General features: G+C 60.2%; 79 protein-coding genes and 2 pseudogenes. 31 read left to right on the top strand and 50 right to left on the bottom strand.

The window, feature by feature from the left end; translation table 11 throughout:
• From O3A94_05965 to O3A94_06005, 9 genes are all read right to left on the bottom strand, one after another.
• Positions 1-1,762: N,N-dimethylformamidase (locus O3A94_05965; protein ID MDA1355800.1), on the bottom strand; the 1,762-nt coding region annotated here is incomplete at its 3' end.
• Between the two features lie 85 nt (positions 1,763-1,847).
• Entirely contained in the window at positions 1,848-2,138 is a 291-nt protein-coding gene (locus O3A94_05970) for an ABC transporter permease (protein ID MDA1355801.1), read from the bottom strand.
• Positions 2,139-2,241: 103 nt separating this feature from the next.
• Positions 2,242-3,051, bottom strand: coding sequence for an ABC transporter permease (locus O3A94_05975; protein MDA1355802.1), 810 nt, complete (start codon positions 3,049-3,051; stop codon positions 2,242-2,244).
• 1 nt (position 3,052) lies between these two features.
• On the bottom strand, positions 3,053-3,964 hold the full coding sequence (locus O3A94_05980; GenBank protein MDA1355803.1) for an ABC transporter permease: 912 nt from the start codon (positions 3,962-3,964) through the stop codon (positions 3,053-3,055).
• Between the two features lies 1 nt (position 3,965).
• Positions 3,966-5,042 (bottom strand): ABC transporter ATP-binding protein, encoded by a 1,077-nt coding sequence (locus tag O3A94_05985; GenBank protein ID MDA1355804.1) that lies wholly within the window; start codon positions 5,040-5,042, stop codon positions 3,966-3,968.
• Between the two features lie 142 nt (positions 5,043-5,184).
• Positions 5,185-6,390, bottom strand: coding sequence for a PotD/PotF family extracellular solute-binding protein (locus O3A94_05990; protein MDA1355805.1), 1,206 nt, complete (start codon positions 6,388-6,390; stop codon positions 5,185-5,187).
• A 216-nt stretch (positions 6,391-6,606) separates the two neighbouring features.
• On the bottom strand, positions 6,607-7,923 hold the full coding sequence (locus O3A94_05995; GenBank protein ID MDA1355806.1) for an aspartate aminotransferase family protein: 1,317 nt from the start codon (positions 7,921-7,923) through the stop codon (positions 6,607-6,609).
• Positions 7,924-7,960: 37 nt separating this feature from the next.
• Positions 7,961-9,310, bottom strand: a complete 1,350-nt coding sequence (locus tag O3A94_06000) for an aminotransferase class III-fold pyridoxal phosphate-dependent enzyme (protein ID MDA1355807.1) — start codon at positions 9,308-9,310, stop codon at positions 7,961-7,963.
• A 117-nt stretch (positions 9,311-9,427) separates the two neighbouring features.
• The gene (locus O3A94_06005) at positions 9,428-10,207 is read right to left on the bottom strand and encodes an SDR family NAD(P)-dependent oxidoreductase (GenBank protein ID MDA1355808.1); all 780 of its coding nucleotides are present in this window, start codon (positions 10,205-10,207) and stop codon (positions 9,428-9,430) included.
• A 144-nt stretch (positions 10,208-10,351) separates the two neighbouring features.
• On the opposite strand from O3A94_06005, the gene O3A94_06010 reads away from it, so the two are divergent.
• The 4 genes from O3A94_06010 to O3A94_06025 all read left to right on the top strand — a co-directional run bounded on the left by O3A94_06010 (position 10,352) and on the right by O3A94_06025 (position 13,947).
• Positions 10,352-11,500: an amidohydrolase family protein gene (locus O3A94_06010; protein MDA1355809.1), complete on the top strand. Its 1,149-nt coding sequence runs from the start codon at positions 10,352-10,354 to the stop codon at positions 11,498-11,500.
• 3 nt (positions 11,501-11,503) lie between these two features.
• Complete coding sequence (locus O3A94_06015; GenBank protein ID MDA1355810.1) at positions 11,504-12,295, top strand: N-formylglutamate amidohydrolase; 792 nt, start codon at positions 11,504-11,506, stop codon at positions 12,293-12,295.
• A 190-nt stretch (positions 12,296-12,485) separates the two neighbouring features.
• Positions 12,486-13,016: a flavin reductase family protein gene (locus O3A94_06020; GenBank protein MDA1355811.1), complete on the top strand. Its 531-nt coding sequence runs from the start codon at positions 12,486-12,488 to the stop codon at positions 13,014-13,016.
• A gap of 79 nt (positions 13,017-13,095) precedes the next feature.
• Complete coding sequence (locus O3A94_06025) at positions 13,096-13,947, top strand: alpha/beta hydrolase (protein MDA1355812.1); 852 nt, start codon at positions 13,096-13,098, stop codon at positions 13,945-13,947.
• 2 nt (positions 13,948-13,949) lie between these two features.
• On the opposite strand, the gene O3A94_06030 is transcribed toward O3A94_06025, so the two are convergent.
• From O3A94_06030 to O3A94_06055, 6 genes are all read right to left on the bottom strand, one after another.
• On the bottom strand, positions 13,950-14,243 hold the full coding sequence (locus tag O3A94_06030) for an antibiotic biosynthesis monooxygenase (GenBank protein ID MDA1355813.1): 294 nt from the start codon (positions 14,241-14,243) through the stop codon (positions 13,950-13,952).
• A gap of 67 nt (positions 14,244-14,310) precedes the next feature.
• Positions 14,311-15,849 (bottom strand): serine hydrolase, encoded by a 1,539-nt coding sequence (locus tag O3A94_06035; GenBank protein ID MDA1355814.1) that lies wholly within the window; start codon positions 15,847-15,849, stop codon positions 14,311-14,313.
• A 10-nt stretch (positions 15,850-15,859) separates the two neighbouring features.
• The gene (locus O3A94_06040) at positions 15,860-16,630 is read right to left on the bottom strand and encodes an SDR family oxidoreductase (GenBank protein ID MDA1355815.1); all 771 of its coding nucleotides are present in this window, start codon (positions 16,628-16,630) and stop codon (positions 15,860-15,862) included.
• Positions 16,627-17,559: an alpha/beta hydrolase gene (locus O3A94_06045; protein MDA1355816.1), complete on the bottom strand. Its 933-nt coding sequence runs from the start codon at positions 17,557-17,559 to the stop codon at positions 16,627-16,629. Before O3A94_06045 ends, O3A94_06040 begins: the two co-directional genes overlap by 4 nt.
• Before the next feature lie 12 nt (positions 17,560-17,571).
• Positions 17,572-18,663, bottom strand: a complete 1,092-nt coding sequence (locus tag O3A94_06050) for an LLM class flavin-dependent oxidoreductase (GenBank protein ID MDA1355817.1) — start codon at positions 18,661-18,663, stop codon at positions 17,572-17,574.
• 19 nt (positions 18,664-18,682) lie between these two features.
• The gene (locus O3A94_06055) at positions 18,683-19,450 is read right to left on the bottom strand and encodes a GntR family transcriptional regulator (protein ID MDA1355818.1); all 768 of its coding nucleotides are present in this window, start codon (positions 19,448-19,450) and stop codon (positions 18,683-18,685) included.
• A gap of 118 nt (positions 19,451-19,568) precedes the next feature.
• Between O3A94_06055 and O3A94_06060 the strand changes: the two genes are divergently transcribed.
• The gene (locus O3A94_06060) at positions 19,569-20,636 is read left to right on the top strand and encodes a hypothetical protein (GenBank protein MDA1355819.1); all 1,068 of its coding nucleotides are present in this window, start codon (positions 19,569-19,571) and stop codon (positions 20,634-20,636) included.
• A gap of 4 nt (positions 20,637-20,640) precedes the next feature.
• Positions 20,641-21,399: an SDR family oxidoreductase gene (locus O3A94_06065; protein MDA1355820.1), complete on the top strand. Its 759-nt coding sequence runs from the start codon at positions 20,641-20,643 to the stop codon at positions 21,397-21,399.
• On the opposite strand, the gene amrS is transcribed toward O3A94_06065, so the two are convergent.
• Positions 21,391-22,545: an AmmeMemoRadiSam system radical SAM enzyme gene (gene amrS, locus O3A94_06070; protein ID MDA1355821.1), complete on the bottom strand. Its 1,155-nt coding sequence runs from the start codon at positions 22,543-22,545 to the stop codon at positions 21,391-21,393. The genes O3A94_06065 and amrS overlap by 9 nt on opposite strands.
• A gap of 60 nt (positions 22,546-22,605) precedes the next feature.
• Between amrS and amrB the strand changes: the two genes are divergently transcribed.
• Positions 22,606-23,988, top strand: coding sequence for an AmmeMemoRadiSam system protein B (amrB, locus tag O3A94_06075; protein ID MDA1355822.1), 1,383 nt, complete (start codon positions 22,606-22,608; stop codon positions 23,986-23,988).
• On the opposite strand, the gene O3A94_06080 is transcribed toward amrB, so the two are convergent.
• Positions 23,985-24,248: a hypothetical protein gene (locus tag O3A94_06080; GenBank protein ID MDA1355823.1), complete on the bottom strand. Its 264-nt coding sequence runs from the start codon at positions 24,246-24,248 to the stop codon at positions 23,985-23,987. The genes amrB and O3A94_06080 overlap by 4 nt on opposite strands.
• A gap of 135 nt (positions 24,249-24,383) precedes the next feature.
• On the bottom strand, positions 24,384-25,196 hold the full coding sequence (locus O3A94_06085; GenBank protein MDA1355824.1) for an N-formylglutamate amidohydrolase: 813 nt from the start codon (positions 25,194-25,196) through the stop codon (positions 24,384-24,386).
• A gap of 75 nt (positions 25,197-25,271) precedes the next feature.
• Here O3A94_06085 and O3A94_06090 point away from each other — a divergent pair, with 75 nt between their 5' ends.
• The 3 genes from O3A94_06090 to O3A94_06100 all read left to right on the top strand — a co-directional run bounded on the left by O3A94_06090 (position 25,272) and on the right by O3A94_06100 (position 29,754).
• Positions 25,272-25,946 carry a cysteine hydrolase gene (locus O3A94_06090; protein MDA1355825.1) on the top strand — a complete coding sequence of 225 codons (675 nt, stop codon included), beginning with the start codon at positions 25,272-25,274 and terminating at the stop codon, positions 25,944-25,946.
• A 29-nt stretch (positions 25,947-25,975) separates the two neighbouring features.
• Positions 25,976-26,479: a cupin domain-containing protein gene (locus O3A94_06095; GenBank protein MDA1355826.1), complete on the top strand. Its 504-nt coding sequence runs from the start codon at positions 25,976-25,978 to the stop codon at positions 26,477-26,479.
• A gap of 452 nt (positions 26,480-26,931) precedes the next feature.
• Positions 26,932-29,754 carry a PAS domain-containing protein gene (locus tag O3A94_06100; protein MDA1355827.1) on the top strand — a complete coding sequence of 941 codons (2,823 nt, stop codon included), beginning with the start codon at positions 26,932-26,934 and terminating at the stop codon, positions 29,752-29,754.
• Here the strand turns inward: O3A94_06100 and O3A94_06105 are convergent.
• The 6 genes from O3A94_06105 to O3A94_06130 form a co-directional block, all read right to left on the bottom strand.
• Positions 29,730-30,674: an ornithine cyclodeaminase family protein gene (locus tag O3A94_06105; GenBank protein ID MDA1355828.1), complete on the bottom strand. Its 945-nt coding sequence runs from the start codon at positions 30,672-30,674 to the stop codon at positions 29,730-29,732. The genes O3A94_06100 and O3A94_06105 overlap by 25 nt on opposite strands.
• 9 nt (positions 30,675-30,683) lie before the next feature.
• Positions 30,684-32,396, bottom strand: coding sequence for a hydantoinase B/oxoprolinase family protein (locus O3A94_06110; GenBank protein ID MDA1355829.1), 1,713 nt, complete (start codon positions 32,394-32,396; stop codon positions 30,684-30,686).
• 59 nt (positions 32,397-32,455) lie between these two features.
• Complete coding sequence (locus O3A94_06115; protein MDA1355830.1) at positions 32,456-34,177, bottom strand: hydantoinase B/oxoprolinase family protein; 1,722 nt, start codon at positions 34,175-34,177, stop codon at positions 32,456-32,458.
• A gap of 59 nt (positions 34,178-34,236) precedes the next feature.
• Entirely contained in the window at positions 34,237-36,276 is a 2,040-nt protein-coding gene (locus O3A94_06120) for a hydantoinase/oxoprolinase family protein (GenBank protein MDA1355831.1), read from the bottom strand.
• Positions 36,277-36,447: 171 nt separating this feature from the next.
• On the bottom strand, positions 36,448-37,827 hold the full coding sequence (locus O3A94_06125) for a Do family serine endopeptidase (protein ID MDA1355832.1): 1,380 nt from the start codon (positions 37,825-37,827) through the stop codon (positions 36,448-36,450).
• A gap of 207 nt (positions 37,828-38,034) precedes the next feature.
• Complete coding sequence (locus O3A94_06130) at positions 38,035-38,667, bottom strand: hypothetical protein (GenBank protein ID MDA1355833.1); 633 nt, start codon at positions 38,665-38,667, stop codon at positions 38,035-38,037.
• 47 nt (positions 38,668-38,714) lie between these two features.
• Here O3A94_06130 and O3A94_06135 point away from each other — a divergent pair, with 47 nt between their 5' ends.
• The 4 genes from O3A94_06135 (at position 38,715) to O3A94_06150 (ending at position 41,666) form a co-directional block, all read left to right on the top strand.
• On the top strand, positions 38,715-39,644 hold the full coding sequence (locus tag O3A94_06135) for a histone deacetylase family protein (GenBank protein ID MDA1355834.1): 930 nt from the start codon (positions 38,715-38,717) through the stop codon (positions 39,642-39,644).
• 68 nt (positions 39,645-39,712) lie between these two features.
• A complete protein-coding gene (gene xseB, locus O3A94_06140) occupies positions 39,713-39,964 on the top strand; it encodes an exodeoxyribonuclease VII small subunit (GenBank protein MDA1355835.1) in 252 nt (83 codons plus the stop codon).
• Between the two features lie 16 nt (positions 39,965-39,980).
• Entirely contained in the window at positions 39,981-40,877 is an 897-nt protein-coding gene (locus tag O3A94_06145; GenBank protein MDA1355836.1) for a polyprenyl synthetase family protein, read from the top strand.
• 72 nt (positions 40,878-40,949) lie between these two features.
• Entirely contained in the window at positions 40,950-41,666 is a 717-nt protein-coding gene (locus O3A94_06150) for a TlyA family RNA methyltransferase (GenBank protein MDA1355837.1), read from the top strand.
• 12 nt (positions 41,667-41,678) lie between these two features.
• On the opposite strand, the gene O3A94_06155 is transcribed toward O3A94_06150, so the two are convergent.
• On the bottom strand, positions 41,679-42,869 hold the full coding sequence (locus tag O3A94_06155) for an acyl-CoA dehydrogenase family protein (protein ID MDA1355838.1): 1,191 nt from the start codon (positions 42,867-42,869) through the stop codon (positions 41,679-41,681).
• 78 nt (positions 42,870-42,947) lie between these two features.
• On the opposite strand from O3A94_06155, the gene O3A94_06160 reads away from it, so the two are divergent.
• Complete coding sequence (locus O3A94_06160; GenBank protein ID MDA1355839.1) at positions 42,948-44,330, top strand: tetratricopeptide repeat protein; 1,383 nt, start codon at positions 42,948-42,950, stop codon at positions 44,328-44,330.
• Positions 44,331-44,546: 216 nt separating this feature from the next.
• Here the strand turns inward: O3A94_06160 and O3A94_06165 are convergent, their stop codons facing one another.
• From O3A94_06165 to O3A94_06180, 4 genes are all read right to left on the bottom strand, one after another.
• Positions 44,547-45,152, bottom strand: coding sequence for a peroxidase-related enzyme (locus tag O3A94_06165; GenBank protein MDA1355840.1), 606 nt, complete (start codon positions 45,150-45,152; stop codon positions 44,547-44,549).
• Positions 45,153-46,226: a chorismate synthase gene (gene aroC / locus O3A94_06170; protein MDA1355841.1), complete on the bottom strand. Its 1,074-nt coding sequence runs from the start codon at positions 46,224-46,226 to the stop codon at positions 45,153-45,155.
• Between the two features lie 3 nt (positions 46,227-46,229).
• On the bottom strand, positions 46,230-47,042 hold the full coding sequence (gene fabI, locus O3A94_06175) for an enoyl-ACP reductase FabI (GenBank protein MDA1355842.1): 813 nt from the start codon (positions 47,040-47,042) through the stop codon (positions 46,230-46,232).
• Positions 47,043-47,187: 145 nt separating this feature from the next.
• A complete protein-coding gene (locus O3A94_06180) occupies positions 47,188-47,670 on the bottom strand; it encodes an RT0821/Lpp0805 family surface protein (GenBank protein MDA1355843.1) in 483 nt (160 codons plus the stop codon).
• Between the two features lie 214 nt (positions 47,671-47,884).
• Between O3A94_06180 and pdxH the strand changes: the two genes are divergently transcribed.
• Positions 47,885-48,475, top strand: coding sequence for a pyridoxamine 5'-phosphate oxidase (gene pdxH, locus O3A94_06185; protein MDA1355844.1), 591 nt, complete (start codon positions 47,885-47,887; stop codon positions 48,473-48,475).
• Between the two features lie 82 nt (positions 48,476-48,557).
• Positions 48,558-49,469, top strand: a complete 912-nt coding sequence (locus O3A94_06190; GenBank protein ID MDA1355845.1) for a cation diffusion facilitator family transporter — start codon at positions 48,558-48,560, stop codon at positions 49,467-49,469.
• A gap of 12 nt (positions 49,470-49,481) precedes the next feature.
• On the opposite strand, the gene O3A94_06195 is transcribed toward O3A94_06190, so the two are convergent.
• The 8 genes from O3A94_06195 to O3A94_06230 form a co-directional block, all read right to left on the bottom strand.
• Positions 49,482-50,720 carry an MFS transporter gene (locus O3A94_06195; protein MDA1355846.1) on the bottom strand — a complete coding sequence of 413 codons (1,239 nt, stop codon included), beginning with the start codon at positions 50,718-50,720 and terminating at the stop codon, positions 49,482-49,484.
• Positions 50,721-50,917: 197 nt separating this feature from the next.
• Positions 50,918-51,862: an MBL fold metallo-hydrolase gene (locus O3A94_06200; protein ID MDA1355847.1), complete on the bottom strand. Its 945-nt coding sequence runs from the start codon at positions 51,860-51,862 to the stop codon at positions 50,918-50,920.
• A 105-nt stretch (positions 51,863-51,967) separates the two neighbouring features.
• On the bottom strand, positions 51,968-52,816 hold the full coding sequence (locus tag O3A94_06205; GenBank protein ID MDA1355848.1) for an SDR family oxidoreductase: 849 nt from the start codon (positions 52,814-52,816) through the stop codon (positions 51,968-51,970).
• Entirely contained in the window at positions 52,813-54,429 is a 1,617-nt protein-coding gene (locus O3A94_06210; protein ID MDA1355849.1) for a molybdopterin-dependent oxidoreductase, read from the bottom strand. Before O3A94_06210 ends, O3A94_06205 begins: the two co-directional genes overlap by 4 nt.
• Positions 54,353-54,976: a molybdopterin-dependent oxidoreductase gene (locus O3A94_06215; GenBank protein ID MDA1355850.1), complete on the bottom strand. Its 624-nt coding sequence runs from the start codon at positions 54,974-54,976 to the stop codon at positions 54,353-54,355. Before O3A94_06215 ends, O3A94_06210 begins: the two co-directional genes overlap by 77 nt.
• Position 54,977: 1 nt before the next feature.
• The gene (locus O3A94_06220) at positions 54,978-55,439 is read right to left on the bottom strand and encodes a (2Fe-2S)-binding protein (GenBank protein MDA1355851.1); all 462 of its coding nucleotides are present in this window, start codon (positions 55,437-55,439) and stop codon (positions 54,978-54,980) included.
• Positions 55,440-55,485: 46 nt separating this feature from the next.
• Entirely contained in the window at positions 55,486-56,103 is a 618-nt protein-coding gene (locus O3A94_06225; GenBank protein MDA1355852.1) for a hypothetical protein, read from the bottom strand.
• Between the two features lie 195 nt (positions 56,104-56,298).
• A complete protein-coding gene (locus O3A94_06230) occupies positions 56,299-57,135 on the bottom strand; it encodes an amidohydrolase family protein (GenBank protein ID MDA1355853.1) in 837 nt (278 codons plus the stop codon).
• Between the two features lie 237 nt (positions 57,136-57,372).
• On the opposite strand from O3A94_06230, the gene O3A94_06235 reads away from it, so the two are divergent.
• The 4 genes from O3A94_06235 (at position 57,373) to O3A94_06250 (ending at position 60,394) form a co-directional block, all read left to right on the top strand.
• Complete coding sequence (locus O3A94_06235; GenBank protein ID MDA1355854.1) at positions 57,373-58,032, top strand: ceramidase domain-containing protein; 660 nt, start codon at positions 57,373-57,375, stop codon at positions 58,030-58,032.
• Between the two features lie 5 nt (positions 58,033-58,037).
• Positions 58,038-58,721 carry an NAD-dependent epimerase/dehydratase family protein gene (locus tag O3A94_06240; protein MDA1355855.1) on the top strand — a complete coding sequence of 228 codons (684 nt, stop codon included), beginning with the start codon at positions 58,038-58,040 and terminating at the stop codon, positions 58,719-58,721.
• A 37-nt stretch (positions 58,722-58,758) separates the two neighbouring features.
• Positions 58,759-59,799: a prolyl oligopeptidase family serine peptidase gene (locus O3A94_06245; GenBank protein MDA1355856.1), complete on the top strand. Its 1,041-nt coding sequence runs from the start codon at positions 58,759-58,761 to the stop codon at positions 59,797-59,799.
• A 157-nt stretch (positions 59,800-59,956) separates the two neighbouring features.
• Entirely contained in the window at positions 59,957-60,394 is a 438-nt protein-coding gene (locus tag O3A94_06250; GenBank protein MDA1355857.1) for a hypothetical protein, read from the top strand.
• Between the two features lie 66 nt (positions 60,395-60,460).
• Here the strand turns inward: O3A94_06250 and hemA are convergent, their stop codons facing one another.
• The 7 genes from hemA to O3A94_06285 all read right to left on the bottom strand — a co-directional run bounded on the left by hemA (position 60,461) and on the right by O3A94_06285 (position 69,277).
• The gene (gene hemA, locus O3A94_06255; protein ID MDA1355858.1) at positions 60,461-61,678 is read right to left on the bottom strand and encodes a 5-aminolevulinate synthase; all 1,218 of its coding nucleotides are present in this window, start codon (positions 61,676-61,678) and stop codon (positions 60,461-60,463) included.
• A gap of 134 nt (positions 61,679-61,812) precedes the next feature.
• On the bottom strand, positions 61,813-64,497 hold the full coding sequence (gene ppdK / locus O3A94_06260; GenBank protein MDA1355859.1) for a pyruvate, phosphate dikinase: 2,685 nt from the start codon (positions 64,495-64,497) through the stop codon (positions 61,813-61,815).
• Positions 64,498-64,527: 30 nt separating this feature from the next.
• Positions 64,528-66,588, bottom strand: coding sequence for a glycine--tRNA ligase subunit beta (gene glyS, locus O3A94_06265; protein MDA1355860.1), 2,061 nt, complete (start codon positions 66,586-66,588; stop codon positions 64,528-64,530).
• Positions 66,589-66,592: 4 nt separating this feature from the next.
• A complete protein-coding gene (locus O3A94_06270; protein ID MDA1355861.1) occupies positions 66,593-67,483 on the bottom strand; it encodes a glycine--tRNA ligase subunit alpha in 891 nt (296 codons plus the stop codon).
• A gap of 305 nt (positions 67,484-67,788) precedes the next feature.
• Complete coding sequence (locus O3A94_06275; GenBank protein MDA1355862.1) at positions 67,789-67,932, bottom strand: hypothetical protein; 144 nt, start codon at positions 67,930-67,932, stop codon at positions 67,789-67,791.
• Between the two features lie 244 nt (positions 67,933-68,176).
• Positions 68,177-68,710, bottom strand: a complete 534-nt coding sequence (locus tag O3A94_06280) for a YbhB/YbcL family Raf kinase inhibitor-like protein (protein ID MDA1355863.1) — start codon at positions 68,708-68,710, stop codon at positions 68,177-68,179.
• Between the two features lie 201 nt (positions 68,711-68,911).
• Positions 68,912-69,277 carry an MmcQ/YjbR family DNA-binding protein gene (locus O3A94_06285; protein ID MDA1355864.1) on the bottom strand — a complete coding sequence of 122 codons (366 nt, stop codon included), beginning with the start codon at positions 69,275-69,277 and terminating at the stop codon, positions 68,912-68,914.
• Positions 69,278-69,688: 411 nt separating this feature from the next.
• Here O3A94_06285 and O3A94_06290 point away from each other — a divergent pair, with 411 nt between their 5' ends.
• From O3A94_06290 to O3A94_06320, 7 genes are all read left to right on the top strand, one after another.
• Positions 69,689-70,075 (top strand): hypothetical protein, encoded by a 387-nt coding sequence (locus O3A94_06290; protein MDA1355865.1) that lies wholly within the window; start codon positions 69,689-69,691, stop codon positions 70,073-70,075.
• A 269-nt stretch (positions 70,076-70,344) separates the two neighbouring features.
• Positions 70,345-72,126: an NAD(P)/FAD-dependent oxidoreductase gene (locus O3A94_06295; GenBank protein MDA1355866.1), complete on the top strand. Its 1,782-nt coding sequence runs from the start codon at positions 70,345-70,347 to the stop codon at positions 72,124-72,126.
• Positions 72,127-72,275: 149 nt separating this feature from the next.
• On the top strand, positions 72,276-72,611 hold the full coding sequence (locus tag O3A94_06300; protein ID MDA1355867.1) for a GYD domain-containing protein: 336 nt from the start codon (positions 72,276-72,278) through the stop codon (positions 72,609-72,611).
• Positions 72,612-72,638: 27 nt separating this feature from the next.
• On the top strand, positions 72,639-74,474 hold the full coding sequence (locus tag O3A94_06305) for a hydantoinase B/oxoprolinase family protein (protein ID MDA1355868.1): 1,836 nt from the start codon (positions 72,639-72,641) through the stop codon (positions 74,472-74,474).
• 38 nt (positions 74,475-74,512) lie between these two features.
• On the top strand, positions 74,513-76,108 hold the full coding sequence (locus O3A94_06310; protein ID MDA1355869.1) for a gamma-glutamyltransferase: 1,596 nt from the start codon (positions 74,513-74,515) through the stop codon (positions 76,106-76,108).
• A 37-nt stretch (positions 76,109-76,145) separates the two neighbouring features.
• On the top strand, positions 76,146-76,976 hold the full coding sequence (locus O3A94_06315; protein MDA1355870.1) for an LLM class F420-dependent oxidoreductase: 831 nt from the start codon (positions 76,146-76,148) through the stop codon (positions 76,974-76,976).
• Positions 76,977-77,070: 94 nt separating this feature from the next.
• A complete protein-coding gene (locus tag O3A94_06320) occupies positions 77,071-79,002 on the top strand; it encodes an NAD(P)/FAD-dependent oxidoreductase (protein MDA1355871.1) in 1,932 nt (643 codons plus the stop codon).
• 81 nt (positions 79,003-79,083) lie between these two features.
• On the opposite strand, the gene O3A94_06325 is transcribed toward O3A94_06320, so the two are convergent.
• The 3 genes from O3A94_06325 to O3A94_06335 all read right to left on the bottom strand — a co-directional run bounded on the left by O3A94_06325 (position 79,084) and on the right by O3A94_06335 (position 80,959).
• Positions 79,084-79,905 (bottom strand): phytanoyl-CoA dioxygenase family protein, encoded by an 822-nt coding sequence (locus O3A94_06325; protein MDA1355872.1) that lies wholly within the window; start codon positions 79,903-79,905, stop codon positions 79,084-79,086.
• A gap of 163 nt (positions 79,906-80,068) precedes the next feature.
• Complete coding sequence (locus O3A94_06330; GenBank protein MDA1355873.1) at positions 80,069-80,533, bottom strand: tetratricopeptide repeat protein; 465 nt, start codon at positions 80,531-80,533, stop codon at positions 80,069-80,071.
• Positions 80,534-80,575: 42 nt separating this feature from the next.
• Positions 80,576-80,959: a GFA family protein gene (locus O3A94_06335; protein ID MDA1355874.1), complete on the bottom strand. Its 384-nt coding sequence runs from the start codon at positions 80,957-80,959 to the stop codon at positions 80,576-80,578.
• Positions 80,960-81,344: 385 nt separating this feature from the next.
• Between O3A94_06335 and O3A94_06340 the strand changes: the two genes are divergently transcribed.
• Complete coding sequence (locus O3A94_06340; protein MDA1355875.1) at positions 81,345-82,085, top strand: tetratricopeptide repeat protein; 741 nt, start codon at positions 81,345-81,347, stop codon at positions 82,083-82,085.
• 389 nt (positions 82,086-82,474) lie between these two features.
• On the opposite strand, the pseudogene O3A94_06345 reads toward O3A94_06340, so the two are convergent.
• The 3 genes and pseudogenes from O3A94_06345 to O3A94_06355 all read right to left on the bottom strand — a co-directional run bounded on the left by O3A94_06345 (position 82,475) and on the right by O3A94_06355 (position 84,283).
• Positions 82,475-83,096: pseudogene (locus O3A94_06345) on the bottom strand (GNAT family N-acetyltransferase).
• Positions 83,097-83,262: 166 nt separating this feature from the next.
• On the bottom strand, positions 83,263-83,889 hold the full coding sequence (locus O3A94_06350; GenBank protein MDA1355876.1) for a peptide deformylase: 627 nt from the start codon (positions 83,887-83,889) through the stop codon (positions 83,263-83,265).
• The gene (locus O3A94_06355) at positions 83,822-84,283 is read right to left on the bottom strand and encodes a hypothetical protein (GenBank protein MDA1355877.1); all 462 of its coding nucleotides are present in this window, start codon (positions 84,281-84,283) and stop codon (positions 83,822-83,824) included. Before O3A94_06355 ends, O3A94_06350 begins: the two co-directional genes overlap by 68 nt.
• A 239-nt stretch (positions 84,284-84,522) precedes the next feature.
• On the opposite strand from O3A94_06355, the gene O3A94_06360 reads away from it, so the two are divergent.
• Both O3A94_06360 and O3A94_06365 read left to right on the top strand, forming a co-directional pair.
• Positions 84,523-85,527 carry an isopenicillin N synthase family oxygenase gene (locus tag O3A94_06360; GenBank protein MDA1355878.1) on the top strand — a complete coding sequence of 335 codons (1,005 nt, stop codon included), beginning with the start codon at positions 84,523-84,525 and terminating at the stop codon, positions 85,525-85,527.
• 320 nt (positions 85,528-85,847) lie between these two features.
• Positions 85,848-87,009 (top strand): annotated as a pseudogene (locus O3A94_06365) (IS30 family transposase).
• Positions 87,010-87,085: the final 76 nt, after the last annotated feature.

An 87,085-nucleotide genomic window follows, 5' to 3' on the forward strand; every position in this document is an offset into this window, starting at 1 on the left:
CGTTGCGCCGCCACAAACCGCCATATTCGCCCGAGAAGCTGAAGTAATATTCGCCGGTGCGCGCTTCCCAGGTACGGATACCATCCTCGTTGCGCCTGACCTCGATCACGCCCGGTACTTCGCTATGATACTGGATGCGCCAGTACCAGCCGTTGGCGCCGAGATACATCAAGCGGCCGCCGCGCTGCTGATAGGCAGCCATAGCGTCCCACATTTCGATCGAGTGATATTCCGGATGGCTTGAACTGACGACGACGGCGTAATCCTCGATCGCTGAGAGACCCTCATAATGCAGGTCCTCATCGGTGATCACGTCATAGTCGATGTTCATGGCTTCGAGCCAGTCGGTGATATGGGTATCGGCGTTGAACTGCCAGAGCGTCGATTCCGTTGCGCCGATCCAGGCCCGGTGCTTGGGCCGCATGTTAAGAATCGGGCGGAGGCGCGAGGAATAGCAAACGCCCGAGCCGTCGGAATGAGAATCGTAGCAAGAGCCGCCATATTCGCGGTGCTCGTTAATAAACAGATTGAACTTGTCGAGCTGCACCAAGCGCCCGGCCATGAGCTGGCCAACCGGAGAATCGGTGTTCATATGCTCGTTTGCATAAGCCTGGTAGCTGGCACTCGGCATGAGATAGAGCACCTTGGCGGTCGGCTTACCGCGCGGCGCGCGCACCGCAAATGGAATATGGTCTTCATCTTCTCCGGACCGGAGGCGGGCGGCATAGACGCCGCTTTTCATGCCTTTCGGAATGGTTAGTTCGAAATCAACCTCCCAGCCGGCGTCATAGATATCGTCGTCATGGAAATGAATGGCGCCATATTGCTCAGGCGCATGAGTCCAGTTCATTTCGGCGCCGGTCCAGTTCCAGCCGGTCATGGCGCGCGCTGGCAAATTGACGATCTCGCCATGCAGCAGGTTGGCGGACGCATCGCTCACTTTCAGGCCCTTGATGTCGGTACTGAAGTCCCACGCGGCGATTACCGAATTGCCGAGCTCGGCCGTGACCGGCCATGTTTTCAGGCTTTCCATTTCGGTCGCGCTGAGGGCGCGGTCAGAGACCCGCGGGCTGTCGATCTTGCCGTTGTAATGGCCGCCGCAAACGGTGCGGCCATTGTCGACACTCTTAAAATAGCCAGCCATGGTGAGCGGCGCATCATGGTTGGGTACGCGGCCGACTGTGGATTTCCGCCGCACCGTGGCGCGGTCGTTCCTGGTTTCATAGCCATGTAGCGGTTCTTGTACCAAGGTCACGGTTTTGCTCTTGGCGTCGTAGCTGGCGGCGACAAAATACCATTCCCGGGCAATCAGCGGCTTGCCAGTGTTGATGGTTTCAATCTTTCCCTTGCCGTTGCCGAGGCACAGCGCGATCGAACCGTTTTCCTTGGTGATGATCAGGGCCGCGCCGGCTTTGTCCTTGTCGCGCCATTTGGAGATGATCGCCTGGGTGCCGAGTTCCGGCGTGGTTGGCCAGATGAAGGCCTGCATGGTGAAGCTTTCGAGCCCGTCGAGCATGTCACTGGCGCCGATTTCGACGAACGAGCCGGCATGAATGACTTGCTTGCGGCTTTTGTAACTGCCGTTGGCGGCGGTCTTGACCAGCTTTTCTTGATATCCCGGGCCGTCTGGATTTTCGTCACCGCAGATTACGCGGACGATATCGGCGCGGTAGCGTTTGCCGGCTTCCGAGTTGACCATGAATTTTATGGTCTCGCCGGGCGCGACGCTGATTTTATCGGCATAGCCGGTGATCTTCATCATGATAATTTCATTCCCTGACCAGGGCGGGCGGACCCGCCTGAAGGTGGCGTGATGGGTGAGGAGCGCAGAGGTGTGCGGAGCTGCGCTAGGACAACGTCTCGCCGCGAAGCTGCTTCCAACGCTTTTTGAAGACGTACCATTCGGCCTCTTCCAGGTTGGTAAACTTCTTGTTGAGCATTTTTACTGGTTTGCCGCGTACGCCGGAGGTCATGGCGAGCTGCCATTCGCGATTGGCCCTGATGCTGACCAGACAATATTTGTCTTTCATCGGCTGGCCGCGCAGCTCGTTCAGGATGACCTGCAACTCGGTGCTGTGGTGCCCGATGGGCGTCTTGCGAAATTCCTCAATCGCCCGGCTTTCAACTTCGTTTGGCATGTTTCAGTCCCCTATTTCTTGAACGGCCGATGTTGCCGATCAGCTTAACATCAGAAATATCATGGATACCAGCCGACTCATTCGCTGTGTGTCTCTTGCCTGCCTAGGCCCGCTTTTGCGCGCGCCGCCGTTGCACGATGAGGAACATATATCCGACGAACAGGATGATGATCGAGCCATAGACCGAGAACGCGCCCATGGTCGGGATCATGGGCGTGTAACTACTGCTCATCTTGGTATAAAGCCACTCCGTCACCGTGCTGTCAGCGCCGGTGGTGTAGGTGGAAAGTGGAAAATTACCCCACGACAGTAGAAAGGCGAACAGCGCGCCGGAGAACAGGCCGGGCGCCAGTGCCGGCAGAGTGACTTCGCGGAACACTTGAAGGCGGTTGGCGCCGAGATCAAAGGCAGCTTCTTCCTGGCTGACGTCGAAGCCGTAAACCTGGATGGAAATCACCAGGGTGACGATCGGCACGATCCATACCAGATGCGCAAATACGGCGGCTTCCCAGGTTGGCAATACGCCGACATAGGTGAACCACAGCAGCAGTGCGAGGCCGAGGACAGCCTGCGGAAAAAAGATCGGCAGCATGATCAGGCGCTGATAGAAAACGCGCCCCTTCCAATCGTAGCGTGCGAACGCCAGCGCACCGAAAAAGCCCAACACCAAGGCGATGACGGCAACGCTGCCGGCGACGTAAAACGACGTCACATGCAGGGTTTCGGTCAGATTGGCGTTTATCGTTTGTTCATACCATTTGAGGCTCCAGTCCTTCACCGGGAAGCGAAAATAGCGCGACTTGCCAAAAGAGGAGATGATGACGCCGGCGATCGGGATGAAGAAAAATACCAGGATCACGCCGGTCCAAACGATGATCAGTGAGTTTACCCAGCGCTTGGCGCGGTGTTCCACGTCACTTCCTCCCGAGTAATCGGTCGAGATCGAGACGGCGCATAATGAAGATCACCAGGATGCCGGTAATAGCGATGGCGAACATCGATATGGCGGAGCCAAGCGGCCAGTTCTGGGCATAGGTGAACTCATGCTGAATGGCATGGGCAACAACAACGATATTGGCGCCGCCCAACACTTTGGCCTCTGAAATAGCGCCGACGGCAAGCACAAACGTCAAGAGCGAGCCGATCAAAATTCCCGGCATGGCAATGGGCAGTTCGACCTCACGGAAAATCTGCCATCGGTTGGCGCCGAGGTCGCTGGCCGAGTCCATTTGGTCTTTGGGCACCAGCGACAGGCCTAATGTGGTCGGAAACAGTGTATAGGGCAGGTAGACATAGACCATGCCCATCAGGGTTGTCCCGTTCGAGTAGAGCAATGTTCCGGTGTCGAAGCCGAACAGCGACTTGGTGGTGCCGGCCAGAATGCCGCCGCCCTTCAGAAGTATGAGATACCAGCCGAACAGGCGGACATTCTCGGAAACGAATAACGGGATGACCAGAAGCAGCATCACCGGAGCCGCCCATCGGCCGAACACCCGGGCCAGGCCGTAAGACACCGGATAAGAAATCATCAGGCAGCACACCACGGTCGCGGCGGCGAGCCCGAACGACCACAGAAACGAAATGTAGTAACTGTCCGAGAGGATGTGGACGTAATTGTCGACCGTCCAATCGCCGTGGAATCCGAAAGTGCGCTCGGGGACAAAACTAAATCCAAGAACGATGATCAGTGGGCCGACGAAGCCAATCAAGAAAAATAGGAGGACCGGAGTAGCGGCGAGAAAGCCCGGCTGGCGCAGCCACTGGCCGAAAAGTCGTAGCGTACTCGGCTGCGGAAGCGGCGTAGGGGCGCCTAGCGTCGACGCCATGTCAGTCGTTTACCAGGACGCTGTCTTTGACGTCCCAGCCGATAATGACATCATCATTGACGTTGCCGCGAAACGCCATTTCGCGCAATTTCTCGACCACCAGCATCTGGCCGGCCGTGCGCACATGATATTGCACTCTGCTGCCCATGGCGTATTCGTTGAACAGCGAGCCTTTGATGTGGTTGTCGGCTTCAGATGGGTCGTCGAGGAAGCGCATCGATTCGGGACGGATGACAAGATAGCCGGTTTGTGTGCCGTTGGCAGAGGTCGCGGGTGACGGTCCGACGAATTGCGCGCCGAGATCAGGACAGTCGAACTTGCCATCGTCGCCAGCCTGTACCGGCAGCGTGTTCACCTCGCCCATAAATTCTGAGACGAATTTGTTGAGCGGCTGGGTGTAGATATCGTCTGGCGTGCCGATCTGGATCAACCGCCCTGATTGCATGATGCCGATGCGGTCGCTCATCACCATCGCTTCTTCGAGCGAATGGGTGATGTAGACGAAGGTCTTGCCGGTTTCTCTGTGCAGATCCTTCAATTCCACTTCCAGGAGCTTGCGCAATTGGTAATCGATCGCCGACAAGGGCTCATCGAAAAACATGATGTCCGGGTCCGAGGCCAGCGCCCGGGCTAGCGCCACCCGTTGGCGCTCGCCGCCTGAGCATTTGGTGACGCCCTTGGCGTAATATTCCTCCGGCAGGCGCACGACCTTCATCAGTTCATGCGCGCGCTCGCGCCGAGCGGCGCGGCTGACGCCGCGCATCTTCAGCGAGAATTCGATGTTCTGGCCGACCGTGCGGTGATTGAACAGCGCCAGCGACTGAAACACCATGCAGGTTGGACGCTTGTTGGCCGGCACGTCGTTGACCCGGTTGCCGCGCAACAGCAAATTGCCGGCGGTCGGCTTGTCGAGCCCCGCCAGCATGCGCAGAAGCGTCGTCTTGCCGCTGCCCGACGGACCGACAATGGTAAAGAATTCACCGTCGACAATATCGAGCGAAACGTCATTGACGGCGAGCAATTTGCCAAACTGCTTGGTCACATTTTCGATGCGAAGAATAGGCCCACCCTCGGCCATCAATTCAGCTCCTGCTCTTCATAAGCGTGACGCGTATTAGTCATGAAATGCATGCCCAACCGGCGACGGGAAACGAGCCGCGCGGACACCACATCCGCGCGACTCTTTTACCTGTACGTATCGCCAGTTCTTGTTGGAGGGGTTAGGCCTTTTCCCTCAATGCCGCCGTGTAGATGTCGTAGAGCCGGTTGTAGTCGGGCACCACGTCATATTCCACCGCATTTTCGATGCGATAATCGAACTCATCCCATTGGAAGGAATCGAGCTCTTCCTTGGAGAATTTGGCCAGCACTGCCGGATCCGACAATTGGCCGACTGGCAGTAGGAAGCCACCGGCGGTGCCGACATAATAGGAAGTATCCGGCTGCAAAATATACTCCATCCAATCGAAGGCTTTGGAATGGAGATTCGGGTTGTTGACCACCGAATTGAGCTCGATCCAGTTGATGCCGCCCTTGCCGTCGGCCGGGCCGCTCCTCGGCGTGACATGATAGACATTGCTGAGGCCGTCGAGACGGGCCGCCGAAACCGTATAGGTGCCGCCGCCGAAATACAGATCGATTTCGCCGTTGATCAGGGCCAGATTGATGCCGACGAAATCGTCGGAGATCAATTTCGCGCCGTTGATCCAGCGCCGAGCGGTTTCCTCGAATTTGACAACTTCGGCGTCGCTTTTCATCTTGAACGGATGCAGCCCGGCGCCCATGCATATATGCATGATATTCCAATTGTCATAGGCGAGGATGCCGTAGCGGCCCTTCATGTCGGGATTGTTGAAAAGGTCCCAACCTTCGTCCTTGCCCATTTCGGCCGAGATCACGTCGGTGTTGACCACGAAGTCGAACGTGTCGACACGTTGACAGACGCCGAGCAAATGCTCCTCATCCTGGCTCATCGCCCATTTGTATGGGGCTTTGAACATCGGCAGCATCTTGTCGAAATAGGGCTCGAAGCGTGCCCGATCGAGCTCGACGATAAGGTCTTCAGGCCACATTATTTCGCGCGCCCAAGGATTGTTGAGATTGATGATATCCCAAATCGCGGTTTGCCCGGCTCTGAGCTTGTTTACTGAATCCGGATCGGAGGTGTGCAGCTCGTATTTGATGTCGGTCGCGTGTTGGTCGGTGAATCCGTCAAGCACGCGCGGATCGACATAGCCGTCCCAGGTGAGCATCGTGAGTGCGCGATCATCAGCGGCGGATGCCATGCGCGGCAGTCCCATGCTGGCGCCCATAGCCAATGCGCCCGCGCCCGCGCCCATGCCTTTCAGCACATTGCGCCGTGACGGTCCCGCGTTGCGGATCGGATCGTTGTTCACCAATTGCTTTAAAAGCTTTTCGTTTTCCATTTCGTCCTCCTGTTGGAATCTCAGATTTATATTTTTCGTTGCTCTCGCGTCGTCGCGCGCCGTCGATCAGGCTGAATGTTTCGTAACGCGCGTAAAACGCCAAATCTCTAAATCAGCGGTTAGCCGCCATGTTATACGCCGCATTGAAGCATATATACCCGCATTGCACACGCTGTTTTCCGGTGGCGTATGTTTTCAGAGTGGTCGTTTGCTCCCTCACCAATTCATAAAGGCCTGGACGCTTTCATCGGAGACAACGCCGTTGGCGACATCACCCAAAGCGCGGTCGATAATGTCGAGCCCTTCTTCGATCTCCGCTTCGCTGACGGTAAGCGGCGGGGTGATTTCCAGCACATTTGCATCGAGCCCGACATAAATAAAATTGGCGCCCAGTTCATAGGCGCGGTAGATCACTTTGGCAGTCGTCGTGGCGCTGACCGGCGCGCGTGTTTCGCGCGAGGTGACCAGATCGACGCCGATCGCCAGGCCGCGCCCGCGCACATCACCGATCATTTCGTGGCGCTCGGCGAGCTTGGTGAAACCGGCGCGCATCTTGTTGCCCATGTCATCGGCGCGCGCCGCCAGGTTTTCTTTGATGATCGTCTCCAACACCGCGCCACCGACTGCGGTGCACACCGGATTGCCGGCCGTCGTTTGCATGGCGAAGGCGGCGGCGTGATCGAGTATGGCCGCCGGGCCGATCATCGCCGACAGCGGCAAGCCCCCACCCAGGCCCTTGCCGAAGACGATCATGTCGGGCTCCAGCCCGTCATGTTGATAGGCGTGTAGCTTGCCTGAGCGCCCGAGCCCGACTTTTACTTCGTCCAGCACCACCAGAATGCCGTGCCGCTGGCAGCGTTCCTGTAGCGCCAACAAAAATCCCTCAGGCGGCACGATCAATCCGCCGTCGGAAAGAATTGGCTCGATGAAGACTGCCGCCACTTGATCCGGCGGGCACGTCGTCTCGAACTGGTAGTCCAGCATGGCGAGCACTTCAGCCGGCGAAAAATTCGGCCGGTAGGCGTTTGGATAAGGCAGCAACACCAGGCCGGGACGCGGCAGGCTGTGCGTCATTGCGGTATGGCCCGATATGCTCATCGAGCCGGCGAGGCAGCCGTGATAGGAGCCGATGAAAGAGATGAAGCGCCCACGCCCGGTGGCGGCAGAGGCCACGCGCATCGCCGCATCGTTGGCGTCGGAGCCGGAATGGCCGTACCAAACCTTACGCTCACCTCTGCCCGGCGTGACCGCCAGCAATTGCTCAGCCAACGCCGTGGCCGCTTCGTTCGGGATCATCAACAAGCTCGCGCCGGCCATATCACTTGCGGCTTTGACCATTGCTTCGACCACCGCCGGGTGGCCATAGCCGAGGCTGGCCGCGGTGGCGGAAGCGGAAAGATCGAGAATCCGCCGGCCGTCTTCATCCTGTAGATACGAGCCGGCGCCGCCGGTGGCAGCCAGGGGGTTGAAGCGCAGCGTCTGAATCTTGGCGATCACGGCGGCGTCGCGCGCCACCAGCGAGTTCTTGTCCATTTCCGTGCTTCCGCGCTTCCGCGCCGGCGTTTCCCGCTTAACCCAGGCCTCTGTCCTTGGTCTCCGCAATGATCGCCTTTTCCAGCGTATCGACGCAGGTATCGAGTTCCTCGCGGCTGGCGATATAGGGCGGCGACATTTCAACCGCTGTGCCTTCCTCGCCGATCAGCACACCCATGTCGCGGCAGCGATGCACGATGTTCTTGATGGTCTTGTCTTTGAACGGCGCCTTGGTTTTTTTGTCGACCGTGAAGTCGACGCAAGTCCACATGCCGAGGCCGCGAACATCGCCGACGATGGGGAGTTCCCGCAAGCGCTGCAATTGCTCAAGAAAATAGGCGCCGTTTTCGCTGCTCTTGCGGATTAGGTCATTCTTCTCAATGTAATCGATGGTCGCCAGGCTGGCGGCGCAGGACGCCGGGTGGCCTTGATAGGTCTGGAGATGCGAGTAAATCGGCAAGGTGTCGGCGATCTTCTGTGTCACGGTCGAGGCGCCGAGCGGGCAATAGCCGGCGGTGATCGCCTTGGCGGTCGACATGATATCGGCCTGAACGCCCCAATGCTCCATGGCGAACCATTTGCCGGTGCGCCCGAAGCCGGTGATCACTTCATCGGCGATCAACAGCACGTCATATTTATCGCAGACCGCGCGCACCTTCTTGAAATAATCGTCGGGCGGCACCTGCGCGCCGTCGCCCTGCATGACCGGCTCGGCAATGAAGGCGGCGACATATTCCGGCCCTTCATGGATGATTTCCTGCTCGAGATAATCGACGCAGAAATCGCTCACTTCTGAGGCATCCATGCCAAACGGCGTGCGATATAAAAAGGGCGCCGGAATCCGCCGGTGGCCGGGAACGCCGGGCTCGGTGATATGACGCGTCCCGAGGATATCGGTGGCGCCGATCGCGCCCATCGTGGCGCCGTGATAGGCGTCCCAGCGCGAAATAATCTTGCGCGCATAGGGTTTGTCGCCCTTGTGGATGTGATATTCGCGCGCGAATTTGAACGAGTTCTCGTTCGCTTCTGAACCGGAGCCGCCAAAGGTTGTCGCCGTTAAATCGCCCGGCGCCAGTTCGGCAATCTTGGCCGCCAGGCGCACCGTGACATCGGCGACATGGGCGAAGGTGCCGGCATAATGCAGCTCCATCAACTGGTCGTAGATCGCTTTGGCGATATGCTCATTGGCAAATCCGAGCGAGCTGGCACGGGTATTGGTGCTCAGCATGTCGAGATAGGATTTGTCCATGATGTCGGTCATCATCATGCCCTTGCCGGACTTGAAGATGAGCGGGTCGCCGCCGAGGACGTCGGTTTTCGACACCAGCGGAAAGACGTAATGATCGAGCGCTTCGCGTGTGACGGGATCGATATTGCTAAGATCCATGGTTCGTCTCCCTGGTGCTGGGCCAATGCCGGTCTATTGCCGGGTTCTGATACCCTCTGGCGGTTTCTTTAACATGTCTCCGCGTATTGGTCTATAAAATAGACCAATAAGCTCGGGCTAAGCATCAGCCATCGCAGCCGGGCTTTCGGGAAGGATTTGCCCGCCATCGACGACCAATATCTGCCCGGTCACATAGCGCGCCTGATCAGACGCTAAGTAAAACAGCGCATGCGCAATATCTTCCGGTTCGCCGATATAGCCCGCCGGAATAATCTGGCGCACTTGTTCAAGCGCCTCACCGCCGAGCTCCACCAAACCCTCGGACATGATCGAGCCCGGGCTGACGCCGTTCACGGTTATATTGTATTTCGCCAGTTCGAGCGCGGCGCCGCGAATAAAGGCATTGGCGCCGCCCTTGGACGCCCCGTAATGGGTCAGCCCGGGCCAGCCGACGTTCGGCCCGGTGATCGAAGACACCACCACGATACGCCCCGACATCTGCTTTTTCATGTGTGGGATACAGGCTTGCGTGCCGAAAAAGATTCCCTTGAGATTGGTATCGATCACCTCATCCCACATTTCTTCCGTGAGATCGCCGATCAGCGCGTTGGGAAAGATGCCAGCATTCAAACAAAGGACGTCGATGGCGCCAAAATTATCCATCGCCGCCGCCGCCATTGCTTCCATGTCGGCCTTGATTTTCACATTGCCCTGATGAAACACCGCCGTGCCACCCTTGGCCGTGATTTCGTCCACCACTTTTTGCCCGGCTTCGGCGCTGCGGTTCACCACCAACACCTTCGCCCCGTCATCTGCGAACACATGGGCGATGCCGCGGCCAATACCGCGCCCTCCGCCGGTGACGATGACCGCTTTGCCCTGCAACGTGATTGCCATTTGATTTGCCTCTCTTCGGATTCGAACAAGCGCGCAAGCTAGCATGTCGGGCGGGCGGAAAATACGCGAAGATGGATCGACAGAACCGCCGCTTTTAACGACAATCCACGCCCACGCATCGGGTGCCAATACGGGATAGCCATTATGAGCAGCGAAATCGGCGCGAAAGTCGCGCTAATCGACCACCATTGCCACGGCGTCATGCCCCACGACCTCACCCTCGCCCAATTTGAGGATTCACTAAGTGAAGCGTTCGCGCCAGCGCCCGCCGGCACCAGCCATTGGGACAAGCCGGTCGCGCTCTCGATCCGCCGTTGGTGCGCGCCGCTCCTGGATTTGCCGAAATTCGCGTCGCCCGAGGATTATGCCGCACGTCGCCTGGAGCTGGGCGCGAGTGAGGTCAACAAACGCTTCATGCGCGCCGCCGGCTTCGAAATGCTGCTGGTCGATTCGGGCAACCGCCCGGAGGAGCTTTGCTCGGTCGAGGAATTGGGCGTGATCGCCGACGTGCCGGCGCGCGAAGTGGTGCGTATGGAATCTGTGGCCGAACGTGTCGCGTCAGGCGGCGGCATCAGCGCCGCCGGTTACGCCGATGCCGTCGAAGCGGCGCTCCGCGCTTCTCTGCATGACAATGTGGTGGGCTTGAAAACGGTCATCGCCTACCGCGCGACGCTGGCCATCGATTACGTGCCGCCGGGGCCGGGTGAAGTCGCGCGCGCCGCCGGCGCCTGGCTTGCCGAGATCGAAAAAACCGGCCGCGCGCGCATCACCGATCACGTGCTGGAGCGGCATTTGCTGTGGACTGGCGCCAATATCGCGCGTGAGAAGGGCTTCCCGCTACAATTCCATATCGGCATCGGCGATCCTGATATCGAGCTCAACAAGGTCGATCCTAGCCGCCTGACGCCGTTCATCCACGAAGCCGAGGCCTGGCAATTCCCCATCACCTTGCTGCATTGCTACCCGTTCCACCGTCAGGCTGGGCTGATGGCCGAAAATTTCCCATTCGTTTATTTCGATGTCGGCTTTGTGCAAAACTGGGCCGGGCCGAGCTATCAACGCATCATGGATGAGGCGTTGGAGCTGGTGCCGTTCACCAAGCAGCTTTATTCGTCCGACGGGTTCGGTCTGTCCGAGCTTTATTACCTCGGCGCTTTCCGTTTCCGCACCAGTGTCGCGCGGGCACTGAACCGCTGGATCGATGAAGACGAATTGGCGGCCGGTGAAGCCGAGCGCATCGTCGATCTGATCGGGCGTGGCAATGCGCGGCGCATCTACCCGCTCGGTGATTGATCGATGCCGGCCGGCCTGATTGGCGCCAACGATCCGCTGCCCTTCGAAACCATCAATGAGGACGGTGAGGCGGCGCTGCTGCTGATCTGCGATCATGCCAGTTGCGCGGTGCCCGAGGCGCTCGACATGCTCGGCCTCGACGCCGCGACCGTCACCGACCATATCGGCTGGGATATCGGCGCCGCCGCGGTGACCCGGCAACTCTCAGTGCTGCTCGACGCGCCGGCGGTTCTTGCCGGCTATTCGCGCCTTCTTATCGATTGCAACCGCCCCGCCGCCGCGCCCGATCAGGTGCCGCCAGTTGCAGACGGCCGGCCCGTTCCTGGCAATCAAAACCTCAGCCCGGCCGATATCGCGGCCCGCCGGGAGGCGTTCTTCGATCCCTATCACGAGGAAATCCGCTATTTCCTGGATAAGTTCGAGACCGCCGAACGGGTGCCGATACTGGCCGCCATCCACAGCTTTACCCCGTCGATGACGTCGGATAACGAAGCCCGCCCGTGGCAAATCTCGGTTTGTTGGGACCGCGATGGCCGGGTTGCGTTGCCGATGCTGGCGGCGCTCCGCGAAGAAGGCCTCTCAGTCGGTGAAAACCAGCCTTACGGCTTTGACGAACTGTCCGATTTCGCCATTCCGGAATACGGCCTGAAGCGCGGCTTGCCGCATATCCTGGTCGAAATTCGCAACGATCAAATTCGCTCTGACGCCGATGTTGCGACCTGGGCGGCGCGCCTCGCGCTTCATCTCGCGGTGGCGCTTGGCGATCCGGCGGCGCAACGCATCGAGAAGTTCTGAACTAACCTGGCCATGGCGATTGGTCCTCCGCCGCAAGCAGCGCAGCCTCCAGCCAATGGCTCAGCAGGGCGCGCGTTTCCGCAATATTGTCGTACCGCCGCGCGCGGGTTAAACATGCTATTGAGCCCTGGATCGGCTGCCAAGGCGAGTTTACCCGGCGAGCCGCACGCCATTAATTCAAGAGGTATAGATGCCGCTGCTGGAGGATTTCGATTTTCAACCGGGCGACGGGCTTCTCAAGCAAGTCGATGCACAACTGTTTAAAGAAGGCATGCGCCAGCTCACCGCCGGCGTGACCATCGTCACCACCGCCATCGGCAGGGAGCGCCGCGGCCTCACCGCCACTGCCGTTTGTTCGCTCTCGGCCGAGCCGCCGACGCTGCTCGCCTGCGTCAACCGCGAGGCCGGCGCGCATGACCCGACCCTGCAAAGCCGCGTCTTTTGCGTCAATCTTCTGGCCACCCATCACCGCAAACTGGCCGCTCTGTTTGCCGATCCAACGAAAACCGCGGAACGTTTCGAGAGTGGCGAATGGGGCACGCTTGCAAGTGGCGCTCCAGTGCTGATGGACAGCCTCGCCAGCTTCGATTGCATCCTTGGCCAGACCATGCGCGCCGAAACCCACACCGTGCTGACCGGCCGGGTGCAGGCGGTGCGCCTCAACGATAGCCTGCGACCACTATTATATTCGCGCGGCGAGTTCGGCTCTTTCGCATCGTAAAGGCGATGCCATCCACCGGGATACATGCAGATACGGTGAGGCGTTGCCCACACCGCCGCCACATTTGTAGGAGACAAAAATGAATATCGATATTGGCGGCGTAAACCTCTTTTTCGATATCGAAGGCGCGAAGTTCGTCCCTGAGGGCCCCGACATGCGCGAGCGCCCGACGCTTGTATTGCTACATGGCGGGCCGGGCTTCGATCATTCCCATTTGATGCCGGCCCATTCTGAGTTGGCGGACGTAGCGCAATGCGTCTTCCTCGACCACCGGGGCAATGGGCGCAGCGATCGTTGCACGCCCGAGACCTGGAACCTCGCCCAATGGGGCGATGACGTTTATGAGTTTTGCCAGGCGCTCGGCATCGAGAAGCCGATCGTGCTCGGCCTCTCGTTCGGCGGCTTCGTCGCCCAGTCCTATGCCACCCGCCACCCCGAACACCCGGCCAAGCTCATACTATCGAGCACCGCGGGCACCATGCGGTGGGATCGTATTCACGACATGTTCGAGCGCCTTGGCGGCGCTGAAGCGCGCCGGCTGGCCGCGGATTTTTGGGCCGATGCCTCTAATGCGGCGGCGCTCGGGCGGTATCTGGAGACCTGCTTCCCGCTCTATAACCAGACGCCGCAAGGGACCGACATGCTCACCCGCAGCGTCATTAACGCCGATGTGCTTGGAGATTTCTTCAAGCCCGATGGCGAGGGCCACAGCTTTAATCTGCTGCCCGATCTGGCCAAGATTCAATGCCCGACCCTGGTGATGACCGGCGATATGGACCCGGTGACGCCGCCGCCGCAATCGCAAGATATCGTCGCCGCACTGCCCGACGGCCTGGCCGAGCTCCGCATTTTCAAAGGCTGCGGCCACGGCGTCGAGCGCGACGACAAAGAGGCCGCACTCAAAACCATCCGCGAATTTATCCTTAGCTAAACCTAGGCGTCGGTCTTGTTGAAATAGCGGATGGAGGGCGGGCCTTCGAGGGCTTCGACGAAAGCGCCAAGCACGCCGGTCTCCTCGCGCCAAGCGATATATTTTTCGAAATGGCCCTGGCTGTCCCAAACGCCCTCGATGATGCAGGCATCCGGGTCATCCTGCTTTTGATAAACCACGATGCTGTGGTTGCCGTCATAGCTCCTGGTATCGGGCAAAATTTCCTTGAGCTTCTCCACCAGCCCGTTGCCGGCCCCGGCTTTGGCCTTGAATTCAAGCATAACCGTGGTTGTCATGGGAGCCTCCCTGTTTCGTTGTCATCTATTCCTATTGAACCTCAGCCAAGGTCGTCAAGCAGCGTTTTTATTCTGACCGCACGAACAGAATATCCGCGACCGCACGCTCGAACGGGATGGTGAGGCCGGCGATGGCGCCGTCGCCGTCGTTGAGGAACGAAACTTCGAGATGGCTGCGCGACGTCACTGGGATTTTGACAATCTCGAAGATGTCGCCGCGGTAGGGGCGGAGCGGCAGTGTGAACTGGCCATAGCCGAGCGTCAGCGCCTGATCCTTCAGCATGATCCGCACCTCCCCATAAGCGGGATGATGGTAGGTGCCGACAAACTCCGTGAGCGCGTGTGTGGGGCCGACAGTGAGGTCACGCGACCGCGCGTGGCGGGCGGCTTTTTGCCGCTGTTGCAAATCCCATTCAAGATAATCCGACGCCACCCAATCGTTCCACGGCAGCGGCGCCAATCCGAGCAGGCGGTCGAATAGATTGCGCGTCAGGATGGTCGGCGCCGGATTGCGGTCGAGATTACTCAGCGCAACGACACCGATACCGGCATCAGGCAAAAAGGCGAGGAGGGCGACAAAGCCATCTACACCGCCGGCATGCCAGACGATACGCTGACCGCGATAGGTCGATATAAGGAACCCCATGCCATAGGCGGCAGGGCCGAGCGCCGCATGTGTCGGCGCATCGTCGAGCACGACGCGCGGCGTCTGCATAGCTTTCGCCTGGCCTTCGGATAGCAACGGCACGCCGTTATGGCGTCCCTGGTTCATGTGAAAGGCGAGATAGCGCAGCATATCATCGGCGCTGGAGTTGATCGCGCCGGCCGGCGCGATAGCGCGCATGTCGTAAAACGCCAGCCGGTGGATTTGGCCATCGCCTAATTCGTAAGGCTTGGCGTGCCCCGGGTTGTTTTCGTTCGGCGAAAAATCCGTGTGAGTCATGCCGAGCGCGGCGAGCAGGCGGCGGCGGGTAAATTTCTGCCAGCTTTCGCCGCTCAGGGCTTCGGCAATGCGCCCGGCGGCGGCAACCATCAGATTGTTATATTGCCAGGTGCTGCGGAACAGCGCGCCGGGTGCGAGGTGGCGCATGGCGTTGAACAGCTGGTCGGCGCTGAGGCCGCTGCCGTACCACAGCATATCGTGGCGTGCCAAACCGCTGCGGTGGGTGACCATGTCGCGCGGCGTGGTTTCCGCCGCGGCGAGCGCATCGGCGAGGGCGAATTCGGGCAATATGCCGCGCACCGGACTGTCCCAGTCCAGGCGGCCCTCGTCCGCCAGCAGGCCTAGGCCGGCGATGGTGAAAGATTTGGTGATCGAGCCGATGGCGAAAACCGTCTGCGGCGTCACCGCCACCCGGTCTTCCACATCGGCGAAGCCGTAACCGGCGCAATAGAGCGTTTCGCCGTCCTGGATGATCCCAAGCGCGAGGCCCGGCACCTGCCACTCGGCCATCACGCTACGGGCGAATTCATCGAACCCCGCCAGCGCTTCAGGCGCGCGTTCTCCGCCGCAAGAAGCCTGCGCCACGCCGGGCAAAATGCCGGCCAGCAGCACGCCCGAGAGGACGGCAAACAGCAAAAAGAGAACGCCGATAAAGTGGCGCATATCGCTCAGATTACAGTTGCGCCATCAAGCCGCCATCGACAACCAGATCGATGCCGGTGATGAACGACGCACGATCGGAAAGCAGGAATAGGCAGGCAAAGGCGATGTCTTCCGGCAGACCGAGGCGCCTGAGCGGTGTGCGCGCCGCCATAGCCTCGGCGCGCTCAGGATAGACATCGTAAATCGGGCTGGTCATTGGCGAGAGAATTGCGCCGGGGCAGATGGTGTTGGAGCGGATATTATCGAGCGCAAATTGCAAGGTGAGCGAGCGCGACAGCCCAACAAGCGCAAACTTTGACGCCTGATAAGCCTCCATCGGGCCGCCTTCGATGATGTTTTCCATGTTGCGCAACCCGGCGACGCTGGCGATATGCACCAGCACGCCGCCGCGCCCGCCCTGTTTGATCAGTGGCACGGCATAGCGCGCCATCAGGCCGGCGCCGGTAAGGTTGATCTCGATCACCTGACGCCACACCGCCATATCCATCTCGACAATCGAGGTATCGGTGTCGAACCAACCCACGCCGGCGGCGTTGACCAGATAATCGAGCCGCCCGGCGCGCGCATGGGCGGCGGCGATGGTGGCTTTGACGAAAGCCTCGTCAGTGATGTCGCCTTCGACATAATGGCCGCTGCCGAGGTTGAAATCGTCAGGCTCGGGCTTGAGGTCGATCGCCGTCACCTCAGCGCCTTCTTCTTGTAGGGCGCGCGCGATGGCCAGGCCTTGGCCGCCACCGGCGCCCGTAAGAATAACGTTCCTGCCGCTGAATTCCTTGGTCATGTGTTGAATACCTCGCGCAAAGCTGCGGCGGAATCGTAAAGACCCGCCTCGGCGCTCTCGATCAAACCGGTGATCGAGGCAAATCCGTGAATCATGTTCTCATAGCATTTATGTTGCACCGCCACGCCGGCTTCGGCGAGGCGCTTGGCATAGGCATCGCCCTCGTCGCGCAACGGATCGAAGCCGGCCGTCAGCACAAAGGCCGGCGGCAGGCGCGTGAGATCGGTGGCGCGGAGCGGCGAGGCCAGGGGGTCCAGCGCGTCGCCCTTCGGGCCGAGATAACTGGCGATATAGAACGGCATGGAATCGAGCAGATAGCCGCTCGAATAGAGGCGTTTCGATTTCGTCTCGCTGGCGAGGTCGGTGACCGGATAAATCAGCAATTGGAACATCAGAGTCGGCCCGCCGCCGTCGCGCGCCAAATGCGTCACGGCGCAGGCAAGATTGCCGCCGGCGCTGTCGCCGCCGATGGCAAGGCGCGCCGGATCGCCGCCCCACGCCGCGGCGTTTTCAGCCACCCAGCGCACCCCCGCCAGCGCGTCATGCACGGGCCCAGGAAAGTGACATTCGGGCGCCGGGCGATAGTCGATCGCCGCCACGATGCAGCCCGCGTGATGGCACAGGAAGCGGCAGATATCGTCATGCGTATCGAGATCGCCGCGGATCCAGCCGCCGCCATGGATATAACTGAGCACGGGCAGGGCGGATGCGCCCACTTCCGGATGGTAGATGCGTGCCGCAAGCGGCCCGCCGGGGCCCTCGAATTCGCGCGCTTCGATCCGCGCGACCGCGAGCGGCTTGCCAGCCACTGCCGCCATTTCCGCCTTCCAGATTTCGCGTGCGCGTACGGGCGTCATTTCCTCGACCGGCTCTTCCCCGCTAGGATCAAGGGAATCGAGGATTTCCTTCAGCTTGGGGTCGAGTTCCATGCCCGCTGCGGCTCAGCCCTTGAATTTTGACGAATAGCGCGGCGCCACTTCTTTGGCGAAGCGCCGCATCCAGTCATGGCGCTTGGCGCGCGGCACGCCGGTGGTGGCGATATGCAGCAGGAAACTGCCGAACCCCGCCGCCCTATAGCGCTCCAACTGGCGGCACACGGTTTCCGGCGAGCCGACGAACTGAAATTGCGACCAGCGCGGCATGGATTCGGGGTTGCACTTGTCCACCATGCTGTTGAACACATGGCTCCAGGATTTGTACGAGCCCAAATTTTTAAAATGGTCCTTGTCGCCTTCATAATGATCGACCTGCTGCTGCATGAAGGGCGGAATGAAGGTCTTGGCGTCCTCCACCGCTTCTTCGTCGGTGTCGGCAATGATGCAATTGACCATCAGCGGGATCGGCTTTGAGGTGTTGAGGCCGTGCGCCGCCGCCCGTTCATGCCAGCGCGCGATGACCTCATGCTGCTTCTCAAAATTGGCGATGGTGGTGCACATTGGGGTGAGCCCGAGATCGGCCATGATCTCGGCACTCTCTGGGCTGGCTCCGAGGGCGCCGTAAAAGTTTATTTTTGCCGTATCGCCGCGCGGGCGGATTTCGATTTCCTTCGGCACGTTCAAATGTTCGCCCTGATAAGTGAAGCGCCCTCCCTTGAGCGCCGTGGAGATGATCTCATAGCACTCACGGAATCGCGCCCGGCCCAATTCCATGTCGATGCCGAAGGCGTCATATTCCATTTTTGCGGTGCCGCGCCCGATGCCGAGATGAAGCGGCTGCTTGGTGAGCGCGTTGAGCTGGGCGATCTCTTCGGCCAGGCGCAGTGGCTCATACCAGGGCGTCACCAATACGCAGGTGCCGAGCCCAAGGTCGGGAAAGCGCGCGGCGATAAAATGCAAAAACGCCAGCGGGTTGGGTGTCGGGTAGTAGTCCGAGAAATGATGCTCGATCATATACGCGGTGGCGTAGCCCAACTCCTGGCCAAGCTCGCAATCGGCGAGGATTTCGTCGTAGCTTTCGCCGTCCGTCAGGCTCCTTTCACCTGACGGCGCGGCGACGAAGCCGAACTCAATATCCCGTTGGGCGCTGATGGTCATGTCTCTCTATCTCCATTTGTTATTGCTTGGCCGGAACGGCACGTTGCACCAGGCCCTCGACGCCACCCTGGCTGGCGCGCAAATGCGCCGCCATGGCGGCTTCCGCCGCGTCGGCATCGCCGGCCTCTAGGGCGGCAAAGATCGCTTCGTGATAGGCGTTGGCATTGTCTTCGAGTCTGCGGAACACCGCACCAATCGGAAGAAACATCGCGGCGCGAGCCTCTTCGATGGCGGCCAGCAGATAGTCGTTGCGCGCCGCCCGAGCGATGCCCAGATGAAATTCGGAATCAACCGCCATGAACTGGCTCACCGTGGCCATCGCCTGGGCTTCGTCGGCCTCTGGACGCGGCGTGGCGAGCTCGCCCATACGCTTCACATGGCGCGCCAGCGCCACCAAATCGCTCTTGCTGCGGCGTGCCGAGGCAAGCCCCGCGGCGCTGCATTCGATCGCCATGCGGTAATCGTAAATCGCCTCAATCGCCTTCAATCTGCCGGCGAGTGATTTCTCCAAAACATCGGCGTTCTGTTCCAATATCGTGAGGCCGCCCGCCGCACCGCGTTTGCTTTGCACCAAGCCATAGCCTTCCAATATCTTGACCGCGTCGCGCACGGTGGTGCGTGAAACGCCAAGCTGCTTGGCCAGTTCGCGCTCCGGCGGCAATTTGTCGCCAGCCAAAAAGCGCCCCAAATGGATCGCCCGGCGCAACTGCTCGACCACCAGCTCGCAGGCCGAGGTCGGGCGCACCGGATCGATAACGGCATGGGCTTGGCCTATGGGATGGCCCATGTAAATTCCTTTCAAATTTTAGAATGGTCTAAATATCATACCTTAGACCGTTGCACACGGCACTTGTCAGCCGCGCCACGATTTATCAACTTGTCTGTGACAGGTGAAGGAGAGACACATGGCGCAGGAAGTAACAGGCGGCGCGGTAGCGTTCGATGCCGATCTCGGCCATGCGGCGCCGAGGGGCCCGATCGCCGCACAAGGCGAATCGAGCTATCGCCGGGCGGCGCAAGCACTCGCTGCGGGGCGCTTCCAAGACGCCGCCGATTTCGCGCGGTACACAATCGAAGAAGCGCGCGAAGGGCATGAGGTGTATGCCGCCTGGGCCGATCAAACCCGGCGTTACCTGCTGCGCGAGGGCGTCAGTGCAGACACCCTCGCGGCGGAGGATGCGCGTCTCGCCGGTCTGTTGCGCCTCGACGACGGCACAGCGTTCGACGCTGCCGAGCGCTGGGCTGAATATAACCGCCTGATCGATAATTTCATATTCGCCTGCGGGGCCGGCGACAGCGCGGCGGCCGCTACCAATTTGGAAGCGGCACGGCTTTCCTGGCGCGCTACCCATGACCGCGCTTGCGATTGGTTGTACGGCCTGTTGGATGCCGTGGTGCGCCATTTTGGCGAAGCACGCATCGGCCCGCTCTGGGACGAATTGTTGGCGCCGATGTATGCGACCTATGACCGCTACGATCCCGCGGTCACGCCGTGGCCGGAGTCAATCCGCCGCTTGGTGTTGGTGGCCGCAGAATCTTTACGCGGCCATCTCAGCGGCCCCGGGCGCATGGGCGATATCGAAATAGTCGAAGAGGCGGATCGCTGGGTGCTGAGCTTTGATCCGTGCGGCACGGGCGGGCGCACGTACCGCGATGATGCAGCCGAAGGCTATACGCCGCGTATGGTGCCGCCCTATGATTTCGCCGTCACGCAAGAGGAACATGATTGGGCGTGGAACAAGAAGGGCGTCTGCGTGTACTGCGTGCATTGCTGCCAGCTCAACCAGCGCATGCCCATCGCCCGCTTCGGCTTTCCCACCCGCGTGGTGACACCGCCGACCTGGCCAGAAGCACGAACCGGTGGAAAATGCGTCTGGAGCATTTACAAAGACCCTTCAGCGGTGCCGGAGGAAGCCTACCGGGAGGTTGGCCTCGAAAAGCCGGTGCGCTTCGGCGGTACCGGAGAGGGATGAGCACATGGCGCAAATAAATTTCCAAAATCGCGGCGGTTTGGTCGCTGGCGCCGGCGGCGGCATGGGCCTCGCCATCGCCAACGGCCTAATTGAGGGCGGCGCCGATATTGTCCTGGCCGATATCAAGCCCGAGCCCCAAGGCATTGCCGCCGGTCCGGGCCGCGCGCTTTATCTACAGGGCGATTTGAGCGATGAGGATTTCGTCCGCGATGTCGTCGCCCAAACCCAAGCCCATGCCAGGCGCTTCGATTATCTCGTCAATACAGTCGGCGTGTGGTGGGGCGAAACGGATCTGTCCGTTGTCGATATCGAGCGCTCGGTGTGGGATCGGGTGTTCGACATCAATCTCGGCTCTATGATGTTGACGGCGCGCCATGCGGTGCCGCTGATGCAAGCCAATGGCGGCGGCGCCATCCTATTGATTTCTTCGATCCAGGCGCTGCGCGGTGATCCTCGCGCGCAGGACGCCTACGGAATTTCAAAGGGTGCCATCCGTACGCTGTCCAAATCCCTCGCCATCCAGTTTGCCGGCGATAACATCCGCTGCAACGCTATCTTGCCGGGCTATGTCCGGAGCGAAATGACGCGCCGCTTCGATGACAATTCAGCGCGCAGCGAGGCGGTACGCAAACGCATCCCGCTCGCCCGTTTCGGCGAGGTTGCGGATATCGCCGGGCCAAGCTTGTTCTTGCTGTCCGACGCCGCCTCGTTCATTACCGGCACGGAGTTGATCGTCGACGGCGGTACGACCGCCCTACCGTAAAGTCGGCACGACCGTCTTACCTAAAATTTCTGTCGCCTCAGCGGTGAAATCGCGCATCCGTACCGGCAGGCGTTTGGCACCCCAGGCGCCCGGCGCGCCCTCGAACACCCCGGCGCAGGGCGTGCCGCATTGGCGGCAGGCGCCGGCATCGTTCAACCCCCAGAATGAGAGCGTATAGCGGTCGCGCCCGATCAGCAGCGCCGAGCAATTATGGCAATAGGTGCTGCCGCGCCCGCGGTCGCTGACATTGCCGACATAGGCATGGCGCACGCCGTTTTTGAGTGCCGTGCGGCGCGCCAGATTGAGGGTTTGGTGCGGCGTATTGGGCTTGTCCATCATGCGGTAATCGGGATGGAAAGCGGAAAAATGCAGCGGCACATCGGGTCCGAGATGTTCGACCACCCAGGCGCTCATTTCATCGAATTCACCCTCTGAATCATTCTCGCCGGGGATCACCAGATTGGTGAGCTCGAACCAGGTGTCGGTTTCCTCTTTGAGAAATATCAGCGTCTCCAGCACATCCTTCAAGTGGCTGTTGGTGATGTTCCAGTAGAAATCCTCGGTGAACGCCTTTAAATCGACATTGGTCGCGTCCATATGGCGGAAGAATTCGGCGCGCGGCTTGGGCGAAATATAGCCAGCCGTCACCGCCACCGTAGCGATGCCGATCTCCTTACAGGCCTGGGCGATATCGATGGCATATTCCATGAATATCACGGGGTCGTTATAGGTAAAGGCGACGCTTCGGCAGCCGAGCTTCTGCGCCACTGCCGCGACTTGCTCCGGCTTGGCGCCGTCGGCCAAGGTGTCGATCTCGCGCGATTTGCTGATGTCCCAATTCTGGCAAAACTTGCAGGCAAGATTGCAGCCCGCCGTGCCGAACGACAGCGTCGGCGTGCCGGGCAGGAAATGATTGAGTGGCTTTTTCTCGATCGGATCGACGCAAAAGCCGCTCGAACGCCCATAGGTGGTGAGCACCACTTGATCACCCAGCCGCCCGCGCACAAAACACAGGCCGCGCTGGCCTTCGTTCATTTTGCATGCGCGCGGGCACACATCGCATTGAATGCGGCCATCGTCGAGCGCATGCCAATATTGCGTCGGCCAGCTTTCAGTATTTTCGTCGATGCGCTCGTCGCCGCTCATGAGGAATTTTCCGTGTGTTGTGCTAGAATGCGAGCGTAGCAAACCTATGAGAGCCTAGCCATGGCAAGCGTGCGCCAACCGGCCGTCGCCGGCACATTTTATTCGGCCGAGGCATCGGAGTTAGAAAATTCCGCAGCCGCTCATCTTAATTCGCCCTTGGCCTGGGATATTGCCGCCAAGGCGCTGGTGGTGCCGCATGCGGGTCACGTCTATTCCGGCGCCATCGCCGGCACGGCCTATGCCTCGGTGCGACACCTGGCCGCGCAAATTGAGCGCGTGGTTCTGCTCGGCCCGGCCCACCGTGTGGCGTTTAAGGGCGTCGCTGTGCCGAGCGCCGATGCCCATGCCACGCCGCTTGGCAATGTACCGGTCGATTGGCCGGGCGTCGCGACTGCGCTGGCGCTGCCGCAAGTGCATATCAACGATGCCGCGTTCGAAAATGAGCATTCGCTGGAAGTGCATCTGCCGTTCCTGCAACGCGCTCTCGGCGATTTCGCCCTGGTGCCGCTGCTGGTCGGTGATACCAAGCCCGAAGGGGTGGAGCAGGTGCTGCAAAAATTATGGGGCGGGCCGGAAACCCTGATCGTCATCAGCACCGATCTCAGCCACTTTCATGATTATGCCGAGGCACAAAAGCTCGACGCGAGCGCCACCCGCGCAATCGAGACCTTCAATGTCGAAGGCTTGAGCGGCGAGCTTGCCTGCGGCTTCCGCCCGCTTTCCGGCCTGTTGCGCGCCGCGCAGCGGCTTGACCTCCGTCCGACGACGCTCGATGTGCGCAATTCCGGCGATACGGCGGGCGATAAAATGCGGGTCGTCGGTTACGGCTCTTATGCGTTCGAATATTCCGGCGCCGCGCGCACGCCCGACAAATACCGCACGCCGTTCCTTGATATCGCCCAACAATCGATCCGCCACGGCATCAAGACCGGTGCCTGCCCGAATGTTGACCTATCGGGCTTTCCGTATCCGATGCGCACCCACCGGCGCACATTTGTCAGCGTCCACACCGGCGGCAAGCTGCGCGGTTGTGTCGGCTCGCTGGTTGCCAACAATCCGCTGATTGCCGATGTCGTGCAAAACGCCTACCGCGCCGCCTTCGAGGACAAGCGCTTCAAGCCGCTTACCGAAGAGGACCTGGTCGAGACCGATATTTCAATCTCCATTCTCAGCACGCCGCGGCCCATGGTTTTTCGCAATGAGGCCGATCTTGTGGCACAGATCCAGCCCGATACCGATGGCCTGATCCTGCAAGACGGTAACAAGCGCGGCATCTTTCTGCCCGTCGTGTGGGAGCAGATTTCTGAGCCGCGCGAATTCCTGCGCCACCTCAAAAACAAGGCCGGCTTGCCGCTTGACCATTGGTCAGACGGCATCAAGCTGTGGCGCTACACCACCGAATCCTTCGCCACCAAATTCGCGCCAGCGCCGGCCGACGCTTAACGACTGGCAATCACCGCCGGTGCGAGACGATCTGGCGGCGGCGGCAGCCACATCCAGACAGGACCCAGCCCGCGCTGCGACGCAGCTGAAATCTTGGCAGTTTCGGCGTGCTGGCCGCGAGCCTTAGGTTTGCTCGCTGGCGCGCGCGAGCGCGAAGACGCGGGATCCTTGATGCTGTCGAGAAAACCGAGCTGGAAAGTATCTTTGGAATCGGCGAACGCAGGAATTGCGACTATATGAACCGTGAATGCCGCGCTCAAGGCGAGCGCCAGGGTGGCGTATAGGGGGATAAAACTTAGCGGCATACTTTGCCTCCATAGTTGAGCTAACTGCTGCCTAGTCCTATGGCTTAGTACGGTAAACCGATGAGGTTTCCGATTGCTTAAGCGTTATGCTTAACGGGCCAATATTTCGAACGGCCCATGATCGGCGAGCGCGGTTTCGAGTGCCTCGGCAACCTGCCCGGCCCACAGCGCAGCACCCTCCGCTGTGTCGATCAAATCCTGGCGAATTTCGATTTCGATATGCGGCAAGCCAAGTTTCTGGCCATACTCAGGGATCGAATAGTCGGACGGGCCGACAATCGCATAGGGTTCGTTGTCGCCGATGCAGATGCCGGGCACCAAGGCAGAGAACGCCGCCTGCAGCGGCGCCACCAGCCGCCCGTCATGCTCCCACAGGAGGCCGATCTGCCACGGCCGCGCCTCGCCGCCGCTCATTTGCGGTGTGAAGCTATGCACCGCGACAAAGAGCGGTATTTTCCCGCCGGCGATCAGCCGGTCGAGCGCGCCGGCAACTTGCCGGTGATAGGGCCAAAATAGCGCGTCCGCCCGCGCCGCCGCCTCCACTGCCGAGACGCCTTGGTTAGCGGGAATTTCACTGCCGTCGCTCACCGGCGGTATCGAAGTCGGCGAGGTAAGCGGGCGGTTGCAATCAATGACGAGGCGCGAATATCCGGCGAGGAATGCCGTTGCGTCCAGCCGCTCGGCGAGATGGCGGGTTACTGCGGCCGCACCAATGTCCCAGGCGATATGGCGGCTGAGATCGCCCTCCGTCAGGCCAAGCCCGTTCATATGGCCGGGCACAGCGCGGCTTGCATGGTCGCACGTGAGTAGAAAGCGCGATCCCCCCACCGGGTTAAACCGGGTGAAGGGCGGCGGATCGTTGGCATTGAGCCGTGCCGGATCGAAGGGCGGCGAATCGTTCATGGCGGTCATATTGCCAGACAACAAGCGCCGGCTCGACTATGATCATCGCCAAGAAAATTTTCCGGAGAGCTGAAAATGGCTGATGGTCAAACCGGTCTCACGCGCGACGTGCCCCTGGAGCCGGGCCGCGCGGCGCTGTTGATCGTCGATGTGCAGAATTATTGCTGCGCCCGCAGCGGCAGCGCGTTCGACGGTTTGGACGAAGCCGGGTTCGAAGCCAAGTATGGCGATTATTTCCGCCGCCTTGAGCGCCAGACGATCCCCAATCTGCAAGCGCTGATCGCCGCCTGCCGCGCCGCCGGCGTCGAGGTCATATACACGGTGATCGAAGCGCTTACCCGCGATGGCCGCGATCGCGGCCTCGATTACAAGATCACCGGCTTTCTCGTCCCGCGTGGCTCGCCCGACGGCCGCGTGATCGCCGCCATCGCGCCCGGCGACGACGAGATCGTGTTGTTGAAATCAGCGTCCAGCGTCTTCAATTCGACCAATATTGAATATGTGCTGCGCAATCTCGGTGTCGAACGGCTCGCCATTTGCGGCGTCTATACCGAGCAATGCGTCGAATCTGCGGTGCGCGATGCCTGCGACCGCGGCTTTCTGGTCACCCTTGTGGGTGATGCCTGCACGACGCCGTCGCAAACCGCACATGACAATTCACTACAGGCGATCAAGGGCTATTGCCGGACCGTCAACACGGCGGATTTGGTGACGGAGCTGAACGGCTATCGCCAGCGCCGCGCCAGTTAATCTTCTTAACCTCAGCATAGGAGCGCGCCATGAGTGGCGATTCGCCGGTGATCAATCTCGATGAAATCGAAATGGAACAGTGCGGCCCGTTCGGCGAATCCGGTGACTTCGAGGCGCAAATGGGCGCTATCGGCAGAGAAATCGGCGCGCAAAAACTCGGTAGTCGCTTGGTCGTGGTGCCACCGGGCAAGCGCGCATGGCCGTTTCACCTGCACTACGCCAATGAGGAAATGTTCGTGATCCTGTCCGGCTCGGGGATGCTGCGCTACGGCGAACAAACCTTTCCGCTGCGCGGTGGCGATATCGTCGCGGCACCGCCCGGTACCGGCAAGGCACATCAGATCATCAATGATTCAGACGGTGAGCTGCGCTATCTCGCGATCAGCACCATGGAGCATCCGGAAGTGGCGGAGTATCCCGATTCCGACAAGATCGGCGTGGTTGCCGGGGCGCCGCCCGGCCGCCGGCCCTACGACCTGTTCTATTTCGCCAAGCGCGAATCAGGCGTTGATTACTGGGACGGCGAATCTTGAGGCTCTGCCCGATGGCGCTCGTAAACCGGGCGGGGGGTGGCTAATTTGCCAAGCGCTGCTTGAACAGGGTGATATCGTCGGGGGTGGTGCGCCCGGCCGCTGCGCCCGATGCCAACGCGTAGAGATCAGCTTCGATGGCGGCCTCGGTGATGGCGCCGGCCTGGATCGCCGGCCTGGATCGCCAGCCGGATATCGCCGGCGTTTGATAGCGCGCAGGCGCCGGTATCGGCGAAGACGCGCGCTCGCGCCAAGGTGGCGCAACAGATGATATCGGCCCAGTTTCTCAGAATTTGCGATAGCTACCACAACAATTACATGAATGTTGCGCGTTGATGTGGAGAAGTTTGGCTACATCTCGACTCGATTCTAGGTAAGATTAAAGTAAGATAAGACTGGCACTATTCGCAGTTGAGATTTTCATTTCCGATTCGATTACAAATAGATAAAGAGCCTTGCAGGTCACGCGACACAATTCCCCAGGGCCGTTCGCTTCAAAGGACGAGGCGGCGGAGGGCGCCGCTGGCGGCGCGGATAGCAGGCTGATTGCCGCTCAGGAGGAGAATCTCGCCCTCAAGGCCGAGTTGGAGCGCTACCGCCTCGCGGCCCTGGCGTCGCGCGAAAGCCTGTGGGAGTTGGATATCGCAACCGGCGACATCTGGTATTCGCCGCAAATTCTCGAAATGCTTGGCTGGGAAGGCCACGAGCGGGGCAGCCCGCAGGGGCTAATCGTCAGCTCCGACGACTGGATTGCTGAGGTTCATCCCGAAGATTTGGGCTTCGCCATGGAGGCGATCAAAGCCCATATAAAACATCACGCGGCCTACGACCTGGAATACCGCTTTCGCAGGCCGAGCGGCGAGTATCGTTGGCTGCGGATGACGGGACAGGCCATACGCGACGAAACGAATTTCGCGACGCGCATGGTGGGCGTGGTCAGCGATGTTACTGAGCGCAAGCTGGCGGAGCAGGCGTTGCGAGAGAGCCAGGCCGAATCCGAAGCCGCGCGCAGCTATCTCACCAACGCGCTGCAGAGCATGCGCGACGGCTTCGGCATTTGGGACGCGGATGAACGCCTGGTGATATTCAACGAGTCGTTCCGCACGTTGGCCGGCGAGGCAGCGGATTTCTATCGGGTGGGAGTGGCCTTCGAGGATGTCATCCGCCAAGGCGCTGAGATCGGCCAGTGGTATCTCGGTGAGGGCGGCGTGGAAGGCTTTGTTGCGGAACGCTTGGCCAGTTTCAGGGCCGGCGAGACATATGAACTGCGTCGCAGCGACGGCACCTGGATGGAAGCCCTCGACCACAAGGCGGAAGGCGGGCAAACCATCAGCTGCCGCATCGACATCACCGCGCGGAAACACACCGAGGAGGCGCTGCGCCGAAATGAGGCGAACCTCAAAGCGGCGCAGCAGATATCCACTATCGGCAATTGGGAGATTAGCGACGACGAGGATGCCGGCGAGTGGTCGGACGAGGTTTACCGGATATTTGGGCGTGACAAGGACGCGTTCGGCGCCTCTTACAACCGCTTCCTTGAATGCGCCCATCCGGACGATCGCGAGATGGTAAAGAGCGAAATCGCGCAGGGTATGGCCGCGGGGGTAGCCTTCTCCTTCCGGCACCGGATCGTCCGCCCGGGCGGCGAGGTGCGCCACGTGCTGGAGCGCGCGGTTCCGCGTTGGGCGAAGGACGGAACCGTGATCGGTGGCGCCGGTACGGTGCAGGACATTACCGAACAAACAGAATTGGACGAGGCGCTGCGTCACAGCGAGCACCGGCTGCGCGAAGCCCAACGCATTTCCAGTATCGGCGACTGGGAATCTGTCGGCGCCTCGAGAAAGCGCCGTTGGTCGGACGAGATTTACCAAATTCTCGGACGCGATCCAGAGACCTATGCGTCAAGCTACGATAACTTCTTGGCTTGTATCCATCCGGATGACCAAGATCAGGTCGAAGCTTCGATTCGTACAGGGGTGGCGTCGGGCAAGCCGTATTCCTTCGAGCACCGCATTGTCCGCCCGGATGGTAGCGTGCGCCATGTCCTTCAGCGGGCGCTCGCCCGCCGTGCCGAAAACGGCGAAATGGGCACGGTCGGCACCGTTCAGGACATCACCGAGCGCATGGAGATGTTGGAACGGCTGCAGCAGGCGCAGAAAATGGAAGCCGTCGGTCAGCTCACCGGTGGCATTGCTCATGATTTCAACAATCTGCTGACGGTGATCATCGGCAATCTCGATTTGCTCAAGGAAACGGTGGAGCAAAATTCCGACAAGATCGATTTGATCGACCGCGGCGTGCGTGCCGCCGAGCGCGGCGCCGATCTGACCCACAGGCTGCTCGCCTTTTCGCGCCGGCAGACGCTCTTGCCGGTGGCGGTGGATCTCAACATGCTGATCTCGGGCATGATCGAAATGCTGCGCCGCACACTGGGCGAAACGATCACTATCTCGACCCGCGAGCCGGCCGATTTGTGGCTGTGCGAGGCGGACAAGTCGCAGTTAGAGAATGCGCTGTTGAATCTGGCGATCAACGCGCGCGACGCGATGCCAGATCGCGGTAAGCTGTTGATCGAAACCGCCAATGTTGAATTCAGCGAGGACGAGGGCGGCGTCCTCAATATCGAGCCCGGTTGCTATGTAAAGCTACGCATTGCCGATACCGGCAGTGGGATCGCTGCGGAAATGCTGAATCATGTGTTCGAGCCTTTCTTCACCACCAAGGATGTCGGCAAGGGTTCGGGCCTGGGGCTCAGCATGGTTTACGGTTTCGCCCGTCAATCCGGCGGCGTCGTGATGATCGACAGCGCGCTGGGCAAGGGTACCGCGGTCTCGCTCTATCTGCCGCGCGCGAACGACGGGACGGTACGCGGCGCGGAAAGTCTCTCCCATATTGAGGTCTTGCGCGGCAACGAAGAGCGCATCCTGGTCGTTGAGGACGACCGCGGCGTGCGCGACCAGACGGTCAACCTGTTGCTGTCGCTCGGATATCGCGCCTATCCGGTGGATTCAGGGCAGGCCGCATTGAAGCAATTGGCGGAGATGCCGTCGTTTGACCTGTTGTTGAGCGATGTCGTGCTGCCCGATTTGAATGGCCCGTCTCTGGTCGAGATCGCCCGGCGGCAGGACCCCGATATCGCCGTCTTGTACATGACCGGCTACGCCGATGGCGCCTTCGAGCACCATGCCGAGGAAAATAAATCGACCGGCCTGATCAACAAACCGTTCACCAAAGCGCAGCTCGCGCGTTCAGTTCACGACGCCTTGAGGCGCTTATAGACCAGGCTCGCAGCGGCAAGGTCTTCGAGCGCCGCACCGACCGATTTGAACACCGTGATCTCGTCGCCGCTGGTGCGCCCCGCAGCCGCGCCCGAAGTGAGCGCGTAAAGATCGGCAACAATCGCCTCTTCCGATATCGCGCCGGTCTGGATCGCCAGCAGAATGTCGCCCGCCTCCGCGAGCGCGCCGGCGCGGGTATCGACGAAGATGCGCGCCCGCACCAAAGCGGCATCGTCGCTCTCGCGCATATCCGGGCGGAACGCGCCGACGAGGTCGAGATGCACGCCAGCGCTTAGCCATTCGCCTTTTATGAGCGCCGCCTGTGACAGCGTGGCGCAACTGATGATGTCGGCCCAACCGGCGGACTCCCGTAAATCCGTGATCGGCGAGATATCGACGCCCGGCAGGTCCAGGCGCGCGGCCAAGGCTTCAGCATTTTTCGCCTGGCGCGACCACACCCGGACTTCGCGAATTGGCCGCATCGCGGCATGGGCGCTGATCAGGTACGGCGCCAAGCTGCCCGAGCCGACCATCAACAGGCGTGCCGAACCGCTGCGCGAAAGATAGTCGGAGGCCAGCGCCGAGGCGGCGGCAGTCCGCCACCGCGTTAGGACAGTCCCTTCAATCAACGCCAGCGGTTCGCCGCTCGCGGCATCCATCAGATAATATTGGCCGAGGACGGAGGGCAGTTCGCGCGCCGCATTGTCGCCAAAAATCGTGACGGTTTTTACGCCCATCATGCCGCCGGCCTGCCAGGCCGGCATTATCAGGAGGGTGCCTTGGGCGCCGCCCGGCACGTCAACTGTGTGATGATGGCGGGTCGGCATCTCGCAAGGCTTGCGAAACATATCGCGCAGCGCCTCGATCAGCGCCGGGTAGTCGAGCAATCCGGCGAGCGTTTCGGCGTTGATAATTTGCATGAGGCGCGGCTAGTCCGCCTGGTAGCCATAATCCTTTTTGGCGCGCTCGGGCGATATATAGCCCTCGGCGACATCGTTCGCGATCGCCGCGCGGTCGCGTTGATCCGGATTGCCAAAGCCGCCGCCGCCGGCGGTGCGAAGGCGGATGCGATCGCCGTCACGTACTGTGATGTTCGACCATTTGCTGGTCGAGGGCTTGTTGAACGCCTCGGTCATGGTCTGCCATTTTGTGCCGCCCGCTGCCATATAGACAGTGGTGCCGGTGCCGCCCGGGCCGCCGCCGTTCAATCCCCAAGCGCTATGGTGGTGGCGGTCGGAGAGCTGGCTGATGATCATATCCGGATTGCTGCAACTGATCGTGCGCGTTGTCGCCAGGCCGCCGCGATAGGTGCCGGCGCCGCCCGAATCCGGCACCAGGCTGAAACTTTCGGTGAACCATGGATAGCGCGTCTCGAACACTTCGACCGGAATCACCCGGCAATTGCCGTTGATCGAATCTGTGGCGTCATTGCCGTCGGCATATGGCCGCCCGCCCCAGCCGGAAAGCTCGATGTCGTAACAGGCGAAATATTCATCGAATTCATGGTCTGTGCCGCCGAACACGAAATTGGTATGCGATCCGCCTTCCGCTGCCATTGCGCGGTGCGGTATGGCCGGCGCCAGCGCGCCCATAACGGTGCCGGCAATACGCGGATGGGTTTCCGTGTTGCCGCCCACTTCCGGCGCTGGATAATTAACGTTCAACAGCGTGCCCGGCGGCGCAACCACGCGAATCGGGCGGAAGCAGCCGGAATTCTTCGGGATCGTCTCATCGGTCATATGCAGGATGGCGTTGTATGTCGCCGACCAGGTGACGCCGAGGGTGGCGTTGATCGGGCCCGCCATCTGCTTCGACGACGCGCTGAAATCGACAACGATTTCGTCGCCCTGCACGAACGCCGCGACATTGATCGCCGCCGGCACGTTGGAGAGCCCGTCATTGTCCATATAGTCTTCGAAATCGTAGCGTCCGTCCGGCACTTGCGCCAATTCGTCGCGCATCCGTGCCTCGGAATAATCCATCAGATCGTTGCAGGTTTGGCGGAACACATCGGCGCCCTGTTTTTTGACGATCTCCTTGAGCCTCGCCGCGCCGACCTCGACACCGCTGATCAGCGCCCGCATATCGCCGTAATTGTGGCGCGGCGTGCGCACATTGGCGAGCCACATCTTCCACACCGCTTCGACATCGACGCCGCGTTTCTTGATCTTCACCGGCGGCACGCGGATACCTTCATGAAAAATTTCCGAGGCTTCCGCCGGGAACGAGCCCGGCGCCATGCCGCCGACTTCCGCGATATGGCCGATGGCGACGGTAAAGGCGATCAGTTCCCCGTCGATGAACACCGGCGTGAATAGCGAATGTTCCGGCGTGTGCAGCCCGCCCCGATAGGGATCATTATGGACGATCACATCGCCCTCTTCGATTTGGTCGAGCGGGATTTCTTGTAGGGAAGATTGGATCACCAGCGGCATGCCGCCGATCTGCGCTGGGCAAAACTCAGCCACCGCATACATATCGCCGTTCGGCGCGGCGATGGCGCAAGTGAAATCGAGCGCCTCATTGAAGATCGTCGAATAGGACGTCTTCATCAGGGTGATGCCCATTTCCCGGCACACCGAGACCATGGTCGAATCCAAAATACTCATGGCGACCATGTCCATTTGGCGGTCCTCGCTCATGCCGGGCCTTTCTTTAATTGAATGTCTGTCCGGCCGTCTGCGCGACGGCGCGTTTTGGCTCAGTCGTCGCCGGCGCCTTCCAGGCCATAGACATCGCGCGCCTGACGGCGGGAGATATAACCCTCCGCCACATCATTGCGCACGCTCTCTTTCACCCGTTCGCTGGGCTCGCCCCAGCCGCCGCCGCCCGGTGTTTGAAAGCGGATGCGGTCGCCCGGTGCGATGGTGACGTTGCTCCATTTGCTCGGGCTCACTTTGCCGAAGGCGTCGTCGATGGTGCGCCACTCGACTGTATTGGCGGCCATGTGCCAGGTGCCCGCGGTGCCACCGGATTGGCCGCCGAACAGGCCCCAAGGACGGTTGTGGTGGCGGTCAGACATCTGGCTGCCGGTGATCGGGGTATCGAGGCTTTTCAGCGTACGCTGGGTGCTGAGGCCGCCGCGGAATCTTCCGGCGCCGCCCGAATCCTCGACCATGATGTAGGATTCGCACTGCATCGGAAACCGCGTCTCGAACACTTCTACTGGAATCACCCGGCAATTGCCGTTGATCGAATCGGTGGCGTCGTTGCCGTCGGCGAAATTACGCCCGCCCCAGCCGGACAGCTCAATAGCGTAGCAAACGAATGCCTCGCCGCTGTCCTTGTCGGTGCCGCCGAACACGAAATTGGTGTGCGTCGCGCCCTCGGCGGCCATGGTGCGGTCGGGCAATGCCGGCGCCATGGCGCCGATCACCGCGCCGGCGATCTTGCAATGGGTCTCGGTGTTGCCGCCCACTTCTGGCGCCGGGTAATCGACGTTTAAGAGCGAACCCGGCGGCGAGACCACGCGGATCGGGCGGAAACACCCGGAATTGGTCGGAATCGATTCATCGGTGATATGCAGCATGCCGTTATAGGCGGCGGAATAGGAGACACCGAGGGTGGCGTTGATCGGCCCCTTGGCCTGCGGCGAGGTGCCGGAATAGTCGACCACCGCCTCATCGCCATAGATGTGAACGGCGACATTGATGGTGTAGGATTTTTTCTCGATGCCGTCATCTTCGACTTCATCGCTGAAGGTATATTTGCCGTCCGGAATAGCGGCGATCTCGGCCCGCATGCGGCTCTCGGAATAGTCGAGCAGATCGGCGGTATTGCGGCGGAAATGTTCCTTGCCATATTTCTCGATCATGGCGCCGAGCTGGCGCACACCAACATCGGTGCCGGCGATCAGAGCGCGCAGGTCGCCATAGTTGAAGCGCGGCGTGCGCACATTGGCGAGCAGCAGCTTCCATACTTCTTCGACGTCCTCGCCGCGTTTCTTGATGAACACCGGTGGTACGCGGAGCCCCTCCTGGAAGATTTCCGTGGCCTCGCCGGCAAATGCGCCCGGCACCATGCCGCCAATTTCGACCAGATGGCCGATGGTCATCGCGAAGGCCATCAGCTCGCCGTCAACAAACACGGGTTGGAACATGGTGTGTTCGGGGCTGTGCAGGCCACCGCGGTAGGGATCGTTATGGACCACAACATCGCCCGGTTCCCATTCGTCGAGCGGGATTTCCATGACGCAGCTCCGCACCAGCAGTGGCACGCCGCCGATCATCGATGGGCAGAACTCGGCCTGGGCGATCATTTCGCCGTTTGGGCTGGCCAGGGCGCAGGTGAAATCGAGCGCCTCGTTGAAAATCGTCGAATAGGAGGTGCGCATCAGGGTAATGCCCATCTCGCGGCAAATGGCGGTCATGGTGGAATCGATGATGCTCATCGTCACCATATCGACTTCATGCTTTTTACTCATCTCATACTCTCCCTGGCGTGGCGCCGGTTTGGCTTTGGCGGCGCGCCGTATTGGTCCCGCTATTCGGCGATTTTTCCGATCAGCAAATTGCCGTATGCGTCCACTCGTAAATTATGGTCCGGGCGTAGGATCGTTACCGACGCCGCTTCTTCGACAATCGCCGGGCCGCTGATCCTGTGGCCTTCGAGGAGGCTCGCCCGGTCGTAAATTGGCGTATCGTGCTGGCCATCTTCAAATGTCACTTCGCGCCGCGAACTCGGTTCCGCCGCCGTGCCGCCGCTTTTGCCGATGGTGGCTAATTCTGGCTTCTCGGTCAGCGATACGGTGGTCGCCTTGACGGTGATCACTTCGATCACTTCGCGCGGAATGTTGAAGCCGAAACGCGCCAGATGCATGTCGTGAAATGCCTGCCACAACTGCGGCGTGGTCTCGTCGGTAAAGCCATCGAACGAAATCGGGATTTCCAACTCGTAATTTTGGCCGAGATAGCGCATTTCCAGCGAGCGGAAGACTTCCACATTTTTGCCGTAGCCCTGCGCCGTGAGATCGTTGATCCCGGTTTCAATCAAGGCGCGCATGACTTCGGTGGCGCGCGTCTGATCGAAGCGCTTTGATGTCATTTGCACGGTGCGCATGGTGTCGACGCGGGCATCGGTGAGGATAAATCCGAAAGCCGAGAACTGGCCCGGATAGTTGGGCACGATACCGCTTGGGATGCCGGCGTCGTTCATCAGATCGGAGATGTGGAGTGGCCCGGCACCGCCGAAGCCAAGCAGCGAGAAATCGCGCGGATCGAGGCCGCGTTCGATCAGCACCGAGCGCAGCGCGCCGACCATATTATTGTTGGCGATCTGGATGACGGCGAGCGCCGTCTCGGCGGGTGAGCGGCCAAGTTCTTTGGCGACTGCCTGCATGGCGCTTTCGGCCGCTTTTTTGTCGAGCTTCATGGCGCCGCCGAGGAAATAATCGGGGTTGATTCTCCCGAGGATCACATTGGCGTCGGTCACTGTGGCTTTGGTGCCGCCGTTGCCGTAACACGCTGGGCCCGGATCAGCGCCCGCGCTTTCGGGGCCAACGCGGAGCATGCCGCCTTTATCGATCCACGCGATTGAGCCGCCGCCGGCGCCGATGGTGCGGATATCGATCATCGGGATTTGGATCGGAATGCCGAACTCAATCTCGAAATCGGTGGTGAAATTTTCCTTGCCACCGACGATGGTCGACGTGTCGGTCGAGGTGCCGCCCATATCGATGGTCACCAGATGATCAATGCCGACAAGCTTGGCGATATGCTTGCCGGCAATGACGCCACCGGTCGGGCCGGAAACGGTCATTTGAATCGGCGAGTTTTCCGCCGCTTCCAAGGACATTTCGCCGCCGTTCGATTTAATCACCACGATATGATCCGTGATGCCGTTTTCGACGAAGCGCTGGCGGATATTGCGCACCTGTTTGCTGACGATGGGTTTTATATAGGCGTCGGCGATGGTGGTTGAGGCGCGCTCATATTCTTTCCATTTGGGCAGCACTTCATAGGATATGGAGACCGGAATATCGGGTAAATCCTCGGCGAGAATTTCCTTAACGCGGCGCTCATGCTCGGGGCTCACATAGGAAAACAAGAAATTGACGGCCAGTGCCTCGATCTCGCCCTCTTGCTTGATCTGTTTCGCCATAGCGCGCACGCCGGCCTCGTCGAGCGGTATTTCGACCTCGCCATTGGCCATCACGCGCTCGGAAATTTCGTAGCAATGGCGCCGTTTGACCAGCGGTTTCGGCTTGATCCATGTGATGTCGTAATGACTGCGCCGGTTGCCGCGCTGGATGAATGGAATATCCTTGAAGCCATTGGTGGTGACATAGCCCACCGTCGCGCCTTTGCGCTCCAAAATCGCGTTGGTCGCGACTGTGGTGCCGAGGCGGATATTTTTAATGTCGCCAGGGTTTTCGAATTTTCCTAAACCGGTGAGAATCCCGTCATTCGGGTCTTTCGGCGTAGAGGGATTCTTCCACACTTCAACGGTTTTGGTCTGCGGATCATAGGACACAAAATCAGTGAACGTCCCGCCCACATCGATACCAACCATGTAACCTGCCACGCGTTCTCTCCCCGGCGTTCTGGGCCGGCCCGCCGCTTGGCGCGCCAGCAATTATCCATACTGAAATTGCGCAGATTTTCCGCGCAAATTGAGGCGCGATGTTATCGGCGCCGAACGTTCGGGGCAACTGAATTGCGGCGCGCCGCCCCGGCGCTGCGAGGCGCGCTGAGTCTAGCGGATCAGGATGAAAAGCGAGCCGTCGCCGCGGATAATATTGAGCAGCAGGGAGCCACCGCCCTGTGCCGCCACCGCCATCAGCTCACTCGGGTCCGTGACCGGTTTGCGGTTGACCGAGGTGATCACGTCCTCATCCCGGAGGCCCGCTTCCCAAGCCGGCGAATCCGCGACGACGCTCACCACATAGACACCCTTCACACGGCCGAAAAATGGCGAGTTTTGCGGGATCGGGCCGAAGGCGGCGCCTTTGAGTTTGGGGATTTCGCTGCCCGATTCGACGCGCGCTTCCTCGATTGCGCCTACCTTCAGATCGATCATGAGCTCTATGCCGTCGCGCACCACCTGAAGTTTCACCCGCGCGCCAACCCGCAGCAGGCCGATGAAATTGCGCAAATCAGAGCCGCTGTGCACCGCTTTGCGATTGACCGATATGATTACGTCGCCGGAGCTGAGTCCGGCCTTGGCAGCCGGTGACTCTGGCAAGACCTGCGCGATCAACGCGCCGCCGTCATGGTCGACGTTGAATTCTTTGGCCAATTCCGGTGTGAGGTCTTGGATTTGCACGCCGATACGGCCGCGCTCTATTTCGCCGAACTCGATGAGCTGGTCCATGATCTGGCGCGCCATATTTATCGGAATGGCGAAACCGATGCCGATATTGCCGCCGCCGGGCGCGATAATGGCGGTATTGATACCGACCAACCGGCCATGCAGATCGACCAGCGCGCCGCCGGAATTGCCAGGATTGATTGACGCGTCTGTCTGGATGAAATTCTCGTAGGATTCGATGCCGAGGCCGGTTCGCCCCAAGGCGCTCACGATGCCGGACGAGACCGATTGGCCGAGGCCGAACGGATTGCCGATGGCAATGACGAAATCGCCAACCTCAAGAATTTCTGAATCCGCCATTTTTAGCGCCGTCAGGCCTTCCGGATCGACCTTGAGAACGGCGACATCCGTGCCCGCGTCGTGGCCGATCAGCTCGGCTTTGAGCTGACGCCTGTCGGTGAGCGTGACGATAATTTCATCCGCTTTGGCAACCACATGGCTATTGGTGAGGATATAGCCTTTGGCGGCATTAATGATAACGCCGGAGCCGACGCTCTGGGTTTGGCGCTGTCGCGGCTGCTGATGCGGCTGATCGCCGAAAAAGCGGCGGAAAAAGGGATCATCGAAAAACGGGTTGCGATCGACCTCGACCGTGCCCTGGGTGGCAATATTAACCACCGCCGGGGATACTTCCTTGATCAAGGGTGCCAGGGTCGGTACCGCTTCGCTCGGTATGACCGCCCGCGCCGGATTGATGGCGAACACGAAAATCGCCGTGACGGCGAGCATCAGCGCTACGGTTATTCGGATTGGTCGAGGCGTCATATATTCCTCCGTAGCGCGCTATCCGCACAGCAAATGAGTCGCTTGCCGCAGCTCTAGTTTGCAATTCTAGACTAAATGGCGGCGCAATGTGGTCTCTTTAAGACCCTGGCGAAGATCCTGTAGAACCCTTGCGCCGCACAACCGTTAAAATGTTTCCCGGCTAATGGAAAGTAAACATTTTCGTTACCATGCCGAGCGCTGTGTTCGTTACCGTGCGAAGCTCCGTGATGTAGTTTCGCGGCCGAGACGTTCAATCAACAGCGGCGCCACTGGCCGGGCGATGCGTTGGTCACCGGCAGTTCGTGTCCGCCCTGCCGCCCGGCCGCGCCACAGAAGCGCACCATCGGCCCCTTCCAGCGCCAACTCGAACAAGAACGAGATCTGCCGGACGGACGAGTTGCCGCCCAACAACCCCAAATCCAGGCCGATGCCAATTTCGTTCACGCCGCTGCTGCTGCCCGCCGCCCCGCCGACTGCGACGCCGAAGCCGCCATCGCCCGAATCCGTGAGCGTGCTATAAATAATGTAGCGCAAGGTCAGCGGCGCATCCTCAGCAACGACGTAGCCACGGCGCTCGAGAGAGCTGCGGAGGATACGCTCAACATCGGCGTTCGGTGCGCCGCCCTCGGGCGGCGCAACGTGGAGCGCGGGAATATCGCCGATATCGCCATACACGCCGGTTTCGAACTTGCCCCATACATCGGCGCCGGCCGGCGCGCGACGCCCCGACGCGCCACACGCAACGGTGACCAGAGCCAAAGCAACAACGAGCAGCACGCGCATCGCGCCAGTTTGCCGTGCTACTCGGTAGCTGTCGATAGATGCGGAACTCGCCGCCATGTTATGCTGTGGCAGAAGATTTTAAAGACGATTTAAAAGAGGTATCCGTGGCCAAGACAGCATTTTATAGCCATCTCATCTGCCAGGAACATGAAGCCGGGCCAGGCCATCCCGAGCAGCCGGCCCGGCTCAAGGCGATCCTGGATGCCTTGCAGGCGCCCGAGTTTGCCGCGCTCGACCGCCAGAGCGCGCCCTTAAGCGACATCACCGCGCTGAAAGAAGTGCATGATGCGGATCTGGTCGATCAGATATTCGCCAAGGTGCCGAGCGAGGGCTATGCCGCGATTGACGGCGATACGCTGATGTCTCCGGCGTCCGGTGAGGCGGCGTTGCGCGCCGTCGGCGCAGTCCGCGCGGCGGTCGACGCGGTCATGGCCGGCGCCGCCGACAACGCTTTCTGCGCCGTCCGCCCGCCCGGCCATCATGCTGAACCCGGACGTTCGATGGGCTTTTGCCTGTTTAACAATGTCGTCCTCGGCGCCGAGCGGGCGCGGCGCGAATACGGCCTTGGCCGGGTCGCCGTGGTTGATTTCGATGTTCACCACGGCAATGGCACGCAAGCCGCGTTCGAGCGTGACGGCGATCTGTTTTTTGCCTCAACCCATCAATCGCCGCTCTATCCCGGCACCGGCGCTGCCGACGAGCGCGGTGTTGGCAATATCTTCAACGCGCCACTCAGGCCGGAATCAGGCTCGGCGGAGTTCCGCGACGCCATGCAAAGCAAGCTGTTACCGGCACTGCGCGATTTCGCTCCGGAACTGATCCTGATCTCCGCCGGGTTCGACGCCCATAATGATGACCCGCTGGCAAATTTGCGTTTGTTCGAAGCGGACTACGCTTGGGTGACAACGGAACTGTGCCGAATCGCCGCGGAAAAATGCGCTGGGCGCGTCGTCTCGACGTTGGAAGGCGGCTATGATCTCCACGCATTGGCGTCCAGCGCGGCGGCCCATGTCGGCGCCCTGATGGCAGCATAGGCGCGCTTGGGCGGCCACTTGTCCTGTCGCTTGCCCTGACTCGGAGCAGCCCCTATTCTGGCGCCATCATGAGCAAAAATGACAAATCCGCAGAGGTCGAAAAAGACCTTGAGAGCATCGATTTCGAGAAAGCGCTCGGCGAGCTCGAAGAGATCGTACAACGTCTCGAATCCGGCGATACCAGCCTCGAAGGCGCCATCGAAGCCTATGAGCGTGGCGTCCTCCTAAAGAAACATTGCGAGGGCAAATTGCGCGACGCTCAGCTTCGGGTCGAGAAGATCGAAAAAGACGGCACCCTCAGCGCGGAGCCGTTGGACTAACAATGAGGAGGCCGGTTTGAGCCGCCTGAAAGAGGCGATGGGAGCATCGGCCGCACAGGTCAACGCCGCGCTCGACGGCTATATCCCACGTTCCGCCGATAGCGATGGCCGTTTGTTTGATGCCATGCGCTATTCCACCCTTGCTGGCGGCAAGCGCCTGCGCCCGTTTCTCGTTCTGCGCTCGGCGGCGCTGTTCGACGTGCCGTTGGAATGGGCGATGCCAAGCGCCGCCGCCATCGAAATGGTGCATACCTATTCACTGGTGCATGACGATCTTCCAGCGATGGACAATGACGATCTGCGCCGCGGCTTGCCGACCTGCCACAAGAAATTCGACGATGCGACGGCGATCCTGGCCGGTGATTCACTGCTCACGCTCGCCTTCGAAGTGGTTGCCGCGCCCGACGGCCATCCGGACTCCGGCGTGCGCGCTGAAATCACCCATCAATTGGCCATCGCCGCCGGCGGTGGCGGCATGGCGGGCGGCCAGATGATGGATTTAGCCGCCGAAGATAGCACCCTCGACCTTGCCGCCGTGACCCGCCTGCAAGGCAAAAAAACCGGCGCCTTGTTCCATTTTTCCTGCATCGCCGGCGCAATTTTGGCGAAACGCGGCGAGGCGGGTCAGGCGGAGCGGGCAGCACTTGGGCGCTACGCCGAGGCGATTGGCCTGGCCTTTCAAATCGCCGATGATTTGCTCGACGTCGAAGGCAGCGAAGCCGATCTCGGCAAGGCGGTGCAGAAAGACGCCGCCGCCGGCAAGGCGACGTTCGTCGATCTTCTCGGGCTCGAAGGCGCGCGTAGTCGCGCCGCGCAATTGGTCGAAGAGGCGGTTACGGCCTTGCAGCCATTCGATGACAAAGCCGATCTGTTGCGCGACGTCGCGCGCTTTATCGTGGCGCGCAAGAATTAGCGGCACACCATAAACGCGCCAGCATAAAGGCTTAGGCAAACGGCAAAACCAGAAAAAATCCGGCTCGACAGCCTGCTCGTCGAACGCGGCTTGGTCGACAGCAAGACCAAGGCGGCGGCGCTGGCGATGGCGGGCAAGGTGTTTTCCGGGACGCGTAAACTGGAAAAGCCGGGCCAAAAGCTCGATCCCGATACGCCGCTCAGCCTGCGCGAGGCGCCACACCCCTGGGTGTCGCGCGGCGGCATCAAGCTGGCCCATGCGCTCGAACATTTCGCCCTCGACGTCACCGGCCGGACAGCCCTCGATATCGGCGCCTCCACCGGCGGCTTCACTGATGTCCTGTTGGCACGCGGCGCGGCGCAGGTTTATGCCGTCGATGTCGGCTACGGCCAGCTTGCCGATAAACTGCGGCGCGACAACCGCGTCATCGTGCTGGAGCGCCTCAACGCCCGCTACCTAACCTCGGAGCATGTCCCCGAGCCGGTCGATGCCGTTGTGTGTGACGCCAGTTTCATTGGCCTTCGCACCGTGCTGCCGGCGGCGCTGGCGTTGGCCGCGCCGGGCGCCTTCCTGGTCGCGCTGATCAAGCCGCAGTTTGAGGCCGGGAAGGAGCGTGTCGGCAAGGGCGGCATCGTCCGCGATCCGGAAATCCATTGTGAAATATGCGCCACCATGAGCGCTTGGCTGGAGGAACTACCGGGCTGGCAGCTGCTCGGCATTTGCCCGAGCCCGATCACCGGCGCCGAGGGCAACAAGGAGTTCCTGCTCGCCGGGCGCTTCGCCGGCTAACCACAATTCGCTCTATTCTTTGACGTAGCCGTCGCGGGTTTGCGGCAGGCGTTTGCCGAGGATGCGCGAGGCAACCTGGGTGCGGAGAATTTGCGCCGTGCCGCCGCCGATGGTGAACATGCGCGCATCGCGCACCATGCGCTCAAGCGGCCGTGCCCGCGAATAACCCGCGGCACCGAAGATTTGCAGCGCGTCATTGGTCACCCGGATCGCCATTTCCGACGCAAAAATCTTGGCCTGGGCGGCCTCCAGCACGTCGGGGAATTCGCCGAGCGGGCAGACCGCCGCGCGCTGGATGAGGCTGCGCGCCGCCGCCAGGCCAATGCTCATATCCGCCAGCATCCATTGCAGTCCCTGAAATTCAGCGATCGGCCGGCCGAACTGCTCGCGCTCCTGGGCGTAGTCGAGGGCCAGGCGATAGGCGCCCTCGGCAATGCCAAGTGCCACGGTCGCCGCGCCGACGCGCTGGCCGTTATAGGCGGTCATTAAATCGGCAAAGCCTTTCTTCAGGCCGCGTGGCGGCAGCACCAGCATATCGGCGTTGACGACCATCTCGTTCATCAGGATTTCGCATTCGGGGATACCCCGGAGACCCATGGTTCTCTCGCGCCGGCCCAGTTCCAGCCCCGCGGTTTTGTCTCTGATCGCGATGAAGCCGCCGATGCCTTGTTCCTCGCCTTTGGCGTCGAACACGCGGGCAAATATCAGATGCAGACGCGACACGCCGCCGCCGGTAATCCAATGCTTTTTGCCGTTGAGGACATAGCCGTTGCCGCGCTGATCGGCGCGGCTGGTCATTTCTGTCGCCGCACTTCCGGCGTCGGGCTCGGTGATGCAGATCGCCGGCTTGTCGCCGTCCAACACCAGCTCGGCCGCGAGTTTTTTCTGCGCCTCGCTGCCATAGGTCATGATGATGCTGATGGCGCCCATATTGGCCTCAACCGAAATGCGCCCGGTGACGGCGCAGGCCTTGGCCATTTCCTCGACCACCAGAACCGTGTCGAAATAATCGAGTCCTTGGCCGCCATAGGCCTTCGGAATCGTCATGCCGAAAAACCCGGATTGCTTGAGGAGATCGACATTGTCCCACGGATAAGCTTCGCTGCGGTCGACCTCAGCGGCGCGCGCGGTTATTTGACCCGCCGCCACGTCGCGGGCGCGAGCTTGAAGATCTATTTGTTCGGCGCTCAGGCTGAAATCCACAAGGAAATCCCATCTTTTGCGTGTATTACAATTGTGGCATGGTGCCGGGAGTTAGCTACCATCCGCAAGGGTTCAGTTATGCAAAGCGATTGCTTTGGCTTGGCCATGACGGCGGCGAGCCGCGAGGCCGCCCGCCACTATGACGAAACCCTGTGCGCCTTCCTTGGATTTCGTGGCGATACGGGCAGCCATCTAAAGCAGGCCCTGGCCGCCGATGAAGGCTTTTTTATGGGCCATTGCATCAAGGGCTATTTCTTCAAACTCTTCGCGCTACCCGCATTAGAAGAAAAAGCGACGCAATGCGCCGAGAATGCGCGCGAAATGGCCAAGGTCGTGAGCGCGCGCGAATGCGAGCATTTGGCGGCGCTCGAATCCTGGTGCGCCGGCGATATGGTCGAATGCACGGACCGGTGGGAGCGCATTCTGATCGACTATCCGCGCGACATCCTGGCGCTCCGCCTGGCCCATTTCTGCCACTTTTATATGGGTGACAGCATTGGCATGCGCACTTCCGTAGCGCGCGTCCTGCCGGCCTGGGAAGCAGGCGGGCCGGGCGCCGGGTTCGTACACGGCATGTACGCCTTCGGCCTCGAGGAATGCGGTGAATACGTAGCCGCCCGCTCCATGGGAGAGCGAGCGGTGGAAGCCAATCCGGGCGATATATGGGCGGTACATGCGGTCGCCCATGTGCATGAAATGCAAGGCCAGTGCCAGGACGGAATCGCCTGGCTGAAGAGCACCGAAGACGGCTGGAGCGGCTGCAATAACTTCACCTACCATGTGTGGTGGCACCGCGCGCTTTATCATTATGAGCGTGAGCAATATGACGAGGTGCTGCGTCTTTACGATGCGCATATCCGCGCCGATCAATCGGACGACTATCTCGATATCAGCAATGCCGTCGCAACGTTGTGGCGCCTGGAGAATGCCGGCGTCGCCACCGGCGGGCGCTGGGAGGAACTGGCAGACAAGGCGGAAAAGCGCACCGGCGATCATCTCCTGGTCTTCGCTGATCTGCATTTCGCCATCGCGTTGGCTGCAGCAGGGCGTACCTCCGCGCTCGATGAAATGATCGCATCGATGGGTGCCGCCAAGTCCTACACGCGCAACAGGCAGGCGGAGGTTTTGAATGCGGTCGGAACAGCTTTGGCGCAGGCGGTACGCGCGCAATATCACGGCGATTTCGATCTGGCGCTGAGCTTGATGCTGCCGCTGCGCTATCGTATCTGCTCCATCGGCGGCAGCCATGCGCAGCGCGATCTATTCGCGCAGATGCTCATCCGAGTAGCGCTTAAATGCGGCAAATATCCGCTCGCCAGTTCGCTCCTCCAGGAGCGCACCGCCTCGAAGCCAAACAATGCCCAGGCCTGGAAACTCTTGGCCACGGCACTTGAAGGCGAGGGAAAAGCAACAGACGCGGCGGCGGCTAGGCGCCGCGCCGAGCAGTTGCTCGCGGCGTGAACGACCCAAGAAAGATTCTGCCGAAAGGCACCACCCCCAGAATGCTTCATGCATTCTGGCAAGCGCGACCGCGCGCCCGAGTTAATACGAGGTAGCCAAGAGAGCGGACGCGACCGCCCGGCGTCTGAGGGACCAAAAAAATGCCCTTCGCGCTTGGCTTGCCGCTTTTCCCCAACCCCTCTTCCCCCGGGGAAGAGGGGCTTGTCGTGCGACTCGCTATCTTCCCATGTCGTGATATTCCGCATTTGGGCGGGCATCGACGGCACTGGCCAGACGATTCGAGGCGGCGTAGAAGGCGGCCACTTCGGCAATATCGAATATATCCTCGTCGCTGAATCCAGCGCGGCGCAGCGCGGCGCGGTCGCTTTCCTCGATCAACGCCGGCGTTGCGCTCAGCTTCCAGGCGAAATCAAGCATCGCGCGCTGACGCGCCGGCAGCTCGGCCGAGCGGTAATTGGTCGCCAATTGATCGCCGAGATGCGCATCGCCCGAGAGCACCCGCACCGCCGCGCCATGCGCGACCAGGCAGTAATGGCAATGGTTTACCGAGGACACCACCACCGCGATCATCTCGCGCTCCAGCCTGGTCAGCCCGGACTCGCCCAGCATCAGCTCGTTATTATATTGCCGGAAATGCTCCAGCCGCCCGGGCCGCAGGGTGTAAGAGCGGAAGACGTTGGGCACGAAGCCGAGTTTCTCGATGAATTTTGCAAACAGCGCCTTGATCGCTGGGTCGAGACGACGCTGATCGGGCAATTTGAGCGCATGCACCGGGTTGGCCCGGGTCTTGCCGGGTTTGCCGGATTTGCTCGGCCGCGCCATTTAGCCGCACTGGGCGCGGTGGAGCAGCAAATGATCGGCCAGCACGCAGGCCATCATCGCTTCACCGACCGGCACGGCGCGGATGCCGACGCAGGGATCATGCCGGCCCTTGGTCGAAATCTCGGCGTTCTCGCCGGCCAGAGTCACCGTTTGCCGAGGCTTCAAGATCGAGCTGGTCGGCTTGACGGCAAAGCGGACGCGGATGTCCTGGCCGGTCGAAATACCGCCCAGGATGCCGCCCGCATTGTTCGAGAGAAATTCGGGTTGGCCGTCCGTGCCGCTGCGCATTTCATCGGCATTGTCCTCGCCGCTCAGCCGCGCCGCGGCGAATCCGGCGCCGATTTCGACGCCCTTCACGGCGTGAATGCTCATCATCGCGGCGGCCAGATCGGCGTCCAGCTTACCGTAATGCGGCGCACCGAGACCGGCCGGTACGCCCGATGCCTCGATTTCAATGATCGCGCCGACCGACGAGCCGGCCTTGCGCACGCCATCGAGATAGGTTTCCCATCCCACCACCGCCGCCGCATCCGGGCACCAAAAATCATTCGCCGTGGTGGCCGCCCAATCCCAGCGCCCGCGATCTACTTCTTTCTCGCCGAGCTGCACCAAGGCGCCACGAATGGTGATGTCGGGCCCCAATATGATGCGCGCGACCGCGCCGGCGGCAACGCGCATGGCGGTTTCGCGCGCGCTTGCCCGCCCGCCGCCGCGATGGTCGCGGATGCCGTATTTGGCTTGATAGGTGAAATCAGCGTGGCCCGGGCGGTAGCGGTCGAGGTTCTTGTCATAATCGCCGGAGCGCGCGTCTTGATTTTGAATTTCGAGCGCAATCGGCGTCCCGGTCGTCAGGCCCTCAAAGGTGCCGGAGAGGATGGCGACGCTGTCGCTCTCTTTGCGCTGGGTGACGAAGCGCGATTGTCCGGGGCGGCGCTTATCGAGAAAGGGCTGAATATTGCTGGTGTCGAGCGCCAGACGCGGCGGCACGCCGTCGAGCACGCAGCCGATCGCCGGGCCATGGCTTTCGCCCCATGTCGTGACGCGAAACAATCGCCCGAAGCTGTTGAACGACATGGGTCAAACCACCGAAATATCCGGCGCGTCCGGGTGTTTCATTCCAACAACATGGTAGCCGCAATCGACATGATGAATCTCGCCGGTGACGCCGCTGCTGAGATCGCTGAGAAAATACACGCCGGCGCCGCCCACCTCGTCGATGGTGACGTTGCGCCGGAGCGGCGCGTTATACTCGTTCCATTTCAGAATATAGCGAAAATCACCAATGCCGGACGCCGCCAGAGTCTTGATCGGCCCGGCGGAAATCGCGTTGACGCGGATCTTGTCGGTGCCTAAATCGGCGGCGAGATAGCGCACGCTCGCTTCGAGCGCCGCTTTGGCGACCCCCATGACATTATAATGCGGCATCACCCGCTCGGCGCCCGCATAGGTCAGCGTCAGCAGGCTGCCGCCGTCCGGCATCAACACCGCCGCATGGCGGCAGAGCGCGGTGAAGGAATAGCAGGATATGGCCAGGGTTGAGGTGAAGTTCTCCGCCGTCGTGTCGAGATAGCGGCCCTTCAGTTCCTCTTTGTCGGAGAAGGCGATGGCGTGGACGAGAAAATCTAATTTTCCCCATTTAGATTTGATCGCCGCGAACAGCGCTTCGATGCTCGCATTATCGGTTACATCGCACGGCAGAATGACGTCGGAACCGACTGATTCGGCGAGTGGTATCACGCGTTTTTGCAGCGCCTCGCCCTGATAGCTGAAGGCGAGTTCCGCACCGTGGCTGGCGGCAGCGCGGGCGATGCCCCAAGCGAGCGAGCGCTCGTTGGCGACGCCCATGATGAGCCCCCGTTTTCCCGCCATGAGCAAGCTTGAATCGTTCATGAAATCCCCGAGTTTGGCGTATTTGAGAGGCCCGAATCCGAGCGCACGCATCCTACACCAAAGCACTCGGCGCATGAAACACCTGCGTCCAGCTATCGCCTATTCGCAGGGTGGCGGGATTCCGTAAGGTTTGCTGAGCGGCCAGTCAGTTAACGATGCGCCAGCTGCCGTCCTCTTGGCGGCAGGCAGTACCGTAGGCCTGTTGGGTCTCACCGCCGATGGTGACGGTTTGCTGATATTCGCGGCACGGCTGGCCCGAATCCGAATACGACGTGCGGACCGGCGTGATGGTGCCGCTATTGCCGCTATCGGGATTGCTCCAGGTGCTGCTTTGGCCAGTTGGCGTGGATTCGAGTGCAACGTCGGCAGTGCGCTCGGCATAAAGCTGATCTGCTTTGTCGAGCGATGAGCCGACTTCCTGGCCGATAAAGAAGCCGAGCAGGGCACCGACCGCAGTGGCCGCGAGCTGGCCCGTACCGCCGCCGATCTGCGCGCCGGCCAAACCGCCCAAAGCAGCGCCGCCAAGCGAGCCGAGCGTTTCTTTATCGCCTGCGTTTTGATTGCAGGCGCCGAGCCCGACCATGCCAATTAAAGCAATGCCGAGGGCTGCGTTTCGCACGAGTCTCATGATCCTGTCTCCTCAGTTTAGAGCTATCCGCGGACCGCATTGCCAAACGCAGCGGCTTCACCTTGTCACCATATAGGCAAAATTGGCGAATTTCTCAATATAGCAAAAAATTGTGGCGGTTTTATGTGTTTGTGATCACAGTATGGTGAGTGCTTTTCCTGGCGGCGCAGCAATAAGACGTTAATAAAAAACGATAAAACGGAAAATAATCGGCATGGCGATACGTGAGGACAAAGACCCCTTCGACCTGTTCGCGGAATGGTATGCCGCCGCCGCCGAAAGCGGACTGGATGAGCCAACAGCGGTCAACCTGGCCACGGCGGATGAAACCGGGCGGCCCAGTACGCGGATGGTGCTGTTGAAGGGCTATGACGACAAGGGCTTCGTCTTCTACACCAATCTCGGCAGCCGCAAGGGCCGCCAATTGAGCGCCAATCCGTTTGCTGCGATGTGTTTTTATTGGATGCCGCTCGGCCGCCAAGTGCGCATTGAGGGCCCGGTGTCGGCGGTCTCGGCGGCAGAGGCCGATGCCTATTTCGCCTCGCGCCATAAAGACAGTCAGATCGGCGCCTGGGCGTCGAAGCAATCAACGCCCTTGGAAGGCAGGCTCGCGCTCGAGCGCCGTGTCGCCAAATATGTTCTCAAATTCGGCATCGGCAAAGTGCCGCGGCCGGATTTCTGGTCGGGTTTCAGACTGACGCCTGAGCGCATCGAATTCTGGCAGGACCGGCCGTCGCGCCTGCATGAGCGGCGGTTGTTCGAGCGCGCCGGTGCCGGCTGGACCACACAGCGGTTGTTTCCTTAGGGCAGGGCCGAGGGCGGCAAATAGGCAGGGCCGAGGGCGGTGTAATTTTCACCGCTCGGCTGTATCGGGCTAAACTGGGCATATGACAGCGCGTCCGATATCGAGCGACCAAGCCAAGCGGCTGATGCAGCGCGCGACGATGGCTGCGGTCGGCGTTGCGTTGGTGCTCATCGTCCTCAAGCTTGCCGCCTGGTTGATCACTGATTCAGTCAGCCTGTTATCGTCTCTGGCCGATTCGGCGATGGATGCGCTGGCCTCGCTGGTCAATCTGTTTGCCGTGCGCCATGCCTTGCAACCCGCTGATTCAGAACACAGATTTGGCCATGGCAAGGCGGAACCCCTGGCCGGACTAGGGCAGGCGGCGTTCATCAGCGCCTCCGGTATCTATCTTATTTTCGAAGCAATCGGCCGCCTGTTGGAGCCGCGCGCCATCGAGCAGGGCGTGCTCGGGCTCGGCGTGATGGCGTTTTCCATCGTCGTCACCAGTGCGTTGGTGGTCTATCAGCGCTCGGTCATCCGGCGTACCGATTCGCTCGCGATTCGCGCCGATTCGGTGCATTACGCCACCGATATACTGGTCAATGCCGGAGTTATCGTATCGCTATTGTTGGTGATGTTCCTCGATTGGGGCGCCGCCGATCCGATTGTTGCGCTGATCATTGCCGGCTTCATTATTTACAGTGCCTTCCGGATCGCCCGCGAATCGCTCAACCATCTGATGGATCGCGAATTGCCCGATGCCGATCGTGACAACATCAAGAAAATCGCCTTACGTCATCCCTCGGTGATCGATTGTCACGACCTCAAAACCCGCGCCGCCGGGCTCAACAGTTTCATCCAATTGCATATCTCGATGGATGGCGGGTTGACCTTGGATGAATCGCACATCGTCTCCGACGCGGTCGAAATGGCCATTCTCGCCGCCTATCCCAACGCAGAAGTAATCATCCACGCTGACCCCGAAGGCCTCGACGAAGAGCGCCAGGAATTTTGAGGTAACGCGCTTTCAGTCGGCGCCGGCCGTGGTGCTGACAGGGGTGCTGACAGTGGTGCCGGCTTCGAGGTGACGCGGGCGCATCGGCAGCCACATTGCGGCGAAGCCGACTGCTAGGGCGCAGGCGGCGAGCATCGCGAACAGCCAGGTGAACCCGCCGCCCGTGGTGTGCAACGCCGCAATTATCGGCACCGACAACGCACTAGCGCCAAGCGCGAGGGAAAACTTCAAGCCGAAGATGCGCGAGCGCAGGTGGTCGGGCGTGTGGCGGGTCAACAGCGCATCCTGGATCGGAATTTCACCAAATATGACCACCAGCAAGGCGAAGGCCGCGATCAGCAGGCCGACCTGTGAAACCATGCCGACCACTATCAACAGCGGAACCTGCAAAAACAGCGCGCCGATCCACACCGATTTGATCGGAAACCTGTCGACAAGCAGGCCGGTGGCGATCTGGGTAAAGGCCGCGATGGCGATCGCTACCGACACCATGCCGCCGACGCCGAGCCCCGATGACGCGATGTCGCCGAGCCCCTCTTCGAACAGTTTGGGCAGCGCGATGGTGCTGGTCTGGAACACCACCCCAACCAAAAACGCCGCCATACCGAGAATGCCAATGACCCGCCACATGGCTTGGCGCGCCTCCGGTGAGGCAGCTATTGCCGCCATCATATTTTCCTTCTTCGGCGCGGCGACCTTGTCCTCCACTGGCCAGGAGCGTGACGCCACGACGTACACCACGCCGGTCAGCACGGCCACCGCGCCGGGGATATAGAACGCCGCGCCCCACGATATCCAATCGCCGAGCGCGCCGGCGACCAACGCTGCCGCAGCGAGACCCATATTGCCCCACACGCCGTTGATGCCCAACAGCCGCCCAACTTTCTCTCGTCCCTGGACGATCATCGCAATACCGACCGGATGATAGATCGAGGCAAACAGGCCGATGAAGAATAAGCCGATGGCGATTTCGAGTTGGCTGCGCGCCATGCCGGTGAGGATCGCTGACGCACCGATGCCGAAAAAGAATATCGCCATCATGCCCGAGCGGCTCCAGCGGTCGGCGAGCCAGCCGGCCGGTATGGCGCCAGCGGCAAAGGCCACGAGTCCCGGTGTCGCCAGCAGCAGCAATTCGTCGTAGGGCTGATCGAATTGATGCTGCAACGTCAGGACGACGGTCGGATAGAGGAACACGAACAGATGGTCGTAAAAATGACCGACGTAGAGAAATAAAAGGCGCGAGCGGTTCATTCGCTATGTTCTCTCAAAATCGCCGTGGCGCGGCCTGAGTTTCCGGGCAGCTTACCCACCGTCACGCGACGATAACAGCAACTGCGGAGCCACACCATAATTGCCCTGAGTGTGGCCGCCACTTGAGTGTGGCCGCCACTTGCAGCCTCTTCCATGAAAAGGCGCGCGGCTTCAGCCGGGCCCCGGCGATCCGCGCCTTATCGCTTGGCGCAGCCGTCTACGCAATCGCCGTGGGCGTTGAACGTCATCACCTGTTCGCTCAACGGTACATGCACCGGCACTCTCGAAGCGCGGATGAACATATCCGTTTTGCTGCCCGTGATGACGATGCCGTCTTTGGTGGCGACCTCGTTGGCGTGGCTGGCGATCACCGAGTTTGGCCGCACCAGTTCGTTGATGACGAACGCCGCTTCCTTCGGTCCAGTGGTGAACACATCGCCGATATTCATCACCACAAGCTGTGCACGATAATGCCGGCGCACCACGCTCTCCTGTTCCGCCGTAATGCCGGTATCGCCAGATAGATACGCGCTCAGCCCGTTCGAGAACGTCAGCACATAGCCGGTCGGCGGGCCGACATAGGCGCCAAGCCCGGCGGCAGACAGAAGCGCGCCAAGTTCACCGCCGATCATTGCCGGATTGACGGCGTTCGAATGGGCCGCCGGCACCGTGGTGATGGTGACCCCGCCAATCTGGCGCGCCCCGCCGAAGCGCGCCAGCAACGAATTCCCCGGATCGCCGCCAAGCGCCTGCAGTTTATTGGCGAAAAATTGGGGCATCTCGCTGCCGGTGACGATCTTGGCGTCCTTGAACAGCGCGATGTTGATCAGATTGGTATTGGGCAGCGCGCTAACCGATAGATCCGGTTCGCCGCAGCTCCCGGCATTGGGCGCCGGCTGATGCTTGTCGCCGACATGATCGCCGTGCATATGGCTCGCCAGGATCACATCGATCCGGCCGAGGCGCGGATCCTTCGGGCCAGCCACCGTACGGCCCGGGTCGTAGAGAATGCGCGTACCGTCCGGGTCCTCAAAGATCATCGCCCGGTCAAACTTGCAAAATTCTCCCTTTACCAACCCGAGCGGCGTCACCTTCACACCCTCCGCCGCCGTTGCCGGTGGAGTGAAACCGGCCACGGTCATCGCCAGCGCCGCTAAAAATGGAAATATGACGCGCATTGCCCGTCCTCCTCTGAATGGCTGCACCGGGTATCGTAGTCCGTTCCCGTATCGTAATCCGCCCACCCGTCAGTAACTCGGCTTGGCCGCGAATGGCGTGAGTTGGAGCTCGTGCGTCCAGCAGGAGCGGTCCTGGCTGTGCAGATAGTAATATGCTTCGGCGATCTTGACCGGGTTGAGCACCGCGTCTGGATTTTCCAGGGCGCGCGGCAGGGTCCTTGTGCCGGGCGAATCGATGAGGCCGTCGATCACCACATTGGCGACATGCACGCCATGCTCGGAATATTCCTCCGTCAGCACCTGGGCCAGCGCGCGCATCATGACGCGCGGGTAATAGAGCGATTCTCCGGTCATGCGTTTGCTGCCGCGCAGCGATTTGGCGTTGTTTGAAATCAGAAATGAGCCCGCGCCTTTATGACGCATCGCCGGCAGCGCTTGCTTGGCGACAAGAAAGAGCCCGCGATTGGCGACGTGATGGGCGGTATCAAACATCTCGACCGGTATATGTTCGAGCAGCTCCTTTTCCGGCGGTAGGTCGCGGCCCTCAAGATAGCCGGCGTTATAGACCACCACCTCCGGCTCGCCGGCCTCGCGCCGAGTGATGGCGAAGGCTGCCGCGATTGAATCTTCCGATGCCAGATCGAGCTCAACGATCATGCAATCGCCGCTCTGTTCACGGATCGCCGCCGCCAGCGGTACCGCATTGGCCTCGGCACGAGTGCTGAGCACGGTAAAAAAGCCCTCCGCGGCAAACTTCTGCGCCACCGCGCCGCCGACGCCCCAGCGCGCGCCGACCGGCAGGCCGCTATCGTCAAGTGCTCGGCCATGCGCAAGCAGCGTATTACGCCCATCCGATTGCCATTTAGACGTCGCGCCGATCACCATGGCGACCGGCTTGTTCTCGGCGTTTCGGCTCATGACATGCGCCAGCGGTCTTCCGGATAGAGCGGCAGGCGGCGGATGCGTTTGCCGGTCGCCGCAAAATATGCGTTGACCAGTGCCGGTGCGATGGGCGGGGTCGCCGGCTCACCGACGCCGCCCGGCGGCGCATCGCTGGCTACTATATGGACATCAATTTGAGGCATTTGGTGCATACGCAGCATGCGGTAATCGTGGAAATTGCTTTGTTGTACCCGCCCGTCCTTCAGTGTGATGCGGCCGTAAAGCGCCGCCGTCAAGCCGTAGACGATGCTGCCCTCGACCTGCGCGGTGACGGTGTCGGGATTGACCACCACGCCGCAATCGATGGCGCAGGTGACCCTGTGCACGCGCAGCTCTTCGCCCGGCGGTACGGAGATTTCCGCGACCTCGGCGACGATCGCCCCCATAGATTCGTGGAACGCGATGCCGCGGTGACGTCCCGCTGGCAGAGCCCGACCCCAGCCGGCGCGTTCGGCGGCGAGCTCGAGCACCGCCAGATGACGTGGCGCTTGGGCGAGCATGCGGGCGCGGAATTCGAGCGGGTCGCGCCCGGCCGCCGCTGCCAGTTCGTCGGCGAAGGCTTCCATGGCGAAGGCGGTGTGCGAGTTGCCCACCGAGCGCCAGAAGCCGGCGGCGAGCGGCGTCTCCACCTCGACGTAATCGATGCGCCGGTTTGGAATGGCGTAGGCCCGTCGCACGGCGCCGTCTATGGAGGTGATATCCACTTGGCCGTCCGGCACGGCGCCGGGAAAATAACGCCGGAGGATGGAAGGCCCCGCCAGGCGGTGGCTCCAGGCGGCGGTGTCGCCGGCGCTGTCCAAGCCCGCCCGGAGACGGTGATACATGCACGCCCGGAAGGTGCCGTGGCAGGTGTCGTCCTCGCGCGACCACACCACCTTGACCGGCGCGCCGAGGGCGCGCGCGAGATGCACCGCTTCGACAACGAAATCGATCTCCCCCCGTCGGCCGAAGCTGCCGCCGATCATCGTCGTGTGCACCTTCACCTGCGCCGGATCGAGCCCGGCAACCATGGCTGCGACGCGTTGCGTCAAAGTTTGTGCTTGGGTTGGCGCCCAGACTTCGCAAGAATCGGCACGCACGTCGGCCGTGCAACTCATCGGCTCCATCGGCGCATTGGCCAGATACGGCACTTCGTATTCCGCTTCGACGATCTCGGCCGCCGCTATCAGGGCGGCGTCGACATCGCCTTCGGATTCTGCCGTGAGCGCCGGCCCCTGGTCGGCAGCGGCGGCAAGGCGTCGGCTGATTTCTTCGCTGTCGATCGTGGCGTTCGGACCCTCGTCCCATGTCACCTCGAGCGCGTCGACGCCGCGCTTGGCGGCCCAGGTGTCGTCGGCGGCGACAGCGATGCCGCTTTCGATTTGCAGCACATGGCGCACGCCCGGGATGGCAAGCGCGGCTTCGGCATCGAAGCTGCGCGCCGTCCCGCCTTGTACCGGGCTGCGCCGGATCATCGCCGTCAACATGCCGGGGCGGCGCACATCCATAGAGTATTCGGCACTGCCGTTGACCTTAGCCGGTGTGTCGACGCGTTTCTGCGGCGTGCCGATGAGGCGGAAAAACTTTTGCCGCCTTGAGCGGCGCGCCATCGGGCATTGGCAGCGCCGCCGCCGCGCCGGCAAGCTCCGTATAGGGCGCGCTGCGCCCGCTCGCTTCATGCGTTACCGCGCCGTTCTTGGCTCGGCAGGCACCGGCGCTGACGGCCCAATGCTGTGCCGCCGCCGTGATCAGCATCTCGCGCGCTGTGGCGCCGGCGCGGCGCAGGGGCTCCCAGCCATCCGCGATGCTGGTACTGCCGCCGGTCGCCTGCTGGCCAAAAAAGGACGGGTTGCCATACGCGCTGTCGGCGGGCGCCTGCTCGATAATGACCTGATCGAGCGCGATTTCGAGTTCCTCGGCGACCAGCATAGGCAGCGACGTCAATACGCCCTGGCCCATTTCCGACTGGCTCACCAGAATCGTCACGCCGTCGCCGTCGATACGGAGCCATGCATTGGGCGCGAACGTCGTCGTTTGCGCAGCTACGTTGAGCCGCCCCGGCAGGTGAATTCCGATGGCGAAGCCTCCGGCAGCGAGCGCCGTGATCTTGAGGAATGTCCGCCGGCTCGGCTCGGCGAAGACGTTCGGTGGCGCCATCTCAACTCTCCCGCATCGCTCGGGCAGCGCGGTGGATCGCCTTGCGGATGCGTCCATAGGTGCCACAGCGACAAATATTACCGGCCATGGCGGCGTCGATGTCGTCATCGTCAGGCTTGTCGGTATGCGCCAGCAGCCCGGCGGCGCTCATGATCTGCCCGGACTGGCAATAGCCGCATTGCGGCACGTCTTCTTCGATCCAAGCTTGTTGCAACGGATGTCCGTTGTCGGTGGAAAGGCCCTCGATGGTGGTGATCGGGCGATCGCGAATATCCGACAGGGCGAGGACACAGCTTCGTACCGGCTCGTCTCCCAACAGCACCGTACAGGCACCGCAGCGCGCAATACCGCAGCCAAACTTTGTGCCTGTCAGGCCGAGGTGGTCGCGCAAGACCCAGAGCAACGGCGTCTCCGGATCGGCTGAAACATCCTGGCGTTGCCCGTTGATAAGCAGCGTGGTCATAGCCTTGGCCTTTCCTATCTCGCCACTGGAGTCACTTGGGGCGCGATCATTCGGGGCATGGTGCGCCCGCTTGCGCCCAGGTTCGCGCGGCTGCCATGAAATCTTCGTGCGGAATGCGAACCGCTGTGCGCCCGGCCCCGGGATCGAAGGCCCACAACACAAGCGGATCTTTGTCGAGATGAAAGATGATGTCTTTTAGGCCGAGGCCGCCGGTTTTCCTCTTGTCCTTCAACTGGCGGCACAGCTCTCCGGGACGACGTCCCTGAATCGCCATTTCAATCGGCGCGAGCTGCCATACAGGGAACGGCTCAACATGGGGCACGCCTGGTGGCAGCTGTGCGCCGGCAAGCGGGCGCTGCTGGTGACAGGTTTCGCAGCGCATTCCCGTCCGGCCCTTGTTGTCGGGCCCGCGCTGGACATTCATCGCGTGCGGCACGCTCCGGTCCGTTTGCAGAGGCTTATTTCCAACAGGGTGGCAGTTCACGCAACGCGGATGCGCGAACACCTCGTACACAAGCATAAATGCGTCACGTGCCGCTTCACGGTCGGCGGCGGAAGCTTCCGTCTGGGCGCGTGCGCCGCCATGGGTGAACGTAGTGAACGCCAGCGTCAGCGCTAAAATTGCGCTTGAAAAAAGTACGGGGAAGCGCAAGCGAGAGTTCAAATCGGTCCGACCAAATAATTTTCGTCCGCTTTAAACATCCATCTCGACCATCTGTTTTTGCCACGTCGGAGCGGGCGTGGTCGGATGATTCGTTTTGAATCGCATGCTGACCACAATATAGGCATCCGACGGCGCCAATCCAAGTGCTGCCGTTATTGTGGCACCTTGCCTGCCCAGCTCATACGCAATGCTCGTTCATGTGAGATGTAGCATGCGGTCCCATTGCCACCAGGCGCACAGCGCGTCGCCCATTATCAATCTCTTGTCCGCAACATTGAGCCAGGGCAATTCCTCGGTAAACATCGTCACGCAGTGGCGCCACGAACATGGCATTTTGGTGATGTCCGTGCCCCAAAACATGCGCTCCGGGCCGAACGCATCGTAAACTTGGCGTACATAGGCATGCAGCGCCGGAAACGGATAGGCTTCGCTGGAATAGCCCGGCACGCCGGTCGCCTTGACCGCAACGTTGGGGAATTTGGCCAGCGCCACAAGGTCGGGCAGGTGGGTCATGGCGGCGCCGTCTTTCAACGTGGTGTTGCCGCCGCGGCCGCCGAGGTGATCGATGGTGAGGCGAAGTCCGGGATGGCGCGCGGCGATCTGCCCGAACAGCGCCAGTGAATCCGTCGCCATGACGGCAATCGGCACGCCGGCACTTTCCGCTGCCGGCCACAGCCAATCGAGCGCGCCCTCATGCAGCCAGCGGCGCGCTGGATCTTTCAGAAACATATATCGGAGACCCAGCATGCCGGGCTGATCTCGCCATCCGGCGATCTGGTTGCGCGACCCTGGCGTATCGAGTGCCAGCGAGCCCATCACCGCAAAGCGGGCGGGATAGCGGCGCACCGCATCCATTGCCAAGTCGTGCGCCCCTGGGTCCCAAGACGGCGGATGAATCACCGCGGCGTCAATACCGCCTTCATCCATCAAACCGATCGCTTCCTCGGCGCTGAATTTCGTGACCTGGCGATGGGCTAGGTTGCTCGGCAGGCCAGTTCCCCAAAGATGAATTTGCGCGTCGACGATGTGCATCTGATTCTGTTTTCTACTCCTGCCAATCGCTGAGCTTGCGGCGATTGTCGAGGCCGTGCAAGCGGCGCCATTTGTCCCGCCGCTGTCCCGCCGCGCAATTTCCGCTTTGCATCTGGCGCGTCCGGTAACCGAGAATGTGCTGCGCCTGCCGATTCGCGGTCGGCGCGCTCAACGCATTAGCAAAAATGCGGCGTCACATCGTCCCTTAGGCGAAGCGCGCTGAGAGAACTTCTGGAGGTGCACGGGACGGTGCCGGTCTATTGCGAAACATGGCTCTATCCGCCGGGCGCCTTTCCCGCCGAGCCGATCAATGCCGCCACCAGCTTTGCCCCCGTCGTGCTGGGGGTTTTGGCCCTGCTGTTCCTGCTGCGCCGCAGCGACCAAGGCCGCATCGCCTATGCGCTAGCGATCTTGCTCGTCCTTACCGGTCTGGGAAGCGTTGCCTGGCATTCGCTCCGCACCGATCTCACGCTTACACTCGATGCGCTGCCGGGTGTCATCTATTTTGTCGTTCTGGTGGTCTTCTGGGTCTATTACCTCGGCGGCCGATTTTTCGGCGTCATCCCCATCGGCCTGATCGTCACGCTCATCGCCTTCTTCCGTCCGGGGTCACAGGACGATGCTCGAATCGTCGTGATTAGTGTCATGTTGGCGTTTGCGGTAGGGCTGTTGGTGGCCACATGGCTGCGCAAGCGGCACGCCTTTAAGCTTGCGCTTGCCATGGTGGGCTGTGCGCTGGTCGCGGCGACGTTCCGCACCCTCGATCTCAGCGTGTGCGACACAATTCCCTTCGGCACGCATTTTTTCTGGCATATCTTTCTTTCTACGGCTGCCTACGCTGGCGTCCGCATGATGGTGGTGCTCAGAAACGGGGCGCCAGAAAAAATTACAGATTAGAGCAAATGCAAAATAAATCGACGGCAGCGAAAGTGCTTTTAACCGGGGCGAGCGGCATGGTCGGCCGTCAGGTGCTTGCACATTTGCTGGCTCACCCGGCGGTGGGAGAAATTGTCTCAATTGGCCGGCGGCAATCTGGCATCAGTGATGGCAAGCTGCGTGAAATTTTGCACACGGATTTTCTTGATTTGGCGCCGCTCGCTTCTGAATTCGCTAATATCGATGTCTGCTTCCATTGCCTTGCCGTCTACCAAAGCCAGGTTTCGAAAAAGGCTTATTTCGAAATCACCTGCGATTATCAGCAGGCGCTGACCGACGCCTTGTCGGCGGCAAGCCCGGCGGCAACCTTTGTCTTGTTCGGCGCGCAAGGGGCGCGGACCGATGGCAAGGGCATGCCCTTCGCGCGCGTCAAAGGCCAGGCCGAGAGTCTGCTTCAGGCCACCAGTTTTCCACGCAAATATATCTTCCGACCCGGCCATATTCAGCCAACGGGCAAGCGAAAACCGCCGGGTTGGATATACCGGCTGCTGGTGCTGCCGATCATGACCAAGAAGTTCGCCAAAAAACCAGCCATCGGCATTACAGATAGCGATTTGGCCAAGGCGATGGTCAAGGTCGGGCTCGCGGCGACAGACGAATCGGAAATATTCAGCAATCAAATGATCCGCGAAGCTGCGGCTTCTGATTGAGGGCGAGGGACAAATAGGCATCGCTATGATCCGAGCTATGATCCGATTTTTACCAACCTTGGCGGCGCGCTGCTTGGTGATAGCGGTGCTCGGTCCGTGCGTTGTTCTTGGCGCCGGCGCCGCTGCGGCGTCCGACGCTGGGTTCCGCGATATGAATTTTTCCGATGACGAACGCGGGCGCACTATTCCCGTCGCTCTCTGGTATCCGACCGACGATACGGCGGCGGCGCTCACCTACGGCGGCATTCATGCCGGGCGGGCGGCAACGGGCGGCGCCATCGCGCCGGGTCGCCATCCGCTGGCGCTGCTGTCGCACGGCACCGGCGGCAACCGCTTCAACCAATTCAACCTCGCCGAATTTCTCGCCCGGCATGGCTATATCGTTGCCGCGCTGGAGCATCCCGGCGACCGCACCTTCGACAATGGCGATTTCGGCAGCGCGAAGAATCTCTATAACCGCCCGCGTGATCTGAGTTTTGTGCTGGGTGCATTGCTCGCCGATAGCGCCATCGGCGACCAAATTGATGACAAGCGCATCGCCGCGCTCGGCCATTCGGCAGGTGGCTTTACCGCCATCGCCGCTGCCGGCGGACGCCCCAAACTGCAAAATCTATTCGACTATTGCGTCCGCCAGCCGACCGCCAGCCTCACCTGCCCAAAGAATGCCGGCGAGCCCGGCGAGGAAGACCCGCTATATATCGATTTCATGTCGGGCAGCGTCAGCCTGAAAGACCCGCGCCTTCGTGCTCTGGTCGTCGCCGCGCCGGCAATCGGCCCACTGTTCGATGCGTCCGGCCTCGCCGAGGTGGATATCCCGGTGCTAATCTTTTGGGCCGGCGCCGACGCCATCCTCAACGAGCCTGATAATAGTCGCTTCTATCTCGACGGCATCGCACGGGCACAAGAGCGCGAAATGCCGGGCATCGGCCATTTCACGTTTTTGTCGGAATGTTCGAATATGCTGCGCAGCGTCGCGCCGCAAATATGCACCGATCCACAAGGCGTCTTGCGCGCCGATCAGCACCGAGCAATCAACTCTGAGACGCTCGACTTTCTTTCGCGTCACCTCGGCAATTAATTCTCCGCACCGAGGCCGAAACCGCGCTGTTTTTCTTGTTGCCTGAAAGTCCACAAAATATACCGCGTTCCCATAGAGGTAATTGCTCTCGGTTGCTGGAAGGCGTTATGAAGTCAGCCGCCGAAGCCGCGCCACAGCCACGAGCAGGCGGAGTTGGATGATTATGCGAAGGTTGCTGGGAGGTCACGGCGGTCAAGAAGCTGGTGCCAGCCAGATAGGGTTGCTCATATTTTGGACCGGTTTCGCTCTTCTTCTTGCGCACGAGCTTGATGCCGTAGCGCAGTCTGAATGGCGGCTGCTCCCGCTTATTAATTTAATGGCGGATGAACCCGCGTACACCGTCTTCGTCGCGCTGCATGTCCCGCTGGTGGTGGTCTTGATATGGCTATTCACACACCCGTCAAAAATCGTGCGATGGCGTTCCCAGCTCGCGTTGGATGCCTTTCTTTGTGCTCATGCGCTGGTGCATTGGCTCATGTCGGGTGATGCTGAATACACATTCCATTCGCCACTCTCCAAGGCCATGATTTTTGGCGGCGGCGCTGTCGGCTTGGTACATGGTCTATTGATGCTGCGGTCGTCGCGCCCGACATAACAAATTTAGAGCGCGGCGCGGCGCGGGCCGGGCAGGGCCGGCGCGGGTGTGATTTGACTGGGTCGCCTAGCTGACGAAATTAAGCCCTAACTTGCGCCAAACATCGCAGAGCGCGGCGATCAGCCGGTCCATCATGGCGTCGTCATGCAAGGGGCTCGGCGTGATGCGGAGGCGCTCGCTGCCTTTCGGCACGGTGGGGTAATTGATCGGCTGGATATAGATACCGTAATCGGCCATCAGCATGTCGGAGGCCGCTTTGCAGCGCACCGGATCGCCGACCAGCACGGGCACGATATGGCTCTCGCTCGGCATCACCGGCAGGCCGGCTTTTTTTAGCTCGGCCTTGCAGCGCGCCGCGCGGTCTTGATGGCGCGTGCGCTCGGCATTGCTTGCTTTCAAATGGCGGACGCTGGCGAGCGCGCCGGCAGCGATCGCTGGCGGCAGCGCGGTGGTGAAAATGAATCCGGGCGCGAAGCTGCGCACCACATCAATCAGCGGCGCCGAGCCGGCAATATAGCCGCCCATCACACCAAACGCTTTGGCCAGTGTGCCTTCGATCACGGTGAGGCGCTCCATCAAGCCTTCCTGCTCGGCAATGCCGCCGCCGCGCGGGCCGTAGAGGCCAACCGCATGGACTTCATCGAGATAAGTCATCGCGCCATAAAGCTCGGCGACATCGCAAATCTCTTTGATCGGCGCAATATCGCCGTCCATCGAATAGACCGATTCGAATGCCACCAGCTTAGGCACCGCCGGGTCGGCTTCGCGCAACAGGCGCTCAAGATCGGCCGGGTCGTTATGTTTGAAGATGGTCTTGCTGGCGCCACTGTGGCGGATGCCTTGAATCATCGAAGCGTGATTGAGCGCGTCGGAAAATACATGGCAATTCGGCAACACCTGAGCCAGCGTGCTGAGCGTCGCCTCATTCGAAATATAGCCTGAGGTGAATACCAATGCCGCCTGCTTGCCGTGCAGATCGGCGAGCTCGCGCTCCAGCGTCACCACCGGATGCGAGGTGCCGGAAATATTGCGGGTGCCGCCGGCGCCGGCGCCATGCGCCTTGATCGCCGCGGTCATCGCCTCCAGCACGGCGGCGTGTTGGCCCATGCCGAGATAATCATTGCTGCACCAAATCGCGACGTCGCCAATTTCCTCGCCGGTCCCGGAATAGCGCCGCGCATGCGGATAGTTTCCAGCATGGCGCGCCAGTTCCGCGAACTCGCGGTAATTGCCTTGGTCCTTCAATTCCGAGATTTTCTCGGCGAAGAAGGCGTCGTAATCGATGCCGTCGTGATTCATTTGCTAGTTTTCCACCCGCGCGGCGTTTTGAAGTCCGAATCAGTATCGCCGAAAAGTCGCTATTTTCAATTAAACTTTGTTGTGAGCGCCGATATGCCGCAGGTCGCTGAAAACGGCGCTCAGCCCCGCTTTAACCTCGCTTGGGCAGCGGCGAGGCGGGCAATCGGCACCCGGTAGGGCGAGCAAGAGACGTAATCCAGGCCGCATTTTTCGAAAAAATGAATCGAGGCGGGGTCGCCGCCATGCTCGCCGCAGACGCCAAGTTTGATGGCGGGCCGCGATTCGCGGCCGCGGTTACACGCGGTCTCGATCAGCTCGCCCACCCCTTCCTGATCGAGGCTGGCGAACGGGTCCTGGGTAAAGAGGCCCTGACGCACATAGCTGTCCATGAAGCTTGCGGCGTCGTCGCGGCTGATGCCGAGCGTGGTTTGGGTCAAATCATTGGTGCCGAAGCTGAAAAAATCGGCGACCTCGGCAATGTCGCCGGCACGCAGCGCCGCGCGCGGCAATTCGATCATGGTGCCGACGATATAGTCCGGCACGGTACCGCCTTCGCGCGTCAATTCCGCCGCCACGTCATCAACCAAAGTTTTCAATATTTTTAGCTCCGGCGCGCCCATCACCAGGGGAATCATGATTTCCAATATCGTCGCCTGGCTGCCGTCTATCTGGCTGGCTTCGATCGCCGCCTCGAAGATGGCGCGCACCTGCATTTCGTAAATTTCGGGGTGCGAGATGCCAAGGCGGCAGCCGCGGTGGCCGAGCATCGGATTGTTCTCGCGCAACTGCGCCACGCGGGCGCTGACATCCTCGAAGCTGACCTCGGCCGATTTGGCAACATCGCGAATCTCTGCTTCGCCATGCGGTAAAAATTCATGCAAGGGCGGGTCGAGCAGGCGGATCGTCACCGGCAGCCCGGCCATGATGTGGAACAGTTCGACGAAATCCTGGCGTTGCATCGGCAGCAGTTTGGCCAGCGCCGTGCGCCGCCCGGCGCTGTCGTCGGCCAGGATCATCTCGCGCATGGCGATAATGCGCAGCGAATCGAAAAACATATGTTCGGTGCGGCAGAGGCCGATGCCTTCGGCGCCAAATTTCCGCGCCGTCGCGGCGTCCGCTGGGGTTTCGGCGTTGGCGCGCACGCCGAGGCCGCGGATTTCGTCGGCCCAGCCCATCAGAGTGGCGAACGCGTCCGACATTTCCGGCTCGATGGTCGGAATTTCGCCGGCTAATACTTCGCCGCGGCTGCCATCGACGGTGATCAGATCGCCTGCTTTCACCGTCACGCCGCCAACGCTGAAGCTGCCGCCTGCCACATCGATGCGCATCTCGATCGCGCCGGTGATGCACGGCCGGCCCATGCCGCGCGCTACCACGGCGGCGTGGCTGGTCATGCCGCCGCGGCTGGTGAGGATGGCGCGCGCCGCATGCATGCCGTGGATATCTTCCGGGCTGGTCTCGGGGCGCACCAAAATTACCGCCTCGCCCTTGGCGGCAAGGTCTTCGGCACGCTCGGACGAAAACACCACCTTGCCCGCTGCGGCGCCGGGCGATGCCGGCAGGCCGCGTGTCAACACATGGCGCGGCGCGTCTGGATCAAGCCTCGGATGCAGTAATTGCTCCAGGGCTGCCGGCTCGATGCGCTGAACTGCGGCCGCCTGATCAAGCACGCCTTCCGCCACCATGTCGACCGCGATTTGCAGCGCCGCCGCCGCCGTGCGTTTGCCGGATCGGGTTTGCAGCATCCATAATTTACCCTTCTGTACGGTAAACTCGATGTCCTGCATGTCGCGGTAATGCGCCTCCAGGCGGCCCGCGATGTTGCCCAGTTCGGCATAGATCTCCGGCATCGACGTTTCCAGCGCTGGCGCGCTTGGCTTGTTCGCCCTCTTGCCGCCAGCCGCCTCATTGCCGTCCGCCGCCAGCGGCTGCGGCGTGCGGATACCGGCGACCACATCCTCGCCCTGGGCGTTGATCAGATATTCGCCGTAAATCCGCTTGTCGCCGTTCGAAGGATTGCGCGTGAAGGCGACGCCGGTGGCGCAATCATTGCCCATATTGCCGAACACCATGGCCTGAATATTCACCGCCGTGCCCCAGCTTTCAGGGATATCGTAAAGCCGGCGATAGGTCAGAGCGCGCTCGTTCATCCAGGAATCAAACACCGCCCGCATGGCGCCCCATAGCTGTTCGCCAACATCCTGCGGGAACGGCGCGCCCAGGCGCGTAGTCACCAAATTCTTATACTGCTCAATCAGGCTCTGCCAATCCTCCGCCGTCATGTCGGTGTCGAGCGCGATGTTGCGCTCATCCTTGGCGCGGTCGAGCAAATCCTCAAATTCATGATGGCCGACACCGAGCACAACATTGCCATACATCTGAATAAAGCGGCGGTAGCTGTCATAGGCGAAGCGCGCATCTCCGGTGCTTGCGGCGAGGCCGGCCGCCGTGTCGTCATTGAGGCCGAGATTGAGCACCGTATCCATCATGCCCGGCATCGACGCGCGGCTGCCGGAGCGCACAGAAACCAGCAGCGGATTGCTGGGTGCGCCGAATTCCGCACCGGCGATCGCTTCGATATGTTTCATCCCGGCGTTGATCTGGTCACCAAGCGAATTGGGAAAGCTCTTGGCATTGGCGTAATAGGCCGCGCACAGCTCGGTGGTGACGGTAAAGCCGGGCGGCACCGGTAAACCAAGATTAGCCATTTCGGCCAAGTTGGCACCCTTGCCGCCGAGCAAATCGCGCAGCTCCGCCGAGCCCTCAGCGCTGCCGCCACCGAATGTTTGCAGCCATTTTGTCATAGGAGAGTCACAAGAGTGTCACAGGGGAAACTAGCCTTCGATCTTGGAAAAATCGGCGACGAGATCAAGAGTATCTCGAATATTCGACAACAGTTTTAGTCGATTTTCTCGCAATGCCGGGTCATCAGCGTTGACCGTAACCTCATCGAAAAAAGAATCTACTGGCACCCTTAGCGCAGTGTTTGCCGCCATTGCCCCCACGAAATTCTCTGTCGCGATGGACGCCTTTGTTTCGCGCACGGTAATTTTTATCGTTGCAACAAGCTCTTGTTCCTCACGAGCAACCAATCGGGACTCGTCCACTTCGCCGGAATAGGAGGCGCCGTCCTTTTTTTCCTCAATGCGGAGTATGTTGGCGGCGCGCTTGTACGCCGTAAGCAGATGCCCGCCGTCTTCGCTGCTGAGAAAAATACCCAGCGCAGTGACGCGCGCCATCAGGCGCACCAGATCATCCTCGCCGCCAAGGGCAAACACCGCGCTCACCAGGTCATGCCGCACACCTTGTTCGCGGAGATGCACCTTGAGGCGATCGGCGAAGAAGTCGAGCAAGGCTTGCGCCGTATCTTCTGATTCCGTGGTCGCTTTCCCCCCCGCCGCCACATTGAACACGGCGCGCAACGGCAGGCGCAGCCCGTTCTCCAGGATCAGCCGGATTATGCCGAGCGCGGCGCGGCGCAGTGCATAGGGATCGCGCGAGCCGGTTGGCTTTTCGTCGATGGTGAAGAATCCAACCAGCGTATCGATCTTATCGGCGAGCGCCACGGCGACGCTATCCGGCGCGCTCGGGCAGGTGTCGCCCGGCCCTTGTGGCGCGTAATGCTCGGCGATGGCCGTAGCCACTTCCGGCGCCTCGCCGTCGGCGAGCGCGTAATAACGCCCCATCACGCCCTGCAAATCCGGGAATTCACCGACCATATCAGTGCTCAAATCGGCCTTGCACAAGCGCGCCGCCGAGCGCACCCGGTCGCGCTCGGCGCCGGGAATATACTGACAAAGCTCGACCGCCAGGGCCTGGACGCGGTCGACCTTCTCATCGAGCGTGCCGAGCTTGGCGTGAAAGACAATATGTTTCAGCGCTGGCGTGCGGCTGGAGAGCGTCTGCTTGCGGTCCTGATCCCAAAAGAATTTAGCGTCGGCGAGGCGGGCGCGCAGCACGCGCTCATTGCCGGCGATAATTGCCGCACCGTCATCCGCCGTCGCCATATTGGCGACCATGATGAAAGACGGCGCGAGGTTGCCGTCCTTATCTTCGAGGCTAAAATATTTCTGGTGTTTGCGCATCGCCGAACTCAACACCTCGCCCGGCACGTCCATAAACTCGGCGTCGATACGGCCCAAAAGCGGCACCGGCCATTCGACCAGGCCGGCATTTTCCGCCACCAGCGCTTCGTCCGGCCTGACGGCAATCCCTTCCGCCGTCGCCAGGCGGGCCGCGCCGTCGCGGATCACCTGTTGGCGCTCCGTCGGATCGAGCATCACGAAAGCAGCGCGCAAGCCGTCGCGGTATTCAGCAAAATTCCCAACCGTCATGTCGCCGCCGGCCAGCACCCGATGGCCGCGCGTTGCGGCGCCGGCTTGGGTATCCTGAAAGCTTGCCGGCACCACGGCGCCGTCCAGCAGGCATAGCAAGGAATGGATCGGGCGCACCCAGCGCGCGCGGCCTGAACCCCAGCGCATCGATTTGGGCCAGGGCAGTTTTTCCAGCGCGGCCGGAACCAGGTTGGTCAGCACTTCCGCCGTCGGGCGGCCGTGTTCCTGGCTCACCGCGAACCACACCATGCCCTTCGGCGTTTCACGCTGTTCGCATTGATCGAGGGTGACGCCGGCGGATTTAAGAAAACCCTGAATCGCCTGTTCGGGCGCGCCTACCTTGGGGCCTTTGCGCTCGACCGAAATATCGGGCTGCACCGCCGGCAGGCCGTCAACCACCACAGTCAGGCGGCGCGGCGTGACGAAACTGTGCGCGCCGGTATAGTCGAGGCGCGCTTCCTTCAGCCCCTCATACAGCAGGCGCTGGAGATCGGCGGCGGCCTTGGCTTGCATGCGCGCCGGGATTTCCTCCGACATAAGCTCAAGCAGCAGCTCGGCCATTGCCTTAAGCTCCACTCTCTTCGCTTGTCAGCCAGGCTTCGCAGCAGGCCTTCGACATGGCGCGCACGCGCCCGATATAGGCGGCGCGCTCGGTCACACTGATGACGCCGCGTGCGTCCAACAGATTAAACAAATGGCTCGATTTCATGCACTGGTCATAGGCCGGCAGTGGCAGCGCCGGCGCGCAGTCTAGCAGCGCCACACATTCCTTCTCGGCGTCGGCAAAATGGCGCAGCAGGATTTCAGTATCGGCATATTCGAAATTGAAGGCAGAGAATTCGCGCTCGGCCTGTTTGAACACATCGCCGTAGGTAACTTTGGCGTCGCCTTCGGCGCCGTTCCAATCGAGGTCATAGACATTGTCGACGCCCTGCACATACATCGCGAGGCGCTCCAGCCCATAGGTCAGCTCGGCCGACACCGGATCGCAATCGACGCCGCCGACCTGCTGAAAATAGGTGAATTGCGTGACTTCCATGCCGTCGCACCAGACTTCCCAGCCCAACCCCCAGGCGCCCAGCGTCGGGCTCTCCCAATCATCCTCGACAAAGCGGATATCGTGGGCGCGCGCATCGATGCCGAGGCGCGCCAGGCTTTCAAGGTAGAGCGCCTGGACGTCGGCCGGCGACGGCTTCAGGATCACCTGAAACTGGTAATAATGCTGGAGGCGGTTGGGGTTTTCGCCGTAGCGCCCATCGGTCGGGCGGCGCGACGGCTGCACATAGGCAGCACGCCATGGCTTCGGCCCGAGGCTGCGCAGCGTCGTCGCCGGATGAAAAGTGCCGGCGCCAACTTCCAGATCATAGGGTTGCAAAATGACGCAGCCCTGCTCCGCCCAGAAGCGCTGTAGCTCCAAGATTAGCGACTGAAAAGATGATTGCCCGTTCGCACCCATGAGGTTTTCTATCACCTAGCCGCTTCCTTGGCGGCGGTCAACGTTCGAACGGCGCGCGGCTGCCCGGCTTATACCTCACAGGTGTGGGAATCGAGCGAAGTCGCGTATGCCTGGCATTTGGGGCATTGCACCATATCTTTGGCGCGGAGCCTGAACCGCTTCTTTCGCGGCGCTTGTTCTGCTTGTTCTGCTTGCGCTTGGCGTCTTCGATTGACACGTCCGGCGGCCTTGAAGCCATACCAGACGACCGCGATAAGCGCGATCAGGATAAGAAGTTTGGGTAGACTAAAACCGAACATTGCTGGTCAGTGGCGATCCTCAATATTATCCTGATCGTCGGCTTCGTTAAGTTTCGCCGCTTTGGCTTTCATTCTGCCCGCCGCCTTGAAGCCGTACCAAACAACAGCAATCACAGCGACCAGGATAATGAGCTTCAATGGACTAAACATATATTCCTCCACGTGTCGGTAGCTCAGGGGAGCGGCGCAAACTCATCTATCCGATTGATGGTTAACGCCGATTCCATTTTCTTCGCTACCGGGTTCAAACCGTAATTTGGGGCTTGCAGCGCTCCGGGTCAAGCCTTGTCGGAAGTTTCGTAGCAGTGGATCAGGCACAAGATCGGTTGTCGCCTGCCGCAAATGCCGGGCAGAACCCATATCCACCGTCGCCGGCCGTCATAGCTCGGTAAAATCAGGGAAAGGCCGCCTCGATCAGCGCGCTGCCGACAATTTGATCGCCATATTCGGATTCGAGCATCTCGATGGTCAGCGCTTCCGGCGCGTCATCACCATCGGTTTCGATCGGCGCGTCCAGCGCGAACACGCCAATCCGGTACATGTGCCGCCCGTCGGTTGGGCACATGCCGCCATATTCCGCATCTTCATCGTCATTCTCCAACACCACGCCGGGCGGGGTTTCGTCGCCCTCGATTTCAGTGTGATCGGCCGGTATATTAACAACGTTCCAATGCACCCAGGTTTTACCGTCGAGTGCCTTTGCATCCGGATCATCCATGATTATGGCAAAATGCGTCGTGCCGGGCGGGACGTCCGAAATACTGATCTGCGGGCTTTCGTCATCGCCGTCATGATCTTCGCAAGCACTGTCGCTGTCCAAAACGCCATTGCTGACGGCGTCAGAGGAGATCTCCAAGGCAAACGCCGTATGCGGCGCCAACAACGCCGCCGCGATTAATCCAGCCAGCCAAATTTTCGCATGTTTCATCAGTTTTCCCTGTGCCCAGCATAGGCCAAGTGCCTAGCATATCTGATCAAAGACTGATTTTGGGCAGGAAATGGACGATTCCCGGCGACCGTCGAAAACCAAATCGCCTAAACCGGCAAAAGCGAACGACTTCGTCTGTGGTCGACTCGACTCGGATCTTTCCGATGCATTGATATCGATAGAGAGGCCTTATCCAAAATCCTATGCCTGATTAAGCCCCAACGTCTTTTGCAGTTTTTTTGTCAGGCCCAGGGATACTATGCGATGGGACGTTTGCAAATATGATCTTAGATCGTCGTCCGAAAGACCCGGCGCCTTAAAATGTTGTATCCACTTCATGCCTCTAGAAGCAAAATACGGAGCAGGGCGGAGCCCCGGCATTTCCCCTAGCATTTCGTATGCGATCTCAGAGACCTTAAACGTGATGCCGGGATACTTGCCTTTGTTCCAGCCACCGATCGCGAACACCTTGCCGCCAACTTTCCAGACGTGAGAGCCGCCCCACTGCATGACGTAAGTCGTTGACGCTAGCGATCGGCAGAATTCATTGAATTCATCATGTGTCATCAAAAAAATAACCTACAAGAATGTCTAGGACACTGACGAACCTATGCTCAGTGCCTGATGCAGAAGTGTATTAATTGTCATAGGAATGGCAGAAGAATTAGAGGCGGTAAATACGCGATGGCGCCTAATTCGGGTAGCCAGGCCGTATCGGGCAGTGGCGAGGTGTTCGAGAGTTCCGAGTGATAAGGGCGGCACGGGGCTAGCTTAGCCGATGGTTGGGGGCCCTGGTGAATTGGGGGGCGTTCTCTCTCCCAAGGGCCCGGAACGCAGCCCGCTGACGGCGTCCAGCGATGCCAGAGACACTATCAGAAAGTGGTACATAGAACGGGGTTTTGCAGTGCGAAATTTCTGTTTACGCTTCGCAAGGCTATAATTGGCGCGATCCGCATCGTTAGAATTAGGAGAAGAATCATGAATAAACTTCGCAAAATTCTGGTTTTGAGCATGCTAGCCGCGGGGTTAGCCGCGCTGCAGGCATTGTTGCCGGCGACTGTACAAGCGGCCACGTCGCCGGAGGTGACTGTTCAAGCCGCCACGTCGCCGGAGGCAAACGTTCAAGCGGCCATTAGTGACGACGTTTCCACTTTCTCTTCTTCGTCGAGCACAGACTGCAACGACGCGCTCGGCCAACAGGCCTCCGGCGACTGGCGGGAAGCGGTCAAATACATTGATAAGACGGATGCCGACGATGCCCAGAGCTATGACCAGGCCTATAACCATCACAAGAAGCCCACGGTAGAGGACGACGATGACGACGACGACGACGACGATGAGGATGACGAAGAAGACGACGGCTAGTTTAGGGAAGACTTTTACCGCCACGCCTTGGCGCGCGCTAAACGCTCCTTACTTCGGATAGCCCGCAAACCTTGGCATCGGCGGTTTCCCCGTTTTGGGCTGTGCGACCCCTTGGCGCCATGCCTGCATTTGACTCAGAGACGGGGTACTTATCTTATTCGGCTTTCGGGCGGGGAATGGGCATTTTCCGGCGACCGTCGAAACCCAAATTGCCAAAATCGGCACACGAATCTTTTGGCCACCGCGCCGGCTCCTGGGCAAGATAGAGAATGCTCGATATCGCAGGTGATTCAATTTCGGAGATGACGGCGCGCTGGTTGGCGCAGTTCGAGCACGCGCTCTCGGCCAATGATTGGCCGGCCGTCAAAGCGCTCTTTCACCCGGAATGCCACTGGCGTGATGTGTTGGCGCTGAGCTGGGATATTCAAACGGTGAGCGGCGCTGAGCGGGTCGTGGCGGCGCTCGCTTCGCGCGCCGGCAGCGCCCAACTGACCGGCTTCAAGATCGACCCGTCGCGGACTCCGCCGCGTCAGGTCACGCGGGCCGGTAGCGATGCCATCGAGGCGATCTTTGCTTTCGAGACCGCCGATGGCCGCGGCGAGGGCGTCTTGCGTCTCATCCCGGACGATGATGACGGCGGTAAATTCAAGGCCTGGACGCTGCTGACCGCGCTCCGCCACCTCCGCGGATTCGAGGAACGCGTCGGAACAGCGCGGCCCCGGGGCGAAGCCTATTCGCGCGATTTCCACGGGCCCAACTGGCTCGATCTTAGAAAGTCAGCCGCCGCCTATGATGCCAGAGATCCCACCGTGTTGGTGGTGGGCGGCGGGCAGGCCGGGCTTTCCATCGCCGCGCGCTTGACCCAACTCGGCGTCGATACACTGGTTGTCGATCGCCACCCGCGCATCGGCGATAATTGGCGCACGCGCTATCACGCCCTCACGCTGCACAATCAGGTGCATGTCAACCATCTGCCCTACATGCCGTTTCCGCCGAATTGGCCGGTCTATATCCCCAAGGACAAGCTGGCCAACTGGTTTGAATCTTATGTGGAGAGCATGGAGCTGAATTTCTGGAGCGCGGTGGAGTTTCGTGGCGGCGCCTATGACGCCGCGGCGGAGCGCTGGACCGTTGAACTCCATCACAGCGATGGCACAGTTCGCGAGATACATCCCCGCCACATTGTTCTGAGCACGGGCGTCAGCGATATTCCCAACCTCCCGGATATCCCGACCCTGGCGGCATATCAGGGCACGCTGATCCACTCCAGCGCCTACGAGGATGGCGAGGCGTGGACGGGCCGCGATGCCCTGGTCATCGGCACCGGCAACAGCGGCCATGATATCGCGCAGGATCTCTATTCGAGCGGCGCCCGGGTGAGTTTGGTGCAGCGCAGCCCAACCCAGATCGTCAATGTCGAGCCCAGCGCGCAGCTTCCCTACGCGCTTTATGACGAAGGCCCGCCGCTAGAGGATTGCGACCTCATTGCCGCCTCGATGCCGCTCGCCGTGGCGCGGAAATCGCAGATTCTCATGACGACACGGGCGAAGGCGCTCGACAAGCCGCTGCTCGACCGCCTGACCCAAATCGGCTTCAAGCTCGATTACGGCGAAGACGGATCGGGATGGCAGTTCAAATATTTGAGCCGGGGCGGCGGCTATTATTTCAACGTCGGCTGCTCCGATCTGCTCGCCGACGGCAAGATCAAGCTCGTCCAATATTCGGATATCGCTGAATTCACCGCCGTAGGCGTAAAGATGAAATCAGGCGATGTGCGAGGCGCCGACCTCATTGTCCTCGCCACTGGGTATAAGGGACAGGAGCATCTGGTCCGCAGATTGTTCGGTGACGGCGTCGCCGATTCTGTCGGGACCATCTGGGGCTTTGGCGAAGCGCAGGAGCTGCGCAACATGTTCCAGCGCACCGGGCAGCCAGGCCTGTGGTTCCTGGCCGGCAGCTTTGCCCAATGCCGGATCTATTCCAAATACCTCTCCTTACAGATCAAGGCGTGCGAAGAGGGCCTGCTATCCCGGACCCGGCCAGCGTCTTGAGCACTCTTGAGCGCTCTCGGGCTTTGTCGTTTTTTGCATTGCTGAATTCAAATCAACCGGGATTCGGTCTAGGGTCGGGTCCGATCCAAGGCAAGCGCGCCCTGGAATAGTTGCCAAATGACGATCGTGAAACAATCCGAGGTGACACCATGCCGCAATATCTAGTGCGCTGCCGATACACGCCGGAGGCGTGGAAGGGATTGGTCGCCAACCCGGAAGATCGGACCGCGCTTGCCGAGAAAGTGTGCGAAAGCTTCGGCGGCAAACTCCATCATCTCTATTTTGCCTTCGGCGAGCATGATCTGATCGAGATCATCGAGGCACCGGACAACAAGACGATGATGGCGATCATGATGGCGTCTGCCGCGTCCGGCAGCCTCACCGATGTGACGACGACCGTTCTCATGACCGCCGCCGACGCCCGCGACGCGATGACCGTGGCCAACACCCAGGCCGGCGTCTATCGCCGCCCGGGCGCCGATTGAGCGGCGCGCGTTCACCGTGAGTGCAGCATGACAGCGCCCGCCGATCCGGCGCGGTTCCAAGCGCCCGAAAAGTCCACCGAGCCTGTGGATTCGATTGAGGATCCCGTTCTGACGGCGGTGCTGGCTAACCGCTTCGATGGCATCGTGCGCGAAATGTCGAACACCTTGTTGCGCGCGGCACGCTCGACCGTGATCGCCGCCGCCAAGGATTTTTCCTGTGCCATCCTCACTGCCGATGATCAGCTCATCACCGCGGCCGATGGCTTGCCGGTCCATGTCTTCGGCGCTTCGCTGCAAACCGGGTCGATGCGGGACCTGCATGACGATATCGCCGAGGGCGACGCGTTCTTGCACAACGATCCCTATCTCGGCAATTCGCATGCCGCCGATCACGCTTTGCTGGCACCCGTCTTCATCGATGGCGAGCATCTCTTTACGGTTTGCGCCAAGGCCCACCAGGCCGACATCGGCAATAGCGTGCCGACGACCTATCACGCCTTCGCCCGAGATATTTACGAAGAGGGCGCGCTGATCTTTCCCTGCGTCCGGGTGCAGCAAAATTATCAGACCAACGCCGATATCGTCCGCATGTGCCGCCGCCGCATTCGCGTGCCGGAGCAATGGTATGGCGATTTCCTGGCGCTCATCGGCGCGGTTCGCATTGGCGAGCGTCGCCTGAAGGCGCTGTGCACAAAGATCGGCACTGAAACGGTCACCCGTTTCGTTGGCCGCTGGATGGATTATTCAGAAGCGCGCATGGCGAGCGCCATCCGGGCGTTGCCATCGGCCAGCCTGGCCAGCGTAAGCACGCATGATCCGGTTGAGAATATCTTGCCCGACGGAATTCCGGTGAAAGCCAAATTAACCATCGATTCGGCGGCCGCGACGATCGAGGTTGACCTGCGCGACAATGTCGATTGCGTCGATTGCGGCCTCAATCAAACCGAGGCGACCTGCCTGGCAAACGTGTTCACCGCGGTCTTAAACTGCCTCGCCGATGATATTCCACATAACTCCGGCGCCTTCCGGCGCGTCCGCGTGCTGTTGCGTGATGATTGCGTCGTCGGCCGCCCGGCGTTTCCGCATAGCTGCTCGGCCTGCACCACCAACATTGCCGAGCGGCTCATTTATGCCGTTCAAGGCGCATTCGCCAAATTGGGTGAGGGCTACGGCCTGGCTGACGGCTCGTCCACAATGGGTGCCGCGATGGCCGTGATTTCTGGCCAAGATCCACGTCGTGGCGGCGACCCTTATGTCGGCCAACTTTTCCTCGGCCTCGGCGGCGGACCGGCCGGGCCGATGGCCGATGGCTGGCTGACTTATTGCATGCCGACTGCGGCGGGCATGATTCGCCTCGACAGTGTCGAACTTGATGAAGCGCGCTATCCGATGGAAATTCACTCGATCCGCGTTCTGCCCGCCACCTTAGGAGCGGGCCAACTATGCGGCGCGCCCGCAACTGAGGTGGTGTACGGCCCAACGACCTCACCGATGACCGCTGTTATTCCCTCGGACGGGCATTATTTTCCACCGCGCGGCGCGCATGGCGGCGCCGACGGGTATCCCGGCGCAACATTCAAACGCAGTGCCAATGGCAGCGAGGTAAAACTCGCAAACTTCGTGCAGGCCGAGATCGCACCGGGCGAAACCCTGCGCGGCATCGAAGGCGGCGGCGCCGGCTACGGCGACCCCCGTACCCGCGACCCGGCCCGTGTTCTTCGCGACGTATCAAGAGGTTGGGAAACTCAAGAAAGAGCGGCGGCAATCTACTCGGTCGTCATCACGGGCTCGCGCGATAAAGACACATTGGCGTTGGACGCCGAGGCTACAGATGACCTCCGCGCCCAAATAATGGGATCGTAGAATTAGGCAACCCGGATTTAAAAAGAATGGAGTGAGCCGTGACATCCAAGGCAATCCCGCCGCGCCCCGCGACTGAAGCTTGGCGCCTCACGAAACCGGTAATCGAGAGCGTCGGCGGGGTGATCGCCACCCAACATCGTCTCGCGTCCGAAGCCGGCGCAAAAATATTGGCCGACGGTGGCAACGCCATCGACGCCGCAATCGCCGCCAGCTTTGTCCTCGCGACGGTCGAGCCGTGGATGAGCGGCCTCGGCGGCGGCGGATATATGATGGTGCGGCGAAGCGGCGAAGCCGGCGCCCAGATGGTCGATTTCGGCATGGTCGCGCCGGCGGATCTGGACGTATCCGCCTATCCGCTGACCGGCGCCAGTGGCGGCGATATGTTCGGCTGGCCTGAAGTCCTGGAGGATCGCAACCTCAAGGGCTTTTTCTCGATTGCCTTGCCGACGCAGGTCGGCGGGCTGGGGCTGGCGCATGAGCGCTTCGGCACCAAAGCCTGGGCCGAGCTTCTCGCGCCGGCAATCGCCAGCGCCGAAGCCGAAATGGAAGCCGATTGGTACACCACCATCGCTATCGCCGCCGCCGCCGCCGATCTTGCTGAAAATCAAACCTCAGCCGCACTTTATATGCCCGGTGGCTTTCCAGCAGCCGGGCAATGGAGTTCGCCACCGCCGCGCATCCGGCTTGGCAATTTGGCGAACACTCTGCGTCGGCTCGCCGAAGTGGGCGCCGATGATTTTTACCGTGGCGAAACCGCTGAAAAGCTTGTCGCCGATTTGACCGCCGGCGGTTGCCCCCTCAGCCTTGGCGAATTTCGCGATTACCGCGCCCGGATTGTTGACGTCGCCGCCTATCCCTATCGGTCAGCGCAAGTTTTTGCCGCACTCGGTTTGACCGCTGGCCCCACCATGAAAGACGCTCTCGATGGTCTGCAAAGTCGGCCCATACCTGATGGCGCGCCGGGCGCTGACGCCTTCCACCGCTTGGCATCCAGCCTCGCAGCCGCAATCGCGGTGCGACTCGCCGGCGCCGGCGATGATGCCGCCACAGAGCCCGCCAGTTGCACCAGCCATGTTAGCGTGGTCGATAGCCAAGGGACCGCCGTCTCGCTGACCCAAACTCTGCTCTCGCCGTTCGGCTCGAAAGTTGTGCTTCCCGAGACCGGCATTTTGATGAACAACGGCATGATGTGGTTTGACCCGCGCCCCGGCAGGCCAAATTCAATCGGCCCCGGCAAGCGGCCGCTCTCCAACATGTGCCCGGCCATTGTCGAAACGGCGGACGGTCTCCGCGTGGCGTTGGGCGCGTCTGGCGGCCGGCGGATCATGCCCGCCGTGCTGCAACTGATCTCATTTCTGGTGGATCACGGAATGTCCATCGACGATGCCATTCATCAGCCGAGAATCGATGTTGGCGGCGCCACAGCCGTGGCTATAGACAGCCGCCTGTCCGATGCCGTGTATGCAGCGCTGGCCGCTGATTTTGACGTCTCTTGGGAAAACCATGGCGTCTACCCGGTGCTCTACGCTTGCCCCAATATGGCGGCGTGGGACAGCCGGCGGAAGCGCGGCATCGGCGCCGCCTTCGTCGCCTCGCCGCGCGCCGTCGTAGCAGGCCCGGGCGCCAACGGATAAGATCACCGGCAATTCACTCTTACAAGGATGACCAAACATGGATATCGGCGTATTCTTCTTTCCGACCCACTATTCGATTGAGCTCACGGAGCTTGCCACCGAGCTGGAACAGCGCGGTTTTGAATCGCTGCTCGCCTGCGAACACACCCATATCCCGGTCAGTCGCAAAACGCCCTTTCCAGGCGGCGGCGAGGTGCCGAAGCAGTATTATCATACCTATGACCAGTTCGTGGGCTTGAGCTTCGCCGCTGCCGTGACCAAGACGCTTAAAATCGGCACCGGCATCTGCCTGGTGCCGCAACATGACCCGTTCAATCTGGCGAAAGCCGTCTCCAGCCTGGATCGGCTTTCCGGCGGGCGGTTCATTCTCGGCATCGGCGGCGGCTGGAATGTCGATGAGATGGAGAACCACGGGGTCACATATAAAAACCGCTTCAAAGTGATGCGCGAAACCATCCTTGCGGCCAAGCAATTATGGACCCAGGAGAAAGGTGAATTTCACGGTGAGTTCGTGGATTTCGACCCGGCCTTTTCCTCGCCGAAGCCACTGCAAACACCGCATCCGCCGATCCTGCTCGGCGGCGAGACGGATCACACGCTGCGCCGCATCGTCGAATATTGTGACGGTTGGTTCCCGCGCGGGCCGGTCGATATGGTAGACGGCATGGCCCGCCTGCGCCGTATCGCCGATGAGGCAGGGCGCGATATGGCGACGCTCTCCACTACGGTCTTCAATGCCGAACCCGACGCTGCCGCACTTGAAGGTTATCGCGCCGCCGGCGTCAATCGCGTGCTTTTAAACATGCCAACGGAAGATCGCGACACCTGCCTCAAGACGCTCGACAGTTACATGCCGTTGCTCGGATAGGGCTAGGGATCGGGAGACCTGCTCACCGTAAATTTCCGCGAAGCGCAATTTCGGTTGCGCGCAATATTTTGCATAAGATGAGCGGAACAAGGCGATGAAATTTACCAACTCGGTCTCAAACTTCACTGCGGATGACGCGTCGCTTCAGCGCCATCTGGGTGGCGCCGATATTCCGACGTTGATCATCACCACCGCTTATTTAAGTCGGGATTACACGCTTCTCAAAGACGCATGGCGGCCCGAGGTTATTTTCGGAATCGCCGAAAGCGGCATGTCGGAAGAACTTGAAGCGGAAGTTCGCGAAACATGCTTCCAAGCGCTGAAATCGTTTCGTGACGGCGGCGGGGAACCACCCGGCCCGCCAACCTTCGATGAAATGTATCGCATTGCCATTTGGATGATGGGCGCCGAGATAGAGCCCTTCATTCCTCAAGTATATGAGGAAGCAGTTGTAAGCGAATTCGATCAGCGCGCGCCACGCTGGACCAAAGACCAACTCGCGCCCGACCGAGACCTATCGGTCGCGATTGTCGGCGCGGGAGAAAGCGGCATCTTGGCCGGTCTCCGCCTCAAGCAAGCGGGCATTCCCTTCGTGATATTCGAGAAGAACGATGAAGTCGGCGGAACCTGGTACGAGAACAATTATCCGGGCTGCCGGGTAGACTGTAACAGCTTCTTCTACAGCTACGCGCTCGCCCGCGGGCTGTGGCCGGATTATTACGGCAAGGCTGAAGACGTTCTCGACTATTTCAAGGAAGTCACCCGCCAGCACGGGCTCTACGAGCATATCCGCTTCAACACCGTGGTTACCGCGTGTCGTTGGAATGAAGCTGCCGGACAGTGGAACCTACAGACACGCTCCACGGCGGGCGAAGAGGAGTTCACAAGCGAAGTCTTGGTGAGCGCCGTCGGCCAGCTCAATCGGCCGAGCCTGCCGGACATTCCAGGGCGGGACGCCTTCCTCGGTCCGAGTTTTCATTCCGCGCAGTGGGACCATTCGGTCGACCTCAGCGGCAAGAGAGTCGGCGTTATCGGCACCGGCGCAAGCGCCCTTCAGTTCATTCCCGAAGTCGCGAAGGTCGCGGAGCATGTCACCGTCTTTGCGCGCACCGCGCCCTGGCTGCTGCCGACACCGCTCTTGCATGAAGCGGTGAGCGACAGCACACAATGGCTCCTAGAACATCTCCCGCTCTATTCCATGTGGTACCGCGTTACGCTGGCGTTGCCCGGCGCCAAGGGCATGCTCGACGGCGTGGTCGTCGACCCAGATTTTAAGCCAACGGAAAAATCCGTGTCGGCGCTCAACGACACGGTCCGCCACGTGGTCACAGATTGGATGGCGGCGCAGGCAGTTGATCGGCCTGACCTGCGTGACGGGATCATCCCGGACACGCCGATCGGCGCTAAACGGATCATTCGCGACAATGGCACCTGGATCGCCACGCTCAAGCGCGACAATGTGAATTTGGTGCGCAGCAAGGTTAAGGCAATCACGCCGAGCGGCATTGTTTGCGACGACAACAGCGAACACAGGTTTGACGCCATCCTCTACGGCACCGGCTTTCATGCGTCGCAATTCCTCATGCCCATGCAAGTGATCGGTCGCGGTGGGGCCGATCTGCACGCGGTTTGGGACGGTGACGATGCCCGCGCCTATCTCGGCATGACTGTGCCACGATTCCCAAATTTATTTATTCTATATGGCCCAAATACAAACCAAGTGGTGCATGGCGGCAGCGCCATCATGTGGTCGGAGTTCTCGGTCAAATATCTGCTTGATGCCCTGCGGCAAATCCTGAGCAGTGGCGCCAAGGCAATGGACGTCAAAGACGAAACTTACTGGAGCCACAGCCAGCGCATGGATGAAGCCAGCTTGCTACGCGCCTGGGGCTTCTCAAAAGTCAGCAGCTGGTACAAAAACAGTAAGGGCCGCGCAACCCAGAATTATCCGTTCAGCTCAGCGGAGTTGTGGCGGCGCACCCACGAAATATCGCTGGCCGACTTTGAATTGACCGGCAACGACTAGATCGCGGCCTAGAGTAAATCCCGAGCAGGTAGAATCACCTGCGACGACCTTGTCCGCGCCGGTTGTTAGCACCGGCGTGCTCTATTGCAACAGCGCCATCGGGCTGCCGACGTCGACGACGCCGATGCCGGCATGCGCCTTGTAACCCAACAACTCCTGCACTCGGACGGGCATGGTTTTGGCGGCTTCCATCGGCACCGTCAGAAACATATTTTCCTCTGTCCTCAGCCAGCCAACGACGAAACCGAGGAACATGCCGCGGCGGCGCACGTCCGCCGTTACGTTCGCGCCGCCACCGTGAAGCGTTCGACCGAGATAAAACAGCGCCGAACCCGCCGGCATCTCGGCTTGCAAAATTTCCGCCGGTTCCGGCTCGCGGTCAGGCTCCCAAAGATGGCTGCCGGGAACGACATGGGTTGCCCCGCTCGCCTTGGTGAAATCGCTCAGCGCGAACATTGCCTCGACCTGCAAGAGTGGCTTCACCTTCGGCATGAACGCCCACGCATCTTCGTCGCGGTGGATTAACTGCACCGTCTCGCCCGGGCGAATTTCGATCAGCTGCGCGGTGTTGAGCAGATAATCCTCGCAGCTCGGTTTGAGCAGGATGTCGGCGACCTCCTGCAGCAATGGCAATTGCATCACATCCAGGAACGCTGCAGATTTTGCTGGCAAGCCGTCAAAACGGACGGTCGACGCGCCATAAAAATCGGCGAAAAAATCATTCGTCGGATGGCGCAGGCCAACGCCAATATCGCTTGAGAAATGGTCGAGATCGGCATTCAGCGCAGCCAACATGCCTGGCTCTGTCGCCCCTTCCACCACCACAGCGCCGTCGCGGTTCAAAATATCGCAGATTGCTGCGGCGCTCGTCTCAGCGCTGGCTACGCGTGTCAGACCCGCCATACCCGCTTCCTTTCCTAACAAATATTAACAGCCCGATTGTCTACTCGGCGGGCGATCATGGTCAATCTCCGCCAGGTCCAAATCCCGCTTGGCTCACGCCCTGATATCACGCCGGCGCCTATGGAGCAGGTACCGAGATTACCGGCAATGCGTGGACCCGTGCCTAGTTGTGCTCTTTCCACCATAGCGACGACAGGTCGCGGGCTTTGGCTATGTCGCCGCGGGTCATCTTTGCTTTAACAACATCCAGACCTTTCGCCGCTTTCTCATGGCCCTGCGCCTTGGCCAGGGCCAACCACATATACGCCTGCACGTAATTCTCCGGCACACCCCGGCCGAGGAAGTAGCCGGAACCGAGGCCGAACTGGCCGCCCGCATGGCCTTGCGCGGCGGCCTCGCGATACCATCTGATCGCTTCGATGTCGTTCTTGGGCACGCCCTTGCCGTTGGCGTATATCACGCCGAGGTTATACTGCGCCTTGGCGTCACCCTGCTCGGCATGCGGAAACCACTGGCGGTAGGCCGTCGCGTAATCGCCCGCCGCATAGGCTGCCACGCCATCATCCCATTCGGCCCAGGCAGACCCCAGCGCTCCGGCGACAATGAGGGTGTCAGAGATACGTGCCATCTCGGCAGATCCCCTTTCGGACGATGACGCCCAACTTCCCGTTCAATTGCTCTCCTGTCGGGCCTTGATTGCGGCATCCCAATTTCGGCCGTCGAACAGCTTCACCTCGTAGGTTTCGGTTTCGAGATCGAAATCCTCGAGACAGCGAACGTTTATGAGATGCATATCGGGCATCGAGCGCGGACGGCCAAATGTGTGAATGCCGCAATTTTTACAAAATGAATGCGTCGCCTCATTGGTATTGAATTGATAGGCCGTGAGGTCATCTTCGCCTTGCAACAGGCGGAACTGATCCGGCGGCACATAGCAGAACAGGCCGCCTTTCTTCGCACAAATAGAACAGGTGCAGCGCGTGAGTTGCGACAAATCCACGTCGACCTCGAACTTGACTGCGCCGCAGTGGCACCCCCCGTGGTAGGCCTTCATCGTTTTCCCTCCCTAGTCATTCATTATGAGTTTGGCTGGCAGCCCGTATGAGAGTGGCTAGCCACCCGTTCGTTATCATACGCTCGGTCGGCCTTCAAAGTGGGAATGTCAGCGGCTGCGCTTTAAGCCGGCCGCGCAGGAATTGGCATGTAGGCCTGCTCCGGAACCAAGCTGTGTCAGAATCCCCGTCCGGAATTCATAGCGGTGAGGATACGTTGAAGCTAATGAGCGGGCGAAATATTCGCTCTCAGGCTCGCGGCGATGCACTGCGTCAGATATAGTGTTTTCTATGCCAAAATCCCTTTTGAGAGCATCGCGCTGGCTTGTCATTTGTATTTTCGCCGGGCTTGTCTTCCCCGCCACGGGGTGGGGCGACAAAGGCGATTTGACGAAAGCCATCAAGCAGTCGAAAGAATTGCAGTCCCAGGGGAGGTATGAGGAGGCGGTACCGTTTGCTGAACAAGCGTTACCGATCGCCAAGGGCATATTCGGCAGAACAGACGCTAAAACCGCCATCCTGCTCGACAATCTTGCGGTTTTGTACGGTTTACAAAATGAATATTCCGTGGCCGAAAATTATTATGAGCAGGCGCTTGCAATCCGCGAAGAAGCTTTGGGCTCGGTACATCCTGACGTGGCGGCGAGCTTCAATCGGCTGGCGGTATTCTACCATAATCAGAAACAATATTTTGCCGCCGAGTTCATCTACAAACGCGCCTTGAAAATCTACGTGGCGGCGCTCGGTGCAGATGATTTGGAGGCCGCCAAAATTCACAATAATTTAGGCATCCTCTACCAAGTACAGGGAGAATATGACGATGCTGATTTCCAGTTTCAGCGAACCCTGGCGATCAGAGAAAAGGCGCTTGGCCCGGGCCACGAACTGGTGGCAAATAGTTTTTTTAAATTGGCTCAGCTCTACTGGAAATCTGGCCAACCCAGGGCGGCAGATTTTCATTTCAAGCTGGCCGCGAAGACCTATGAACGGGCGCTCGGTAGAAGCCATCCAAGCACCATTGGGATGATCGAGGTTTATGCGTCGTTTTTAGACGATACCGGGCGCACCGACGAGGCCAAAAAATATCGCATCCGTGCCGAGAATTATCGCAATGCGAAAGGCGGGTGAAGGCGCCTTTGCATTTCGGTTCTGCGGTAATAGTTTCGGCCTTCCTTCCAAGATATCAATTTCTTAGATGCGGAAAGCGAAGCCAAGCTGCGCCATGACAAGCCGCAGCTTGTCGCAGTTACCGAAATCCTGCATGGAATGGAGCGTGTGCATTTCATTCGTGTCCGTGGATTGGGCGCCATCAAGGCGGCTTTGCAGCAGTGACGCCTCATCCGATCATTCTTCACTGCGTGCCAATAGCGGTAACCGGAAGCCAAAACTACCAAACCCATTTTACCGAATATGATGTTCGTTATTGTGGGCCGAACGGACTCAGAAATAGAGCGACTCTGACGAGCGTTTCTGGCCCCAAGTAGACACGAGATTACGTATCGAAAAGGCTGTTCACCTCATACTTCGCAAACCATTGTAATTGCTTTTTGAAATCCGAGGATATGGCGCAGCGGACCAATGTTGCTGGTGCTTTCAAGGATGAAATCTTGGCGCTCATACAAGGCACGTGCGCGCGGGTTAGTATCAATCACATCCAATCTGAAATCTGACCTTAGAACATCCGCACACGCTTGCCTTTTCCTTGATGGCTGACAGCAGCGCCGACCCAACGCCTTGGCCACGTGCAGCTTCGCCCACGAAAATGCCGTCCATCAGCAGCGTTCCCGGATTTAATGGACGTTCCAGTATGGAAAGAACGAGGCTCCGCCAGAACCCTCCAATTGTTCCGTATGTGGTGCAAAGCTCTTTCAGTTCCCCACCAACGAACGCGCCGTTTTCGGTCTTGAAGCCTGCAACATCGATTAAGGTATCGTCGCTTGAAATTGCGCTAATTGCGTGGGCGGGATCAACAACAAGATTCAGAAATCTGAGAGCCTTTCTCTCCGGCTTCATAATCGGATGCAACTTGCCTTTGAACGCTTCCCAGAACAGCCGAATAGCTATGTCTCGTTGATCCGGCTGGAAGCCATCGACAATCGAAAAAGATTTTTCTTCTCCCACCCGATCTCCAATTCTCATTTAATGACACATGAGTAAGAGACGTCGAATTTTTAACGGCTGTTCTTGGCTAATCCCGGAAGAAAACCCATCCCGGAAATAATGCCCGCTATCGGCGAGGACGCGAAGCAAAATCACTTACGCGGAAAACAACCGCTTTGACATGCCGACTGTTACCCAGACGCGACTAGAGTTTTCCGTCGGTCTCCGGCAGCCACAAGTGGCGGCCCGTCCATGACGCCGCGAGTTTTTGGAACATGGGGTCTATGCTCTTGTCGCGGGCAACGTCTTCTGTCAAAGGGCCGGGCTCCGCGTTGAAGCTGAGCAGCGTTATATCGTCCATACGCATCGGATAGAGAATGCCATCAAGATGATCATATTCATGCTGCAGAATCATCGCGTGCCAGCCGTCCGCATCATACGCCACAGTGTCTCCCGCTAACGTCTGGAAGGAAATGTGCACCTTGGTATGGCGCGGCACCTTACCGTGGAGGCCCGGCAGCGAGAGACATCTCTCCCAGATCAAGCGCTTCTCACCACCGATCATCGTGAGTACGGGATTGATCATCACGGTCCAGGGAAGTGCCTTCATGCTGGAGCCTTCAGGAATCCGGTCGGCCTCAATCCGGTAGAGAATAACGCGCCGCGAATCATAGATCTGCGGCGCAGCGATGCCGCTGCCGACGATATCAACCAAAGTGTCACGCATATCCTCGACAAGGCGCGCGATCTCCGGGTCAGTTGGGTCAAGCACCTCTTCGGCCCTCATTCTCAATACCGGGTGTCCCATCTTCGCGATTTGCCGTATCGGCATGGCTTGATCCTTTCCTCTCATTGACAGCGCGGAATTTGTCGGCGACTAAAACCTCAATCGGGCGGCCGGCCAATTCCTCTCTACCATATCGGAAAGGGACTTCGGTTTGTTGGTTGATCAGCTTGATGGTGTCATTTTCATCGCAAATGATAATGGCGTCTTCAGCGCAAATAATAATGGCGGCCGGCACCCATTCGGAGATCGCGAAATGCCACCGCTGCCGCAGCATAATTTGTCCCGGCTTAATCCGGTTGTCTCCGGTCATGGCTGCGCCATCAAATGCTGCCGTAAATACGGCTTGCTCCTTGGTGCCTATGCGGTCTCGTGAGTTTACGCTGCAAGCAGTATCGACATCGCAACATCCCGAAATCTCACCTAAATCAGAGTTCTTCAACAGCCTCAGCTGGATTCGGCTGGTCTTTCCCTCCTATAACTGTGCCACGTAGTTCGCGATATTTTACGAAGATGTGGCGGTATTTGGATGGCAAGGAAGTGATGTTCCAAATGTCATTTAATGTTTTTTCGTTTTCATTATCTTCACCCACCTCGCAATGTTGGAGCAATCTTGGCGATGTTGTACATTTGCCGCATCGCCCATTCTGACCTATCGCGCGACAGCAGGGGTGTTTCGGAGTGAGTCTTGAAGTCATCGATATCTCGCCGCTTCGGAATGGCGGCGACGCCCAATCGGTTGCGCGCCAGATTGGCGAAGCCTGCCGCTCGATCGGCTTCTTCTATGTGACGGGTCATGGCGTGGACGAGCAGTTGATTGGCCGTGTGTATCGTCATGCAGCCGCCTTTCACGCATTGTCCCAAGCCGAGAAGCAGCGTTATCACATCGCGCTCTCCCGCAACCACCGAGGTTATGTTCCGCCGGGCGAAGAGGATTATGGCTCGGAGCCCAGCACTGGTTTGAAAGAGTCGTTTGATCTCGCGGCCGATTTGCCCGCCGATGATCCGGATTATCTGCAGGGATACCGATTCCTGGGGCCCAATGTGTGGCCCGACCTTCCGGGCTTCAAATCCGCGGTCGGCTCGTACTATGAAGCAATGATGGCGCTCGGGCGCGATTTGCTGCGCGGCTTCGCTCTCGCGCTCGATCTTGCGCCGGACTATTTCAACGACCGCATCGAAAAACCGACTTCCAACCTGCGGCTGCTGCACTACCCGGCGAGTCCCTCGAGTGATCTCGGCATCGGCTCTCACACCGATTCAGAGTGCTTCACGATGTTGCATCAGACGAAGCCGGGGCTGCAGGTGATGACGGTCAAGGATCTGTGGACGGATGTGCCGCCGGTGACTGGCGCGTTCGTCGTCAATGTGGGAGACACGTTGGAGACTTGGACGAACGGCCGCTTTCGCTCCGGCCCGCATCGTGTGATCAGCATCCGGGAGGAGCGCTTTTCCCTACCGCTATTTTTCGCGGCCGATTTCGATTCTTGGATTGAACCGCTGCCGCCGTTCGTTAGCGATAGCCACCCGCCCGCCTATGCGAGCTTTCGCTCAGGCGAACATATCCTGTCGGAATATGCGAAAGGTTTTCGCTACCTTCGTGCGCTGCACCGCGAGGGCCGTATTGCGCTTGCTACCGAGCCAGACGAAGCGAGTAAATTCACCCGCACGGCGCAATTGGATTGAGCCGCATAAAACCCTGTTTCCCGAGTGAATACAGGCTTAGGTCGTAATCCAAATCTGGCTGAAACAGTATAATCACATCCGCCCGCATCAGGCTCTAAACATGTGTCCACCAGTGCCAGAGATTCTATCGGCAAGTGGGACATAGAAAAATGGCGGTGCTTTAAAGGCTGTTTATCCGCCCCTTGATTTGCGTCTGGAGCTGGATGAATTCTGTTGCAAAACTCGATTTTACGCGTCTTTGCGATGTCCGGCTTTTAGGGTGGTCTCAACTGATCGACGCAACACTTTAATCTTTGATGTAGAAAAGATGGAGTGTTGGAATGAGTTACAGGCGTCGGATTTATTTCACGAGTAAGCAGAAGTCAGAGATATGGGACCGTTGGCAACGTGGCGAGTCCATGAGTTCTATCGGGCGTTTGTTTGATTGAGATTCATCTTCGATTTACCCGCTATTGTCGCGCACAGGGGGCATACGTCCAGCAGAGCGAAGGCGATCACAGTTGGCGCTAACGCTTGTAGAACGCGAGGTCATCTCACGTGGTATAGCTGGCTGCCAATCCATTCGGACAATTGCCCGGGAACTTAGCCGTCCAGCATCAACGATCAGTCGTGAGGTTGAACGCAATGGCGGTTGTGGCCAATACCGCGCTATTGCGGCTGACGATCAGGCCTGGGATCGAGCCTTGCGCCCCAAGCTGTGCAAGCTTGCATTTAACAAACATTTGCAGCGTGTGATCTCAAACAAGCTCACAATACACTGGTCACCGGAGCAGATTGCTGGTTGGCTGAAGCGAGAGTATCCAGACGAAGAGCATAATCAGATGTCACACGAGACGATCTATCGAAGCTTATTCGTTCAAGCCCGCGGTGTGCTTAAGAAGGAGCTTCAGCAGCACCTCAGGTCCAAGCGCACAATCCGCCGCTCCGTACACGCGACGCAGAAAGGCAGTGAGCATGGACAAATCAAGGACATGATCTCGATTCGTGATCGTCCGGCCTCAGTTGAAGATCGAGCAGTGCCAGGCCATTGGGAAGGTGATTTAATCTCAGGAACTGAGAATAGCCATATCGCGACCTTGGTGGAGCGTCATACACGGTATGTAATGTTGGTAAAGGGTCGCCAACAAAGAAACCCAGACGGTTGTCTCCGCGCTCATTAAGCAGGCCAGGAAGCTACCAACTGAGCTGTACAAATCGCTGACCTGGGATCGCGGTAAGGAACTCGCGGCTCATCAACAGTTTACGCTGGCAACCGACATTGATGTTTACTTCTGTGATCCACAAAGTCCATGGCAACGTGGATCAAATGAGAATACAAATGGATTGCTTCGGCAATACTTTCCCAAGGGAACGGACCTTTCGGTGCACTCTCAGGCCGAACTAAACAAGCTGGCGCGACAACTCAACGAACGGCCCCGCAAAACATTGGAGTTTGAAACGCCAGCTGAGAGATTTAATGCATGTGTTGCGTTGACCGGTTGAGGTGGCAAGTAATAGCGGACGTTTCCAGTCCCGCTTTTGGCTGATGCCAATGCGGGGTTTTCTTTTTCGATTTGTT

This window comes from Pseudomonadota bacterium (assembly GCA_027624955.1).
Lineage (GTDB): Bacteria > Pseudomonadota > Alphaproteobacteria > UBA828 > UBA828 > PTKB01.

Excerpts from the sequence above, each read along its gene's own strand:
- O3A94_05970 (MDA1355801.1), bottom strand. The coding sequence starts at position 2,138 with ATGCCAAACGAAGTTGAAAGCCGGGCGATTGAGGAATTTCGCAAGACG.
- O3A94_05980 (MDA1355803.1), bottom strand. The coding sequence starts at position 3,964 with ATGGCGTCGACGCTAGGCGCCCCTACGCCGCTTCCGCAGCCGAGTACG.
- O3A94_05985 (MDA1355804.1), bottom strand. The coding sequence starts at position 5,042 with ATGGCCGAGGGTGGGCCTATTCTTCGCATCGAAAATGTGACCAAGCAG.
- O3A94_05990 (MDA1355805.1), bottom strand. The coding sequence starts at position 6,390 with ATGGAAAACGAAAAGCTTTTAAAGCAATTGGTGAACAACGATCCGATC.
- O3A94_05995 (MDA1355806.1), bottom strand. The coding sequence starts at position 7,923 with ATGGACAAGAACTCGCTGGTGGCGCGCGACGCCGCCGTGATCGCCAAG.
- O3A94_06000 (MDA1355807.1), bottom strand. The coding sequence starts at position 9,310 with ATGGATCTTAGCAATATCGATCCCGTCACACGCGAAGCGCTCGATCAT.
- O3A94_06005 (MDA1355808.1), bottom strand. The coding sequence starts at position 10,207 with ATGGCAATCACGTTGCAGGGCAAAGCGGTCATCGTCACCGGCGGAGGG.
- O3A94_06010 (MDA1355809.1), top strand. The coding sequence starts at position 10,352 with ATGAGCAGCGAAATCGGCGCGAAAGTCGCGCTAATCGACCACCATTGC.
- O3A94_06015 (MDA1355810.1), top strand. The coding sequence starts at position 11,504 with ATGCCGGCCGGCCTGATTGGCGCCAACGATCCGCTGCCCTTCGAAACC.
- O3A94_06020 (MDA1355811.1), top strand. The coding sequence starts at position 12,486 with ATGCCGCTGCTGGAGGATTTCGATTTTCAACCGGGCGACGGGCTTCTC.
- O3A94_06025 (MDA1355812.1), top strand. The coding sequence starts at position 13,096 with ATGAATATCGATATTGGCGGCGTAAACCTCTTTTTCGATATCGAAGGC.
- O3A94_06030 (MDA1355813.1), bottom strand. The coding sequence starts at position 14,243 with ATGACAACCACGGTTATGCTTGAATTCAAGGCCAAAGCCGGGGCCGGC.
- O3A94_06035 (MDA1355814.1), bottom strand. The coding sequence starts at position 15,849 with ATGCGCCACTTTATCGGCGTTCTCTTTTTGCTGTTTGCCGTCCTCTCG.
- O3A94_06040 (MDA1355815.1), bottom strand. The coding sequence starts at position 16,630 with ATGACCAAGGAATTCAGCGGCAGGAACGTTATTCTTACGGGCGCCGGT.
- O3A94_06045 (MDA1355816.1), bottom strand. The coding sequence starts at position 17,559 with ATGGAACTCGACCCCAAGCTGAAGGAAATCCTCGATTCCCTTGATCCT.
- O3A94_06050 (MDA1355817.1), bottom strand. The coding sequence starts at position 18,663 with ATGACCATCAGCGCCCAACGGGATATTGAGTTCGGCTTCGTCGCCGCG.
- O3A94_06055 (MDA1355818.1), bottom strand. The coding sequence starts at position 19,450 with ATGGGCCATCCCATAGGCCAAGCCCATGCCGTTATCGATCCGGTGCGC.
- O3A94_06060 (MDA1355819.1), top strand. The coding sequence starts at position 19,569 with ATGGCGCAGGAAGTAACAGGCGGCGCGGTAGCGTTCGATGCCGATCTC.
- O3A94_06065 (MDA1355820.1), top strand. The coding sequence starts at position 20,641 with ATGGCGCAAATAAATTTCCAAAATCGCGGCGGTTTGGTCGCTGGCGCC.
- amrS (MDA1355821.1), bottom strand. The coding sequence starts at position 22,545 with ATGAGCGGCGACGAGCGCATCGACGAAAATACTGAAAGCTGGCCGACG.
- amrB (MDA1355822.1), top strand. The coding sequence starts at position 22,606 with ATGGCAAGCGTGCGCCAACCGGCCGTCGCCGGCACATTTTATTCGGCC.
- O3A94_06085 (MDA1355824.1), bottom strand. The coding sequence starts at position 25,196 with ATGAACGATTCGCCGCCCTTCGATCCGGCACGGCTCAATGCCAACGAT.
- O3A94_06090 (MDA1355825.1), top strand. The coding sequence starts at position 25,272 with ATGGCTGATGGTCAAACCGGTCTCACGCGCGACGTGCCCCTGGAGCCG.
- O3A94_06095 (MDA1355826.1), top strand. The coding sequence starts at position 25,976 with ATGAGTGGCGATTCGCCGGTGATCAATCTCGATGAAATCGAAATGGAA.
- O3A94_06105 (MDA1355828.1), bottom strand. The coding sequence starts at position 30,674 with ATGCAAATTATCAACGCCGAAACGCTCGCCGGATTGCTCGACTACCCG.
- O3A94_06110 (MDA1355829.1), bottom strand. The coding sequence starts at position 32,396 with ATGAGCGAGGACCGCCAAATGGACATGGTCGCCATGAGTATTTTGGAT.
- O3A94_06115 (MDA1355830.1), bottom strand. The coding sequence starts at position 34,177 with ATGAGTAAAAAGCATGAAGTCGATATGGTGACGATGAGCATCATCGAT.
- O3A94_06125 (MDA1355832.1), bottom strand. The coding sequence starts at position 37,827 with ATGACGCCTCGACCAATCCGAATAACCGTAGCGCTGATGCTCGCCGTC.
- O3A94_06130 (MDA1355833.1), bottom strand. The coding sequence starts at position 38,667 with ATGGCGGCGAGTTCCGCATCTATCGACAGCTACCGAGTAGCACGGCAA.
- xseB (MDA1355835.1), top strand. The coding sequence starts at position 39,713 with ATGAGCAAAAATGACAAATCCGCAGAGGTCGAAAAAGACCTTGAGAGC.
- O3A94_06160 (MDA1355839.1), top strand. The coding sequence starts at position 42,948 with ATGCAAAGCGATTGCTTTGGCTTGGCCATGACGGCGGCGAGCCGCGAG.
- O3A94_06165 (MDA1355840.1), bottom strand. The coding sequence starts at position 45,152 with ATGGCGCGGCCGAGCAAATCCGGCAAACCCGGCAAGACCCGGGCCAAC.
- aroC (MDA1355841.1), bottom strand. The coding sequence starts at position 46,226 with ATGTCGTTCAACAGCTTCGGGCGATTGTTTCGCGTCACGACATGGGGC.
- fabI (MDA1355842.1), bottom strand. The coding sequence starts at position 47,042 with ATGAACGATTCAAGCTTGCTCATGGCGGGAAAACGGGGGCTCATCATG.
- O3A94_06180 (MDA1355843.1), bottom strand. The coding sequence starts at position 47,670 with ATGAGACTCGTGCGAAACGCAGCCCTCGGCATTGCTTTAATTGGCATG.
- pdxH (MDA1355844.1), top strand. The coding sequence starts at position 47,885 with ATGGCGATACGTGAGGACAAAGACCCCTTCGACCTGTTCGCGGAATGG.
- O3A94_06190 (MDA1355845.1), top strand. The coding sequence starts at position 48,558 with ATGACAGCGCGTCCGATATCGAGCGACCAAGCCAAGCGGCTGATGCAG.
- O3A94_06195 (MDA1355846.1), bottom strand. The coding sequence starts at position 50,720 with ATGAACCGCTCGCGCCTTTTATTTCTCTACGTCGGTCATTTTTACGAC.
- O3A94_06200 (MDA1355847.1), bottom strand. The coding sequence starts at position 51,862 with ATGACCGTGGCCGGTTTCACTCCACCGGCAACGGCGGCGGAGGGTGTG.
- O3A94_06205 (MDA1355848.1), bottom strand. The coding sequence starts at position 52,816 with ATGAGCCGAAACGCCGAGAACAAGCCGGTCGCCATGGTGATCGGCGCG.
- O3A94_06210 (MDA1355849.1), bottom strand. The coding sequence starts at position 54,429 with ATGGCGCGCCGCTCAAGGCGGCAAAAGTTTTTCCGCCTCATCGGCACG.
- O3A94_06215 (MDA1355850.1), bottom strand. The coding sequence starts at position 54,976 with ATGGCGCCACCGAACGTCTTCGCCGAGCCGAGCCGGCGGACATTCCTC.
- O3A94_06220 (MDA1355851.1), bottom strand. The coding sequence starts at position 55,439 with ATGACCACGCTGCTTATCAACGGGCAACGCCAGGATGTTTCAGCCGAT.
- O3A94_06230 (MDA1355853.1), bottom strand. The coding sequence starts at position 57,135 with ATGCACATCGTCGACGCGCAAATTCATCTTTGGGGAACTGGCCTGCCG.
- O3A94_06240 (MDA1355855.1), top strand. The coding sequence starts at position 58,038 with ATGCAAAATAAATCGACGGCAGCGAAAGTGCTTTTAACCGGGGCGAGC.
- O3A94_06245 (MDA1355856.1), top strand. The coding sequence starts at position 58,759 with ATGATCCGATTTTTACCAACCTTGGCGGCGCGCTGCTTGGTGATAGCG.
- O3A94_06250 (MDA1355857.1), top strand. The coding sequence starts at position 59,957 with ATGATTATGCGAAGGTTGCTGGGAGGTCACGGCGGTCAAGAAGCTGGT.
- ppdK (MDA1355859.1), bottom strand. The coding sequence starts at position 64,497 with ATGACAAAATGGCTGCAAACATTCGGTGGCGGCAGCGCTGAGGGCTCG.
- glyS (MDA1355860.1), bottom strand. The coding sequence starts at position 66,588 with ATGGCCGAGCTGCTGCTTGAGCTTATGTCGGAGGAAATCCCGGCGCGC.
- O3A94_06270 (MDA1355861.1), bottom strand. The coding sequence starts at position 67,483 with ATGGGTGCGAACGGGCAATCATCTTTTCAGTCGCTAATCTTGGAGCTA.
- O3A94_06275 (MDA1355862.1), bottom strand. The coding sequence starts at position 67,932 with ATGTTTAGTCCATTGAAGCTCATTATCCTGGTCGCTGTGATTGCTGTT.
- O3A94_06280 (MDA1355863.1), bottom strand. The coding sequence starts at position 68,710 with ATGAAACATGCGAAAATTTGGCTGGCTGGATTAATCGCGGCGGCGTTG.
- O3A94_06285 (MDA1355864.1), bottom strand. The coding sequence starts at position 69,277 with ATGACACATGATGAATTCAATGAATTCTGCCGATCGCTAGCGTCAACG.
- O3A94_06290 (MDA1355865.1), top strand. The coding sequence starts at position 69,689 with ATGAATAAACTTCGCAAAATTCTGGTTTTGAGCATGCTAGCCGCGGGG.
- O3A94_06295 (MDA1355866.1), top strand. The coding sequence starts at position 70,345 with ATGCTCGATATCGCAGGTGATTCAATTTCGGAGATGACGGCGCGCTGG.
- O3A94_06300 (MDA1355867.1), top strand. The coding sequence starts at position 72,276 with ATGCCGCAATATCTAGTGCGCTGCCGATACACGCCGGAGGCGTGGAAG.
- O3A94_06305 (MDA1355868.1), top strand. The coding sequence starts at position 72,639 with ATGACAGCGCCCGCCGATCCGGCGCGGTTCCAAGCGCCCGAAAAGTCC.
- O3A94_06315 (MDA1355870.1), top strand. The coding sequence starts at position 76,146 with ATGGATATCGGCGTATTCTTCTTTCCGACCCACTATTCGATTGAGCTC.
- O3A94_06320 (MDA1355871.1), top strand. The coding sequence starts at position 77,071 with ATGAAATTTACCAACTCGGTCTCAAACTTCACTGCGGATGACGCGTCG.
- O3A94_06325 (MDA1355872.1), bottom strand. The coding sequence starts at position 79,905 with ATGGCGGGTCTGACACGCGTAGCCAGCGCTGAGACGAGCGCCGCAGCA.
- O3A94_06330 (MDA1355873.1), bottom strand. The coding sequence starts at position 80,533 with ATGGCACGTATCTCTGACACCCTCATTGTCGCCGGAGCGCTGGGGTCT.
- O3A94_06335 (MDA1355874.1), bottom strand. The coding sequence starts at position 80,959 with ATGAAGGCCTACCACGGGGGGTGCCACTGCGGCGCAGTCAAGTTCGAG.
- O3A94_06350 (MDA1355876.1), bottom strand. The coding sequence starts at position 83,889 with ATGCCGATACGGCAAATCGCGAAGATGGGACACCCGGTATTGAGAATG.